105 protein-coding genes and 1 tRNA gene (2 of these 106 cut by a window edge) are annotated in these 114,775 nt (G+C 62.5%); 47 read left to right on the forward strand and 59 right to left on the reverse strand.

The genetic code is table 11. The features are described from left to right. On the reverse strand, positions 1-1,885 hold the 5' portion of the coding sequence (locus K3175_RS06370; RefSeq protein ID WP_221542553.1) for a M13 family metallopeptidase. It extends 260 nt beyond the left edge of the window; only the first 1,885 of its 2,145 coding nucleotides appear in the window; its start codon is at positions 1,883-1,885; its stop codon lies beyond the left edge, outside the window. Between the two features lie 127 nt (positions 1,886-2,012). Beyond that, entirely contained in the window at positions 2,013-3,740 is a 1,728-nt protein-coding gene (locus K3175_RS06375) for an ABC transporter transmembrane domain-containing protein (RefSeq protein ID WP_425594833.1), read from the reverse strand. 259 nt (positions 3,741-3,999) lie between these two features. On the opposite strand from K3175_RS06375, the gene K3175_RS06380 reads away from it, so the two are divergent. Continuing rightward, positions 4,000-5,235, forward strand: coding sequence for a polyhydroxyalkanoate depolymerase (locus K3175_RS06380; protein ID WP_221542554.1), 1,236 nt, complete (start codon positions 4,000-4,002; stop codon positions 5,233-5,235). Positions 5,236-5,281: 46 nt separating this feature from the next. Then, complete coding sequence (locus K3175_RS06385; protein ID WP_221542555.1) at positions 5,282-5,596, forward strand: hypothetical protein; 315 nt, start codon at positions 5,282-5,284, stop codon at positions 5,594-5,596. Positions 5,597-5,924: 328 nt separating this feature from the next. On the opposite strand, the gene fghA is transcribed toward K3175_RS06385, so the two are convergent. From fghA to K3175_RS06410, 5 genes are read right to left on the reverse strand one after another with little or no spacing between them, the layout of a single operon-like run. Next, positions 5,925-6,764 carry an S-formylglutathione hydrolase gene (gene fghA, locus K3175_RS06390; protein WP_221542556.1) on the reverse strand — a complete coding sequence of 280 codons (840 nt, stop codon included), beginning with the start codon at positions 6,762-6,764 and terminating at the stop codon, positions 5,925-5,927. Beyond that, positions 6,761-7,264, reverse strand: a complete 504-nt coding sequence (locus tag K3175_RS06395) for a prolyl-tRNA synthetase associated domain-containing protein (RefSeq protein WP_221543142.1) — start codon at positions 7,262-7,264, stop codon at positions 6,761-6,763. Before K3175_RS06395 ends, fghA begins: the two co-directional genes overlap by 4 nt. 2 nt (positions 7,265-7,266) lie before the next feature. After that, positions 7,267-7,659: a VOC family protein gene (locus K3175_RS06400; RefSeq protein WP_221542557.1), complete on the reverse strand. Its 393-nt coding sequence runs from the start codon at positions 7,657-7,659 to the stop codon at positions 7,267-7,269. Between the two features lie 22 nt (positions 7,660-7,681). Beyond that, complete coding sequence (locus K3175_RS06405; protein WP_221542558.1) at positions 7,682-8,035, reverse strand: cupin domain-containing protein; 354 nt, start codon at positions 8,033-8,035, stop codon at positions 7,682-7,684. Beyond that, positions 8,035-9,144, reverse strand: coding sequence for an S-(hydroxymethyl)glutathione dehydrogenase/class III alcohol dehydrogenase (locus tag K3175_RS06410; RefSeq protein ID WP_221542559.1), 1,110 nt, complete (start codon positions 9,142-9,144; stop codon positions 8,035-8,037). The genes K3175_RS06405 and K3175_RS06410 overlap by 1 nt, the downstream gene beginning before the upstream one ends. Positions 9,145-9,244: 100 nt before the next feature. Here K3175_RS06410 and K3175_RS06415 point away from each other — a divergent pair, with 100 nt between their 5' ends. The 3 genes from K3175_RS06415 to K3175_RS06425 all read left to right on the forward strand — a co-directional run bounded on the left by K3175_RS06415 (position 9,245) and on the right by K3175_RS06425 (position 10,893). Continuing rightward, a complete protein-coding gene (locus K3175_RS06415; protein ID WP_247710760.1) occupies positions 9,245-9,610 on the forward strand; it encodes a hypothetical protein in 366 nt (121 codons plus the stop codon). A 67-nt stretch (positions 9,611-9,677) separates the two neighbouring features. Continuing rightward, positions 9,678-10,145 (forward strand): hypothetical protein, encoded by a 468-nt coding sequence (locus K3175_RS06420; RefSeq protein WP_221542560.1) that lies wholly within the window; start codon positions 9,678-9,680, stop codon positions 10,143-10,145. Positions 10,146-10,221: 76 nt separating this feature from the next. Next, positions 10,222-10,893, forward strand: a complete 672-nt coding sequence (locus K3175_RS06425) for a glutathione S-transferase family protein (protein ID WP_221542561.1) — start codon at positions 10,222-10,224, stop codon at positions 10,891-10,893. A gap of 45 nt (positions 10,894-10,938) precedes the next feature. On the opposite strand, the gene K3175_RS06430 is transcribed toward K3175_RS06425, so the two are convergent. Continuing rightward, complete coding sequence (locus K3175_RS06430) at positions 10,939-11,271, reverse strand: hypothetical protein (protein WP_221542562.1); 333 nt, start codon at positions 11,269-11,271, stop codon at positions 10,939-10,941. A gap of 46 nt (positions 11,272-11,317) precedes the next feature. Then, the gene (gene mutM, locus K3175_RS06435; protein ID WP_221542563.1) at positions 11,318-12,133 is read right to left on the reverse strand and encodes a bifunctional DNA-formamidopyrimidine glycosylase/DNA-(apurinic or apyrimidinic site) lyase; all 816 of its coding nucleotides are present in this window, start codon (positions 12,131-12,133) and stop codon (positions 11,318-11,320) included. 56 nt (positions 12,134-12,189) lie between these two features. Here mutM and K3175_RS06440 point away from each other — a divergent pair, with 56 nt between their 5' ends. Continuing rightward, complete coding sequence (locus K3175_RS06440; protein WP_221542564.1) at positions 12,190-12,921, forward strand: class I SAM-dependent methyltransferase; 732 nt, start codon at positions 12,190-12,192, stop codon at positions 12,919-12,921. A 1-nt stretch (position 12,922) separates the two neighbouring features. Beyond that, positions 12,923-14,485, forward strand: a complete 1,563-nt coding sequence (ubiB, locus tag K3175_RS06445; RefSeq protein ID WP_221542565.1) for a 2-polyprenylphenol 6-hydroxylase — start codon at positions 12,923-12,925, stop codon at positions 14,483-14,485. On the opposite strand, the gene K3175_RS06450 is transcribed toward ubiB, so the two are convergent. Further along, positions 14,463-14,864, reverse strand: coding sequence for a hypothetical protein (locus K3175_RS06450; protein WP_221542566.1), 402 nt, complete (start codon positions 14,862-14,864; stop codon positions 14,463-14,465). The genes ubiB and K3175_RS06450 overlap by 23 nt on opposite strands. A gap of 186 nt (positions 14,865-15,050) precedes the next feature. Here K3175_RS06450 and K3175_RS06455 point away from each other — a divergent pair, with 186 nt between their 5' ends. Continuing rightward, positions 15,051-16,742: a bifunctional phosphopantothenoylcysteine decarboxylase/phosphopantothenate synthase gene (locus K3175_RS06455; protein ID WP_221542567.1), complete on the forward strand. Its 1,692-nt coding sequence runs from the start codon at positions 15,051-15,053 to the stop codon at positions 16,740-16,742. A 120-nt stretch (positions 16,743-16,862) separates the two neighbouring features. Here K3175_RS06455 and K3175_RS06460 read toward each other — a convergent pair whose 3' ends face one another. Together K3175_RS06460 and K3175_RS06465 are read right to left on the reverse strand one after the other, a co-directional pair. After that, positions 16,863-18,374: an MFS transporter gene (locus K3175_RS06460; RefSeq protein WP_221542568.1), complete on the reverse strand. Its 1,512-nt coding sequence runs from the start codon at positions 18,372-18,374 to the stop codon at positions 16,863-16,865. 108 nt (positions 18,375-18,482) lie between these two features. Beyond that, complete coding sequence (locus K3175_RS06465; RefSeq protein WP_221542569.1) at positions 18,483-19,526, reverse strand: LacI family DNA-binding transcriptional regulator; 1,044 nt, start codon at positions 19,524-19,526, stop codon at positions 18,483-18,485. 284 nt (positions 19,527-19,810) lie between these two features. On the opposite strand from K3175_RS06465, the gene K3175_RS06470 reads away from it, so the two are divergent. From K3175_RS06470 to dut, 6 genes are all read left to right on the forward strand, one after another. After that, positions 19,811-22,600: a TonB-dependent receptor gene (locus K3175_RS06470; protein WP_221542570.1), complete on the forward strand. Its 2,790-nt coding sequence runs from the start codon at positions 19,811-19,813 to the stop codon at positions 22,598-22,600. 121 nt (positions 22,601-22,721) lie between these two features. Further along, a complete protein-coding gene (locus K3175_RS06475) occupies positions 22,722-24,299 on the forward strand; it encodes a tryptophan halogenase family protein (protein WP_221542571.1) in 1,578 nt (525 codons plus the stop codon). Further along, positions 24,296-26,146, forward strand: coding sequence for an alpha-amylase family glycosyl hydrolase (locus K3175_RS06480; protein WP_247710761.1), 1,851 nt, complete (start codon positions 24,296-24,298; stop codon positions 26,144-26,146). Before K3175_RS06475 ends, K3175_RS06480 begins: the two co-directional genes overlap by 4 nt. Then, entirely contained in the window at positions 26,146-27,783 is a 1,638-nt protein-coding gene (locus K3175_RS06485; protein WP_247710762.1) for an alpha-amylase family glycosyl hydrolase, read from the forward strand. The genes K3175_RS06480 and K3175_RS06485 overlap by 1 nt, the downstream gene beginning before the upstream one ends. Continuing rightward, positions 27,783-29,843: a glycoside hydrolase family 97 protein gene (locus K3175_RS06490; RefSeq protein WP_425594834.1), complete on the forward strand. Its 2,061-nt coding sequence runs from the start codon at positions 27,783-27,785 to the stop codon at positions 29,841-29,843. Before K3175_RS06485 ends, K3175_RS06490 begins: the two co-directional genes overlap by 1 nt. 124 nt (positions 29,844-29,967) lie before the next feature. After that, entirely contained in the window at positions 29,968-30,432 is a 465-nt protein-coding gene (dut, locus tag K3175_RS06495) for a dUTP diphosphatase (RefSeq protein WP_221542572.1), read from the forward strand. A 24-nt stretch (positions 30,433-30,456) separates the two neighbouring features. Here the strand turns inward: dut and K3175_RS06500 are convergent, their stop codons facing one another. Beyond that, positions 30,457-31,005: a hypothetical protein gene (locus K3175_RS06500; RefSeq protein ID WP_221542573.1), complete on the reverse strand. Its 549-nt coding sequence runs from the start codon at positions 31,003-31,005 to the stop codon at positions 30,457-30,459. Positions 31,006-31,135: 130 nt separating this feature from the next. Between K3175_RS06500 and K3175_RS06505 the strand changes: the two genes are divergently transcribed. Continuing rightward, positions 31,136-32,209 (forward strand): winged helix-turn-helix domain-containing protein, encoded by a 1,074-nt coding sequence (locus tag K3175_RS06505; RefSeq protein WP_221542574.1) that lies wholly within the window; start codon positions 31,136-31,138, stop codon positions 32,207-32,209. Here K3175_RS06505 and K3175_RS06510 read toward each other — a convergent pair. The 8 genes from K3175_RS06510 to K3175_RS06545 form a co-directional block, all read right to left on the reverse strand. Then, positions 32,206-32,514, reverse strand: a complete 309-nt coding sequence (locus K3175_RS06510) for a hypothetical protein (protein ID WP_221542575.1) — start codon at positions 32,512-32,514, stop codon at positions 32,206-32,208. The genes K3175_RS06505 and K3175_RS06510 overlap by 4 nt on opposite strands. After that, positions 32,504-34,582 (reverse strand): hypothetical protein, encoded by a 2,079-nt coding sequence (locus K3175_RS06515; RefSeq protein WP_221542576.1) that lies wholly within the window; start codon positions 34,580-34,582, stop codon positions 32,504-32,506. Before K3175_RS06515 ends, K3175_RS06510 begins: the two co-directional genes overlap by 11 nt. Positions 34,583-34,620: 38 nt before the next feature. Further along, positions 34,621-35,226 carry a PadR family transcriptional regulator gene (locus K3175_RS06520; RefSeq protein ID WP_221542577.1) on the reverse strand — a complete coding sequence of 202 codons (606 nt, stop codon included), beginning with the start codon at positions 35,224-35,226 and terminating at the stop codon, positions 34,621-34,623. Positions 35,227-35,231: 5 nt separating this feature from the next. Beyond that, positions 35,232-35,780 carry a hypothetical protein gene (locus K3175_RS06525; protein ID WP_221542578.1) on the reverse strand — a complete coding sequence of 183 codons (549 nt, stop codon included), beginning with the start codon at positions 35,778-35,780 and terminating at the stop codon, positions 35,232-35,234. A gap of 18 nt (positions 35,781-35,798) precedes the next feature. Continuing rightward, on the reverse strand, positions 35,799-38,582 hold the full coding sequence (locus K3175_RS06530) for a UPF0182 family protein (protein ID WP_221542579.1): 2,784 nt from the start codon (positions 38,580-38,582) through the stop codon (positions 35,799-35,801). Beyond that, positions 38,579-39,922, reverse strand: coding sequence for a DUF2254 domain-containing protein (locus K3175_RS06535; RefSeq protein ID WP_221542580.1), 1,344 nt, complete (start codon positions 39,920-39,922; stop codon positions 38,579-38,581). The genes K3175_RS06530 and K3175_RS06535 overlap by 4 nt, the downstream gene beginning before the upstream one ends. Then, a complete protein-coding gene (locus K3175_RS06540) occupies positions 39,919-41,103 on the reverse strand; it encodes a potassium channel family protein (protein ID WP_221542581.1) in 1,185 nt (394 codons plus the stop codon). Before K3175_RS06540 ends, K3175_RS06535 begins: the two co-directional genes overlap by 4 nt. A 486-nt stretch (positions 41,104-41,589) precedes the next feature. Then, a complete protein-coding gene (locus tag K3175_RS06545; protein ID WP_224812473.1) occupies positions 41,590-42,330 on the reverse strand; it encodes a DUF4136 domain-containing protein in 741 nt (246 codons plus the stop codon). A gap of 259 nt (positions 42,331-42,589) precedes the next feature. Between K3175_RS06545 and K3175_RS06550 the strand changes: the two genes are divergently transcribed. From K3175_RS06550 to K3175_RS06570, 5 genes are all read left to right on the forward strand, one after another. Continuing rightward, positions 42,590-43,336, forward strand: a complete 747-nt coding sequence (locus K3175_RS06550) for a YebC/PmpR family DNA-binding transcriptional regulator (RefSeq protein ID WP_221542582.1) — start codon at positions 42,590-42,592, stop codon at positions 43,334-43,336. 137 nt (positions 43,337-43,473) lie between these two features. Beyond that, the gene (ruvC, locus tag K3175_RS06555; RefSeq protein WP_221542583.1) at positions 43,474-43,956 is read left to right on the forward strand and encodes a crossover junction endodeoxyribonuclease RuvC; all 483 of its coding nucleotides are present in this window, start codon (positions 43,474-43,476) and stop codon (positions 43,954-43,956) included. 117 nt (positions 43,957-44,073) lie between these two features. Then, complete coding sequence (locus tag K3175_RS06560; RefSeq protein WP_221542584.1) at positions 44,074-44,421, forward strand: ArsC family reductase; 348 nt, start codon at positions 44,074-44,076, stop codon at positions 44,419-44,421. A gap of 55 nt (positions 44,422-44,476) precedes the next feature. Then, positions 44,477-45,532 carry a glycerophosphodiester phosphodiesterase family protein gene (locus K3175_RS06565; protein WP_247710763.1) on the forward strand — a complete coding sequence of 352 codons (1,056 nt, stop codon included), beginning with the start codon at positions 44,477-44,479 and terminating at the stop codon, positions 45,530-45,532. A gap of 37 nt (positions 45,533-45,569) precedes the next feature. Next, positions 45,570-46,064, forward strand: coding sequence for a nucleoside deaminase (locus K3175_RS06570; RefSeq protein WP_221542585.1), 495 nt, complete (start codon positions 45,570-45,572; stop codon positions 46,062-46,064). Positions 46,065-46,092: 28 nt separating this feature from the next. On the opposite strand, the gene ubiG is transcribed toward K3175_RS06570, so the two are convergent. After that, entirely contained in the window at positions 46,093-46,854 is a 762-nt protein-coding gene (ubiG, locus tag K3175_RS06575; RefSeq protein WP_221542586.1) for a bifunctional 2-polyprenyl-6-hydroxyphenol methylase/3-demethylubiquinol 3-O-methyltransferase UbiG, read from the reverse strand. Between the two features lie 53 nt (positions 46,855-46,907). Between ubiG and K3175_RS06580 the strand changes: the two genes are divergently transcribed. Beyond that, the gene (locus K3175_RS06580) at positions 46,908-48,188 is read left to right on the forward strand and encodes an aspartate kinase (protein WP_224812467.1); all 1,281 of its coding nucleotides are present in this window, start codon (positions 46,908-46,910) and stop codon (positions 48,186-48,188) included. 6 nt (positions 48,189-48,194) lie between these two features. Here the strand turns inward: K3175_RS06580 and K3175_RS06585 are convergent, their stop codons facing one another. Then, positions 48,195-49,169: a sensor domain-containing diguanylate cyclase gene (locus tag K3175_RS06585; protein ID WP_221542587.1), complete on the reverse strand. Its 975-nt coding sequence runs from the start codon at positions 49,167-49,169 to the stop codon at positions 48,195-48,197. 129 nt (positions 49,170-49,298) lie between these two features. On the opposite strand from K3175_RS06585, the gene purT reads away from it, so the two are divergent. Beyond that, on the forward strand, positions 49,299-50,471 hold the full coding sequence (gene purT / locus K3175_RS06590) for a formate-dependent phosphoribosylglycinamide formyltransferase (protein WP_221542588.1): 1,173 nt from the start codon (positions 49,299-49,301) through the stop codon (positions 50,469-50,471). Here the strand turns inward: purT and K3175_RS06595 are convergent. Continuing rightward, entirely contained in the window at positions 50,459-52,273 is a 1,815-nt protein-coding gene (locus K3175_RS06595) for an SLC13 family permease (protein WP_221542589.1), read from the reverse strand. The two genes, purT and K3175_RS06595, sit on opposite strands and share 13 nt — an antisense overlap. A 104-nt stretch (positions 52,274-52,377) precedes the next feature. Here K3175_RS06595 and K3175_RS06600 point away from each other — a divergent pair, with 104 nt between their 5' ends. From K3175_RS06600 to K3175_RS06620, 5 genes are all read left to right on the forward strand, one after another. Further along, positions 52,378-53,394, forward strand: a complete 1,017-nt coding sequence (locus K3175_RS06600) for an NAD(P)H-dependent flavin oxidoreductase (protein ID WP_221542590.1) — start codon at positions 52,378-52,380, stop codon at positions 53,392-53,394. 1 nt (position 53,395) lies between these two features. Then, the gene (locus tag K3175_RS06605; protein WP_221542591.1) at positions 53,396-53,722 is read left to right on the forward strand and encodes a hypothetical protein; all 327 of its coding nucleotides are present in this window, start codon (positions 53,396-53,398) and stop codon (positions 53,720-53,722) included. A 71-nt stretch (positions 53,723-53,793) separates the two neighbouring features. Continuing rightward, the gene (gene purU, locus K3175_RS06610; protein WP_221542592.1) at positions 53,794-54,648 is read left to right on the forward strand and encodes a formyltetrahydrofolate deformylase; all 855 of its coding nucleotides are present in this window, start codon (positions 53,794-53,796) and stop codon (positions 54,646-54,648) included. 66 nt (positions 54,649-54,714) lie between these two features. After that, the gene (locus K3175_RS06615) at positions 54,715-55,578 is read left to right on the forward strand and encodes a dienelactone hydrolase family protein (protein ID WP_221542593.1); all 864 of its coding nucleotides are present in this window, start codon (positions 54,715-54,717) and stop codon (positions 55,576-55,578) included. Next, positions 55,578-56,837 carry a serine hydrolase domain-containing protein gene (locus tag K3175_RS06620; RefSeq protein ID WP_247710764.1) on the forward strand — a complete coding sequence of 420 codons (1,260 nt, stop codon included), beginning with the start codon at positions 55,578-55,580 and terminating at the stop codon, positions 56,835-56,837. The genes K3175_RS06615 and K3175_RS06620 overlap by 1 nt, the downstream gene beginning before the upstream one ends. Positions 56,838-56,865: 28 nt before the next feature. Here K3175_RS06620 and K3175_RS06625 read toward each other — a convergent pair whose 3' ends face one another. The 12 genes from K3175_RS06625 to K3175_RS06680 all read right to left on the reverse strand — a co-directional run bounded on the left by K3175_RS06625 (position 56,866) and on the right by K3175_RS06680 (position 68,050). Next, entirely contained in the window at positions 56,866-57,816 is a 951-nt protein-coding gene (locus K3175_RS06625) for a complex I NDUFA9 subunit family protein (RefSeq protein WP_221542594.1), read from the reverse strand. Between the two features lie 79 nt (positions 57,817-57,895). Beyond that, complete coding sequence (locus K3175_RS06630) at positions 57,896-59,209, reverse strand: radical SAM protein (RefSeq protein ID WP_221543151.1); 1,314 nt, start codon at positions 59,207-59,209, stop codon at positions 57,896-57,898. 32 nt (positions 59,210-59,241) lie between these two features. Continuing rightward, complete coding sequence (locus K3175_RS06635; RefSeq protein ID WP_221542595.1) at positions 59,242-59,457, reverse strand: hypothetical protein; 216 nt, start codon at positions 59,455-59,457, stop codon at positions 59,242-59,244. Continuing rightward, a complete protein-coding gene (gene ccoS, locus K3175_RS06640) occupies positions 59,454-59,606 on the reverse strand; it encodes a cbb3-type cytochrome oxidase assembly protein CcoS (RefSeq protein ID WP_221542596.1) in 153 nt (50 codons plus the stop codon). Before ccoS ends, K3175_RS06635 begins: the two co-directional genes overlap by 4 nt. Further along, entirely contained in the window at positions 59,603-61,726 is a 2,124-nt protein-coding gene (locus tag K3175_RS06645) for a heavy metal translocating P-type ATPase (protein WP_345719331.1), read from the reverse strand. Before K3175_RS06645 ends, ccoS begins: the two co-directional genes overlap by 4 nt. Then, positions 61,723-62,172, reverse strand: a complete 450-nt coding sequence (locus tag K3175_RS06650; protein WP_221542597.1) for a FixH family protein — start codon at positions 62,170-62,172, stop codon at positions 61,723-61,725. Before K3175_RS06650 ends, K3175_RS06645 begins: the two co-directional genes overlap by 4 nt. After that, the gene (ccoG, locus tag K3175_RS06655; protein WP_221542598.1) at positions 62,169-63,749 is read right to left on the reverse strand and encodes a cytochrome c oxidase accessory protein CcoG; all 1,581 of its coding nucleotides are present in this window, start codon (positions 63,747-63,749) and stop codon (positions 62,169-62,171) included. Before ccoG ends, K3175_RS06650 begins: the two co-directional genes overlap by 4 nt. Further along, the gene (ccoP, locus tag K3175_RS06660) at positions 63,736-64,647 is read right to left on the reverse strand and encodes a cytochrome-c oxidase, cbb3-type subunit III (RefSeq protein ID WP_221542599.1); all 912 of its coding nucleotides are present in this window, start codon (positions 64,645-64,647) and stop codon (positions 63,736-63,738) included. The genes ccoG and ccoP overlap by 14 nt, the downstream gene beginning before the upstream one ends. Next, complete coding sequence (locus tag K3175_RS06665) at positions 64,637-64,801, reverse strand: cbb3-type cytochrome c oxidase subunit 3 (protein WP_221542600.1); 165 nt, start codon at positions 64,799-64,801, stop codon at positions 64,637-64,639. The genes ccoP and K3175_RS06665 overlap by 11 nt, the downstream gene beginning before the upstream one ends. Continuing rightward, on the reverse strand, positions 64,798-65,562 hold the full coding sequence (gene ccoO / locus K3175_RS06670; RefSeq protein WP_221542601.1) for a cytochrome-c oxidase, cbb3-type subunit II: 765 nt from the start codon (positions 65,560-65,562) through the stop codon (positions 64,798-64,800). Before ccoO ends, K3175_RS06665 begins: the two co-directional genes overlap by 4 nt. Positions 65,563-65,574: 12 nt before the next feature. Then, positions 65,575-67,248, reverse strand: coding sequence for a cytochrome-c oxidase, cbb3-type subunit I (gene ccoN / locus K3175_RS06675; protein WP_221542602.1), 1,674 nt, complete (start codon positions 67,246-67,248; stop codon positions 65,575-65,577). 79 nt (positions 67,249-67,327) lie between these two features. Then, a complete protein-coding gene (locus K3175_RS06680) occupies positions 67,328-68,050 on the reverse strand; it encodes a Crp/Fnr family transcriptional regulator (protein ID WP_221542603.1) in 723 nt (240 codons plus the stop codon). Positions 68,051-68,173: 123 nt separating this feature from the next. Here K3175_RS06680 and K3175_RS06685 point away from each other — a divergent pair, with 123 nt between their 5' ends. After that, positions 68,174-68,842 carry an OmpW/AlkL family protein gene (locus K3175_RS06685; protein WP_221542604.1) on the forward strand — a complete coding sequence of 223 codons (669 nt, stop codon included), beginning with the start codon at positions 68,174-68,176 and terminating at the stop codon, positions 68,840-68,842. Between the two features lie 212 nt (positions 68,843-69,054). Then, positions 69,055-70,239, forward strand: a complete 1,185-nt coding sequence (locus K3175_RS06690; RefSeq protein ID WP_221542605.1) for a molybdopterin molybdotransferase MoeA — start codon at positions 69,055-69,057, stop codon at positions 70,237-70,239. A gap of 25 nt (positions 70,240-70,264) precedes the next feature. Here the strand turns inward: K3175_RS06690 and fdhD are convergent, their stop codons facing one another. Beyond that, complete coding sequence (gene fdhD / locus K3175_RS14165) at positions 70,265-71,647, reverse strand: formate dehydrogenase accessory sulfurtransferase FdhD (protein WP_247710765.1); 1,383 nt, start codon at positions 71,645-71,647, stop codon at positions 70,265-70,267. Positions 71,648-71,836: 189 nt separating this feature from the next. Between fdhD and K3175_RS06705 the strand changes: the two genes are divergently transcribed. Next, positions 71,837-74,140, forward strand: coding sequence for an FdhF/YdeP family oxidoreductase (locus tag K3175_RS06705; RefSeq protein ID WP_221542606.1), 2,304 nt, complete (start codon positions 71,837-71,839; stop codon positions 74,138-74,140). Positions 74,141-74,166: 26 nt separating this feature from the next. Then, positions 74,167-74,829 carry a DUF4396 domain-containing protein gene (locus tag K3175_RS06710; RefSeq protein WP_221542607.1) on the forward strand — a complete coding sequence of 221 codons (663 nt, stop codon included), beginning with the start codon at positions 74,167-74,169 and terminating at the stop codon, positions 74,827-74,829. On the opposite strand, the gene K3175_RS06715 is transcribed toward K3175_RS06710, so the two are convergent. The 12 genes from K3175_RS06715 to K3175_RS06770 form a co-directional block, all read right to left on the reverse strand. Beyond that, a complete protein-coding gene (locus tag K3175_RS06715; RefSeq protein WP_221542608.1) occupies positions 74,813-75,184 on the reverse strand; it encodes a cytochrome o ubiquinol oxidase subunit IV in 372 nt (123 codons plus the stop codon). The two genes, K3175_RS06710 and K3175_RS06715, sit on opposite strands and share 17 nt — an antisense overlap. Further along, positions 75,181-75,807, reverse strand: coding sequence for a cytochrome c oxidase subunit 3 (locus K3175_RS06720; RefSeq protein ID WP_221542609.1), 627 nt, complete (start codon positions 75,805-75,807; stop codon positions 75,181-75,183). The genes K3175_RS06715 and K3175_RS06720 overlap by 4 nt, the downstream gene beginning before the upstream one ends. After that, entirely contained in the window at positions 75,804-77,909 is a 2,106-nt protein-coding gene (locus tag K3175_RS06725; RefSeq protein ID WP_221542610.1) for a cbb3-type cytochrome c oxidase subunit I, read from the reverse strand. The genes K3175_RS06720 and K3175_RS06725 overlap by 4 nt, the downstream gene beginning before the upstream one ends. Next, positions 77,906-78,952, reverse strand: coding sequence for a cytochrome c oxidase subunit II (locus K3175_RS06730; protein WP_221542611.1), 1,047 nt, complete (start codon positions 78,950-78,952; stop codon positions 77,906-77,908). The genes K3175_RS06725 and K3175_RS06730 overlap by 4 nt, the downstream gene beginning before the upstream one ends. Beyond that, positions 78,949-80,574, reverse strand: a complete 1,626-nt coding sequence (locus K3175_RS06735) for an FMN-binding glutamate synthase family protein (protein WP_221542612.1) — start codon at positions 80,572-80,574, stop codon at positions 78,949-78,951. Before K3175_RS06735 ends, K3175_RS06730 begins: the two co-directional genes overlap by 4 nt. 83 nt (positions 80,575-80,657) lie before the next feature. Next, positions 80,658-82,625: a TonB-dependent receptor gene (locus K3175_RS06740; protein ID WP_345719332.1), complete on the reverse strand. Its 1,968-nt coding sequence runs from the start codon at positions 82,623-82,625 to the stop codon at positions 80,658-80,660. Between the two features lie 169 nt (positions 82,626-82,794). Beyond that, positions 82,795-84,222, reverse strand: a complete 1,428-nt coding sequence (locus tag K3175_RS06745) for a glycosyltransferase family 2 protein (RefSeq protein WP_221542614.1) — start codon at positions 84,220-84,222, stop codon at positions 82,795-82,797. After that, entirely contained in the window at positions 84,219-85,193 is a 975-nt protein-coding gene (locus K3175_RS06750) for a HEAT repeat domain-containing protein (protein ID WP_221542615.1), read from the reverse strand. Before K3175_RS06750 ends, K3175_RS06745 begins: the two co-directional genes overlap by 4 nt. Then, positions 85,190-86,329 carry a tetratricopeptide repeat protein gene (locus tag K3175_RS06755; RefSeq protein WP_247710808.1) on the reverse strand — a complete coding sequence of 380 codons (1,140 nt, stop codon included), beginning with the start codon at positions 86,327-86,329 and terminating at the stop codon, positions 85,190-85,192. The genes K3175_RS06750 and K3175_RS06755 overlap by 4 nt, the downstream gene beginning before the upstream one ends. Before the next feature lie 2 nt (positions 86,330-86,331). Beyond that, positions 86,332-86,700 (reverse strand): response regulator transcription factor, encoded by a 369-nt coding sequence (locus K3175_RS06760; RefSeq protein WP_221542617.1) that lies wholly within the window; start codon positions 86,698-86,700, stop codon positions 86,332-86,334. 101 nt (positions 86,701-86,801) lie between these two features. Next, positions 86,802-90,242 (reverse strand): CHASE domain-containing protein, encoded by a 3,441-nt coding sequence (locus tag K3175_RS06765; RefSeq protein WP_221542618.1) that lies wholly within the window; start codon positions 90,240-90,242, stop codon positions 86,802-86,804. A gap of 266 nt (positions 90,243-90,508) precedes the next feature. Continuing rightward, positions 90,509-90,600 (reverse strand) — tRNA-Ser (locus tag K3175_RS06770). A 227-nt stretch (positions 90,601-90,827) separates the two neighbouring features. On the opposite strand from K3175_RS06770, the gene K3175_RS06775 reads away from it, so the two are divergent. From K3175_RS06775 to K3175_RS06800, 6 genes are all read left to right on the forward strand, one after another. Next, the gene (locus K3175_RS06775; RefSeq protein ID WP_224813112.1) at positions 90,828-91,628 is read left to right on the forward strand and encodes a DUF1134 domain-containing protein; all 801 of its coding nucleotides are present in this window, start codon (positions 90,828-90,830) and stop codon (positions 91,626-91,628) included. A gap of 87 nt (positions 91,629-91,715) precedes the next feature. Next, on the forward strand, positions 91,716-92,897 hold the full coding sequence (locus K3175_RS06780; RefSeq protein ID WP_221542620.1) for an amino acid aminotransferase: 1,182 nt from the start codon (positions 91,716-91,718) through the stop codon (positions 92,895-92,897). Between the two features lie 6 nt (positions 92,898-92,903). Further along, on the forward strand, positions 92,904-93,449 hold the full coding sequence (locus K3175_RS06785) for a GNAT family N-acetyltransferase (protein WP_221542621.1): 546 nt from the start codon (positions 92,904-92,906) through the stop codon (positions 93,447-93,449). A 35-nt stretch (positions 93,450-93,484) separates the two neighbouring features. Next, a complete protein-coding gene (locus K3175_RS06790; protein ID WP_345719333.1) occupies positions 93,485-93,682 on the forward strand; it encodes a hypothetical protein in 198 nt (65 codons plus the stop codon). Positions 93,683-93,863: 181 nt separating this feature from the next. Next, positions 93,864-94,985, forward strand: a complete 1,122-nt coding sequence (locus K3175_RS06795; protein ID WP_221542622.1) for a serine hydrolase domain-containing protein — start codon at positions 93,864-93,866, stop codon at positions 94,983-94,985. Between the two features lie 91 nt (positions 94,986-95,076). Then, positions 95,077-96,276: an FAD-dependent oxidoreductase gene (locus K3175_RS06800; RefSeq protein ID WP_221542623.1), complete on the forward strand. Its 1,200-nt coding sequence runs from the start codon at positions 95,077-95,079 to the stop codon at positions 96,274-96,276. 159 nt (positions 96,277-96,435) lie between these two features. Here the strand turns inward: K3175_RS06800 and K3175_RS06805 are convergent, their stop codons facing one another. The 7 genes from K3175_RS06805 to K3175_RS06830 all read right to left on the reverse strand — a co-directional run bounded on the left by K3175_RS06805 (position 96,436) and on the right by K3175_RS06830 (position 100,977). Continuing rightward, positions 96,436-96,927, reverse strand: coding sequence for a hypothetical protein (locus K3175_RS06805; protein ID WP_221542624.1), 492 nt, complete (start codon positions 96,925-96,927; stop codon positions 96,436-96,438). Between the two features lie 157 nt (positions 96,928-97,084). Continuing rightward, the gene (locus K3175_RS06810) at positions 97,085-97,702 is read right to left on the reverse strand and encodes a riboflavin synthase (protein WP_221542625.1); all 618 of its coding nucleotides are present in this window, start codon (positions 97,700-97,702) and stop codon (positions 97,085-97,087) included. Between the two features lies 1 nt (position 97,703). Next, positions 97,704-98,693, reverse strand: coding sequence for a bifunctional diaminohydroxyphosphoribosylaminopyrimidine deaminase/5-amino-6-(5-phosphoribosylamino)uracil reductase RibD (gene ribD / locus K3175_RS06815; RefSeq protein ID WP_247710766.1), 990 nt, complete (start codon positions 98,691-98,693; stop codon positions 97,704-97,706). Then, entirely contained in the window at positions 98,674-99,174 is a 501-nt protein-coding gene (locus K3175_RS14170; protein WP_247710767.1) for a hypothetical protein, read from the reverse strand. The genes ribD and K3175_RS14170 overlap by 20 nt, the downstream gene beginning before the upstream one ends. 32 nt (positions 99,175-99,206) lie before the next feature. Beyond that, the gene (locus K3175_RS06820) at positions 99,207-99,929 is read right to left on the reverse strand and encodes a M48 family metallopeptidase (RefSeq protein WP_221542627.1); all 723 of its coding nucleotides are present in this window, start codon (positions 99,927-99,929) and stop codon (positions 99,207-99,209) included. Then, positions 99,926-100,396 carry a YcgN family cysteine cluster protein gene (locus K3175_RS06825; protein ID WP_221542628.1) on the reverse strand — a complete coding sequence of 157 codons (471 nt, stop codon included), beginning with the start codon at positions 100,394-100,396 and terminating at the stop codon, positions 99,926-99,928. Before K3175_RS06825 ends, K3175_RS06820 begins: the two co-directional genes overlap by 4 nt. Then, positions 100,384-100,977, reverse strand: a complete 594-nt coding sequence (locus K3175_RS06830) for an SCO family protein (RefSeq protein ID WP_247710768.1) — start codon at positions 100,975-100,977, stop codon at positions 100,384-100,386. Before K3175_RS06830 ends, K3175_RS06825 begins: the two co-directional genes overlap by 13 nt. 86 nt (positions 100,978-101,063) lie before the next feature. On the opposite strand from K3175_RS06830, the gene K3175_RS06835 reads away from it, so the two are divergent. The 9 genes from K3175_RS06835 to K3175_RS06875 all read left to right on the forward strand — a co-directional run bounded on the left by K3175_RS06835 (position 101,064) and on the right by K3175_RS06875 (position 110,344). Then, on the forward strand, positions 101,064-101,675 hold the full coding sequence (locus K3175_RS06835) for an ankyrin repeat domain-containing protein (RefSeq protein ID WP_345719334.1): 612 nt from the start codon (positions 101,064-101,066) through the stop codon (positions 101,673-101,675). Continuing rightward, positions 101,662-102,348, forward strand: a complete 687-nt coding sequence (locus K3175_RS06840; RefSeq protein ID WP_221542630.1) for a COQ9 family protein — start codon at positions 101,662-101,664, stop codon at positions 102,346-102,348. Before K3175_RS06835 ends, K3175_RS06840 begins: the two co-directional genes overlap by 14 nt. A 57-nt stretch (positions 102,349-102,405) precedes the next feature. Beyond that, entirely contained in the window at positions 102,406-102,645 is a 240-nt protein-coding gene (locus K3175_RS06845) for a FeoA domain-containing protein (RefSeq protein ID WP_221542631.1), read from the forward strand. Next, complete coding sequence (feoB, locus tag K3175_RS06850; protein ID WP_221542632.1) at positions 102,642-104,489, forward strand: ferrous iron transporter B; 1,848 nt, start codon at positions 102,642-102,644, stop codon at positions 104,487-104,489. Before K3175_RS06845 ends, feoB begins: the two co-directional genes overlap by 4 nt. Before the next feature lie 94 nt (positions 104,490-104,583). Continuing rightward, on the forward strand, positions 104,584-105,126 hold the full coding sequence (gene ssb / locus K3175_RS06855; RefSeq protein ID WP_221542633.1) for a single-stranded DNA-binding protein: 543 nt from the start codon (positions 104,584-104,586) through the stop codon (positions 105,124-105,126). A 432-nt stretch (positions 105,127-105,558) separates the two neighbouring features. Then, positions 105,559-106,104: a Csu type fimbrial protein gene (locus K3175_RS06860; protein ID WP_221542634.1), complete on the forward strand. Its 546-nt coding sequence runs from the start codon at positions 105,559-105,561 to the stop codon at positions 106,102-106,104. A gap of 111 nt (positions 106,105-106,215) precedes the next feature. Further along, positions 106,216-106,959, forward strand: a complete 744-nt coding sequence (locus tag K3175_RS06865) for a fimbria/pilus periplasmic chaperone (RefSeq protein ID WP_221542635.1) — start codon at positions 106,216-106,218, stop codon at positions 106,957-106,959. 25 nt (positions 106,960-106,984) lie between these two features. After that, positions 106,985-109,456 (forward strand): fimbria/pilus outer membrane usher protein, encoded by a 2,472-nt coding sequence (locus tag K3175_RS06870; protein WP_221542636.1) that lies wholly within the window; start codon positions 106,985-106,987, stop codon positions 109,454-109,456. A gap of 9 nt (positions 109,457-109,465) precedes the next feature. Then, positions 109,466-110,344, forward strand: coding sequence for a hypothetical protein (locus tag K3175_RS06875; RefSeq protein WP_221542637.1), 879 nt, complete (start codon positions 109,466-109,468; stop codon positions 110,342-110,344). On the opposite strand, the gene K3175_RS06880 is transcribed toward K3175_RS06875, so the two are convergent. The 3 genes from K3175_RS06880 to K3175_RS06890 all read right to left on the reverse strand — a co-directional run bounded on the left by K3175_RS06880 (position 110,345) and on the right by K3175_RS06890 (position 113,491). Next, positions 110,345-110,749 (reverse strand): hypothetical protein, encoded by a 405-nt coding sequence (locus tag K3175_RS06880; RefSeq protein WP_221542638.1) that lies wholly within the window; start codon positions 110,747-110,749, stop codon positions 110,345-110,347. Between the two features lie 292 nt (positions 110,750-111,041). Continuing rightward, positions 111,042-112,169 (reverse strand): sensor histidine kinase, encoded by a 1,128-nt coding sequence (locus tag K3175_RS06885; RefSeq protein ID WP_221543156.1) that lies wholly within the window; start codon positions 112,167-112,169, stop codon positions 111,042-111,044. Next, on the reverse strand, positions 112,169-113,491 hold the full coding sequence (locus K3175_RS06890) for a sigma-54-dependent transcriptional regulator (RefSeq protein ID WP_221542639.1): 1,323 nt from the start codon (positions 113,489-113,491) through the stop codon (positions 112,169-112,171). The genes K3175_RS06885 and K3175_RS06890 overlap by 1 nt, the downstream gene beginning before the upstream one ends. A gap of 42 nt (positions 113,492-113,533) precedes the next feature. Here K3175_RS06890 and K3175_RS06895 point away from each other — a divergent pair, with 42 nt between their 5' ends. Further along, positions 113,534-114,775 carry the 5' portion of an efflux RND transporter periplasmic adaptor subunit gene (locus tag K3175_RS06895; RefSeq protein WP_247710769.1) on the forward strand. It continues 54 nt past the right edge of the window, so the window shows 1,242 of its 1,296 coding nt (coding positions 1-1,242); its start codon is at positions 113,534-113,536; its stop codon lies off the right edge, out of view.

Genomic DNA, 114,775 nt, shown 5'->3' on the forward strand with positions numbered 1-114,775 from the left:
GCTTGTAGGCACGGTAGGCCAGGCTCAGCCCGCCGAGATCGCCGATATTCTCACCGAGCGTCAGGCGGCCATTCACACAGGTTTCGCCATCGTCCAGCGGGCAGTAGGAATTATACTGTTCCACCAGCGCATCGCCCAGCTTGTCGAAGGCTTGGCGATCGGCATCGGTCCACCAGTTGCGCAGCATGCCGGTGCCGTCCGACTTGGAGCCCTGATCGTCGAAGCCGTGGCCCATTTCATGGCCGATCACACCGCCGATGCCGCCATAGTTCACCGCCGGATCCGCACTGATGCCGAAGAACGGCTGCTGCAGGATGGCGGCGGGGAAGACGATCTCGTTCTTGGTCGGATTGTAATAGGCATTCACCGTCTGCGGCAGCATATACCACTCGGTCCGGTCGATCGGGCCGCCAAGCTTGCTCAGCATGTCGTTCCAGGCCCATTTCGAAGCCTCGATACGGTTGGCAATCGGCGAGGCTGGCTGGATCGTCAGGCCTTCGTAGGTTTCGAGATTGTCCCGGTAACCGATCTTGGGATCGAAAGCGTCCAGCTTGGCGATCGCCTGCTTTTTGGTATCGCGGCCCATCCAGTCGAGTTCCTCGATAGAGTTCGCCATCGCCCGGCGCAGATTGGCGACGAGTTCGTCCATCGCCGCCTTGTTTTCCGGCGGGAAATAGTCGGCGACATAGGATTTGCCGAGCAGTTCGCCCATCAGGCTTTCGGTTTCACCGATGGCGCGCTTCCAGCGGGGGCGCTGTTCGGGAGTGCCGTTGAGCAGCGTGCCGTAGAAGGCGAAATTCGCATCGTCGAACCGCTTGGGCAGTACTTCGGCGTTGCTGGAAAGGAAGCCCTTGGCGGTCCACGCCTGCAGCACATCCATCGGCGTTTCGAGGATAAGCTGCATCGCGGCGGGCATGCCGCCGCCGATCTTGGCGAGGGTTTCCGCATCGAGGCCGAGCTCTTCGGCGCGTTCCTGGCTCGGCGGGAGGTCGGTCACGATGAAACGATCGACATCTTCGAAACCGCTGGCAGTCAGCATTGCCGCGAGCGGGAAGCCGCCAGCCTTGGCGTTGAGCTCTTCCGGCGTCAGCGCATTGTAGGTCAGGTCGTCATTGCGGCGCGTCGCGCGGTCCCAAGCAACCTTGCGGGCCAGCGAATCTTCGAAGTCATAGACCTTCTGCGCCATGCCGGCGGCATCCGAATAGCCAGCTTCGCCGAGCAGGAAGGCGAGGTATTCGCGATATTTCGCCTGGATGTTCGCGCCCTTCTCGCTCTCGTCGAGATAATAGTCGCGGTCGGGCAGGCCGAGGCCGCCGGATCCGGCATGGACCGAATAACGCGTCGGCTCTTTCGCATCAACTTCGACATAGGCGAAGAGCGGCGAGGAATAGCCCGGGCTACCCCAGAGCTCTGCCAGGCTGGCGAGCGTTTCGGCGCCCTTGATTTCTTCCAGATAGGGCTGCGCCGGAGCGAGGCCGGCTGCTTCGATGGCGGCCGTATCCAGATAACCCTCGTAAGCATCGACAATGCGCTTTTCATTGGCGGTCAGCGTGGCAGGGTCTTTCGCAGTCAACCTGTCGACCAGCGTCTTCACGTCCGAAGTCGACTTTTCGCGCAGCAGGTTGAAAGCGCCGAAGCGGCTGAATTCTGCCGGCAGCGGATTGGCATCGAGCCATTTCTGGTTGGCATAGGCGAAAAAGTCGTCGCCCGGATCGATATCCTGCGAGATGGAGGCCGGATCGAAGCCCCAGTCGCCGAATTCCATCGTGGGCAGCGGGGTTTGCTCTGCTGCCGGTGCCGTCTCGGCGGCATCTTCCGCCATGGCAGGTGCGCAGATGGCGAGGGCCAGTGCCGATGCGCCAAGCGTCAAAATTCTCGATTTCATGAGTGCAGTCTCCTTCAGGCAGCCGACCGCGCTCGCAGGAGAGCAGGCGACCTCGTGCAGTTTGGATAGCATATTGAGGCGACGGGAGTCGCCGTTCGTCGGATGGACGGCGAATTTGGTCGAACGGTCAGGCCGCTTCATCGCCGAACTGAAGCTTCGACAAGCGCGCATACAGCCCGCCATTTACCGCTAGCTGATCATGCGTTCCCTGCTCGACCATTCTACCCTGATCCATGACCACGATGCGGTCCGCCGCCCTCACCGTGGCGAGCCGGTGAGCGATCACCAGCGTGGTGCGGTTTTCCATCAGGCGGTCGAGCGCATCCTGCACCAGCCGTTCGCTTTCCGCATCGAGCGCGCTGGTTGCTTCGTCCAGCAGCAGGATCGGGGCATCGCGAAGGAGCGCACGCGCAATGGCGAGGCGCTGGCGCTGGCCGCCCGAAAGCTGAGTCCCGTCCTCGCCCAGATGGGTATCGAGCCCTCGCGGCAGATTTTCGAGAAAGTCCGCGGCGTTTGCGACCTTGGCAGCCTGCCAGATTTCTTCCTCGGTGGCGTCCCATTGGCCATACCGCAGATTGTCCCGCGCACTGGCGGAGAACAACACGCCTTCCTGCGGAACGAGGGCAATACGGCGGCGGATTTCCGCCGGATCCGCCTTTGCGAGCGGAATTCCATCGAGCCTGACAGTGCCCGCCTGCGGGTCGTAAAAGCGTTCGGCCAGCTGGAACAGCGTGGACTTGCCCGCGCCCGATGGGCCCACAATGGCCACAGTCTCGCCGGGTTCGACCTCCAGCGTGAAATCTTCCAGCGCGGCAGTTTCGGGCCGCGTCGGATAGCGGAAGGTCACATTGCGGAACGACAGGCCGCCGCGTGCCGGCTTTGGCAGCGGCATGGGGCTTTCCGGTGCGGAAATCTCCGGCTCGGCATTAAGCAGCTCGGCAAGCCGGCTGGCCGCGCCCGCTGCGCGCAGCAGGTCGCCCAGAACTTCGGTCAGCGCGCCGAAGCTGCCCGCAGCGATGACGCCTGCGAAGACGAAAGCCGCGATGGTACCGCCCGTGATCACGCCTTCTTCCACCAGCAGGGCGCCGCGCCACAGCAGAACGGTAATCGATCCGAAGACCAGTGTGATGAGGATCGCCGTCATCACCGCCCGGATCAGGATGCGCTGCCGCGCAATATCGAACGTGCGTTCTACGGCGTCGCCGAACCGCTCGCCTTCGCGCGCCTGCTGGCCGAAGGCCTGTACGATCTTGGTCGCCGACAGGACTTCCGTCACCATCGAGCCGACGTCGGCAACGCGGTCCTGGCTGGTGCGGCTGACCTTGCGGAGCCGGGATCCGAAGATGGCGATGGGGATGATCACCACGGGAATGCCGATGACGAGATAGAGCGCCAGCTGCGGCGCGAGCCAGAAGAGATAGCCGACGCTGAGGACGGCCATGATGAGGTTGCGCAGGGCGACCGAGAGCGTGGTGCCCACCGTCTGCTCGATGATCGCGGTATCAGCGGTCATCCGGCTCGAGATTTCCTTGGGGCTGTTGGTCTCGAAGAAGGAAGGAGAAAGGCGCAGCAGGTTTGTGTGCACGGCCTTGCGCACATCCGCGACAACGCGTTCGCCCAGCCAGCTGACGAAATAGAAACGCAGGGCGGTAAAGATGCCCAAGGCGCCCACCAGGATCAGGAGATAACGGAACCAGCGCCCGATATCCGCCCCGCCTTCGGCCGCAAAACCGCGGTCGATGATAAGCTTCAGCGCGCTCGGCAGCGCCAGCGAGCTGATGATTGCGGTGATCAGCAGGGCCGCGGCGGCCAGGACCAGCTGTAATGGATAGGCCTTGGCAGCATCGTACACCATGCGCAGCGGTTTCAGGCTGCGGTTTTCGCCGTCGCGTCGCCGCCCGAATATCCGGCGGCGAGCTTTCTCAGGTGTACCCGTCTCGTCCATGTGCGCCCAGTTAGGCGCGGGGAGCGCTAAAATCCACACCGCTGCGCCGCAAACGGCACTTTTACACTGTTTGTGCATTGCACAATCGCGAACCAATCGTCACATTGTGGCAAATCGGACGTGCCGCGGAAAAAGCCATAACAGTGCGGCCAGCAGGGAACGCCAGCATATGCTCTACCACCTTCACGAACTCCAGAGGAGCTGGCTTTCCAGCGCCAGCACCTTTGCGTCGATCGGCTCGGAAATGCTTTCGAATCCGGCGCTGTCTATGGGTTACATGGGGATGGGCCAGATGGCCGCCAGCGCGCTGGAAGTCTTCGCCCACGCAACGGCGACTTATGGCAAACCGGCCTGGGGGATCGAACACGTGACCGTGGATCGTGACCAGTTTCCAGTGGTGGAATCCACCGTGCTCAACAAGCCCTTCGGTGATCTCAAGCGATTCCACCGCGAAGGTCTTCCGGAAGATGCGCCGCGCCTGCTGGTGGTCGCGCCGATGAGCGGGCATCACGCCACGCTTCTGCGCGGTACGGTCGAACGCATGCTGCAGAACTACGTGGTTTTCGTCACCGACTGGGCCGATGCGCGCGATGTCCCGCTGCACGAAGGCGAGTTCGATCTCGATGATTACATGGAATATGTGATCGAGTTTCTGGAGCATATCGGCCCGGGCAAAAACGGCGGCGGCGCGAATGTGATGGCGGTGTGCCAGCCCTCGGTGCCGGTTTTCGCTGCCACTGCGATCATGAACCGCGACGGCAATGAATGCGCTCCGAAAACGTTGACCATGATGGGCGGGCCGATCGATACGCGGTGTTCACCCACCAGCGTCAACGATCTGGCGATGGAGCGGCCGATAGAGTGGTTCCGCCATAATGTGATCGCCACTGTGCCGGTGCAGTATCGGGGATCGGGGCGTAAGGTCTATCCGGGCTTCATGCAGCTGGCCGGCTTCATGACCATGAACCTCGGGAATCACATGATGAGCCATTACGAGATGTTCAAACACCTCAACAAGGGCGACGATGCGAGCGCGCAGGCGACGAAGGATTTCTACGACGAATATCGCAGCGTCTGCGACATGACGGCGGAATTTTATCTGCAGACTGTGGTGGAGGTATTCCAGAAACACTCCATCCCCAACGGCACCTTCATGCACCGCGGCAAGCGCGTGGATCTGGGAGACATCACGGAAACCGCGCTGCTCGCCATCGAAGGCGAACGGGACGATATTTCTGGCCTGGGTCAGACCCGTGCCGCACTAGAGCTGACGCCCAATCTCGATGTCTCGAAAAAGCGCTACTACATGGCGGAAGGTGCCGGGCATTATGGCATCTTCAACGGCAGCAAATGGCGCGACCGGATCGCGCCGGTGGTGGAGGAATTCATCGCCGCGCATGGGTGAGGGGTGTTTTTCCCTGAGAGGATGAATCGAAGAGGCGACCTCGGGCATGTATGAAGAAGAGGATAATGCGGTTCACATCTCCTTCCAGTGGGTAGTCGGTGATACACGGGCGCTCGAACAAAATGTGCGTGAAATGATCGGCTTTGATCACTCGTATGGGATTGCGGTTTTGTCTCGACTGGTCGCGTTTTTGCTGACCTATTTCGTGGCGAAGGCCTTACTACCGAATACTGACTTTTTCGTGCTCATTTGGATTGTGCTCGCTGCCAGTCTCTCAATTTGGGTCTCGCTGGGAGTTGAGATTTCTCTCATGAGGATGCTTGAACGATTGCAAGCAGACGACCCCAAACGAGTTGGCTGAAATTCAGTTTGGCTGGACACATCGGGGGTCTCTTGGAGCACTGAAACCAGCGAGGATTATACAAGCTGGCTAGGTGTTATCGATGTAGTCGAACGAGAAGGTTCGCTCTTCATTAAGACCGGACCAGCTCATGGCTATTACATTCCACCTAGGATCTTCGCATCCTCAGACGAACTTGCGAAATGCAAGAAGCTAATCGAGAGGTTGAGAAAAGATCCAGTCCCTTCCAAGCATCTCGTCGAATCTGGCGAAGGCATGGTCAAACATTAAGAGGCGCCATCGGCGCGCGCGATTGAGCGCTCTGGCTCGGAAAATTGCTTAATCGGGATCATTTCAACTTCTCCGCATGCCAGGCTACATGCTCGGCCATGAAGGTCGAGATGAAGTAATAGGAGTGGTCGTAGCCCTCCTGCATGCGGATGTCCGCGGGAATGCCGGCCTTGGCGCAGGCCATCGACAGAAGGCCGGTCTTGAGCTGGTCCTCGAGGAAATTGTCCGCCGTACCTTGGTCGACCAGCAGATGATCGACCCGCGCGCCGTTCTCGATCAGCGCGACTGCGTCATATTCTGCCCATGCCGCGCGGTCCTCGCCCAGATAGCGGGCTAATGCCTTTTCGCCCCATGGCACCTTGCTGGGCGCGACGATCGGCGCGAAGGCGCTGATGGAGCGGAAGCGGTCCGGATTGCGCAGTCCGATGGTCAACGCACCGTGGCCGCCCATCGAGTGGCCGGTGATCCCCTGCCGCGCCGGGTCGACCGGGAAATTCGCCTCGACCAGGCCGGGCAATTCGTCCTCGATATAGCTTCGCATCCGGTAATGCTGCGCCCAAGGGGCCTGTGTCGCATCGACATAAAAGCCTGCGCCCTTGCCGAAATCATACTCGTCTTCCGCATCGGGCACATCCTGCCCGCGCGGGCTGGTATCGGGGGCGATGAAGATCACGCCGTGCTCCGCGCAAGCTGCGCGGTATTCGCCCTTTTCGGTGACGTTGGCATGCGTGCAGGTCAGGCCCGACAGATACCACAGCACCGGCAGTTTCGCGCCATCGGCATGCGGCGGCACATAGACTGAGAAGGTCATCTCCGTGCCGGTGCTTTCGGAGTGATGCGAGAGAACGAACTGTTCGCCGCCAAAGGCCTTGTTCTGCGAAAGGTATTCGAGTGTCATCGGGTTTCCTGTGCGGGTATGTCTGCGACCAGCGGCGCATGCCCCCAATGTTCGAGCAGTCGCAAGCAGTCCGCGCCGGACAGGCCGATGGTCGCGGTATTGCGAAGGGGGTGGACATTGATCCGGTCTGCCTCTGCCAGGGTCCGGTCGAGGACCACGGTGATGCTTCCCGGCGCGGCGTTGATCGCGCCCAGCGGCGTGACCGAGCCCGGCGTCAGGCCCAGCAGCCGGTCCATGTCCTCGGGCTTGCCGAAGCTCACCCGCCTGCAGCCAATCGCCTGCGGCAGAGCCTTCAGGTCCACGCGCATTTCGGCGGGCACGGTCACCAGCCAGAACGCGCCGCCTGCATCTTTTAGGAACAGGTTCTTGGTGTGCTCGCCGGGAATGGCGTCTTTCACACCGCGGCTTTCCGCCACGGTGAAGACCGCTTCATGGTCGTGATGTTCGAAGGGGATCGCGAGCGCGTCCAAATCGGCCCGCAATCCCGCTTCGCCGCGCATGCTCACTTGGGGCGATAGATGCCGCAAATCTTGTGGCCGTCGAGATCGCGGAAATAGGACAGATGCACATCGCCCATGCTGGTCTGACGAAGGCCGGGGGCATCCTCGCATGTCGTCCCGCCCGCGGCGATGGCGACATCGTGGAGTTCCTTCACCTGTTCCGGCGAAGAACATTTGAAACCCAGCGTGAAGCCATTGGCGCAGGTCGCCGCCTCGTCATTGATCGGCTGCGACAGCGCCAGCACGTTGCCGTCATGCATGAAGAACACTCGCTTGTGGCCGCTGTCGGACGTATTGTCCATCGAACCGGCCGCCCCCAGCACGCTGAGGACCTTCTCGTAGAAAGCCTTCGATTTCTCGATATCGTTGGTGCCGATCATGACATGATTGAACATGGGTACTCTCCTCGCTTTGGTTTCAGGCGTCGACCGCAATCGTAGCGGTTTCGGGATCGCCGGTGTTGGGGGAATCTGCCGGGTCCAACAGCAGGACCTGAACCTCTCCCTTGCGTGCGTTGGGCCTGTGTTCCTCCCCCGCCTCGATCAGGAGCAGGTCGCCCGGATGCAGAGTTTCGGTACGACCGCGAAACTCGATGTCGAGCTCGCCGTCGAGGCACAGGAACAGCTCGTCATGAGTGTGCCTGTGCCATTCGAACTCCCCCTCGAGCCTCGCGATACGCACCTCGTGACCCTCGTATCGCGCGACAATGCGCGGCGCCCATCGTTCGGTGAACGTGCCGAACTTTTCGGCGAGGGTCACTTTGCTGGCCATCAGTCGTAAACCACCACGCTGCGGATGCTTTCGCCCGAATGCATCAGGTCGAACGCCTTGTTGATTTCTTCCAGCTTCAGAACATGCGTGATCATCGGGTCGATCTGGATCTTGCCGTCCATGTACCAGTCGACGATCTTTGGTACGTCGGTCCGGCCCTTGGCGCCGCCGAAGGCCGTGCCGCGCCAGTTGCGGCCCGTGACCAGCTGGAACGGGCGCGTCTCGATGGTCTTGCCGGCTTCGGCAACACCGATGATGATGCTGGTGCCCCAGCCTTTGTGGCAGCATTCGAGCGCCTGCCGCATCACCTCGGTATTGCCGGTGCAGTCGAAGCTGTAATCCGCGCCGCCGTCGAGCATTTCGACCAGCGTCGCCACCACATCGTCGACATCCTTGGGATTGACGAAATCGGTCATGCCGAAATGTTCGGCATAAGGCTTCTTGTCGGGGTTGATGTCGACGCCCACGATCCGGTCCGCGCCCGCCATCTTCGCGCCCTGGATCACGTTGAGGCCGATCCCGCCAAGGCCGAAGACCACCACATTGTCGCCCGGGCGCACATCGGCGGTATTGACCACCGCGCCGACGCCGGTCGTCACGCCGCAGCCGATGTAACAGCTGGTCTGGAAGGGCGCGTCCTCGCGGATTTTCGCCACTGCGATCTCGGGCAGGACCGTGAAGTTCGAGAAGGTCGAACACCCCATGTAATGGTAAATCGGCTTGCCGTTATAGCTGAAGCGCGTGGTGCCATCGGGCATCAGGCCCTTGCCCTGCGTTTCGCGAATGGCGCTGCAAAGGTTGGTCTTGCCCGACAGGCACATTTTACACTGGCGGCATTCGGGCGTGTAGAGCGGGATGACGTGGTCGCCCGGCTTGACAGAGGTCACGCCCTTGCCGACTTCGCGTACGATGCCCGCACCTTCATGGCCGAGCACGCTGGGGAACAGGCCCTCACTGTCGAGTCCGTCCAGCGTATAGGCATCGGTATGGCAGATGCCGGTCGCCTTGATCTCGACCAGCACTTCGCCTTCTTTCGGGCCTTCCAGATCGAGTTCGACGATTTCCAGCGGCTTCTTCGCTTCGAATGCTACGGCTGCTCTGGTTTTCATGGCGCGTATATCTCCTTTGGCGATCGGGCCTAGGGAAGGGCGCTGGCGCTCGCAAGACGTGTTGCTTGCCGTTCAGCGTGCAGGATATAGAAGTGGCCGCATGAAACTGCTTATGGCCCCGCTCGCTGTCCTCATGCTCTCTCCCGCCGCACAGGCGCAGGAGACTGCGGCAACGCCGCAGCTCACCGCCCAGCAATCCGCCACGCTGCGCTGCTCGGCCGCCTTCGCCATCGTGGCGCAGGGGCAGAGTGAAGGCGTCGAGGCTGCTCTGGCCTATCCTCCGATGAACAAGCGGGGGCGCGAGTTTTTCGTGCGCAGTACTGCGCGATTGATGGATGAGCTGAGCCTTGACCGCACCGCGTTGCAGGAACTCGCGGCGAAGGAAGCGCGTGACTTGCAAAATGAAGGTGCGGTGGACGAGGTGATGCCCGCCTGCCTCATGATGCTGGACGCTTCGGGGCTTTAAGCGGTGTTCAGGCCCCTGTCAGCGGCAGCGGCCTATCGATCCCGTGAACTGCCGAATGGGGATAGCAATGCGTAAACTTATCTTGGCGACTATGGCGACTGCGGCTCTTGCCGCACCGATGTCGCTGTCGGCTCAGGAAGTCGTGGAGATTGGCGAGCCGATTCACAACCAGGACGCCTCGCAAGATCTTTCCGGCTTTGCCGAGCGCATGCAGGATCCGGATACGCAGCGCGAGCTGGCGCTGATGGTTCGCACCATGGGCGAAGTCCTGCTCGACCTGCCGATCGCCCCGCTAGTTGCTGCCGCGGGGGAGATGAGCGAAGACCTGACCGGCAAGGATCTGCCCCCAGTCGATCCGGATGCGACGCTGCGCAAGATTGCGCCGCTCAGCAGCCGCGCCCCGGAAGAGATCGAACGCAACCTTCCACGCGCCCTCAATGCGATGGGATCGATGGCGAAGGCGCTCGAAACCATGGCGCCCACTCTCAGGGACATGGCCGCCCGGATGAAGACCATCACCCCGCAAGCCAATTGAAAAACGTCGCAAAACTTTGACCGCGCAGTGACTGCCAGTGGACGCGGGCGCGCCGCTGATGCATGAGCGCTCCAGCATGTGGCAGCTGCACCAATTCCCTTTGTGTCCCTTCAGCCGGAAGCTGCGTCTCCTCATGGGGGAGAAAGCGGTCGCCTATGAGCTTGTCCGGGAAAATCCCTGGGAAGCGCGCGATGCGTTCTGGCAGCTCAATCCGGCGGGGCGGACCCCGGTGCTTCACGATCCCGCGCGCCGCGTAATCCTGTGCGATAGCCAGGCGATCTGCGAATTCTTCGAAGAAACGGTCGAGCGCGTGCCGATGATCTCGGGCAATGCGATGCAGCGCGCCGAAATCCGCCGCCTGACGGCCTTGTTCGATGAGAATTTCTATAACGATGTGACAGAGCCCGCACTGCACGAGAAGATGAAAAAGCGGCTGGTCCTGCGCCAGCCGCCCGATGGGCAGGTGCTGCGCCAGATGGGCCGGTTACTGCATGGCCACCTCGATTATATCGACTGGCTGGTCGATACGCGGCAATGGCTTGCGGGCCCGCAGCTGAGCCTCGCCGACCTGACCTGCGCGGCGCATCTCTCTGTGGTGGATTACCTCGGCGCGGTCGACTGGCGCGGGCACGAGCAGGCGCAGGGCTGGTACATGGTCATGAAAAGCCGCCCCAGCTTCCGCCCGCTGCTGAGCGAGAAGATGGACGGCCTGCCCCCGCCACGGGAATATGCCTCGCTGGATTTATGAGTTCAGTCGCTTTTCGGGATCGGTCCGCGTTCCCTTTCGCGGCAATCAATTTGTCTTTTGCGCCGTGAGAAGCAGATCAGCCGCTGGGCGGAAGTCGACATGCCCCATTGTTTGTCGGCTTAAGCATTGAAGCGCCGAAGTCTCTGCATCAGTCCGCTCCTCAGGATCTTTCAAGACTTTGATTTTCATTACCTGCGGTGACTCGACCACGACCTCGATCAGGTTCTCTGCCTTGCATTTCTCAATGAGGCGGTCGGCATGAGCCTGCAAAGTTTCCGTGGTGGGAGGAACCCATGTTGCCGTGAGAGAAATCAGCAATCCAATAGCAGCAAACCCTCTGCCGCATGCCTTGAGACGAGTGATTGCGCTCGATTTCACTCTGCGATTGTAATCGAAAAGAGCAGAGATTGCATCTCTTTCGACTTCACCTCTGACAAACCGGACAAAACCACGTGCTTCTCCCGCCCTGCACGATGCGGCGGATCGTGCCGCTGTCCTCGTGGTGGCAGGGCTCGCCCTCGCGTCCGTAGACGTGGAAGCGGGTGGCGAAATAGCCGAGATTTCCGTCGGGCTGGGCGAAATCGCGCAAGGTGCTGCCGCCGTCGCGGATGGAGCGCTCCAGCACGTCCTTGATCGCGGGGACGAGGCGGCGGAGCTGCGGCATGGTCACCTTGCCGCCGGCCTTTCGCGGATGGATGCCAGCATGCCATAGCGCCTCGCAGACATAGATATTGCCGAGACCCGCCACGATGCTCTGGTCGAGCAGCAGCAGCTTGATCGCTTGTTTGCGTCCCTTGGTAGCCTCGCGCAAATGTTCGGGGGTGAGGTCGTCGCCTAGCGGCTCCGGCCCCAGCGCGGCGAAGGGTTTCCACGTCACCAGCTCTTGCGCCGTCATCAGATCGACCGAGCCGAAGCGACGCGGATCGTTGAGTGCGAAGCGGTGGCCTGCGGTCTCGATCACCAGATGGTCGTGCTTTTCGTCCTCTGCCGGGTCGATTCGCCAGCGTCCGCTCATGCCGAGGTGGAACACCATCGCGTGGTCGCGGCTGGTGTGGATGAGGCCGTATTTCGCCCGGCGCGAGAGGTGCGTGACGCTCGCCCCGGTCAGTGCCTGCACCAGATCGGGCGGGAAGGGGCGGCGCATGTCGGGGCGGTTGACCGTCACCCGCGTGATGGTCTCGCCCTGCAGGAACCGCGCAAGGCCGCGCACCGTTGTTTCGACTTCGGGAAGCTCTGGCATGAAAACCCCTCTAACACCCTTTGCGCCCCGCTCAATTCCCCCTAAGGCTCCCTCCCATGAGTGACACTGTTTCCTTCGGCTACGAAGACATCGATGCAAGCGAGAAGACCGGCCGCGTGGGCGAGGTGTTTTCGAATGTCGCCGCCAAATACGACGTGATGAACGATGCGATGTCCATGGGCATGCACCGCCTGTGGAAGGATCGCTTCGTGGCTCGCGTGAAACCGCAGCCGGGCGAACAGATCCTCGACATGGCGGGCGGCACGGGCGACATCGCTTTCCGCCTGGCGGACAAGGGCGCAAGCGTCACCGTGTCGGACATCAATCAGGACATGCTCGACGTCGGTATCGAGCGCGCAATGGACCGCGGCATCGACGGGCTGGTGTGGAGCCGCCAGAACGCCGAAGAACTGGCCTTTTCTAGCCGGACGTTTGACGCCTACACCATCGCTTTCGGCATTCGCAACGTCACGCACACGCTCAAGGCGCTGAAGGAAGCGCACCGGGTGCTGAAATTCGGCGGGCGGTTTTACTGCCTCGAATTCTCGACCGTCGAATGGCCGGGCTTCAAGGAAGCCTACGACCTCTATTCGCACAAGCTGGTGCCGCAGATCGGCAAGGCGGTTGCGGGGGACGAGGACAGCTATCGCTATCTCATCGAATCGATCCGCCGTTTCCCCGACATGGCCGCCTTCGAGGCGATGATCCGCGAGGCGGGCTTCTCGAACACCCGGGTCGAGCCGATCATGGGCGGGCTCGTGGCGATCCATTCGGGCTGGAAAGTCTAGGGTGGCCAAACCCGCAACGCACATCTGGCGGCTGCTGAAATGGGGCCGTACGCTCGCGCGCCACGGGGCGTTGCGCGGGATCGAGAACGATCCCAACACGCCCGCGCCGGTCAAGCGTCTCGCGCGGATCGCCCGGTTCGGCACGGTCCAGCCGAAGGAGCCCGATTACGCCGGCGCATTCCGCGAAATCGGGCCCGCCGCGATCAAGCTCGGCCAGACGCTGGCGACGCGGCCCGATCTCGTGGGCGAGGATGCGGCGAAGAACCTGCTCAGCCTGCAGGACAATCTGCCGCCCGTGCCGTTCGAGCAGATTCGCCAGAGCATCGAGGGAAGTTTCGAGCAGCCGCTGGAGAATCTCTGGGCGGAATTCGATCCCGAACCGGTGGGCGCAGCCTCCATCGCGCAGGTTCACCGCGCGGTGACGACCGATGGCCGGCAGGTCGCCGTCAAGGTGCTGCGCCCCGGCGTGCGCGAACGGTTCGCCAAGGACATCTCCACTTACGAATGGGCCGCCGCGCATCTGGAAAGCTTCGGCGGCGAAGCGGCGCGGCTGCGGCCCCGGCTGACCATCGCCAATTTCAAGCGCTGGACCTTGCGCGAACTGGACCTGCGCCGCGAAGCCGCCAGCGCGTCCGAGCTGGCCGAGCATATGGTCGGCACCGAGAAATACGAGATCCCCGGGATCGACTGGGACCGGACCAATGGCCGGGTGATGACGGTCGATTGGGTCGACGGGATCAAGATCAGCAATACCGAGGCGCTGATTGCCGCAGGCCACGACATGGACGAACTGGCCAGCCGCCTCGTCCTCGCCTTCCTCAAGCAGGCGATTTCGGCCGGGTTCTTCCACGCCGACATGCATCAGGGCAATCTGTTCGTGAAACCCGACGGCACGATTGCGGCGATCGATTTCGGCATCATGGGCCGGATCGACCGGCAGGCGCGCATGTGGCTGGCGGAAATCCTCTATGGCCTGACCACGGGCAATTACCGCCGCGTCGCCGAAATCCATTTCGAGGCGCAATATGTGCCGAGCTATCACAATGTCGACGAGTTCGCGACCGCGCTACGCGCCGTGGGCGAACCGATGCGCGGCAAGCCGGTGAGCGAGCTTTCGGTGGGCCAGATGCTCGACGGGCTGTTCGCGATCACCCGCGATTTCGACATGCAGACGCAGCCGCATCTGCTGCTGCTGCAGAAAACCATGGTGATGGTCGAAGGCATCGCCACCCAGCTCAATCCAAAGATCAACATGTGGGACGTTTCCGCGCCCTTCGTGCGCAGCTGGATTCGCGACGAACTGGGCCCCGAGGCCGCGATTGCCGACCGCATTCGCGAAGATACCGAAACGCTTCTGCGGATCCCTGCGCTCGTGCGCCGGATCGAGGACCGCTTCCCGCCCAAGGGGGGCGCGCCTGAAGCGCCGCCGCTGCCTGAGGTGGAGCTCATTTGGGAACGCCGCGAACGCATGCAGAAGGGCCGCGGCTGGTTCGGCTATCTCGTGGCCGCCGGCGCCGGCGGGATCGGCGTCTGGGCCGCGCTTACGCAGGGCCTGCTGGGCTGACCCGGCCATAGGGCAGCAGCCTGATGGCCAGCACCATCACGACGACATGCAGCGCCTCCACCGCCATCGGCTGCCACCAGCCGTCATAGGTGCCGACCGCGATAAGATTGACCAGCCTGCCGGTGAAGGCGATGGTGAACAGGGCCAGCGCAGGCCACAGCATGTCCGCGCGCCGTTTCCACGCGGTCCAGCCCATGCATAACGCGGCCAGCCAGAAAAAGGCGGTAAAGTCCCCGCGCATCGCCGAAAGCCCTTCCGGCGTGGCGGATTGCAGTCCGAAATCCGCGCCTGCCGTGGCCGGGTCGAGAAAGAAGCTGATCCCCAGCATCAGGTCGAGCAGGGCGCCCAGAGCCAGCAGGATGACGAGAATGAATTGCATGGAAGGTCCTCAGCATTACCGTTTTCTAAACCATACGCTGGCAAGGGTGCGCAGGAATGTCACGCTTTTGCGTGCTGGCAATGACGGACGGGGGGCGCTAGCAAGCGCATCAATGACGCAATGGGATTACACCAGCCGGTTCGCGCCGCTGACGCTGCGCGCCACGAAAACCGCGGATTTGGGCGCATGAGCGGCCCAAAAATTCTGCTCGTGATCGGTGGCGGCATCGCCGCCTACAAGAGCTGCGAACTCGTGCGACTCATCCGCAAGGCGGGCGGCGATGTCACCTGCGTGCTGACCGAAGGCGGGCAGCAGTTCGTCACGCCCATGGCGCTGGCGGCCCTGTCCGAAAACAAGGTCTATACCTCGCTCTTCGATTTGAAGGACGAAGTGGAGATGGGCCACATCCAGCTTTCGCGTCAGGCGGATCTGGTTGTCGTTTGCCCGGCAACTGCCGACCTGCTGGCCAAGATGACCGCCGGCATCGCCGATGATCTTGCCACCACGCTGATTCTCGCGACCGACAAGCCGGTGATCGCCGTGCCCGCGATGAACGTGCGCATGTGGGAACATTCGGCCACCCAGCGCAACGCCAGCTGGCTTCGCCAGGCGGGCGTCACGGTGATGAACCCCGATGAAGGGGCGATGGCCTGCGGCGAATTCGGCCCCGGCCGCTTGCCCGAACCACCGGCCATCCTCAAGGCCATCGCCGACGCGCTCGATCTCGACATCGACCTGCCCGAACTCAACGGGCCCGCCCCGCAGCTCGCGCCGCCTTCGCCGGCCGCCTTTGCCGATGAAGGCGAGGACGAATATGACGAGGAAGAAAGCTCCAGCAGCGGTTCGGGCCTCGGCAGCCTGCTGAACGCGATTATTCCGCGCAGCACCGAAACCCGCGACGCCGAGGATGAAGAGCAGGATTTCGACGACGGCGACTTCGACGAACCCGATTTCGACGAGGCGGAGTTTCAGGAAACCGAATTCAAGCCCGACTTCAGCGGTCCGCTGCTGGCCAAGAAGGGCGGCGCCGCTGCCGCTCCGCCGACCGACCGCGAAGCGATCAACCACACCGTGGCCCGGCAGGACGAACGCGCCATGCCGCAGCCCATGCCCGAAGACATCGCCTATGCCGATCACGGTGCGGCGCTGGCGGCCGATCCGCTTTACGGTCAGGCGATCTTCGATGAAAATCCGGAGCATCGCCCGCTCTATGGCAAGCATGTTCTGGTAACCGCCGGACCAACTCGTGAACCGATCGATCCGGTGCGCTACATCGCAAACCGTTCGAGCGGGAAGCAGGGCTTCGCGATTGCGGCCATGGCCGCTGCTGCCGGGGCCAGGGTCACCTTGATCGCTGGTCCCGTGCATTTGCCGACGCCGGTCGGGGTCGACCGGATCGACGTGGAAACCGCGGAAGATATGGCGGAAGAAGTGCGCAATGCGCTGCCCGCCGATGCGGCCTTCATGGTCGCGGCAGTGGCCGACTGGAAGAGCCGCCATGTCGCGTCCGAAAAGATGAAGAAGCGCGGCAGCGCGCCGCCCGCGCTCATCCTTGCCGAAAACCCCGACATCCTCGCCGCCGTGGCGGCCGGGCGCAAACGTCCGCAGCTGCTGATCGGCTTTGCCGCCGAAACCGAAAACGTGGTCGAAAACGCCAAGTCCAAGCGCAAGCGCAAGGGGGCCGACTGGATCATCGCGAACAATGTTTCGGCGGCGGAAGGCGAAAGCGTGATGGGCGGCGATCTCAACCAGGTGCATATCGTCACCCCCGGCGGGGTCGAGAGCCTGGCGGAAATGCCCAAGGAAGAAGTGGCCCGCGAACTCGTTCGCCGCGCTGCCGAAGCGCTTGTGGGCACGGGTGACGCGGCTGCCGGTTAAGGCGGCCGCTTCAGCTCCTATCAGTTCGTCAACGGGGCCCGGGCGCAATAGCCCGGAGCCTGAATGCTACCGCGTCCGAATGGATGAGCCGGTCCCCTGCCGATGCCAGGGGGCTGGATATCACCCCGCATCACGTACCCGCAGCATGGCGAAGGCGGCGATGGTCCAAACCGCGGCTCCGAACAGCATCGTCCAGATGGGGTCGCCGGGAAACAGCGCATTCATGATCGACCCCATGACCGTGGCCACCAGCAACTGTGGCAGCACCACGAAGATGTTGAACAGGCCCATGTAGATGCCGAGCTTGGCCTGCGGGAGGCTGCTGGCAAGGATCGCGTAGGGCATGGCGAGGATCGACGCCCAGGCCACGCCGCGCAGGATTTCGCACAGGATCAGCAGGTTCGGATCGCGCAGGAAGAAATACCCCAAGAACCCGAGCGCGCCCGCCAGCAGGCAGAGCATATGCGTCCGCGCCTTGCCGAGCCGCTTGCTCAGCTTGGGCAGCAGCAACAGGGCGGCCACGGCGGCGACCCCGTTCTGCACGGTATAGATCAGGTTCCACCAGTTCGCGCCCTCGTTATAGGCGGCAGTGGTGGGATCGGCGCTGCTGTAGAAATATTGCGATACGATCGGGCCGGAATAAATCCACATCACGAACAGTGCGGACCAGCTGAAGAACTGCACCAGCGCCAGCCGCTTCATGGTGGCGGGCATGCCGGCGAAATCACCCACGATGGTGGACAGCATGTTGGCGGAGCGGCCCCGTTTCGCGAGCGATATCGCGATTGCCGAAAGCACGCCGTAAGTCGCCAGCAGGGCGCCGAGCAGGTAGATTTCCTTTTCCAGGCCGAGCGGGGCGACGATCAGCGCGATGCCCGCGCCCAGCGCCAGCCAGACCAGCGCCGAACCATAGTTTTTCTCCGCCAGTGCGGAAACGGGCTGGGCTACGGCGGTTGCGCGTTCCGCTTCGAAAGCCGCCATTTCCTCGGGCGAATATTCGCGCGTGGTCAATACGGTCCAGCCGATCGCCGCGAACAGGGCGATGCCGCCGGCCCAGAAGCTCCACCGGACCGTATCGGGGATCTCGCCCGCCGGGGCCACATTGCTCACGCCGAGATGGCCGAGCAACCATGGGAATATCGCGGCGAAGACTGCACCGGCGCCGATAAAGGCGGTCTGCACGGCATAGCCGGTGGCGTGCTGCGAGCGGTCGAGCATGTCGCCCACGAATGCGCGGAAAGGCTCCATCGCGATATTGAGGCTGGCGTCGAGCAGCCACAGCAATCCGGCGGCAAAGACCAGCGGCGCGGCGAAAGCGGGCGCGAAGGGCATGAGGAACAGCGCCAGCGCGGCCAGCAGCGCGCCGGTCATGAAATAGGGACGGCGGCGGCCGAACCGGTTCCAGGTCTTGTCCGACAGATGGCCCACGATCGGCTGCACGATCAGCCCCGTCAGCGGCGCGGCGACCCAGAGCGCGGGCAGGTCGTCGAGCGAGGCGCCCACGGTCTGGAAGATGCGGCTCATGTTCGAATTCTGCAGCACGAAGCCGATCTGGATACCGAAGAAGCCGAAGCTCATGTTCCACAGCCCGCGTAAGCTCTGGCGCGGTTTTTCGGTCAGCGCATGTGTCATGAAATATGTCCTCGTCCGCATCCGGCCCAAGTCTTTACGCCCGCTCGGATGAATTGGGCTCGGCTCGCATGAAGCGGCAGGTGCGGCAAGGCCGCATACGAATGTGGTCTATTCTTCGGCAGGCCCGCTGGAGGCCCGCACCACCAGTTTTCCGGGCAGCTTGCGCGGTGCGGTCTCGCGCCCTTCGATCTGCGCGATCAGCGTTTCCACCAGCGCCGCGCCCGCGCCGGTGATGTCCTGCATCACCGTGGTCAGCGGCGGGGTGGTCAGGCTGGCGGCGGGAATATCGTCGAAGCCGACCACGGCGATGTCGCCGGGCACGCTACGGCCCGCTTCGGCGAGTGCGCGCATCGCCCCGATCGCGATCAGGTCGCTGCCCGCGAAGATCGCGTCGAAGTCGCGCCCGCTATCCATCAGGGCGATGGCGGCGTCATGGCCTGCCTCTTCGGTGGTGATGGCATCGAACTGGAGGCCCGCGTCCTGGGGCAGGCCCGCATCCTCCAGGGCCGCGGAAAGGCCGAGGTAACGGCCATGGAATTCGGGATAATGTTCGTCCGCATGGCCGAGGAAGGCGATCCGGCGGCGCCCGTTTGCGATCAGGTGCTTGCCCGCAAGGCGCCCGGCCGCGTGATTGTCCGTGCCTACCGTCACCCCGCTCGCATCGTTCGAGACCGAGCCCCAGCGCGCGAAGCATGTGCCTTGCCGCACCAGCTGTTCGAGCCGCTTGCGGTAGAGCGTGTAATCGCCATAGCCGAGCAGGATCAGCCCGTCGGCGCGGTGGCTGTCCTGATAACGGACGTGCCAGTCGTCTTCCATTTTCTGGAACGATATCAAAAGGTCCAGCCCGCGATCGGCGCAGGCGCGGGTGATCGATCCCAGCATGGCGAGGAAGAAGGGATTGATCATGCTGCGGTCGGGCGTCGGGTCCTCGAAGAACAGCAGCGCGATCGTGTTGGACCGCTGGGACCGCAGCGAGCTGGCGTTCTTGTCGACCGTATAGTTCAGCTCCGCCGCAATCGCCTCGATCTTGGCGCGGGTCTCGGCGCTGACGGACTTTTCGCCTCGCAGCGCCCGGCTCACGGTGGGCTGCGATACCCCCGCGCGGTAGGCGATGTCGAAGCTGGTCGGCCGTCCGGTCGGTGCGCGTCCCAAAACCAATCCTCCTGGCCATTTGCAGGCCCTTGTGCGCCCCGTGCGAGGCCGTCTCGCGCTAGGCCGTCGGCGCGCTCTTGGCAATGCGTCCGGCCTCGTCCACGCGGACGTTTCGCCCTCGGTGAGCGGTGCCCGTGCATAGCATAACATACGTATGCTCTCTTCCGAAGTGGCGGAGTTCCGGCCTATCCGGGCGCCGATGGAAGCGGGCCGCCATGCCGGATGTCCCTTCCAAGAACACGTATGGCCGACCCCTTCGGATCGGCAGTGGAGAGGGTATACCGATGGCATTTCGCGACACGCTTCGCAGCGGAAGCAGCATTTCCGCATTCACCGTAACCCTGGCTCTGGCGGGCGGGATGATCCCGGCCCACGCCCTGGCGCAGGGGACCCAGCCCGAAACGCCCGAGCAGGTCGATGCCGGCCAGCCGGTCAGCGATCCCGATGCGGCCGACGATGTCATCGTCGTCACCGGTTTCCGCGCCAGCCTCGAAAGCGCGGTCGCGGAAAAGAAGCTGTCCGAACAGATCGTCGAGTCGATCACGGCCGAAGACATCGGCAAGCTGCCCGACGCATCGATCGGCGAATCGATCGCCCGTCTCCCCGGCCTCACCGCGCAGCGCCTCAACGGCCGCGCCAATGTGGTCGCCATCCGCGGCTTCGGCCCGGACTTCTCGCAAACCCTTCTCAACGGCCGCGAGCAGACGACCACGAGCGACAACCGCTCGGTCGAGCTTGATCAGTATCCGTCCGAGATCGTCAACCAGGTCGTGGTCTACAAATCTCCCACCGCCTCCCTTGTGGGCCAGGGCCTGGTTGGCACCATCGATATCCGCACCATTCGCCCGCTCGAAACCGGTGAGCGTATCCTCGCCGTCGGTGCGCGCGGGTCGTGGGCGGATATCGGTGCCCTCAACGCCGGTTCGAACGAGTTCGGCTACCGTGTGAACGGCACCTATGTCGACCAGTTCGCCGACGATACGCTGGGCATCTCGCTCGCCGCATCCTATGTCGACGAGCCGTATCAGCTGCAGGAATTCAACGCCTGGGGCTATGACACGGCAAATGTCGGCGGGCAGGACGCCGCGCTGATCGGTGGATCGAAGTCCTACGTCACCTCCACTCAGCTCAAGCGCCTCGGCCTCAACGGCACGATCCAGTACCAGCCGATGCCGCAGCTGACCTTGACGGTCGACGGCTTCTATTCGAACTTCGACGACGACCAGACCAAGCGCGGCCTCGAGCTGCCGCTGGCCTATGGCGGCGATCTGAACTCCGACTTCGATCCCGCAAGCGCCACGGTCGAGGACGGCCTTGTCACCGCGGGCCGGTTCGACAATGTCCGCGGCGTCATCCGCAACGACATCTTCCAGCGCAAGGCCGATCTCTATTCGGGCGGCTTTAACGCCAACTGGGAAGGCGATGACGGCTGGAGCGCGTTCTTCGACTTCGGCTATTCGCGCACCGACCGCAACGAGCTGAGCCTCGAAAGCTATTCGGGCACCGGCTTCAACGGCCCGGTGACCGGTGACGGCGCAGCAGCTACCATCGACTTCACCTCGGGCGACAAGGGCACGGTCTTCGATTCCTCGCTCGATTACAGCGATCCCTCGCAGATCTTCCTGACCGATCCGCTCGGCTGGGGCGGCGGTACGGTGCCGCAGGCCGGTTATTCGAACAACCGCATCGTCGAAGACGAGCTGTTCCAGTACCGCGTCGAAGTGGAGAAGGAACTCCAGAGCGACAGCTTCCTGCGCAGCGTGCAGTTCGGCATGAACTACACCACCCGCGAGAAGAGCCTGACGCCTGATGAAGCCTTCGTCCGCCTGCCGGGCGGTGCAACCGAAGTGGCGATCCCCTCGCAGTATCTGCAGCGTTCGACCGATCTCACCTATCTGGGCCTTGGCCCGATCGTCAGCTACGATGCGCGTGATCTCATCGCCGACGGCATCCTCGTCCTCGAACCGCGCGTTGCGACCGGCCCCGATGCGGCCAACGATGTGCTGAGCAAGAGCTACACCGTCGCCGAAGACCTGATGACCATGTATCTCCAGACCAATCTGGAGCAGGAAGTGGGCGCGGGCGTGATCACCGGGAATGTCGGCGTCCAGGCGATCAACACGGTCCAGAAATCGACCGGTTTCATCTTCCCGGAAACCGGCCCTGAGCGCCGCACACTGGGCGATGATTACTGGGACGTGCTGCCCAGCGCCAACCTTTCGCTGCGCCTTGACAGCGACTGGGTCTTCCGTGTCGCCGCAGCGCGTGAAATCATGCGCGCCCGGCTCGACGATACGCGCCTGTCGATCGATTACGGTATCGACGCCACCGTGCCCGGCGGCCTCATCCGTGGCAGCGGCGGCAATCCGGCGCTGCGGCCCTACCGGGCCAATGCCGTCGACTTCAACATCGAGAAGTACTTCGGCACCGGCGGCGTCGTGGCGCTCCAGTTGTTCTACAAGGACATCAAGAGCTACGTCTTCAACGGCCGCTTCGCCTTCGATTATTCGGCTTTCCCAACGCCCACCGGCGCGGAAGCCTATCCCAATCTGCCGGTCATCGGCACGCTGGAAGCACCGACCAACACCGGCGGCGGCGATCTCTATGGCGCGGAACTGGCAGTCACGCTGCCGTTCTCCACCTTCACCCCGGCGCTGGACGGCTTCGGCATCACCGGCGGCGCCAGCTATACCAAGACCAAGATCGAAGATCCGGACGGCAATGAAACCGAAATTCCCGGCTATTCGAAATGGGTGGTCAACGGCACGGCCTATTTTGAAAAGGCCGGTTTCAACAGCCGCGTCAGCGCGCGCTACCGTTCCAGCTTCCTTGGTGATTTCACCGGCTTCGGCGGCTCGCCCACGCGGCGTACTGCGCTGGCGGAAACGATCATCGATGCGCAGATCGGCTATGATTTCCAGTCGGGCAGCGCGCTCGAAGGTCTCTCGCTCTATATCCAGGGCCAGAACCTGACCGACCAGCCCTTCGTCTCAACCGGCGAAAACCGCAATCAGGTGATCGATTACCAGAGCTACGGGCGCCGCTTCCTCGCAGGCTTCACCTACAAGTTCTGATGCATGGGGCGGGGATGGCGGATCATTCACCAGCAACCGCCGTCCCCGCCGCCTGGCTTTCCGATACCGTTGCCCTTGCTGACGCTTGCGCCGGACAAGGGCGCGGTGACCGGATAAGATCATGGCCGTGACGCACACCTCTTCTCCCACCTCAGGCGGCAGGCGCGCGCCGCTGCGCGTCGCCATTGCCGGGGGCGGGACCGCCGGATGGATGGCGGCTGCCGCGCTGGCTCGGCTGACCGGCTGCGAAGTGGCGCTGGTCGAATCCGATGCCATCGGCACGGTCGGCGTGGGCGAAGCCACCATCCCGCAAATCCGGCTGTTCAACCGCGGGTTGGGGATCGACGAGGCGGAATTCCTGCGCGAGACCAAGGGCACCTTCAAACTCGGCATTGAATTCGACGGCTGGCGCAAGGCTGGCACCGGCTACATGCACGCCTTCGGCTCTGTCGGGCGCGGGGCGGGGCTGCTGCCCTTCCACCAGCTGTGGCTGCGCGGGCGCGAACTGGGCATGGCGAAAGATCTGGGCGCCTATTCGCTCAACGAACAGGCCGCGCGTGCCGGCAGAATGCAGATCTGGCCTGCCGGGCAGGGGGCACAGCCCGACATGCCTTGGGCCTATCATTTCGATGCCGCGCTCTACGCCGCCTATTTGCGCCGCTTCGCCGAAGCGCGCGGCGTGGCCCGGATCGAAGGGCGGATCGAGACTGCCGAGAAAGACGGCGAAAGCGGCGACATCGCTGCGCTCGTCCTCGATGGCGGCCGCCGGATCGAAGCGGAATTCTTCATCGACTGCACCGGCTTTCGCGCGCGGCTGGCGGGCGACATGCCGGGCCAGAGCTTCGCAGACTGGAGCCACTGGCTGCCGTGCGACCGCGCCGTGGCCGTGCCGTGCGAAACCGGAGGCGGTTTCACGCCGTACACGCGCGCGGCGGCCCATGCGGCGGGCTGGCAATGGCGCATCCCGCTGCAACACCGGATCGGCAACGGGCTGGTCTATTGCAGCGAATTCCTGTCCGATGACGAGGCCGAGGCCCAGCTGCTGGCCAATCTCGACGGCGCGCCGCTTGGAATACCCAATCGCCTGCGCTTCACCACCGGCATGCGGGCCGCCCCGTGGCGCGGCAATTGCCTTGCGCTGGGGCTGGCCGCCGGCTTCCTCGAACCACTGGAATCGACCAGCATCCACCTGATCCAGTCGGGCATTGCGCGGTTTCTTTCCATGCTGCCGCGCCCCGGCAGCCCTGCTGGCGAGACGGCGGCCACGGCGGGTGAATTCAACCGCCAGTCCGCCTTCGAATGGTCGGCCATCCGCGATTTTCTCATCCTGCACTATGCCGCCAACGATCGGCGCGGCGAACCCTTCTGGGACCGCGCGCGGGCGATGGAGCTGCCGGCAGGATTGGCCGACCGGATCGAACTGTTCCGCAGCACCGGCTATCTCAGCCGCGAGCATGACGAGCTGTTTACCGAGGCCGGTTGGACGCAGGTGTTGCTGGGGCAGGGCGTCATGCCGCGCGCCGCCCATCCCAATGCCGATGCGCTCGATCCCGCGGCCCTCCAGCGGCTGCTGGCGGGGATCGAAAGCGACATCGCCGCTACTGTCGGCCCCATGCCCGGCCACGCCGAATTCCTGCGCGCCTTCTGCATGCCGCAGTCCGACACCCGACCCGCCGCCACCAAGGAGACGGCCCGATGAAATATTGCACCCTATCCCTTGCCGCCCTGCTGCTCGCCAGCATGCCGGGCCTCGCCCGAGAGGCGCAGGCGCAGGCAGATACGGCGGCGGCACCGCAGCAGGCCGGAGACTTCCGCCAGCGCGGCGTGGAAGACGAGGTGATCTATTTCGTCCTGCCCGACCGCTTCGCCAATGGCGACACCAGCAACGATCTGGGCGGCTATGCGGACGATCGGCTGGTCAGCGGCTTCGATCCTGCGCACAAGGGCTTCTATCACGGCGGCGATCTCAAGGGGCTGACCGAAAAGCTCGATTACATCCAGGGGATGGGTGTCACCGCGATCTGGTTCGCGCCGATCTTCAAGAACAAGCCGGTGCAGGGCGATCCGGGCAATCCGGGCAGCTTCAGTTCGGGCTATCACGGCTATTGGGTGACCGATTTCACGCAGGTCGATCCGCATTTCGGCACCAATGAAGAATTCGCCGCCTTCGTGGCCGCCGCCCATGCGCGCGGGATGAAGGTTTATATGGACATCATCGCCAATCACACTGCCGATGTGATCCGCTTCGCCGAAGACAGCTATGACTATCGCAGCAAGGGCGAATATCCCTATTCCACCGGAGGCGGCGTGGATGGGGAACGCATCAACAAGGGCTTCGACCCTTCCGATCCCAGCCCCGAAAACTGGGCCCGGCTGACCGATCCGGCCTATGCCTATACCCCCGTGGTGCCCGAGGCGGAGCGCGATGTGAAAGTGCCCGCCTGGCTCAACGATCCGATCTATTACCACAATCGCGGCGATACCTTCTGGATCGGCGAAAGCAGCGTCGATGGGGATTTCGTCGGGCTGGACGATCTGTTTACCGAGCACCCGCGCGTGGTGTCTGGCATGATCGACATCTTCGGCAACTGGATCGACCAGTACGGGATCGACGGTTTCCGCATCGATACCGCCAAGCATGTGAACCCGGAATTCTGGCAGGCCTTCGTGCCCGCCATGCTCGAACGCGCCGAAGCGCGCGGCATTCCGAATTTCCACATCTTCGGCGAAATCGCTTACGATACGCCCGATGCGATAACCGCCGCGCGGGTAATGACCGAGGCGGAGCTTCCCTATGCGCTCGACATGGGGTTTGCGAAAGCGGCCCAGCTCGTCGCCAGCGGCAAGGAAAGCCCCGCCGTGATGGCCGAATTCCTCAGCCAGGATGTGATCTATCCGGGCGGCGCGAAAACCGCGACCGGCCTGCCGACCTTCCTCGGCAATCACGATTTCGGGCGCTTCTCGATGTTCCTGCGCGACTATGCAGAGACGGACGATACCGACGAACTGCTGGCGCGCACCAAGCTCGGCCATGCGATGATGTTCGCACTGCGCGGGGTGCCGACGGTCTATTACGGTGACGAACAGGGCTTCATCTCCGACGGCAACGACCAGCTGGCGCGCGAGGATATGTTCGAAAGCCGGGTGGCGGAATATAACGACAATGTCCTGCTCGGCAGCGATGCCACCACGGCCGGCGACAATTTCGACACCGCCCATCCGCTCTATCGCCTGATCGGCGAACTGGCTGCGATGCGCACGGCCTCGCCGGCGCTGCGGCGGGGGCTGACCACGATCCGCGCCTTCGATCACGAAGGGCCGGGCGTGCTGGCGGTGGAGCGTTTCGACGATGCAAGCGGTCAGCGTATTCTGGCCGTATTCAACACCTCGAACACCCCGATCAAGAGGGTGATCGGGACCGAATCCGGAACAAAAAGCGTCGTTTCGCTGGCCGGGAATTGTCCCGCAAAGCCCGCCGCGCCGGGCAGCGTCAGGATTTCCCTGCCGCCGCTCGGCTGGGCGATCTGCGAGCTGGTGAACGACTGATGACGGCGCTTGAAATGCTTTCCGAGAACGCAGGAAAAATGCAGGAAAACAAAGTTTTGTGGTGGCGCGGTGCGGCGATCTACCAGATCTATCCGCGCAGCTTCATGGACGCCAATGGCGATGGCATCGGCGATCTGCCGGGCATCACCAGCCGCCTCGATCACGTCGCCTCGCTCGGCGTCGATGCCATCTGGATTTCCCCTTTCTTCACCAGCCCGATGAAGGATTTCGGCTACGATGTTGCCGATTATCGCGACGTCGATCCGATCTTCGGGACCCTTGCAGATTTCGATGCGCTGATCGTCCGCGCTCATGAGCTCGGCCTCAAGGTGTTGATAGATCAGGTTTATTCGCACACCTCCGACGAGCATGAGTGGTTCGTGGAAAGCCGCGCCAGCCGCGACAATCCCAAAAGCGACTGGTATGTCTGGGCCGACGCCAAACCCGACGGCACGCCGCCTTCGAACTGGCAATCGGTCTTCGGCGGCCCCGCCTGGACCTGGGATGCGCGCCGCGGGCAATATTACCTGCACAATTTCCTGAACTGCCAACCGCAGCTGAACGGCCACAATCCCGATGTGCAGGACGCGTTGCTCGATGTCGCGCGCTTCTGGCTCGATCGCGGCGTCGACGGTTTCCGCATCGACGCGCTGAATTTCGCGATGCACGACCCGCAGTTGCGCGACAATCCGCCGGCCCCGGCGACCGATCGCCAGCGCACCCGCCCGTTCGATTTCCAGCGCAAGATCCATAATATGTCGCACCCGGACATTCCTGGATTTATCGAACGAATCCGATCAGTTACCGATGAATATGGCGCGATCTTCACGGTCGCGGAGGTCGGCGGTGACGATGCCGAAATGGAGATGAAAGCGTTCACCCAGGGCGATACGCGGCTCAATTCCGCCTATGGGTTCAACTTCCTCTACGCCGACCGCCTGACGCCCGGCCTCGTCTGCGCGGCACTGGCAGAATGGCCGGATGAGGAGGGGCTGGGCTGGCCGAGCTGGGCCTTTGAAAACCACGATGCGCCGCGCGCCGTCTCGCGCTGGTGTGCGCCCGAAGACCGCGATCTCTTCGCGAGAATGAAGATGCTGCTGCTCGCGAGTCTGCGCGGCAACATCATCCTCTATCAGGGCGAAGAGCTGGGACTGACGCAGGTCGATATCCCGTTCGACCAACTGCAGGATCCCGAAGCCATCGCCAACTGGCCGCTCACCCTGTCACGCGATGGCGCGCGCACGCCGATGCCGTGGGAAAATTCCCCGCAAGGCGGTTTCGGTTCGGATGCGCCATGGCTTCCGCTGGGCGAGGAAAACCTTAGGCGTTCGGTGGCCGATCAGCACGCCGATCCGGCTTCGCTGCTTGCCCTGACCCGCACTGTCATCGCGCTCCGCAAGGCCTCTCCCGCCCTTCGCTGCGGCAGCGTGTCGGCCTGTGTTGCGGATGGGCCGCTGCTGCGCGTGGAACGCGCCTACGAAGGCGGCGGCGCCAGCGAAACCGTCGTCTGCCTGTTCAATCTTTCGCCCGAACCCATCGACGACGTCGAAATTCCTCAAGGAGAAACCCTATGCACCGTCAATTCGGTCCTGTCCGCCGGTCTCGGACCCTATGCAGCGCTGGTGGTGCGGGTATGATGCGCCGCGCCTTCGGCTGCTCGCTCGCAGCGCTTCTCGGCACTACCGCCCTCCCGGCCTTGGCCGCTGATGTCGCCTCGCCCGATGGCCGCACCGTCGTGACTCTCGACGTCGATGGAGACGGTGTGCCGTTCTACCGCGTGACGCGCGATGGCGAGGCCCTGATCGCGGAAAGCGACCTGGGTTTCATCTTCACCGACGCAGAACCCATGCGCCGCAATTTTCAGGTCGAAACGGAAACCCGCGCCAGCCATGACGATACGTGGGAGCAGCCCTGGGGCGAACGCCGTTTTGTGCGCGATCACCATAACGAGCTTGCGATCACCTTCCGCGAAGCCCGCGAGACGAGCAAGCGCGCGCTGACTGTCCGCATGCGCGTGTTCGACGACGGGATCGGCTTCCGTTACGAATTCCCTGAAAGCACCGAAATGCCGGTCGCCAGGATTGCCGAAGAGCTGACCGAATTCGCCATCGCTCCCGAAGCTGCGGAAGGCGGCAAGGCCTGGTGGATCCCGGGCGGGGACTTCAACCGCTACGAATATCTCTATAACGAAACGCCCATCACCGGCGTTTCCACTGCGCATACGCCGATGACGGTGCGCCTTCAGGACGGCACCCATCTTGCGTTTCACGAGGCAGCGCTTGTCGATTACTCGGGCATGTGGCTGCGGCGCATGGAAGGCTCGCGCTTCAGGGCCTCGCTCGCCCCGTCGAGCCGCGGGGCCAAGGTCGTTCGCGAAGGTGCCTTCACCACCCCTTGGCGCACGATCCGCATCAGCGATGGACCGGCCGGCCTCGTCGAGAGTGATATCGATCTCAACCTCAACGAACCCAACAAGCTCGGTGATGTGAGCTGGGTGGAGCCGGGCAAATATATCGGCATCTGGTGGGGCATGATCTCCAACAAATGGACTTGGGCGTCGGGCGATCGCCATGGCGCAACAACCGAACGGGCCAAGCAGTATATCGACTTTGCTGCCGAGCACGGCTTTCGCGGCGTGCTGGTGGAAGGCTGGAATATCGGCTGGGACGGAAACTGGTTCGGCAACGGGCGCGATTACAGCTTCACGCAGGCCTATCCCGATTTCGACCTCAAGGAAGTCACCGATTACGCCCGCAAGAAGGGCGTCCGACTGATCGGGCATCATGAGACCGGCGGCAATATCAAGGTTTACGAGGAGCAACTCGCCGATGCCATGAAACTTTATGGCGAACTCGGGGTCGACTGGGTGAAGACCGGCTATGTGGCCGATGCGGGCGGGGTCATTTCCTGCAATGCAGATATCGCCGATCCCTGCGAAGACGATACGGAAATTTTCGAATGGCACGATGGCCAGCGACAGGTGCAGCATCACCTGCGCGTGGTCGAGGAAGCGGCGAAGAACCACGTCGCGGTCAATCCGCACGAGCCGGTGAAAGACACGGGTCTGCGCCGCACCTATCCCAACTGGGTTGCGCGCGAGGGTGCGCGGGGACAGGAATACAATGCCTGGGGCGCGTTTTCGAACGGTCCGGACCATGAACCGACTTTGGTGTACACCCGCCTCCTGTCGGGGCCGATGGATTACACGCCCGGCGTGCTCGGTCTGGTGGGTGACCAGAATTATCCGATCGCCAGCACTCTGGCCAAGCAGCTTGGTCTCTACCTGGCGATCTATTCGCCGATCCAGATGGCGGCCGATTTCGTGGAGAGCCTTGCTGCTCATCCCAAGGAGCTCGAATTCATCAAGGCAGTGCCCGCCGACTGGTCGGAAAGCCATCTGATCGACGGCGCGGTGGGTGATTATGCCATCTTTGCCCGCAAGGATCGCAACAGCCAGGACTGGTATGTCGGCGGCGTCAACGATGCGACCGAACGCACGCTGGAGCTGGATTTCGACTTCCTCGAAGAGGGTCAGGCTTACACTGCCAAGGTGTGGAAGGATGGCCCGGAGGCGACCTATCTGACTGAAAAGCGTCACGATATCGCTTACGATACCGTTACGGTGCGCAAGGGTGACAGCTACACCGTCAGGCTCGCACCGGGTGGCGGACTCGCGATCCAGCTTCAGCCCAACTGAACCTCAGGCCGCCCCTGCCTTCACCGGCGGGGGCGGCACTTGAGAGTGCATCTGCGCTTGCTCCCGACCGGCAGGATGGGGCACAGGGCTCCCCTCAAAATCAGGGGGCCAGCAGTCTTATCTTATGAAAAAACTAGAGCTGAAAATTCTCGACGAGCGGCTGCACGAATGGGGCCTCCCGCAGTATCAGACTGAAATGTCGGCAGGAATCGACATGTATGCGTGCATTCCCGAACCGCTCGAGATCCAGCCTCAGGCGCAGCCGATCCTGATACCCTCGGGCATCGCCATCCTCATGAACGACCCGCAAATGGTGGCTTTCCTGCTGGCGCGGTCCGGTCTGGGGCACAAGAAGGGGCTGGTGTTGGGGCAGTCAGTGGGGACGATCGATGCGGACTATGCCAATGAGATTTTTATCAGCGCCTGGCTGCGCAATCCGCCGGGGAGCGACAGCCTGGTCATCAACCCCGGGGACCGCATCGCGCAGCTGGTTTTCCTGCCGATCCTGAGACCGCAGCTGGAGGTCGTCGAGGAGTTTTCGGCGACGACGGAGCGCGGCATGGGCGGGTTCGGGTCGACCGGGGTTTGAGCCGTAAAGCGCTGATATGAAAAGCTATTTCCGCCCAGCGGACAGGTGGAAGAGCGCCGCCGGTGGCAGCCACAGACCGGCCGCGAAGAGGACCGGGAGCCAGTCCGCCTGGCCGGTGAACTGGGCCGCGAGGCCGGTGGCAAGTTCTGCCGCGATCACCCCGCAGCAGAGCCAGAACATGGCCCCGGGGCGGAAGCGGGCGAGCGCTGCGAGCACCAGAAATGTTCCGATTATTGCCCCGAACACCATGTTGATCGGGCCGTCACCGACGAAACCTACGGCTGCATTGGCCCAGAGCGTCACAAATGCGGCCAAAGCGGTCAGAACGAGGGCGAAAGTGTGCGCACCGTTCCGCCCGACCTTCACGGCAAGCTCGATTCCCGCCCCCAGCGCGCCGAGCAATATGGCGGCGAAGACGAAGTCGCTCGCCGTCCAGCCGACTTCGCCGGTCAGCTGCATGGCGATGGCTGGCAGAGCGAGCAGTGCGAGCAGCGTTCCCCATCCGGCCACGCGCCAGCCGTTGAGGCCGGGCTTCTTTTCATGGCCAGAGGGCGTTTCGTAAATGCGGGTCATGGGCGTGTCCTTCCTTGGAGTGCTGAACGATCCCGGACCTGCCCGACCGCGGGCGCCGCGCCATGAGCAATTCGTGAGCAATCGCTGAAACCCTTTCTCAGGCCGGGATCATCGCTTACGCCGGGGCGCAATGGATCAGGGGCCAGGCCTTCTTGCGTTCGGTGCGTTCACGCTCGACATCGCGAACCGCCAGCTGCGGCGCGGCGGCGAGGTGATCGAGCTGGGCAGCCGCTATTTCAACGCGCTGGTCCTGCTCGCCCGCCATCCGGGAGAGCTGGTTTCCAAGGACCGCTTCATGGAGGAGGTCTGGGCGGGTATCCCGGTCACCGACGAAGCGTTGACCCAGTGCATCCGCAGCCTGCGCCGCACGCTGGGCGATGCCGCGCAAAGTCCCCGTTTCATCGAAACGGTGCCCAAGCACGGCTATCGCTTCGTGGCGCAGGTCGAGGCGGTGGCGGCGCCATCCCGCGCCTATGCCACGAAGGCAGGACCGGCATCGCCCGCCGCGCGGATCGCGGGGGCGACGACACTGGGCGGGCTGGGCGCCGGGCTGCTCGGGGGCGTGTTCTACGGCATGGCGGCGACCGGCGGCGATGTGGCCGCCGTGCTGACCGTGATCCTGTTGACGACGGCGCTGGCTGTGCTGGGGGCCGCCGGGATCGGCACCGGCATGGCGCTGGCGAGCCTGTGGCGCGGGGAAGGGCACTGGTCGCTGATCTTCGGCGGCGCGGCGGGCGGGCTGGTGGTCGGGGCGCTGGGTTCGGCGCTGGCGAGCCATGGGCTGCATTCGCTGACCGGCGTCTTTCCCGGGCGGGTGATGGGGCTTTACGAAGGCATGGCACTGGGCGCGGCAACGGGGCTGGCTATCATGCTGGGCGTAAGGGCGGCGGGTAGACGGTTTTCCGCCGCCCTGCTCGCCATGGTTTCGGGCGGCGCTTTCGCCGCCGTCGCGGCGCTGGCGGGCGGGACCTTCTATGCCGCCACGCTGGCGCTGCTGGCGCGGCAGTTTCCCGCCTCCAGCCTGAACCTTTCCCCTCTGGCGCGCCTTTTTGGCGAGAGCGGGATGGGCCCGGCTGCCCTTCTCGGCACCGCTATCCTCGAAGGCGCGGTGTTCACAGCCTGCCTTGCCCTCGCCAATGAGCTGGCCAAGAGCCGGGCCGCAAGGAGAGGCAGAGGGCGGGCAGAAGCCCGGCGAAGCGTCTAGCCACCTCCGCCAGCCGCCTTCTTTCGCGCCCCCTTGGCGTAGGGCAGGTCGAGCACCGTCGTCGCATCCGATCCGCGATCCTCGATCGTGAGGCGCAATTGATCGGCCTGCGTCTCGAACCGGATCCGCGCGGTCCGCGTGATGACGAGCCCGCGATCGGCGGTCCCGGCATCCACGCAGAACGCGCCTGCGATTTCCGCGCAAGCAGGCGCAGCGGGGGAGGGGGCAACTGCGGCGGGTTCGGGGGCAGGCGGCGCCGCCCCGATCAGCAGCGCCGCGCCAGCGATGAGGAGCCTATTTCTCATCGCGCGTTTCCCCGCCGTTCTGCACGATCGAATAGCCGCCGCCGCCTTCGCTCGGCCCCGAATAGGAGATGCGGAAGGAGTTATTGTTGCCCTTCTGCTCCACGCTGATGTCATAGCCGCTGCCGGTCTGGGTGATGTCCATCACATTGCTGTCCCCGTCCTGCGCCAGCACGGCGCTGATCGCGCTGCCTTTCTGCTCCAGCGTCATTTCGTTCTCGTCACCGCCCTGCTGAAGCTCTGCCGAGACCGCGCCGCCGCTTTGCGCATTCTGGATCAGCCGCACGCTGTTGCGCTTGCCGCCGGTCTGGACGGTGGCGGTAATCTCGTTCCCCGGGCCCGACTGGTCGATCCGCCCTTCGTTCTCGCGCCCCGATTGGGACAGCGTGGCGCTGCGTACGGTGCCCGCCCCCGATTGCCGGATGATGGCGTTGTTCTGCACATCCGACCCCTGATCGATATCGGCCTCTACCGTGCCTTGCGACGGGGAAGGGTTGGTCTGTTCGATCGTCGCGCCATTGTTGGGCGAGGTTTGGTCGATCGAGGCGATCACCCCGCCGGTGTTCTGCTTGATCTCGGCGGCATTGTTGTCGGTCCCGCTGCCGGTCTTGATCGAGGCTTCGGCCGCGCCGCCCGATCCCCGCTGGCGGATGGTGCTTTCATTGGCATTGCCGTTCTGGCCGATCTGGCCCTTGAGCGACGGGCCATCCTGTTCGACCGTGGCCACGCCGCGCACGCCGGGCTGGGTGATGCTGACATTGCTGCCCGTCCCGCCATCGCTGCGGCGCTGGGTGGCCTTGGCGCGATTGGCGCTGCCGCCCTGATCGATATCGACCGTGTCGGTGCCCGATTGCGCATCGACGGTCTGTTCGATGGTTGCTTCGTTTTCATCGGTGCCGTCGGTCGACTGGTCGATGCCGGCAACACTGCCGCCGCCGCTGCCGCTCTGGCGGATGACCGCGCTATGGGTCTTGCCGGTCTGGTCGATATCGGCTTCGTTCTGCCCGCCCGAACCGGTCTGCCGGATGGAGCCTTCGAGACTGCGGGAGCCTGCGCCTTCCTGGTCGATCTGCGCCTTGTTGGCTGGCGATTGCTGCTGCAGAATCGTGGCCGATCCTTCGGTGCCGTTCTGATTGACCGAAGACACATTCCCGGATGCCCCGTCCTGGACGACTTGCACCTTGGACTGTTCGCCTGTCTGCGAAACGGATCCTTCCTGCCTGCCATTGTCCGAGCGCTGGGTGATCTGGGTTTCGTTGCCGGCCCCGTCGATGTCGATATCGGCGGTGTTGCCGCGGCCATTGCCGCCTTGCACGACCTTGCCCTGACTGCCCGATCCGTTCTTGATCGCGATCGAGGCTTTCGATCCGGCCTGCGACTGCTGCACCAGCCCGGTGCTGTTGTTGCCCTGCGACAGCGTCACGTCGGCCGTGGCGGCTTCGGCGGCCTGGATGATCTCGCTGCGGTGTTCGTTGCCCGCCAGCGTATGGGTCTGCTCCGCGCCCGTGCCGCTGCCGTCCAGATTGGCATTCTGGCGCCCGAAGGCGACATTGGAATCGCCCTGCAGATTGATGCTGACGACCCCCTTGTCGCCGCGCTGGTCGATATAGGCGGTGCTGTTGTTGGCCAGCTTGCTGTCATTGCCGAGCGAGATGGTGGCCGACGATCCGTCCGCCCCGTCGCCCACATCGTCGGTCTGGCGGATGGCGGCGGCATTGCCGGTGCCCGACGACACGATCCGCGCGGTGGAGCCGCGGCCCTTCTGGTAGATGCCTTTGGCAGGATCGGGCTGAATCGTGCCGCCGGTGAACAGTTCCACGTTGCCCACCTCCTGCAGCGCCCCGGTATCCGAGGATTCGCGGACGATTTCGGCCGTGCTCGTCTCGCGCGTCACTTCGCTGTCCTGCCGGATCAGCGGGTCATCCTGCGCGGTGCTGGTGCCGGGTCCCTGGCTGCTGCCTTGGCTGCCGCCGGACGATTGTTCGGCCGAGCTGGGCTGCCCGCAGGCTGCCAGGCTGAGCGCAAGGGCGAAGCTGAGGGAATGAATGGTCTGTTTCTGCGGACGGTTCATGGCTTTCTCCTTTTTCGATCGAAAAGCTTTTCGGTGTGTCAGTCCTCGGTCTTGTCTTCCTTCTTCTCGTCTTCTTCGGTGTCTTCGTTCGTCTCTTCGCCGGATTGCGATTTGCGTTCGTTCTCGCCGCCATCGTCGACGAAGAGCTGGGCGTTGATGGGCTGGCGGATCTGGGTCTCCCAGAAGTCGAGGCAGAATTCCTCGAACCGGCGGCCAAGGGCGAGATGGTCGCGTTCCTTGTCCCAGCCCTGCTTGCGGCCGAACAGGTCCTCGACCCGGTCGAATTTCTCCAGCCTTTCGCGGCATTTGGCGGCCTGTTCGCGGGCCAGCGCCACGACATCGGCAGGGCCGACGATGCCGGCGAAATAGAGGCGCAGCAGGCCGGGATCGTTCGCCGGTTCGCGCAGCCAGGTGCGCAGCGCGGCCTCGCCTGCCGGGGTGACGATGAAGGAATGGCGCGGCCGCCCGACGGTGCGTTCCTCCTCTTCGTACAGCAGGCCGGCAGCCGCCAGGCGCGCCATCTCGCTGTAGAAGGGATCGCGGTCGCGGTCGGCATAGGCGCGCTTGTCGTGCCGCCGGACGGTGACCACCAGATAGGCCAGCAGCACGAAGATGCAGGCGATGATCAGGATGATGATGAGCATGGCGATCAGTCCTCCTTCTTGTCGGCTTGGGCTTTTTCGGCCTGTGCTTTTCCGGCTGCGGCCTCGGCCGAGTGTTCGGCGGCGACATCGTCCCAGAACTGGAGGCAGGCACGTTCGAAGCGGATGCCCAGCCGGCTGGCGGCGAGCGCGTATCGCCACTCGGGCCGGTTCACGAGCAATTGCTCCAGCCGTTCGTATTCGGCCTTGCGGGCGCGGTGGATCGGCTGCCTGTTCTGGGCGACCTTGCACGGTTCGTGCTGCTCCACGATCCCGGCGTAATTGAGCATCAGGAAGCCGGGATCGTTGCCCGGTTCACGCAGCCACGCGCGCAGGCCCGCCTCGCCCGCCGGAGTGACGGTGTAGGTGTGCTGTTCCTTGGTCTCGTAATCCTTCTGGGAATACAGCAGCCCGCCTTCGACCAGCCGGTCGGGTTCGGCGTAGAAGGGCTGGCGATCCTGGTCGAAATAATTGTTGCTGTCGTGCCGGCGCAGCGCCGCCACCACGAGGCTGGCGAGGATGACCACGATGGCCAGAATGAGGACGACGGTTAGCATGATGGGGCACCTTTCCGACTAGCTTTCGCTGGTCTGTTCCTGTTCGGCGGCTTCGGTCGGCCCGGGGACGGATGGTTCCTCTTCCGCGAAGAGGGCGGCCACCGCCTGTTTCAGCGTCGGGCGCATGAGCACGCGGTCGCCGAAGACGATCACGACCTGTTTGAGTTCGGGGATGCTGGCGAGCTGGGCGCCGAGCAGTTCGGACACGCTCGACTTGTCGGCCTGCACGAACAGCGGCTGGACATAGATCACCGCATTATCCAGCGGCACCGCCAGCAGGCGGCCGCGCGACACGCGCGAACCCGATTGCATGCGCAGCGTCATCCAGGCCGAAATCCGCTCGTCCTGGTCGATCCGCGCCTGCGCCTGCGAGGGGCCGATCACGGTATCGTCGGGCGGGAAGCTGTAGGATGTGAGCTTGCCCAGCCGGTCCTGGTCGCTGCCGCCGACGAGATAGCCCGACAGGACGTTGCGGTTTTCCGGGCTGAAGGGCTGGACGATGGCGAATTCGGGTTCGCCATGGCCGGGAAAGCGGGTGCGCAGCCAGTAGGGTTTCAGATCGACATTGCGCTCTTCATGTTCGGGCCGCGCCCGTTCGCGCCGCAGCGAGATGAAGTCCGCATCGTGCGGGATGCGCCATGCGCCCTCGCGGGTGTAATAGGCGTCGCTGGCGCGCATGTGGTAATCGGCCCAGATCACCGACTGGATCTGGAACAGGTCCTGCGGATAGCGGAAATGCGCCCGGACCTGCGCGCTGGCTTCCTCCACCGGGCGGAACAGCTCGGGAAAGGCGTTGCGCCAGGCCTGCAGCACGCGGTCGCTCTCGTCGGTGATGTAGAAGGTGATCCGGCCGTCATAGGCATCGACCACCGCCTTGACGCTGCCGCGCACGTAATTGGCGCGGTTGCTGCGGCGTTCGAGCAGGCGGATGAATTCTTCCGGGATGATCCCCGTCTCTTCCTGCTTGCCCTGGAAGATCTGCGAGAAATCGCCCAGATTGATGCGCTTGGAATAGGGCATCATGTCGCTGGCGGTGTAACAGTCGATCACCCATTTGATGCGCCCGTCGGCGGCGATGGGATAGGGATCGGCATCGACCTCGAGGAAGGGCGCCACGCGCTGCACCCGCTCGCGCACATTGCGGTGGTAGAGCACCCGGCTGTCGTCCGACAGCAGCGTGGTCAGCGCCAGGCGCAGGTCCCAGAACCGGATCGCGAACAGCAGGCGCGAGAACAGCCCGTCGATCGCCACCCCGGTGCCGCCGGCGAAATCGTGCTTGGCGAAGCTGCGCCCTTCGCGCGGGCGGTCGAGCTCCACCGTCTCGCTGTTCACGATCGAGAATTCGGGCGAGCTTTCGCCGAAATAGATGCGCGGATTGCGCACCGAGGTCGGTCCGCTGCCCGTGGTCGGGATGTCCGAGGTAAGGAAGACCGGCAGCCCCGCCTCGCTCGCATCGGCCACGGCGGCCGAAACGAGGCCGTAACCATGCGTGTAGATCAGCCGTTCCGACTGCCACCGGCGCGAGCGTTCGGGCAGCTGCTCGGTATCCACTTCGCGCGCGGCGATCATCACCGGCTGCAGCTCGCCGTCGATCATGTAGCGGTCGACGTCGATATCGACGAAGTCGTAATAGGCGCGGAAGGCCTGCAATTCGCGGAAATTGATCAGCAGCGTGGCCGGGTCCCACAGGCGCAGCGTTTCGAGCAGCGGCCGGTCGGCGCGGATGGCCTCGATGTCGCCGGTCTGGGTGACGCCCGCCGTGCGCCGCTCGACATGGTCGAGCCCGAAGCCGTAGCGGGTGAACTGGAGATGGTCCTCGATATAGGGCCGCTCGCGCTCCAGCTCCTGCGGTTCGACGATGATGAGCTGGAAGAGGTTGGGGTAGAACCGCACGATCGAGAGGCCGATCAGGATCAGCCAGACCATCACGATGGTCGGGATGATCCACCCGGGGCGCCGGATGTTTACCTGGAACATCACGAAACCCGCCACCACCGCCGCGGCGACGAATTTATAGGCCAGCAGGCTGGCGTTGGAATCGGTGAAGCCCAGTCCCGTCACCACCCCGCGTTCGGAATAGCTGAGCAGATGCAGTTCCAGCAGCATGCCCCACCCGATCAGCGCCATCAGCGCGAAAACCAGCGCGGAAATGTGCAGATTGACCTGGAACGGCAGCATGGAATGCGGTGCCTGCGGACGGATGCCGCCGAAGATGTAGCTGGTGACCAGCGTCAGGATCAGCGTCACCAGCACGCAGACGAACAGCCAGTGATTGATGAGCACATGCAGCGAAAGCTCGAACATGAAATAGCTCAGATCGCGGCCGAACTGCGGATCGTTGCGGCCCCAGTCCACGCGGTTCGTCCACAGCATGTAGGTCTGCCAGCGGGGATAGGTCTGCAGGCCGACCAAAAGGCCGCAGATCAGCGAGACGGTCATCACGATGGGGCGGAAATAGGGTTCGAAGGACCGCCGCCAGGCATCCACCCGCCGCTCGTCCGCGGAAATGACGCGGTCGGCCCGCGCCAGCTTGTAGGCCAGCGACATGTTCAGCGCCACGAAGCCGGACATGGCGAGGAAGGGCACCAGACCCATCCAGATCTTGGTCTTCACCACGGTCAGATAGACGTCGAGATAGCCGATCTCGTCGAACCACAGCACGTCGGTATAGAACTGCGCCGAGAAGATGACGGCGAGAAGGAAGGTGCACATTCCCAGCACCCAGTAGAACAGCGTGCTGGTCACTCCGCCGATCAGGAAGAAGGTCGCCGCGCGGACCATGGTTGCGGGGCGCCAGCTCATGACAGCCTCGGCGGTTTGCCGGACAGGGCAATTTCCACCGCGCGGGCCGCCCGCTGGATCTTGCCAAGGTCTTCTTCCTCGCGCACGGCCCGGTCGACCGCCCGTTGCACCAGTTCCATATGGTGCGCGACGGCATCACCTTCCTGGTCGCTCTCCACCGCCGCGCGGCCGACATCGGCCAGCATTTCGGACAGGCGCAGCATGACCGCCATGTCGCTGGGGCATGTCCGGCGCAGCGGAGTGACGACCATGTCGAGATAGGCTTCGAACGACCGGCGCGGCACGGCGACGCGGACATTCCCGTCATCGTCTTCCAGCAGAAGATTGCCGAGCCGGTGCTGGCAAAGTTGCACCAGGACGATTTCGGCCGATCGGATCGATGCGCAGGCAGTCGTCGGATCGTTGATCGCGGTGGACACGGCGCGCAGAGCAATATCGACCAGCTGGGTCAGCCCGAAGGCGACATCGGCCTGCACGCTGCGTTCGCGGCCGATCTGCATCGACTTGGCGATTTTCGCCCGCAAATCGTCTTCGTCTTCGGGCAGTTGCCCATCGGGATCCGCCGCCCACACCCAGGCCAGCGCGGTGTCCTTCACGGCCTGATCGCCCAGCATGTAGACATAGTGGATGACGAGGTCGTTCTCCGCCGCATAATCCAGCAGCAGATCGGCGTTGATGCGCTGGATGATGCCTGAGGACGTGGCCCTCACCGGAACCGCCCGATCGGGAATTTCGGGCAGGTCGGGCTTGGGATCGCCTTCTTCGCGGCGTTCGTAATTGGCAGTCAGCGCCCAGACCGTGCGTTTTTCGACATGGCGCAGGATTTCTTCGATCCGGATCGCGTGCACGATATGGTGGATGAAATAGACGAAGGCCGCCACGCTGATCAGGGCGAAGATGAAGGCCAGCGTCACTGCCAGCTGCGGGACGACCACCGTGTCTTCACGGATCGATCGCAGCACCGCCAGGCAATAGACGAAGGTGAAGATGAACACCGCCAGCGTCAGCTGGGTCGCTCGGTCGCGAATGAACTGGCGCGGCACGCGCGGCGAATACTGTGCGGCCGCGACCTGCAGCGCCACGATGGTGACCGAAAAGGCGATCGTGACGACGGTCAGCGAGGTCGACGCCACGGTTTCCACCAGATTGCGCGCGCCTACCGGCCCCCCGGTGGTCAGCAATCCGCCGAGGCTGGCCGAAGTCGTGACGTCGAGCCGGGTGACGAAGGTCGCCGTCAGGATCCCGGCGAAGATCGCGATCATCGGGAAAATCCAGAATGCCTGATGGATCAGCATTCTCAACTTCCCCAGCAGGGCCGAAGTGTTGACCAGCATCTTCATGCGTTCGACCGCTTGAAGAGCAGGCGCTGCGGCCCCTGCTTCGGCCCCCGGCTGAGCGCGCCGAGGAGATAGGAGGAACGGCGCGGACGCAGGTCTTCCACATAGCCCAGGTCATGCGCGATCGTGGCGACGAAGGCCTGTGTCTTGCGGTCCGCCGGAAGCCATTCGAGATAGTTGCGATAGGCGTCGGACGTGTCGAAGGACTGGTCGACGATCGTTTCGAGGCAGCGACAGTTGGAAAGGAACCGCTGGACCGACCGGCTGGCTGCCCAGTCTTGGCCGGAAAACGCTTCCTGAAATTCCGTGTAGGAAACCGGCGGGCTGTGATCCGCTTCCCCCACCGGTACATAGGCTTCGCCGAGGTCTCTCACGAGGTCTTGCATGCCCGCCTTGAGCGCCTGCAGATCGGGCAAATGCTGCGCGAGGCCGGGGTGGCAGTGGGTCAGCGTATCGGCCAGCGTACCGAGGACGTGGATAGTGCGCGGAAGACTGCGCTCTTCGGCGCGAGGCCGGTAGAAATAGACGATGGGATAGCGGCTGAGCCCCTGGTGGAGACCAATGACCCCGTCATGCAGGCGGCTGAGCAGGCTCTTGAGTTCCGACAGATCGCTACGGCTGAGATGCTTCGAAACGCTTTCCATTGGGTCGCCGCTGCGGCCGAGGCGGTGGTGCAAATCGGCCACGAGCCGGTCGTATTTCAGGATGCTGCGGTGGACGCTGAGGAAGTAGGTGATGGAGAAGGTGAGGATCACCGTGCCCAGCAGCGCTTCCAGTGCCACCGCGATGGAATACATCATGTTCGACGGGCTGATTTCCACGAAGCCGATGGTGGAAAGCGTGACCCAGCTCAGGCGGAAAGCGGCCGGGAGGCTGGGCTGCGATCCGCCGCCGGTGATGAAATCGCCGAACGACATGCCGCCGTAGAAGATGAGCGCAAAGCCGGTGACGATGCCGCCGATCCACAGGGAGATCATGAGGCCGATCATCAGCGGGGCGGCGAGACTGAGCGCGCCCTGCGCCACGGGATAGGGAAGCAGCTTTGCCAGGTGGCGCCAGATCCACCAGAACAGGCGATAGGCTTTTGTAGAAAAAAGACTGCGCCCGCTCGCGTCAAGGATGGTCAGCAACGCATCAAGGATGGTGAGCGCAAGCAGCAATATGCCAATAGCAGTAAGTAGCATTAATGCTCATCCCAGATATCTTATTTCATAACTTACTTCGGTTATGTTCTTGATTTGAAAAAGATATCAGAATGGGTCCTAGGCAAATAGTGAACCCTTAAGTAACTACCCGTAGGTCACATTAAGTATTTACATCGGCCAAAACTCGGCGAAACAATGCTATAGGCACCTGTTTTTGTAAGTTGCCTTTTTGTTACTTTCTTGTCGGGACGATATATTTATAAGATGAAATGTATCTAAAATTCAGCAATCCACCATTTGCCCTCCGGCTTGTACCCAAACGACAATTTGGGAAATGCCTTGCAGGTCGTTTGCAGTAACCGGTGTTAACCGCCTGTCCGCGAATTGGGTAAGCCCCGCGATACGTCGTTGCCGCTGCGAAAACTCGGTCTCTCGCAAGGGCCGGACGCGAAACATGTGCGGGCACGAAAAAGGGCGGCCCGATCAAGGCCGCCCTTCGTAATTTCCCGTCCTTGGGAGGAGTTATCAGTCGAGCCGGCGGATCGAATTCTCGTCTTCCGGCTTGACCGTGATGCGGACCGTTTCGCCCGAACGCCCGGGGAAGTCGGTGAACATCGCTTCGACCAGATTGGGTACCAGGTAGCCGAGCCGGTCGGAGCGCGAGAGTGCCTGGGCCTTGCCCTCGAACAGCCGTTCGCCGGTAGCCTGACGGTCGATCTTCATGTCGATGCCGCTGGTATAGACCGTGTAGCTCGTCACTTCCGGCCCGCCGAACCACGGATCGTAAAAGCCGTAGCCCCAGCGGCCGCCGGCATAACCCGAGCGGATCAGGCGCCCGTCACGGGTGCGGTAGTAGCGGGGACGATAGAACGGCGAGCGGTAACCGAAGCTGGAGCGATAGCCGTACCACGGAGAGTAGAACGGATCGCTGAAGCCGGTCGAGCGGATCCGCTCGCGGCCGTTGTCGACGCCGTAATCGAAGCGAACGAGCAAGGTGGCGTCTTCGGGCGAAGCAGCCTGGGCATAGCCGAGGCGCGCCATTTGGGCTTCGACCAGATCGGCATATTGCGCGAATTCGAGACCGCCGGCCAGCGCCGGGTCGTCGGCCACCACGGCAAAGCTTTCGCCCTGCGGGGCGGGCAACTGGGTCTGGAAGCGCGAGACATCGGCGTTGAAACCGGTCGCGCAGGCAGACAGGCCTGCGAGGATCATGGGAATGGAGGCCAGCTTCAAGGTGCGCCCCCAACCCTTGTTACGGGTAGTCATAGCTTGGGTCCTTTCAGATCGCGCATGTCCGGATTGCTGCACGCATCCCCTCGATACACGAATAGTTTTCATGTGTCGCTGCGTGCCATTTCCCCAAGGCATTCTGCCAGCGAATGATCACGCTTCTAGAGGGCGCGCCATTAACGCCCTTTGAATATGCCGATTCACAAATGATGTACATCGCGCGAGACTTGTCGGCAGGGGCGCGAAGGGGCTAAGGGTCGCCGCGATTCCAAACAACCAGCGGCAAGCGAGACTCATGGCAGGCCATTCCAAGTTCAAGAACATTATGCACCGCAAGGGTGCGCAGGACAAAAAGCGATCCAATCTCTTTTCCAAGCTGAGCCGCGAAATCACCGTGGCCGCGAAGATGGGCATGCCCGATCCGGACATGAACCCGCGCCTGCGCCTGGCGGTCAATGCCGCCAAGAGCCAGTCGATGCCCAAGGACAATATCCAGCGCGCGATCGACAAGGCTTCGGCAGCCGATGGCGAGAATTACGAAGAAGTGCGCTATGAAGGCTATGGCCCGGGCGGCAGCGCGATCATCGTCGAAGCGCTGACCGACAACCGCAACCGCACCGCCACCGCCGTGCGCACCGCCTTTTCGAAGAACGGCGGCAATCTCGGCACCGAAGGCAGCGTGCAGCACGGCTTCGAACGGCTCGGCCTGATCGAATATCCGGCCAGCGCGGGTGACGAGGAAAAGGTCCTCGAAGCCGCGATGGAAGCGGGTGCGGAAGACATCGAAAGCAGCGAGGATGGCCACACCATCTGGACCGCCGCCGACGATCTTCACGGCGTTGCGACCGAGCTGGAAAAATCGCTGGGCGAGGCAGAAACGGTCAAGCTGGCGTGGAAGCCCAATCTCACCGTCGACATGGACGAAAAGACCGCCGGCACGCTGATCAAGCTGATCGACGCGCTGGAAGACGATGACGATGTCCAGACCGTGTGGGGCAATTACGAGATCTCCGACGAGGTGATGGACAAGGTTTCGGCCTGAGGTCCGCGGGCCGGTGAAATGGCGCGAGGCGGCGATCCTGATCCTTCTGGGCGGCGCCTTGCTGCTCGCGATGCTGTGGCGCTTCGGCTTCCGGATCGGGTTGTGACCGCCGCCGACCTGCCAGGCGCCACCGGCCGGTGATCATCCTCGGTCTCGACCCCTCGCTCAGCTGCACCGGCTGGGGCGTCATCCGGGCCGAAGGCTCGCGCCTCGCGCATATCGCTAACGGGCAGGTGCCGACCCCGGCCAAAGCGCCCATGGCAGAGCGGCTGGCGATGCTGCAGGCGGCGCTGGCCGAAGTCATCGCGGCGCACCGGCCTTTGCGTGCGGCGGCAGAGGAAGTCTTCGTCAACAAGAACCCGCAGTCGACGCTCAAGCTCGCCCAGGCCCGCGGCGCCGTGCTGGCGGCCTGCGGCGCGGCCGGACTGCCGGTCAACGAACATGCGGCGCGGCTGGTGAAGAAAGCCGTGGTCGGCACCGGCGCGGCGGACAAGGCGCAGGTCCAGGCCATGCTGAAAGTGTTGCTGCCCGGCGCGGTAATCGCGGGTGCCGACGCCGCCGATGCGCTGGCCGTGGCGATTGCCGATGCGCATCTTTCCTACACGCCGCTGCCGCGCTAACCCTTGCGCATCGGACCTCTTTCACCTTCACAAACCGGCGAAAAAGGTCCGTTTCATCCCCCGGCGTTTGTTGCGTCTGGACCGTGCTCCATCTGCTCCATCCTGTAGGATTGCATCATGACCATCCAGCTTTACGGCATCCCCAATTGCGACACCGTCAAGAAGGCGCGGCGCTGGCTGGATGCGCAGGGCGCCGACTACGCCTTTCACGATTACAAGAAGGAAGGCGCGGATGCGGGCCGGCTTGCCTCGTGGAGCGATGCGGTGGGCGTCGAAGCCCTGCTGAACAAGCGCGGCACGACGTTCCGCAAACTGCCCAATGCGGACAAGGAAGATATCGACCGCGCGAAGGCGATAGACTTGATGGTGCAACATCCAAGCCTGATCAAACGCCCCGTCGTCGAATATGACGGCGGCATCATGGTCGGTTTTACGGAGGATGAGTGGGCGCAGGCGCTGGCCTAGGCCCCCTGCGTCGCCCACTGAACAGATGCCGTCCCAAGGAAGAAGGCTTGTGAATATGGTCCCGCAATTAGCCCGTATGCTCCCCTCATTGCTGCTACCCCTGCTGGCGCTGGCGGCAGCGCCCACGGTGCAGGCCGAAGACATGCTGGTGATCGCTCACCGCGGTGCGAGCGGGGAGCGGCCCGAACACACGCTGGCGGCTTACGAGCGCGCGATCGACCAGGGGGCGGATTACATCGAGCCCGATCTGGTGGTGACCAAGGATCTCGTCCTCGTCTCGCGCCATGAGAACGAGCTGTCCGACACGACAGACGTCGCCGCGCGAGAGGAATTCGCCGATCGCAAGCGCACCAAGACGATCGACGGCCGCCAGATTTCGGGCTGGTTCGCGGAAGATTTCACGCTGGCCGAACTGCGCAGCCTGCGCGCCACGGAACGCCTGCCCGGCCTGCGCCCGGCCAATGCGAGCTTCGACGGGCTCTATCCGGTGCCGACCTTTGCCGAGATCGTGCAGCTGGTCCGCGCCAAGGAGGCCGAGACGGGGCGTACCATCGGCCTTTATCCCGAATTGAAGCACCCGACTTTCCTGTTGCAGGAATCGGGCATCGACAGCGTCGACCTGCTGGTGACTGCGCTGCGCGAGGCCGATCTCGACGATGCCGACGACGCGATCTTCGTGCAGAGCTTTGAAGTCGGCCCGCTCCGGCGGCTGGACCAGCTCATCGATGTGAAGCTGGTGCAATTGGCCGTCACCGGCGCGGGCCCTGCCGACGAACCCGCCTTTAGCTATGAAGACATGATGGCCCCGGCCGGTCTCGCCGAAATCGCGACCTATGCCGATGCCATCGGAGTGGACATGCGCCTTCTTGCCGGACCCGACGGTTCGCCGACTACGCTGGTCGCAGACGCCAAGGCTGCCGGTTTGCAGGTCCACGTCTGGACGCTGCGCAAGGAAAACGCGTTCCTTCCGTCAAGCCTGCGCCGTAGCGGCGGCGATGGCGCGCGCGGCGATGTGGCGGGGCTGGTCGCCCTGCTCTCCGCACAGGGGGTCGACGGGGTGTTCACCGATGATCCAGGGCCGGTCAACGCAGCGCTTTCCGGCGCGAACTGAGGCGGGAAAGGAAGCTGCCCGCCTTCGTTGTTGGGGCATGCGACACGAAGACGAACACTGGATGCGCCAGGCGCATGATCATGCGGTGGCCGAAAAGGGCAGCGATCCCGCCAATACGCCGATCGCCGCGCTTCTGGTGCTCGATGGCAAGGAAGTGGCACGCGGCGTCAACCGCACCGAAGAATGCTGCGATGCGACCGCCCATGCCGAAATCGTGACTTTGCGAAGCGGCGGGCAGGCGCATGGGGACATGCGCATCGAGGGCGCCACGCTTTATTCCACGCTCCAGCCCTGCGGCATGTGTACCTTTGCCAGCATCTGGGCCGGCGTCAGCCGCATCGTTTATGCCGCGGGGCGCGACGATGTGCATGAAATGTATTTCGAGGACCGCCATCTCTCCACGCTCGATTACGTGGCCGATGCCTACAAGGACGATCTGGAACTGGTCGGCGGCGTGCTGGCACAGGAGTGCGCGCAGCTCTATTTCCGCCCCGGTGACGAGGTTCCCGAAGAGGATCAGGCTAATGAATAGGCAGGCCTGCGATCAGGCAGGCTAGCGATCAAGCTGGGCGGCGCGCGGTGACGATGTAGTTGAGTGACAGGTCGTCCGAGAGGTGAAGGCCCTTCATCGGCGAAAAGGCGATGCCCTTGGGATCGCCCGTGGAGAGACCGGCCTCTGCCAGAATGTCAGCCAGTTCTTCCGGCGTAATGAAATCGTCCCAGTGATGCGTGCCACGCGGGATCAGGCCGAAGCCTTCCGCTGCGCCGATCATCAGCGTGCGCGAGCGCAGGGTCCGGTTGGGCGTGGACAGCACCATCAGCCCCCCGGGCGCCAGACGCGCGGCGATTTCGCGGGCAAAGGACTGCTTGTCGGCCACATGCTCGATCACCTCCATCGCGGTGACCAGATCGAAAGTGCCGATGTCCTGCGCCGCCAGTTCGCCCGCCATATAGCGGATGTCGAGGCCCGAGCGATCGGCATGAACCGCAGCGGCAGCCGTGTTTTCAGGCGCTGCATCGACGCCGGTCACATCCGCACCGAGCCGCGCCAGCGGTTCGCACAGCAACCCTGCGCCGCAGCCGACGTCGAGCGCGCTCTTGCCTGCCAGCGGCTTCGGATCGCGAATGTCGCCCGCCCAGTGCAGATCGATGGCTTCGCGAATGAACGCCAGGCGCACGGGGTTGAGCTTGTGGAGCATGGCGGACGATCCCTTGGGATCCCACCAATCCTTGGCCAGCTTGCCGAAATGGGCGGCCTCATCCGGGCGGATCGTTTGACCCGCTGAAGTATTGCTTGGACGGCTCGTGGTTGCATCGCTCATGTCGCATGGCTAGCAGCCTCGTTCGAACCATTCCAGCACGGAGAATTCCTCGCTTGGCCCGTATCGTGATGAAATTCGGCGGCACCTCCATGGCGGGGACGGAACGCATCAGGCGTGTGGCGAATATCGTGCGCAAGCAGCAGGCGGGCGGTAACGAGGTTGCCGTCGTGGTCAGCGCCATGGCGGGCGAGACCGATCGCCTGGTCAATTTCTGCCGCGAGGCGAACGCGCTTTACGATCCTGCCGAATACGATGTTGTGGTGGCAAGCGGCGAACAGGTCACGTCAGGCCTGCTCGCGCTCACGCTGCAGTCGGTCGGCTGCAAGGCGCGCAGCTGGCTCGGCTGGCAGCTGCCGGTGCGCACGATCGAAGCCCATGCCAAGGCGCGCATTTCGGATATCGATGCCGATGCGCTGACCGCCTCCATGGCGGCGGGCGAGATTGCTGTGATTCCGGGGTTCCAAGGATTGTCGGACGATGGCCGCATCACCACGCTGGGGCGCGGCGGTTCGGATACGTCGGCAGTGGCCGTGGCGGCCGCGGTCAAGGCCGACCGCTGCGACATCTATACCGATGTGGACGGGGTCTACACGACCGACCCGCGCATCGTCGCCAAGGCGCGCAAGCTGAAGGCGGTGACTTACGAGGAAATGCTCGAACTGGCGAGCGTCGGGGCCAAGGTTCTGCAGACCCGCAGCGTCGGCCTCGCCATGAAAGAGGGCGTGCGCGTGCAGGTCCTTTCCAGCTTCGTGGGCGACGATGCCGTCCCCGCAGACGAACTTCCGGGGACGATGATCGTCTCGGAAGAAGAAATGCTCGAATTGGTGGAGAAGGGCGAAGTGGAACGCCAGCACGTAACCGGCATTGCGCACGACAAGAACGAAGCCAAGGTCATCCTCACCCGCGTGCCCGACAAGCCGGGCGCGGTGGCCCACATCTTCGAACCGCTGGCCCAGGCCAGCATCAATGTCGACATGATCATCCAGAACGTCGGCCGCGACAAGGGCGAGACCGACGTGACCTTCACAGTGCCCCAGACCGACCTTGCGCGGGCGCAGGCCCTGCTCGAGGACAAGCGCGACGACATCGGTTACAACCGGCTGATCACCGACAGCAAGATCGCCAAGATTTCCGTCGTCGGTGTCGGCATGAAGAGCCACGCCGGTGTCGCGGCGACAATGTTCAAATCGCTCGCCGATCGCGGGATCAACATCCAGGCGATCACAACGTCTGAAATTAAGGTCAGCGTGATGATCGACGAGGACGAAACCGAACTGGCGGTGCGCGTCCTGCACACGGCCTATGGGCTCGATGCGGTAGACGAGGCTGCCTGAGGCTTTTCAGAGCCGGGCTATGTGGCAGCGGTTGCGACCGTCCTTCTTGGCCCGGTAAAGCGCACCATCGGCCCTTGCGGTCCACTCGTCGGGACTGGTGATCCCCGTCTCGTAAGCCGAAATGCCGAAGCTGGCCGTCACATTGAGGCCGGTGTCGCCAATCGTGGTCTGCTCGATTGTCCGGCAGAGCTTCTCGACCAGCTGCATGCCTGACGCGCCGTCCGTATCGGGCAGGAGGATGGCGAATTCTTCGCCTCCGATTCTGGCCAGCACGTCCCAGTCCCGCAGCTCATCCTGACATATGCGGACGAGGCCCTTGAGGACCCTGTCGCCGACGGGATGACCATGAGTGTCGTTGATCGCCTTGAAATGGTCGATATCGAAGATCGCGAGGACGGCCGGGCTACCGCTGCTGCGGCAACGCGCGATTTCCCGCTCGATCTGGTCGAGGAATGTCCGTCTTGCCATGGCGCCTGTGAGGAAGTCGGTCTGCGCCATCCGCCGCATCTCGAGCCAGTCCACGACAAGGAGAGCGAACTCGCTGAGAATTTCGATCTGTTCACCGGTAAATTCGCGCGGCGTCCGGTCCATCGCGCACAGAGCGCCGAGAGCGTGGCGATCGGAGCTGACGAGGGGAATGCCGAGATAGGCTTGGATGGGTTCCGGCCCATTCACACAGGGAAGATCGGCGAAGCGGGGATCTTCAGCGAGGTCGGGGATGACCAGCGGGCTGAGGTTGGAGATGGTGTGCGTGCATATCGAATCGTCACGCGGCGTTTCGGTGTAGGAGAGACCGAGGCGCGCCTTGAACCACTGGCGATCCCTGTCGACAAGGGTCACGGTGGCCATCGGCACGCCGATCATTTTTCGCACGAGCTGCACGATCCGCTCGAAGGGCTTCTCAGGGGCCGTGTCGAGTACATCGAGTCGATGGAGTGCGGCGAGGCGGGCTTCCTCGTCGCGGATAAGGTCTTGCCACATTTCAGCGTTTCCAAAGGCTGGTTTGGCGCGCCGTAACAGATTACCTTTTGCCCGCTAGGGTGAAACGGCTTGGCATGAGCGCCTGCGTCTGCAATCGCTGCCGTTCTGGGAGGACGAGGAAGACAGTCGATGAGCTATACCGCACGTATTCTTTTGTTGGGATCAGGCGAGCTCGGGCGCGAATTCGTTATATCCGCCAAGCGCTTGGGTGCGTGGGTGGTGGCCTGCGATGCGTATGAGAACGCCCCGGCCATGCAGCTGGCCGACGAGCGGGAAGTGTTTTCCATGCTCGATGGCGAAAAGCTTCGCGCCGCGGTCGAGAAGCATCGGCCCGACTATATCGTCCCGGAAATCGAGGCGATTCGCACATCGGTCCTGATGGAGCTGGAGGACGAGGGCTTTACCGTAGTGCCGTCGGCGCGCGCGGCCCAGCTCACCATGAACCGCGATGCCATTCGCGATCTGGCCGCCCAGGATCTGGGGCTGGTCACGTCCAAATATCGCTATGCCAAGAACCTGGAAGAAGTGCAGGCGGCCGCAGCCCACACCGGGTTTCCCTGCGTTATCAAGCCGGTCATGTCTTCGTCCGGCAAGGGGCAGAGCATGGTTCGCGATGAGACCCGGCTGGAGGAAGCGTGGGATTACGCCTGCGCCAATATGCGCGGGGATCGCCAGCGGGTTATCGTCGAGCAATTCGTCGATTTCGATTACGAGATCACCTTGCTGACGGTGCGCCATGCGGGCGGGATCACCTTCTGTCCGCCGATCGGCCACCGGCAGGAACGGGGCGATTATCAGGAGAGCTGGCAGCCGACCCCGATGTCCGACGCAGCTATCCTGAAAGCGCAGGAGATGGCGAAGAAGGTCGTCGACGATCTGGGCGGCTTCGGGCTGTTCGGCGTGGAGTTTTTCGTGAAGGGCGACGAGGTCATCTTCTCCGAGCTGTCACCCCGGCCGCATGATACCGGAATGGTGACGCTGATCAGCCAGAACCTGACCGAATTCGACCTGCACGCCCGCGCGATCATGGGCCTGCCGATTCCTGCCGATTTGCGGGCGCGGCCTTCCGCCAGCGCTGTGATCCTCGCCGAACGCGACAGCGATCGCCTGGCCTATTCGGGGCTTGCCGAAGCGCTTGGAGAGCCGGGCACCGACCTCAGGATCTTCGCCAAGCCGGACAGCCGCCCCTATCGCCGGATGGGCGTGGCGCTGGCCGCCGCCGGGACGGTCGAGGAGGCGAGGCGCAAGGCGCATGACGCTGCGCACAAGGTGATGATCTCCTACGACCCTCAGCCGAAATAGGTGTCGATCGCGATGCAGGTGGCGATGCCTACGACGATGTTCATGGGCACGCCGATCTTGAGGAAATCCGCAAACCGGTAATTGGCTGCTCCGTAAACGAGTGTGTTGGTCTGGTAGCCGATCGGCGTGGCGAAGCTGGCGCTGGCGCCGAACATCACGGCAACCACCATTTCGCGCGGATCGGCCCCGGTGACTTGTGCCAGCCCGATGGCTATCGGCGTCAGGATCACGGCGACGGCATTGTTGGTCACGCTTTCGGTAAGCACGCTGGCCAGAGCATAGACCGCAAGGAGCATCATCAGCGGTGTCGCGGAAGCGAAGAAGGGGCGGGCCCAGCTCACGATAAGTTCGACCGTACCGGCGTTTTCGAGGCCGACTCCAAAGGCCAGCATGCCGAAGATGAGAACCAGCGTATTGCCGTCGATAGCGCTCCAGGCTTCCTCGGGTTCGAGGCAGCGGGTCAGCAGGACGACGCCTGCCCCCAGAAGCGCCAGCGCCTGAATGGGTAGATCGAAGACGGCGGCAAGCACGACCACGCCGATCAGGGTGGCGATCGCGATCGGGGCGCGCTTGCGGCGAAAGGCGCGGGTCGGAGCCTCGCTCACCGTGCCGAGACCGACATTGCCGCTCAGCGCCTGTGCCGCGTCAGCGCCCCCGGCGATAAGAAGGCGGTCGCCCGCGCGCACGCGGACTTCCGCGAGTTCAGGCCCGGCGATATGGCGTGGGCGCGACAGTCCGAGCACGCGAACCTTCAGCTTGGACAGCATGGGAATGTCGGCGAGACGGCGACCGATGATCGGATGCGAGGACGAGACGACCGCTTCCACCAGGGCGAGATCGCGTGGACGGTCAGGCCCGGCAGTGGACACGCCGCCGCCCACACCCGTGAGGCCGGTGCGAAAATCGAAAGCTTCGGCCAGCGAGGCGAGTTCTGCCGGACTGGCGGTAACCACCAACTGATCGCCCGCGGACAATTCGTGTTTGAAGATATCGTTTCTGGCGATGGTCCCGCCGCGTTTGACGCCGAGAATTTTCACCCCGGGCCGCCGGGCGAGCGGAATACGGCCGACCTTCTGCCCGATAAGGGCGCTGCCCTGCATGACCACGAGATGGGAAAGATAGGCATCGCTTTCGGTCTCGTCTTCATCCAGCGCGCGGGCCGGGCGGTCGGGGAGCAGCCTGGAGCCGAAGAGCGCCAGGAAAAGCGCCCCGGTCCCGGCTGCGGCGAAACCGACCGTGGTGATTTCGAACATGCCGAAAGGCGCCAGCCCCTGTTCCTGCGCCACGCCGTCGACGAGCAGGTTTGTCGACGTCCCGATCAGGGTCAGAGTACCGCCGAGGATGGTCAAATAGGACAGCGGGATCAGCAGCCGCGTGGCAGCTACGCCGAGCGCTTTCGACAATCGTTTGACGATTGGGATCATCACCAGCACGACGGGCGTGTTGTTCATGAACGCAGAAGCCGCCAGCGTTCCGAAGCCGATCTCGGCCACGGCGCGGCGCGGTTTGCGGCGGGTGCGGCGAATAATCCATCCCGATACCTCTTCGAGCGTGCCGGTTCTCAGCAGCGCGCCCGACAGGACGAACATGGCGGCAATGGTGATCGGCGCCGAATTGGAAAAGACGCCGAGCAATTCCTCGGTCGTGAGGAAGCCCAGTACGAACATCGTCAACCCGCCTGCCGCCGCCAGAACCACAGGTGGCAGACGTTCCAGCACGAAGCCTATGAACAGAATTATGAGAAGCGCCAACCCGATATGCGGGTGAAAAGCGGCGAGCGAATCGGGCAGCAGGGCTGGCATGTGACGCGACAGCTATCTGAAAAAAGTTGCGTGCATAGACAAATTCGATTTCAGATCTGATCGCGGCGCTTGCGGCGCGGCTAACTGCGAGATACCCGCTCGTGATGAACGATTTTTCCAAGACCGACCGCCTCATGGAACGCGGCTCCGCCTTTCTCGGCTCGCGCTACGCAATTTTGTGCGGGGCTATGAGCTGGGTGTCCGAACGCCATCTGGTTTCCGCGATCTCCAACGCTGGTGGTTTCGGCGTGATTGCATGCGGCGCGATGACTCCCGAACAGCTCGAAACCGAAATTGCCGCGACGCAGGAGCTGACCGACAAGCCCTTCGGCGTGAACCTCATCACCATGCACCCCCAGCTCTTTGATCTCATCGAGGTCTGCGACAAGGCTGGCGTGAGCCATGTCGTGCTGGCTGGTGGCATTCCGCCCAAGGGTAGCGTCGAAGCGATCAAGGGTGGGCAGAATCCGGCCAAGGTCATCTGCTTCGCGCCGACACTTGCGCTCGCCAAGAAGCTGCTGCGTTCGGGCGCCGATGCGCTGGTGATCGAAGGCATGGAAGCAGGTGGCCATATCGGGCCCGTATCCACCAGCGTGCTGGCGCAGGAGATGCTGCCTGAACTGAGCCAAGACCACATCATCTTCGTCGCCGGCGGAATTGGCCGGGGCAATGCGATGGCAGGTTATCTCGAGATGGGTGCTGCCGGCGTGCAGCTGGGCACGCGTTTCGCCTGCGCAAAGGAAAGCATTGCGCATGAAAACTTCAAGAAGGCCTTTTTCCGGGCCAATGCCCGCGATGCGGTCGCCAGCGTGCAGGTAGACGCCCGCCTTCCGGTCATCCCGGTGCGTGCCTTAAAGAATAAGGGCACCGAAGAATTCACCCAAAAGCAGAGGGAAGTTGCCGGAGTACTCGATCGCAACGAAATCGCGATGGAAGAGGCGCAGCTTCAGATCGAACATTACTGGGCAGGCGCCCTGCGCCGTGCGGTCATCGACGGCGACGTTGAAAACGGCAGCCTGATGGCCGGTCAGTCGGTTGGCATGGTGAAGGAAGAAGAGCCCGCTGCGGACATCATCGCCAAGCTCATGACCCAGAGCGAGGACGCCCTTACGCGGCGCTGACATGCTCATCCACCGCCTCGATCTCGATGTCGCGATCTACCGCAACCGGGTGCAGCTGACGCATCTGCCGACCGACACATTCGTAGACCAGCGGGCGGAGTATGCTTTTTCGACCGACGATTCGCTCGTCGCCCACGGCCGTTTCCTGGAGGATACGATGGTTCGCGCCATCCGCCAGATCGTGGCGACGGGCGGCTTCTCGTTGCGCGATCCCATCGCCCATGTGGTTCGGTGCGATGGGGAACTTACCGACGAGGAACGCGCGGTGATAGAAAGCGCGCTGCGTGAAACCGGCATGAAGAATGTGGTTTTCGAGCTGGGCGACTGACAATCCCAAATTGGCGCCGCCCAAGGCCTTCGCGCTTGCCAGGGCGTGGATCGCCTAAGCATTAGTCAGGCATGCATGAACCCCTCGTCCTCAGTCTGTCCTGCGCGGACCGGCCCGGAATAACCGCTCGCGTCACCTCATTCCTCTTCGACCGGGGCGGCAACATACTCGAAGCGCAACAATTCAACGATCGCGCGTCTGGCTCCTTCTTCATGCGGGTCGAATTCGATCCGGGCGGGGCGGGGCGCGAACAGCTGAGGGAAGATTTTTGCGCTCTCGCCGCAGAGCTGCGGATGGAATGGAAGCTTAGTCTGCGCGATCGGCCCCGGCGCGTGCTGATCATGGTCAGCAAGTTCGATCATTGTCTGGCGGACCTCCTCTACCGCTGGCGGATCGGGGATTTGCCGATGGTGCCAGTTGCGATCGTGTCGAATCATCCGCATGAAGCGATCGAGCATACCCATCTGGGCGATATTCCCTTCCATCACCTGCCGGTGACGGCCGCGACCAAGTCGGCTCAGGAGAAAGAGGTCCGTGAGCTTGCCGAAAATTGCGGGGCAGAACTCGTCATTCTTGCCCGATACATGCAGATTCTATCCGACGAGCAGGCCGCCCATTTCGCCGGTCGCTGCATCAACATCCATCATTCCTTCCTGCCCGGCTTCAAGGGGGCCAAACCCTACCATCAGGCTTACGAGCGCGGGGTGAAGATGATCGGGGCAAGCGCCCATTACGTGACCGCCGATCTCGACGAGGGGCCGATCATTCATCAGGCCGCCGAACCAATCACCCACGCAGACAGCCCCGAAGAGCTGGTGCGCAAGGGGCGTGACATCGAAAGCAGAGTTCTGGCCGAAGCCGTGCGCATGCATCTTGAGGAACGCGTTTTGTTGAACGGTCAGCGAACCGTGGTGTTTCGTAATTGACGCCGTCTTGCACTGCGCCTGCGCACTGCTAGGTTCGGCAGCGGACGGAGGAGTGGAGAGACCTTTATGTGCGATCAGGAACAGCTTGCCCGCTGGGCGAAAAAATCGCTCAATCGCCGGACCTTTGGAGCAGGCGCGATAGCCGGTGCAGCGGCAGCCTGCGCTCCGATGGGAATGGAGAGCGGGGCTGCCGGGTCATCAGTTGTCGGCCGCAAGGTAAGCTTTCGCACAGCTGCCGGAACAATGGACGCAGAATTCTTTCACCCCGAAACGGGTACGCACCCGGGAGTGATCTTCTGGCCCGACATCGCGGGCATTCGCGAAGCGAAGCGGCAGATGGCGCGCCGACTTGCGGCGAGTGGCTATGCGGTGCTGCTGGTCAATCCCTATTATCGCGACGTGAGCGGTGAACAGTTCGTCGATTTTGCCACCTTCGCTGCGAACAAGGGCTTCGAAACCGTGAAACCCTGGCGCGGCAAGCTGGATGCGGAAGCGATCCAGATGGACGGGCGCGCCGCAGCAGGATGGCTGCGGTCCCAGAATGCCGTAGACAAGGCGGCGCGGATCGGCACGCAGGGCTATTGCATGGGCGGCCCCTTCACCATCTGGACGGCGGCCGCCGCGCCCGATGTCGGCGCAGCCTGCAGCTTCCATGGGGGCGGGCTAGTGCGTGAGGGTGAAAACAGTCCGCACCGCATGCTGGATGCGGACGATCATTACCTTATCGCCATCGCCCGGAACGACGATGCCGAACAGCCGCAAGCGAAGACCGCATTGCGCAATGCGGCCAGCGCTGTTGGTGCCGCAGCCGAGATCGAAGTCTATCCTGCCGACCACGGCTGGTGCGTGCCCGACAGTCCCGCCTATGACCGGGAAGCGGCAGAACGCGCATGGTCTCGGCTCCTGGCTACTTACGCGGAGGCCCTTTGATGAACCGTTTCTGGCTGGTGATGGCGGCGGTTGCCCCGCTGTTCTTGCCCACTCAATCCTGGGCGCAGGAGTTCGAGCCTGACTGCGAGCGGATCGCATCCTTCCTCGAAGCCGCAACCGAAGAGGCGCGTGTCGCCGGTGCATCCGCACTGGTGTGGAAGGATGGTTCGGAGCGGTGCTTTACCGCCGCTGGCGAGGCGGATCGCGAGGCGTCCCGCCCCTTCGCCCGCGACACGTTGGTCCAGTTCTTTTCCATGACCAAGCCTGTCACCGGGGTCGCGCTGATGACGCTGTGGGAAGATGGCAAATTCGGGCTGGACGATCCGCTCTACTGGCATTTGCCCGAATACGAGGGGATCGAAGTGCTGACCGGCGAGACCGCCGGCGGCAAGCCCATGACCCGCAAGCCCACCAGGCCCATCACGATCCGGGATGTCCTGCGTCACACCGCAGGATTTACCTATGGCGCGAATGGCGACCCGCAGAACGCTGCGGACCGGGTGTGGGAAGATCTCCAGCCTCTGGATCCCGCCAACACGCTGGCCGAATTTTCACAGAAGATGGCGCAGGTCCCGCTGCTTTTCGATCCCGGAACCCATTGGCATTACAGCGCCGGTGTCGATGTGCAGGCGCGGCTGGTAGAAGTACTTTCGGGAAAGCCGCATGCCGAATATGTGCGCGAGACCATTTTCGAGCCGCTGGGAATGAACGACACCCGCTGGGCACGGTCGGATGAGGATCTGGCGCGGCTTGCCCGGATTTATACCGTGGAGGACGGCAGTTTCGAACCGCTGGCCGAGGACATCTGGCTACAGAACAATTTCAAGGGCAATCCGCTGACCATGGGCGGATCGGGCCTCGTCGGAACGGTGGACGATTACCTGCGCTTTGCGCGTATGCTGCTGAACGAGGGCACGCTTGGCGATGCGCGGATCCTTGACCCTGCGACCATCCGCCTGATGGCCACCGATCATCTCGATCCCCGCATAAGTGATGAAGACCGGTCATGGCTGGTCGGCAAGGGAAGCGGCGGCTTCGGGTTCGATTTTTTCGTGCGAACCGCTTCGCCCGCGACACCCGAGGAGAACCGCGGCACTGTTGGCGAATTCTACTGGGACGGCTGGCCGTCGATGCTGTTCTGGGTCGATCCGCGGCAGGATATGGTCGTGATCTTCGCGACGCAGAAACTGCCGTTCGACAATCAGCTACACCACGATTTTCGCGATGCAGTCTATGGTGACACCTATTCCGGAGAATAGGCGTTCCAGAATTGCCTGTGGCGCGGCTTCAGGCGCTCAGGCGTTCGGCAAAGCGGCCATGCTTGCGAAAGCGTGTCATCCACTTGTCCAGAAATAGCCCGAGCGGCTTGGGTTCGATTCCGAATTTCTCGAAACCGGGCGCCTTGCTTCCGGCGACATTCCCTTCCTTGAGAAGATTCCACTGGTCGCTGCCCATGGGCGTACCCGGAAGCGCCGCGAAGGCGGCAGAAACGCCATCGGGCAGCGGCAGGAAGGTGCGCTTGCGGCGCTGGGCGTCGGCAATGCGCTGATTGATCTCCATCATGGTGAGCTTTTCGGGACCGCCGAGTTCATAGACCATGCCGCCATGCTTGCCCGGTTGTTCGAGGCTCTGTGCGATCGCTTCGGCCACGTCGTCAACATAGACGATCTGCAGCTGGGAATCGGGTCCGAAGACCGGCAGGATCGGCAGCTTCGAAATAAGCTCTCCGAACATGTTGAGAAAATTGTCGTCCTTGCCGAAGATGATCGAAGGCCGGATGATCGTCGCGTTCGGATAAGCCTCTTTTACCAGTTGCTCGCCAAGATGCTTGGCGCTCGCATATTCGTTTTCGGTGTCTTCATCGGGCATCTGCGCGATGGCGCTGACGTGGACGAATGCCTCCGCACCAGCCTTTTGCGCCGCTTCGGCCATCCATCCGGGCGCCACGCCCATCAGTTTTTTCAGATTCCCTTCGAAGCTGCCCACAAGATTGACGACGGCGTCCGCACCCTCGATGCACCGTTCCACGCTCTGCCTGTCGGTCGCGTCCATGCGGACGAACTGCATCTGGCCCAGATTGGCTAGCGGCTTCAGCTTGAACGCCGCTTCGGGATGGCGGCTGCAAATCCGCAGCCGTGCCCCGCGCGAAAGCAGCGCTTGGGCCACGTAATTGCCCAGAAAGCCGGTGCCGCCCATCAGCACCACCATCTTGCCATTCAATGCACCGCTCTTGGCCATGTTCACTTCTCTAACAGATTGTTTAAATTGCCTGCTGCCGCCCTAGCCACAACCGGTGAACACCTGCAAGCGTTCCGCGCTACACGGCGGAACTGAAGCGCCGCTTGTCGGGAGTACGATGCACATCGAAGATCGCAGCGATGCTGCGCGCATAGGGTAGGCCATCGGGCAGTATTGTCAGCCATTGACGGTCGATGGCTGCAAGTCCGCGGTCGATAAATGGATATAGCGATGCGCGGGCTTCCCGCATCAGGCATGCCCCTAGCTGCGCGCGGCCATGGCAGAGCAATTGTTCGATGACAGCTCCCCGATACCGCGCGTCGGCGGACCGCAAGATGCCGCGGTTGGCAGTAAGCGCGTTCTGCGAAGTCAGCATGCGATAGCGGCCGCTATTCTTTTCGTTCTGGGCGAGGAGGTGCGGAAAGCTGCTGACCGACGACGCGCCGAGCCCGACAAGAACCTCGCTCTGATCGTCGGTGAAGCCCTGGAAATTCCGGCGAAGCGTTCCCGCCATCGCCGCTTGGGCAAGCGGATCACCGCCGGGCTTGGCAAAATGGTCGAAGCCGATCGGGGCGAAGCCGTGGGTCACGAAATAGGCGTATCCCATCGCTGCCATCGCAAAACGCTGTTCCTGACCAGGCAGCGCTCTGGCATCGATGGCTCTTTGCCTCGCAATGATCTGCGGGACATGGGCGTAGCCGAACAGAGCCACCCGGTCGGCACCCAGCACACGGGTGCGCTGTAAGCTGTCTTCCAGATCCCCAAGCGACTGGCCAGGCAAGCCATACATCAGATCGAAATTGAGCGATGATACGCCCGCTTCGCGTAGCCAGTCCACGGATTGCACGATGCAATCTTCCGTTTGCACACGGCCGATCGCTTCCTGACAATGCGCCGAGAATGTCTGCACTCCCAGGCTGGCGCGTTCTATTCCGATCCGGCCTATCATCTCGGCCCATTCTTGCGTCATTGTGCGCGGATCGAGCTCGATCGAGATGGTGGGATCGGGGCAGGCGAAGTTGAAGAAGATACTGTCTACCAGCCCGTGGAATTGGTCGGGCTGGAGCGCGTTCGGGCTGCCGCCGCCAAAAGCGATCCGGCGAACACGCACCGTCTGCGAAAGTTGAGAGGCGACCAATCCGATTTCGGTGTGCAGGGCTCGGAGATAGGATTCCAGCCGCTGCTTGCGGCCTGCCGCTGCGGTGTTGCAGCCGCAGTAGAAACAGATTTTCTCGCAGAACGGGATATGGATATAGAGAGAGATGTCACCATCAGTCTGGCCCAGCGCCTGCCGGTGGAGGCCGGGGTCGATACCGTCGAATTCGGCAGCGGTCGGATAGCTCGTGTAGCGGGGCACGGGCTTGGCGAGAAGGTCGGGGTAATAGGTCCACATGCCATCTTCGATGGACCGGTGAGACTCCTGCGTCATTGAGCCAGATCAAATTTCCTGCGGCAGCTGCCGGCGTGACAAGCCTTGCCGGGGCATAAGGGTGCGGGTGTTTTCTTGCGTTTGATGGGTATTTCGATCGCGGCGCCACTGCACAGTTTCGCCGTGATGCTGTCGCCGGAAGATGAGGGAGCGGCCGGGCTCAATGCAAGCGGCACGAGCGGCAGCAGCGCGGCATAGAGGGGGCCGCTCATTTATCGTCTTCCTCGTCGTTGATGAAAATTCGCTGGGCAGCGCCGTCCAGATCTTCGAATTGGCCTTTCCGCATCGCCCAGAAGAAAGCGGCGAGGCCGAGCAGGCCGAGGCCCAGCGCTACCGGGATGAGCAGGGCAAGACCGGTCATCGTGCAATTCTCGCTAGACGCAGCGAATTGCCGACGACAACTAACGAGCTCAGCGACATGGCCACCGCCGCTATCAGCGGAGTTACCAGTCCGGCCAGCGCGAGAGGGATGGCCAAAATATTATAGACGACGGCGAAACCGAAATTCTGCCTTATGACCCGCATGGTTCTCCGGGCCATGGTCACTGCCAGAGCAACCGGCATCAGCTCGTTGCTGAGAAAGACCGCATCAGCCGCCTGCTGGCTGATGTCGCTTGCGCTTGCCGGGGCGATAGAGGCGTGGGCGGCCGCAAGCGCGGGACTGTCGTTTATGCCATCCCCGATCATTAGCGGGCGCCTGCCGCTTGCCTTCCACCGGTTGAGCAGGGACAATTTTTCTTCCGGCAGCAATGCGGCTTCGAAATCGGTGCCAAGGATGCGCGCCACGGGGGCGACCGACGCCGCTCGATCGCCGGACACGATACGACTATCCAGCCCTTCGGCTTTAAGGCGCGCGATGACCTCGGCGCAGTCGGAGCGCAGGGGATCGGCGAAGGTGATGACGGTGGTTTTTTCGCCGACACGCAGGCTGGTCGCCAGCGCTCCGTATTCGCCAGATGGCCGTTCAAGCGCAACCGGCACAGGGCCCAGCCGCCCAGACAGCCCTATTCCTCCGCGTTCGCTGATGTCGGCGACCGGTGCGGGGGCGATCCCTTTCGCTGCCAAAAAGCGCGCGAGCCCCTTGCTCAAGGGATGGCGGCTGGTCTGTGCGAGCGCCAGTGCGATGGCTGCTTCTTCAGGTGAAAGCTCGCCGATCCGGGGCACTGGTTCGCCCAAGGTCAAGGTGCCGGTCTTGTCGAACAAGGCCATATCGACTTCCGCCAGCCGTTCGAGTGCACTGCCGTCCTTCACCAGCAGCCCGCTTTTGGCGAGCGCACCGGAGGCGACGACTTGTGCAGCCGGAACTGCAAGCCCCATGGCGCAGGGGCAGGTGATGATGAGTACGGCGATCGCGATCACAAGCGATTGATACCACCCGGCGCCCGCTACCATCCATCCCGCGAAGGCGAGCAGGGCAAGCGAATGCACGGCAGGCGCATAAATCCGCGCTGCGCGGTCGGCTATGCGAACGTAGCTGCTGCGTGATTGGCCTGCTTCATCCATGAGCCGGGCGATTTCGGCGAGCACGGTCTGGGAGGCGGCCGCGGTGATGCGAATGCGAACCGCACCGCCCAGATTGATGGCGCCGGCATGGGCGAGGTCACCAACCCCCGCAGGTACGGGCTGGCTTTCTCCGGTCAGCATCGAATTGTCGAAACTTGTGAGGCCTTTCTCCACCACGCCGTCCGCGGCGAGCGCCTCGCCCGGAGCGACCAGCATCAGCATGCCCGGTTCGAGATTTTCCGCCGCGATTGACGTGGAGCTTCCGTTTTCTTGCAGGACGGTCGCGCTGCGACCCATTTTCGACAGCAGGGCCCCTATCCCAGCGCGGGCTTTGTTTCGCATCGCGGAATCCAGGGCCCTGCCTGCGAGGAGGAAGAAGAGCAGCATGACTGCCCCGTCGAAATAGGCATGCGCGCCGCCGGTCAGCGTTTCATAGAGGCTCAGGCCCGTGGCCAAGAGAACGCCGATACTGATCGGCACGTCCATATTGGTCCGCGCATTTTTCAGAGCCATGGCAGCGCTCGAGAAAAAGGGACGTCCGGAATAGGCAATCACGGGGAGGGCTATCAGCGCCGAGAGCCAGTGGAACAGTTCGCGCGTGACACTGCCAGCGCCCGACCAGATGCTGACGGAAAGAAGCATGACGTTCATCATGCCGAAGCCGGCGACCGCTAGGGCGCGGAAAAGGGATTTGGCTTCGAGATCGTCCTGCGCCAGCGGATTATCCGAGGCAAGCTGTGCCTCGAACCCGATGCGGGCGATGGCTTCGACCAGATCCGCTTCGCTGAGATTGTGCTGGTGGCGGATGGTGACTTTCTTGGCGGAGAGGTTGACCCGCGCGGTTTCGACCCCCTCCAGCTCGCCCAGTCCGCGCTCGATCTTCGCAATGCACCCGGCACAGCGCATTCCCGGCACGGTGAAACGACTGTCGGCGAGCTGCTGGACAAGGAGGTCTTCGTGGCGGGGAGGAGCGTTCACTGTACTTCCAGCTCATCGATCCAGTGGTCCACGCCGTTGTCGATCACTATGCGGGCGATCCAGCGACCTGCAGGCAGCGGTCTGTCGGTGACATAGCGCCCATCGCCCTCCGGTTTCAGCTCCAGTGTCAGGGTCTCCGGCTTGCCAAGGGGCCGCCTCAATTGCGCGGAAACCTGCGCGTGATCGGGTGCATGGGCGACGTCGGCAAGCAGGTGATCGCCGGGGCCCCGCTCCAGCGCAACCGAATAGCCAAGCCGCTTCGTTTCACGTGCGCGTTCGAGCCAGCCATTGTATTTCTGGCTGGCGACATAGGAGTTTTCGACCACCACGCCGCCAAAGCCGCCGATGGCCACCGATGCCATGTAGAAATTGACGGCGACCACTACGGCAAACCCGCAGACCAGTATGATTGCCATGTCCTTGCCGGTGAATATGCGTTTCATCATTCTGTCTCCGGTGCATCGAAGCGGGTTTCCACCGCATCGGTCTCGCGCTGCTGGTCGAGGGAGGTGACGCGGAATGTCAGGGTTTGCGGGACCGTTCCGGCTGGCGCGGCCACATAGGCGCGCACTTGGCGTACGAGATCTGCGGGCACGGTCACCGTCTGCACCGCTGCTGCGTCCCGATAGGCGATGGTGTCCGTCCACATCGCGGCATCCGGCACGCCCTCGATGGCGATTTCCATGTCCCGCGGCCTGCTTTCCATATTGCGCAGCTTGAGCGTGTAGGAATTGCGGATGGACCCATCCGACAAGAGCATGAAGGGCGGATTGCGATCAGGCGCCACGGTGAGCTGGGTATGGCTGCGCACGCCGAGGGCGAACAGCAATGCCCCGCCAATGCCGCCCCAGATCATGAAATAGGCGATCGTGCGGGGGCGGAATAAAGTGCGCCAAGGGGACTTGGGTTCGCCGCCCGCTGCCTCGCGCTCGCAATCCTCGAGCGTGGCATAATCGATCAATCCGCGCGGCCGTCCGATGTCTTTCATCACGCGATCGCAGGCATCGATACACAGCGCGCAGGTGATGCAGCCGACCTGCGGTCCCTCGCGAATATCTATTCCGGTGGGGCAGACCTGCACGCATTGCTGGCAGTCGATGCAATCTCCGAACTGGCCGGGATTTTTCTGCGCTTTCTTCACGCTTCCGCGTGGCTCGCCGCGCCAGTCCTTGTAAGTGACCAAAAGCGATTTTTCGTCCAGCATCGCAGTCTGGATGCGCGGCCATGGGCACATGTAAATGCACACCTGCTCGCGCATGAAGCCGCCGAGAACCACCGTCGTCATCGTCAGCACGGCTACGGTAATGTAGGCGACCGGCGCGGCCTCACCGCGCCAGAAATCATGCACCAGCGTGGGCGCATCGGCGAAATACATGATCCACGCGCCGCCCGTCCAGAAGCCGATGATAAGGTAGATAGTCCACTTGATGCCCCGCCGGGCGACCTTGCCCCAGGTCCACGGCGCCGCATCGAGCCGCATGCGCGCATTCCGATCGCCGTCGATGAAACGATCGACATGCTGGAAAAGGTCGGTCCACACGGTTTGCGGACAGGCATAACCGCACCAGGCCCTGCCGACCGCGCTGGTGATCAGGAACAGGCCGATGCCGGCCATGATCAGCAGGCCGGCGACGAAATAGAATTCATGCGGCCAGATTTCCATGCCGAACATGTAGAAACGGCGATTGGCCAGATCGACGAGGACTGCCTGATCTGGCGCATAGGGCCCGCGGTCCCACCGCAGCCACGGCGTGACGTAATAGATGCTTAGCGTCACCAGCATCATGAGCCATTTGAAGCGCCGAAAGGGCCCGTCCACGCGCTTGTTATGCACTTGCCTGCGCGGCTCATAGAGCTTTTGTGGGAGGTTCTCCCGCGCAGGTTCATGTGGCTCGTGGCGGCGGGTGGCCGCTTCCCGCCCGGCCACCGCGCTGGAGACCGGGCGGTTGGTCTTGGCGACGCCGCTTTCGACGATTACCGACCAGTCGCGCCGGTCTCCGGATGGATCGTCAGGGCTGGTCATCGACTTTCACCTCGGGATCCGCGGCGACCTCCAAGAAGTCTTCGCCTCCCCCGAGCGAATGGACATAGGCCGCCAGCATCTTGATGGTCACCGGATTTAGCCTTCCCTCCCATTTGGGCATCATGCCCATGCGCGGTTCGAGAATCTGGTGCTTGATCGCATCGCGGCTATTGCCTCGCAGCCAGATCGCATCGCTGAGATCGGGCGCGCCTATTTCGCGGTTGCCAGTGCCCTTGCTGCCGTGACAGGCGGCGCAATTGTCGGCGAAGAGCTGGGCGCCCGCGTTGCTGGCATCGGCTTTGCCGCTCAATGAAAGGACGTGGTCCACCAGATCATCGAGCTGGCTGCTGTCGAACGCACCAGCGAACGATGGCATCTGGCTGGTTCGGGTCTCGTCATCGCCCGGCTGCCGGATACCATGTGTCAGCGTATAATGGATCGCCTTGAGATCGCCGCCCCACAGCCAGTCGTCGTCATTCAGGTTGGGATAGCCCAGTTCCTGATTGCCGCCCGCTCCCGATCCGTGACACTGTACGCAATTGACGCGGAAGGCTGCGGCACCGCCGGCCACCGCCTGTTGCATCAGTTCGCTGTCTTCCTCCAGCCGTTCGATCGGCACGCGTGCCAGACGTTCGCGCATGGTGGCGCGGGCCTGTTCGGCAGCGCTCATTTCCTCGGCAAGCTGGCCGCGGCTCGACCAGCCGAGGACGCCTTCGGTCGCCTTGTCGATCATGGGCCACGCCGGGTAAGCGATCACGTAACCGATCGCGAAAACGATCGTCAGATAGAAAGTCCAGAGCCACCAGCGGGGAAGCGGGGTATCGAGTTCTTCGATTCCGTCCCATTCATGGCCGACAGTCGGAACGCCGGTCGGTTCGTCGATCCGCTTATTCGCCATCGTCTTGCCCCTCGAATATCAGCGTTGCGGCGGCCTGGTTGCGTTTGCTTGCGCCGGGCCTGAAGGGCCAGGCACACAAACCCACGAACAGGGCGAGCATGAGGACGAGCGCATAGCTGTCGGCGAAATGACGCAGGGTTTCGTAAAAGCTCATCGCCCTTTCTCCTCGGCCAGTTCTTCAAGGGGCGCGGCGCTGTCGAAATCGACCAGTGTGCCGAGCATTTGTAGATAGGCGATCAGCGCATCCATCTCGGTCAGCTTGTCGGGATTGCCGTCGAAGTCGCGGATCTGCGCCTTGGGATAACGTGCGGCCAGATCGCCGGGATCGGCATCGGGGTCGGCCTGGGCCAGCATGTCTGCCTCGGCGTTCTCGAGATCGTCCTTGGAATAGGGGACACCAACCCGCATCAGTGCGGTCATGGTGGCCTTGGGATCGCCGATGGCGAGCGGAGTTTCCTTTAGAAAGCCATATTGCGGCATGACGCTTTCCGGCACCACGCTTTGCGGATCGGTCAGATGCTGGACATGCCATTCGTCGGAATAGCGCCCACCGACGCGCGCCAGGTCCGGCCCGGTGCGCTTGGACCCCCATTGGAAGGGGTGGTCGTACATGCTTTCCGCAGCGAGGCTGTAATGGCCATAGCGTTCCACTTCGTCGCGGAACGGGCGGATCATCTGGCTGTGACAAACATAGCAGCCTTCGCGGATGTATATGTCGCGCCCGGCCTGCTCCAGGGGCGTGTAGGGCCGTACTCCCTCCACTTCCTCGATCGTATTCTCGAGATAGAACAGCGGAGTGATCTGGACGAGGCCGCCGATTACCACGGTCACGAAAGTGCCGATGGCAAGCAGCGTGATGTTGCGTTCGAGCCGTTTATGGCCCTTGACGGTTTCGTCGACGACGGGATCGGTCATGATCTGGTGATCCTATTCGGCCGGAACGGCGCTGGGCTGATTGACGATGGGGCGATCTGCTTGCGGATCGTAAGCCGCGTCGCGCAGGGGCTTTTCCTCGCGCAGCTTTCCGGCAAGCGTCATCCATATGTTGTAGGTCATGATGATGGCCCCGCCGAGGTACATCAGCCCACCGACCGTGCGCATGACATACATGGGGAACATGGCGGCGACGCTGTCCGCGAAGGACCAGACGAGATAGCCGTCGGGTCCGTATTCGCGCCACATCAACCCTTGCTGGATCCCCGCGACCCACATGCTGGCCGCGTAGAAGACGATGCCGAGGGCAGCGAGCCAGAAGTGCCAATTGATCATGCGCAGCGAATACATCCGCTGACGCTTCCACAGGCGCGGCACGAGGAAATACATGCAGGCGAAGGTGATCATGCCGTTCCATCCCAGCGCGCCCGAATGCACGTGGCCGATGGTCCAGTCGGTGTAATGGCTGAGGCTGTTGACGCTCTTGATCGACAGCATCGGGCCTTCGAACGTGCTCATGCCGTAAAAGGCCAGCGCCATAACCATCATGCGGATGATCGGGTCTGTGCGGACCTTGTCCCATGCGCCGTTGAGCGTCATCAGGCCGTTGATCATACCGCCCCAGCTGGGCATCCACAGCATGATCGAGAACACCATGCCCAGGGTCTGCGCCCAGTCTGGCAGGGCCGTGTAATGAAGATGGTGCGGTCCGGCCCAGATGTAGAGGAAGATCAGCGACCAGAAGTGGATGATCGACAGGCGGTAGCTGTAGACCGGGCGCTCCGCCTGCTTGGGGACGAAGTAATACATCATCGCCAGAAAGCCTGCGGTGAGGAAGAAGCCGACAGCGTTGTGGCCGTACCACCACTGCGTCAGCGCATCCTGCACCCCGGCAAAGGCGTTATAGCTTTTCGCGCCCAGAAAGCTGACCGGCACGGCCAGATTGTTGACGATGTGGAGCATCGCGATGGTGATGATGAAGGCGAGATAGAACCAGTTCGCCACATATATGTGCGGTTCTTTCCGCTTGGCGAGCGTGCCGACGAAGACCACGAAATAGGCCACCCAAACGATCGTCAGCCACAGGTCGACATACCATTCGGGCTCGGCATATTCCTTCGATTGCGTGACGCCGAGAAGGTAACCGGTCGCCGCCAAGACGATGAAGAGCTGATAACCCCAGAAGACGAAGCGCGCGAGGCCGGGGAAAGCCAGCTGCGTGCGGCAGGTGCGTTGCACCACGTAGAAGCTGGTCGCCAGCAGGGCGTTGCCGCCGAACGCGAAGATGACCGCGCTCGTATGCAGCGGACGCAGCCGTCCGAAATTGAGATAGGGTTCGATATTGAGCCAGGGAAACGCCAGCTGCGAAGCGATGAAGACACCGGCAAGCAGGCCTGCGAGGCCCCAGAACATGGTCGCGATCACGCCCCAGCGGATCGGGTCGTCATCATAGCGGGACGGTCCTTCGGGCATCTGGAAAAAGCCCTGGGCCTTGCCCACCGGATCGAAGCGGGATGCGCTCATCCAGATCATGACGAAAGCGACGAGGGCGATGATGGTAGCGTGCGCCGCAAACCCGCTGTCGGCGGCTCCGACGGCGGCAGCCAGCGCCGCGAGCATGATCAGGAACCACAGGCCCACTCGGCCAAGTGCCGTTTCCGCTTGCATAGAATACTCCCTATTTGCGGCGCGGGTTAAGCGCGGGGGCCGCGGGTCGCATTGACCCAGATCAAATTCGCAAAAGAAATCATGCCGCCTCACACAGGAAACCGGCACGGCCATGCAGGGCCGCCAGATCGTTCAGGATGATGCCCGATCGTCCCACGGTTTCGATCGCGCCGTCGGCCCGCAGCGCGCTGAGGCGGCGGCTGACCGTCTCGATCGTCAGGCCCAGGCTTTCGGCAATGTCGCGCCGGGACATCGGCAGGTCGAGCAGGATGCGGCCTTCCTGCACATTGCCGATGCGGTCGGCCATGCCGATCAGGAAGATGGCGATGCGTTCGGAGGCCGTCTTGCGCCCCAGCGCGATGGCTTTTTCGCGGCATCGTTGCAGCGACATGGTCGCTCTATCGAGCAGGCAGCCCATCACTATCGCGTCGTCCGCCGCAAGCTCCAGAAAATCCGCAGTGGGAAAGCTCACGATCCGGCATTGGCGCAGCGCGCAGACGGAATAGGAATAATGGTCGCGCCGCGGCACGCTCAGCATCTCGCCGCCGAAGTGGAACGCGACGATCTGGTCGCGCGATCGGGAGGCATGCGCGACCAGCTTGATCGACCCTCTCGCGAGGAACAGGATATGCGGCCCGGCATCGCTGAAGTCGAGCGACTGATCGCACTCCAGCTTCTCGTATCGGGCGAGCGACTGGAAGCGGAGGTGCGCCGCATCGGACAAGCCGGCGGGCAATATGCGCATGGCGAAATGATCGAAGGCATCGGGCAGCGAGTTCATGGCGCTTCGTGTCGCCGTCAATGCGTTCCGCTTCCTTGATCTGGATCAAGGAAGGCCGGAAAATCCCTCCCTATTGCGCCCTCAGCCGCTGCAACCACCCTGAGCCGCGCGGTGCGGCTACTGCGGCGCTAGAGGTGAATTCAGATGAAAAGGTATCTCGCACTTGCCCTCGCCGGAGCAGCCATCGCCGCCGCCCCGGCTCACGCGCAGGACAGCGATGGCAAGGTGCAGGTCAAACTGCTCGGCAGCTATGTCATTCCCGACGGCAAGATCACCGCGGTGAACGAGGACATCTTGGGGCTACCCGACACGCTGCAGACCGAGGCGAATGAAAATTTCGTCCCCACGCTGGCAGTCGAATATTTCGTCAGCCCGAATTTCTCGGTCGAGACGATCTGCTGCATGACCCAGCATGATGTCGATGCCGTATCGGGCCTCCCGAATGCCGAACTCGTGTCTGATGCCAAGCTCATTCCCGCCACGCTGACGGCCAAATACCATCTCGATGCCGGCGCTGTGAAGCCATATGTCGGCGCAGGCGCGACCTATTTCTGGTGGGTCGATGTGGAGCCGGGTGCCGATACCATCCCGCTCGGCGTCACGCGGACGACGCTGTCGGACGAGCTGGGGCTGGTCCTTCAGGCCGGCACCGACATTGCGATCGGCGATCAGGGCCTCGGCCTGACGATCGACGCCAAACGCTATTTCGTCGACACCACGGCGCGCTGGTATGCGGGCGACACGCTGGCCATCGAAACCGAGCACAAGCTCGATCCCTGGGTCCTGAGCGCAGGTGTGAGCTATCGCTTCTGACCGAAGAGGCCGTCGACCCGTCATTACAGGGCAGGCATCTTGCAAGGCCCCCGGGATGCCACGTCCCGGGGGTTTTTGTATGCGCCTGCCGGATTCGAAGTTGCGCTGGCGAAGTTTATGCCGGATCGCTGCCGTGCAACCCGCCTGCGATACCGTCTTCCATCGAGAGGCAGTATGGACGCAAGGCTCGAACGAAAAGGTCTGGCGCAGCAGTGATCAGCTACGAAGAAGCCCTCTCACGCATACTTTCCGCAGTGCATCGCTTGCCGAGCGAGACGATACCGATCGCGCAGGCTGCAGGCCGTTTCCTCGCTCAGGACGTGCGCGCCGCCATCGATGCGCCCCGCGCGGATGTCTCGGCGATGGACGGCTATGCTGTCAGGATCGCCGATGCTGCGGGAGGGGGAACCCTGACGATGATCGGGGAAGCGGCAGCGGGCGCACCGTTTGCTGGGCATCTGAACGCGGGCGAAGCCGTGCGCATCTTCACCGGCGCGCACTTGCCAATGGGCGCCGATTGCGTCGTGATGCAGGAATATGCCGAGCGCGACGGTGACACGGTTCGCTTTCGGGAAGGCTTCGGGCCGGCACGCCACATCCGCACGAAAGCCAGCGATTTCTCTGCCGGGGACGTCTTGCTCGAAAAGGGGCAGCGCCTCGATCCCAGGGCCATGGTCTCGCTTGCCGGGGCCGACATGGCCACGGTCGAAATTGCCCGCCGTCCGCGCATCGCGCTTATCGCCACGGGCGATGAACTGGCCGATCCGGGCCATGCCGCGCAATCGGCGCATGCCATTCCGGAATCGGGAAGCTTCGGTGTCGCCGCACTTGCCGAAAGCTGGGGCGCGGTAATCTCGGCACGGATGACCGGGCGCGACGAGTTGGAAAGCCTGGCGCGTTTCGCGCGGGACGCCCTGGAAAGCGCCGACTGCGTCGTGGTAATCGGCGGCGCTTCGGTCGGCGATCACGATCTCGCCCGCCCGATGTTCGCCGGGACCGGGCTGGAAGAGCACTTCGCGAAAGTGGCGATAAAGCCGGGCAAACCCGTTTGGTTCGGCCTGTCCGGCGAAAAGCCCGTCCTCGGCCTGCCGGGCAATCCCTCCTCCGCCATGGTGACGGCCCGCCTGTTCCTTGCGCCACTGATCGCGGCGCTGCAGGGCGGACGGGCGGATGCCGAAACGCAGTTCATGCCGCATATTCTGGCCGCCGATCTGCCGGCCAACGGATCGCGGGAAACTTTCGTGAGGGCGCGTGCAACCGAAGAGGGGCTGCTGCCGGCCAGTAATCAGGAAAGCGGAGCGCAGGCTCCGCTCGCCGCGAGCAACTGGCTGATCCGCCGCGCCGTGGACGCAGATGCTGCGCGCGCCGGCAGCGTGGTTCGGGCGCTCGCCTTCTAATCCTTTCGCGGCGAAACCCGGCCGCCTAACCTTTCGCAGATCGGCGGCTGGGCGGGAAAAGCCCGTGCGGATCATTCATGACCAGCGCAGTGTCGCTGCGCGCAAGGGTGATCAGCGTGAGCCTGCCCTCGCGCGCGCGCTGGATGGCGAGGGTGGAAGGCGCGCTGATCGTGACCAGCATCGGTATGCCGCAGCGCACCGTCTTTTCCACCAGCTCCTGGCTGCAACGCGCCGAAAGCAGCACGAAGCCCTGTTCATGGTCGATACCTTGCCGGTCCAGCGCACCGATCAGTTTGTCGAGTGCGTTGTGCCGCCCGACGTCTTCGCGCAGCAGCATGATCTCGCCGTCGAAAGAACAGAACGCAGCGGCATGGGCCGCCCCGGTGGCGCGGCCGAGTTCCTGATGGGACCGCATCGCCGACAGGGCGCGGTGCACGGCTGCATGATCGGCCCGCGGCTGGGCGGCAACCGGCTGCAGCGGGGAAAGCGCGGCGGCGATGGAATCGATGCCGCAAATGCCGCAGCCGCTTTCCGAGACCCGGCTGCGGGCGCGTTCTGCGACGCGCGGAACACTCGACGCAGGAAGGTTTGCGCGGGCGATCCAGCCTCCGCCGGTCTCGAATAGCGAAACTTCCCCGATCTGGTTTCTACTGGCCAGCCCCTCGCTGAGCGAGAAGCCGGTCACGAAATCTTCCAGATCGGTCGGCGTGGCCATCATCACGGCATAGCCGATGCCGTTATATTCGATCGCTACAGGCACTTCCACGGGAACGATGCGGGCGGCTTCGCCCACTCGCCCGTCCTCGAAACAAAGCTCGTAAGCGCCATACACATCGGCTGCCGCCCCCAGCGCGCTCATCCTCTCAAGCGCCTCAAGCGCAGAAGGGGTGTTCACATTCACGATTTCGCGGCCAGTGTATTCCACCATGCGGGCACCGCAGGCTTCTATCCATGATAGGACCGACCGGCTGCCGGCTTTCAGATGCTCCTCCAGCGCCCCGGCCAGATCGCTTGGCCAGAACCCAAACAGCCAGTGCCGGTGGAGGGCGGCCGGACCTGAGCCCGCAAGACGCTCCAGCAAGCCATCCGGGACAGGATGCGCATCGACCGGCACGCTCAGCACCGCATCGAAACCACGATCGCGCGCATGGGCAAGGGCAGCGCATAGCCCGCCGAGTGGTCCGAGGCCGCGTTCCGGTATGTCCTGCAAGCGGACTGCGGATTGCGGAATGTCTTCATGGGAGCCGCCGCAGACCACCACTTCATCGCATTCATCGAATAGCGCCCGAACCGAATGGCTCAACAGGGACGCGCCCTGCCATTCGGCAGCGCTTTTGTCGGAGCCGAAGCGGCTGCTCTGGCCGCCTGCAAGGATAGCTCCGAGTGCGCGGGAAGGCTGTTCCGTCAATGCGATGCTCCCATACTGAATGCCATCGCAACGCGATTACACCGTCAGGGCAATATGCCAACCGTGGAGAAGGGCCATCGGGGCGCCCGAGAACCGTTCTCGATCCCTTGCGTTTATCGACCGGCGACAGTCTTGCTACGCCCGCTTTCAGGGTTCAGGATGCGCCGGGAAAACGAGCAGGAGAGATGTATGGCCGACGATAGCGCACATAAGCCCAAGGATCTCCCGCATTCGCCCGGCCCCGCCGGTGGCTGGGGCTCGATGAAGGGCATTGCCAGCATCTACGGCGAAACCTGGGCATCGCCCGGTGCGCTCGACAGCCTGCGCCGTCTGAACAAGCCCAAGGGCGTGATGTGCATGTCCTGTGCCTGGCCGAAGCCGGCCAATTATTCCGCTTTCGAATTCTGTGAAAACGGCGCCAAGGCGACCCTGTGGGAATTGACGAAAGACCGCTGTACGCCCGAATTTTTCGCGGCTGACGGCCATACGCTGGCCGAACTGCGTGAATGGTCGGATCATGAGCTGGAGAAATCCGGCCGCCTGACGCATCCGATGAAATACGACGCTGCATCGGACCGCTATGTCCCGGTCGACTGGGACACGGCCTTCGCCGAAATCGGTAGCACGCTGCGCGACCTGCCGCGCGAGGACGTGGTTTTCTACGCTTCGGGTCACGCCGGTCTCGAAGCGTCCTATCTTTATGCGCTGCTGGCACGCGCTTATGGCAACAACAACCTGCCGCAAAGCTCCAACATGTGCCACGAAACGACATCGGTCGGCCTGACCAAGGTGATCGGATCACCCGTGGGCACGGTGACGTTCGAAGATCTCGCCGAGACGGAATGTTATTTCTATTTCGGCCAGAATCCCGGCACCAACAGCCCGCGTTTCCTGCACAATCTGAAAGACCTGAAGGACCGCGGCGGCAAGATCGTCACCTTCAATCCGGTGATCGAGCAGGGGCTGGTCTCCTTCGTCGATCCGCAGAACCCATTGGAGATGATGACCGGCAAGGAAACGATCATTTCCGATCAGTACCACCAGCTCAAGGCAGGGGGCGATGTCGCCGCCATTCTGGGACTATGCAAGGTGGTGGTCGAAGCGGACGACGCCGCGCAAGCGGAAGACAGGCGTGCGGTGATCGACCATGAATTCATCCAGCAGCATACGACCGGTTTCGAAGAATTCATCGCCTACTGCCGCGATGCGCAGTGGAGCGAGATCGAGAATGCCTCCGGCCTGACGGAAAGCTCGCTGCGCGAGGCGGCGCAGGTCTACATCGAATCCGAAAAGACGATCGGCGTGTACGGGATGGGTTTCACCCAGCATGAGCACGGTGCGCTCAACATCGCGATGATGGTCAATCTGCTGTTGCTCAAGGGCAATATCGGCCGGCCGGGCACCGGCTGTTGTCCGGTGCGCGGACATTCCAACGTGCAGGGCCAGCGCACGGTGGGTATCGCCGAGAAAGCCCATCTGGTGCCGATGGACAAGCTGAAGCAATTGTTCGATTTCGACCCGCCGACCAAGGACGGCATGCATATCGTCGATGCGGTGCAGGGGCTGATCGAAGGCAAGGTGCGCGGGTTCATCTCGCTGGGCGGAAATCTCGTTCGCGCCGTCCCCGATCAGAAGCGGATGGAAGAAGGCTGGGCCAATCAGGACCTCGTCGTAATGGTCTCGACCAAGCTCAATCGCAGCCACCTCTATCCCGGCAAAACGGCCTATATCCTGCCGTGCCTCGGCCGCTCGGAAGTGGACGAACAGGCCACCGGCAATCAGGCAGTCACCAGCGAAGACAGCTTCTCGATGATCAATGGATCGGTGGGCCATCGGCCGCCCGCCTCCGAGCATCTCAAGAGCGAGCTGGCCATCGTGACGGGCATCGCCAAGGCCGCGCTCGACCCCAGTCCCAAGCTGAAATGGGACGAATGGACCGCCGATTATTCGCTGGTGCGCGACCTGATCGAATATACCTATCCCGACGATTTCCACGATTTCAACCAGCGCATGTTCCAGGCCGGCGGTTTCTGGCGCGGTAATCCGGCACGCGAACGGGTGTGGAAGACCGATAGCGGCAAGGCCGTCATCACTACGCCGCCGCAGCTCACTTCCCTGGGTTTCGAGGACAAGCCGGGCCGCTATCGCCTCATGACCCTGCGCTCGAACGATCAGTTCAACACCACCGTCTATGGCTATTCCGATCGCTTCCGCGGGATCGAGGGCACACGCGACGTGGTGCTGATGAACCCGGACGATATCGCCGAGGCTGGCCTGTCGGACGGCGATATGGTCACGCTGGTGACCGATTATGACCGCGACGACGTGGAACGGCAGCTGAGCGGGCTCAAGCTGGTTGCCTACAAGCTGCCGCGCGGGACGATCGCCGGGTACTATCCAGAATGCAATGTGCTGGTGCCGATCAGCCACCATGACGAGATATCGAAGACTCCCGCATCGAAATCGATCCCGGTGAAGGTGGTCGCCGGCTGACCGGAGTGATCCCCGGCTGGGTCAGTATGGCCAGCATCGCGCTGCTGGTACTTGGCGTTGGCTGCGCGCTGTACATGGCGTGGGTGACGGTACGTCATCCGCCAAAGATGGCGGTAATGCGGTTCGTGTGGCCGCTCTGCGCGCTGTTCGCGGGACCGCTCCTGATGTGGTTCTACCATCGCTACGCCGCACCCGAGGCCGGCGATACGCCCTTCGCCGCAAAGGTCGCCAAGGGTACCCTCCACTGCGGCGCAGGCTGCTCCCTCGCCGATCTCTTATGCGAGAACTTGGCGCACTTCGCACCCGGCGTTCTAACCCTGTTCGGCATGGGCACCATCTTCTCGACGGAGATCTTCGCGCAGTGGACGATGGATTATGTCTTCGCTCTCGCGACGGGGATCGTCTTTCAATATTTTGCCATCGCACCAATGCGCGACCTGTCGGTCGGTGAAGGGATCAAGGCTGCGGTAAAGGCCGATGTCCTGTCGCTCACCAGTTGGCAGGTGGGGATGTACGGCTTCATGGGCCTTGCCCATTTCGTCCTCTTTCCGGTTCTTTTCGGGGCGAAGGTGGACGCGGGCAGCCCGGTCTTCTGGGTCGCCATGCAGATCGCCATGCTGGCCGGCTTCGCGAATGCCTATTTGCCCAATTGGGGGCTGATCCGCTCGGGCCTCAAGGAAGAGATGTAGAGCGATCTTCGTGCGAGTTGCCGTGCATCCGGCCCCCGAGGTCGGACATGATGTACCACGTTCCACCAGCCATGATCGCCAGCAGCATGGCCGAAAACAGGACGAGCAGCAGATCCTCGCGCGATTGCTCGACCGAGAAACTCAGATGGAGGAAGTTGCGCATATGCGTGACGATCTGAAGCAGAGCCGCAGCGCAGATGGCGATGATCTTCCACACGGTCGGCAGGTCCGACAGCGCGGCGGCAAACGCGCCGACGGTAAGCAGCAGGCTGGCGACGAAGCCAATGCCGTAGGACCTCAGTTCTTGCCTGGCGCTTTCCTGCGGGTCGATCTCTCCGGTGTTGGGTTTGGTCATGACAGCGGCACCAGGAACACGAAGGAAAAGATGGCAATCCAGACCAGGTCGAGGAAGTGCCAGAACACGCCGAGCATCGAGAGGCGAACTTTCACCACGTCGTCCACGCCGCGCCAGATCACCTGTGCAATCATGGCGAGGATCCAGAGGATGCCGGAAAAGACGTGCACACCGTGCAGGCCGACGAGCGTCCAGTAGGAACTCAGCCAGCCACTCGCCTGCGGCACGCCGCCTTTACCGGCCTGCGTAATGAAATCCTTTATCTCGAAGAACAGAAAACCTGCGCCCAATGCCGCGCAGACGAGCAGCCAGACGATGATCTTGCCGCGCGGATGATCGTATTTCACCGCCAGCGACACGCCGCCATAGGCCACTCCGCCCAGCAGGAGGAAAGCCGTCTGGATGGCGACGCTCCTGATGTCGAACAGGTCGGATGGGCCGGGACCACCAGCCAGCCCGATCGGGTCGAGATAGGAAGCGTAGGAGGCGAACAGGATGCCGAAGATGATGAGATCGCTCATCACGAACACCCAGAAACCGAACACCGTGGTTTCCGCCTGTTCGTGCGCTTCGCCGTGGCCACTGCCGAGGTTCAGGCCGGGGTAGAGATTGCGCTCGCTCATCCAGCGAACTCCGACAGATCCGGGCGGCCGCGATTGCGCTCGGTCTCCTCGTCCGCGCGGGTGGCTGGGGCGAGGTCTGCCATCATCGTGCGGAAGCGCCGGTCGGCCTCCTCCACTTCGCCCGCAGGCACGATCCGCGGCTCGATGACCTGCATCCCGCGCCACGCCAGCAGAGCAGGGATGGCGAGGAAGGAAAGAGCGGCAAGCCACCAGATATGCCAGACCATCGCGAAGCCCAGGGCTGATGCAGTGGCTGCGATCAGCAGGCCATGCGCTGTATTGGCCGGCATCTCGATATCGACATAGTCCTGCGGGGCTTTCCACGGATCGCCCGAACGCTTGCATTCGCCCCAATCGTCCCGCGCGGCGACATGAGGGATGTGGGGGAAGGTCCATTCGGGCACCGGTGCCGGGGTGGACCATTCGAGGCTGGACCCGTTCCACGGATCGCCGCCCGGAACGGCCAGCGCCAGGCGGTTGCGATAGCTTGTCCAGAAGGTCCAGGCGAGGCTAGCCAGCGCACACAGCATCAGCACTGCGCCAAAGGATGCGATATACATCCATGGCATGAAGTCGGGGTTCTGGAAGGTGGGCGAACGCCGCGGCAATCCCATCAGCCCAAGCACGTAGAGCGGCAGGAATGTGAACACGAACCCGCCCACGAACAGCAAAGCCGTGCGCCGCCCCCAATCCTCGTCCAGCCGGAAGCCAAAGGCCTTGGGGAACCAGTAGTGGATGCCCGCGAGCATGCCATAGAGTACGCCCGGAATGATCACGTTGTGAAAATGCGCGACCAAGAAGGTGGAATTGTGCACCTGATAATCGATGGACGGGTTGGCGAGGATGATGCCAGACAGGCCGCCGATGACGAACAGCAGGAAGAAGCCCGTCAGATAGACGATCGGCGCCGTAACGCGGATGCGCCCGCGCCACATGGTCGCCATCCAGTCGTAGATTTTCACGCCGGTCGGAATGCCGATCACCATCGTTGCGATACCGAAGGCTATGTTGACGCCCGCGCTCTGGCCCATGGTGAAGAAATGGTGCAACCAGACGGTGAAGCTGATCACCGCGATGCTCATGCTGGCGATCACCAGCGAGGTGTAGCCGTAGAGGCGTTTGCCAGAAAAGGTAGAGCTGATTTCGGAGAACACGCCGAAGGCGGGCAGGATAAGGATGTAGACTTCGGGATGGCCGAACATCCAGAAGATGTTGGCATAGTTCATCATGTTGCCGCCCGCTTCGTTGGTGAAGAAGTGGGAGCCGGCATAGCGGTCAAGCGCCAGCATCCCGCTCGACACCGTCAACGCGGGCATGGCGTAGATCAGCATGATCGCGACGCACAGGCTGGTCCAGCAGAACAGCGGCATGCGCATGAAATGCATGCCGGGCGCGCGTTCCTTGAAGATGGTGACGGCGAAGTTCATTCCCGTCAGCGTCGATCCGACGCCAGATATGAGGATCGCCCATAGCCAGTAATCCACACCTTCCCCGGGGCTGTAATCGATGCCGGTGTAAGGCGGATACATCGTCCAGCCGCCGGTGCCGAACTTGCCGACCAGCAGCGAGATCATCACCAGCCCCGCACCAGCCGCGGTCAGGCCCAGGCTGACCTGATTGAGCACGGGGAAGGCCATGTCGCGCGCACCCAATTGCTGAGGCAGGACGAAATTGATCAGGCCGATGAGCAGCGGCATGGCGACGAAAAAGATCATGATCGTGCCATGTGTGCTGAAGAGCTGGGCGAAATGGTCCGGAGAAACCAGCCCGCTTTCTGGCTGCGTTAGCGTGCCGAGCGCGGTCGACTGGTGTGTGCGGATCACGAAGCCTTCGATGATGCCGCGCGCCATCATGACCAGCGCCAGCGCGATATACATGATGCCGATCTTCTTGGCATCCGCAGAGGTCAGCCAGTTACGATAGAGCGGCCCCCACCAGCGCATCCAGGTCAGCAACGCAACAGCCGCGATGGCGCCCAGCACCAGCACACTGGCCGCGCCGGCGCCCACGATGGTGCTGCTGTTCACCTCGCGCAGCAGATCGGTATAGGGCGTGACCGACCAGTCGAGCTTGCCGAAGATGGGGCTGATATCCGCACTCATTTGCCTGCCTTCGTAGCGTCGGCGACAGGCTGGCCTATGCCGCCCCAGTGCTGCTCGCGTGCCGGATCGCCCGCGTCGTCGTGGTACTTCGCAACGATTGTCTCGAACACATCCGGCCGGCCGAGCGACAGCGTGATGCGGCCGGAACTTCCGCGCAGTCCCAGGTCGCCGCGCGCTTCCGCCAGAACCGATTGGCGGCGCAGGATCGCATAGCTTGCTTCGTCCAGCACGGGAGCGCCGGCTGCTGCGGCCTGCCAGCGATTGAAATCGGCGGCATCGAGTGCGCGAACGGTGAATTTCTGTCGCCCGAAACCTCTTCCGTTGAACTGCGTGTTCTCTCCCTCGGCTGTACCCGGGCGGCTCGCGGCGAAGTTCAGCTTCGTCGTCATGCCGGGCATGGCGTAGATCTGGCCGGTGAGCGGGGCGATGAGCAGGCTCTGCATCACGGTGTCGGTGGTCAGCGTCAGCTCGACCGGGCGACCGACCGGGATCGCAAGCTCGTCGACAGTGGCGATGCCTTGCTCAGGATAAATGAACAGCCATTTCCAATCGAGCCCGATGGCCTGCACCTGGAGCAGTTCCGGGCCCAGCGGGTCATAGGGATCGAGCTTTTCGGTAGAGTACCAGAGCCATCCGGCCAGTATGACGACCACCAGCACCGGCACGCCCCATAATGCCCATTCAAGCTTCTTCGAAAACTCCCACTCGGGCGCATACTCTCCGCGTGGGGCTGAATAGCGATAACGCCACAGGATCAGCGGAACGCCGATCAGCACCGGAAGAATGACCACCATGGTGATGGCGACTACGCGCAAGAGATGATTCGATTGCTCTTCCGACACCGGCCCCATGGGCTGTAAAAAGCTTTGCTGGAGAGTGGCGGATGCACTTGCAGGTTCGGCGAAGAGCGCCAGAAGCACCCAAGCCGATGCAAGCCAGCCCACTACCCTGACTGCCGGATTGAGTTTGAGAGCTTGCGGTGCGGCCAAACCTTTCCACCCTGCTGCCAAGCCTGAAAAATCCGACATCGCGTTCGCGATCATACGATCGGTTTGAAACTATCGGGATTCGCCATGTGCCAATATTCGGCAAAAGGGGTGTCGTCCGGCTCATACAGCAATTTGCCGGGCTGCACTTCGTTTACGACTTTTGACCACGGAACCATTTCGGCGTTGTTCTTCCATTGGCGCAGATGACGCGGTGTGAATTCGTCCGGGCTTTCCAGACCGCAAGCGACGACGATGTCGTGCAGGCTGTCGAGAGTCTTCGACTGGAAATTGGCGACACGCTGGGCCTTTTCGGGGATCACCAGCCCGCGTTGGCGAGCGGGCGAGCTGGTCGCTACCCCTGTCGGGCAAGTGCCCGTGTGGCAGCGCAGCGACTGGACGCAGCCGAGCGAGAACATGAAGGCGCGCGCCGCATTGCACCAATTGGCGCCCAGTGCGGCATTCATGGCTATGGCTGATCCGGAGAAGACTTTCTCCGATGCGGCCAGCTTGATCTTGTCTTTCAGGCCGGTGCCGACCAGCGCATTGTTGACGTAATAGAGGCCGATACGCAGCGGCAACCCCACATGATCGGAGAGTTCCAGCGGAGCCGCGCCTGTACCGCCGCCGCCGCCATCCACGACGATGAAATCGAGCGTTATGCCGCTGTCGATCATGGCCTTGCAGATCGCGAAGACTTCGTGCGGCATGCCGACACACAGCTTGATCCCCACAGGCTTTCCGCCGGACATCTCGCGCATCCGGGCTGCAAATTCCAGCATCTCGCGCGGCGTGGAAAAGGCCGAATGCCCTGGAGGCGAGAGGCAGTCCTCATGCGCGGGGACCTGGCGTGTGTCGGCAATTTCCTGCGTCACCTTGGCAGCGGGGAGCAGGCCGCCATGGCCCGGTTTTGCGCCTTGGCTCAGCTTGATTTCGGTCATTTTAACCTGATCGTGCTGGGCCTTGTCGCGAAAGCTTTCGGGATCGAAATTGCCGTCCTTGTCACGTGCTCCGAAATAGCCCGATCCCAATTCCCAGACGACGTCGCCGCCATGTTTCAGGTGGTAGGGCGACAGTCCGCCTTCGCCGGTATCGTGATAGAAATCGCCGATCTTCGCACCGAGATTCAGAGCCTCGATTGCATGGTTTCCCAGCGCGCCGAAGCTCATCGCGCTGATGTTCAGGCGGGCCGCATCATAGGGCTTGCTGCATTGATCCGTCCCGACCTTCACGCGGGTGCGTTTGGGGGCTTTCGCATTGGGATTAATCGAATGGCAGAGCGCCTCATATTCTTCCGAATAGACGTCCAGTTCGGTGCCGAACGGATGGGCATCTTCCTGCTTCTTCGCGCGGGCATATACCAGCGAACGCGAAACCCGGTCGAACGGGCGCCCTTCCAGCGGGCCCTCCACGATGTAGCTGCGCAAGAACGGCCGAAGGTCTTCGAACAGCCAGCGAAATCGTGCAATGAGGGGGTAGTTGCGCCGCAGCGAATGCTTGGTCTGAACAAGATCCCACAGGGCAATCGCCAGCAGCGGCGCGAACAGCACCAAGGCCCAGTAAAACCCGCTGGCTACCAAGGCACCCAAAACGCAGGTCAGGATGGTCAGGAGCAAGGACGCCCACAGGCCGAGGTTTCTCTCTAGGCTCTCGGCCCCAAACAGACTGCGAATTGCCATCCAGAATATCCTTCTCTCTCCGGCTGCAAGGTTAGTAGGCATGGTTGGCTGCAAGTAAAGCAACTTGCACCGCGGCCGGCTGCTTACTTTCTCAGCTTCAAACCTAGCCAGAAGGTACGCGGGGCACCGAGATCGATCGATCCGCCCTGGTTACGGGTGACCACTTCCTCGTCGGTCAGGTTCTCTCCGCGCACGACCAGCGCGAGGTTGCGGTGCAGGGCGAGTTCACCGTAGGCATCAAGCGTTGTCGCTGCGGGGAGAATATCGGTTTCGAGATCGTCCTCGAATTGGCGGCCGACATGTCGAAGTGTAAGCGCGAGGAGGGAATCCGGCTGGATCGTGTAGCGCAGGCTAGCGCTGCCAGCCCAGGCTGGAACCTGCGCGGGCCGCTTCCCATCAAACGCCGCCCCGCCTTGCCTCGCGGCCGCATCGGTATAGGCTAGGGAGCCATTGAAACCAATCGCACCGAATGTGAGATCGGTGCTCACCTCGATACCGCGGGACGTTATCTCGTCGATATTCTGTCTCTGCCGTGTGACAGGGCCAAGCGTGACATTTGCGATGGCATCCTTGACGCGGTTGTCGAATGCCGTCGCGGAGACGCGGATATCGTCGCTCGGGACCAGATCGAAGCCCGCTTCGAACCCGACAAGCCGTTCACTGCCCAGATTTGCATTGGCCTGAGTCGTCACCGGAAACACGGTGAAGGGGCGGTACAGCTCGTTCAACGTTGGCAGGCGAAGGCCCGAATAGGCAGCCGCCCTCAGCCTCATGTCGCCGCCAAGGGCGTAGATAAGTCCGCCCCGAAACGAGTGCTCCCAATCACTGCGGTCGGGGTAGACTTCCTCTCGCAATACCCTGCCTGCTGGGTCACGAACCAGATAAAAACCATCGCGAATGCTGGTGCGATCCAGTCGCGCCCCGGCGGTGAGAGTGGCCTTGCCGATCGACAGATCGCTTTCCGCGAACACGCCGAGATCGCTCGTCCGGCCTCCGGCTGCGCGGCGCTCGTTTACGGATCCACTGAAAGCGCTCAGCGACACCTCTGCCAATTGACCGTCGCTGAGCCGGTAATCCGTTCCCACGCGAAGCTTCACCTGCTCCCCCACCAGCGGACGGATTTCAAATTTCCCGCCGAGCCCAGTTGAAGGGGTGTTGCATTGATCGAGGACCGGGACGAAGCGGGTCGAACTGACGACGATGTTGCTGAAGTTTCGCGATTGAACATAGGCCAGGGCATCGAATGGCAGAGCGCCGCGGCCGACCACGCGCAGGCTTGCATCCTGACCGGTGCTGGAACTGTCGGCGCCGTCGAAACGCAAAGTGCGATGGTCTTCATAAATCAGCGCGCGCGCCTGTAATTCGACGTTTGCCGTCAATGGTGCAGTGGCGCGTGTCTGGACGGAGAAACTGTCGAATGCCGCTCTCGCGGACGCGTCAACGCGATCCTCTGCGGGCGTAGTATAGAAGCCCCGCCCGCGATCCCATCTCCCCGATACCACAGCGAACCCGCTGCCAAGCCTTCCTGTCAGATGTGCCGCACTTTCCGTCTCGCCGCGATCATTGAGATAGATGTGGCCGCCGAAAGGAGAAAGCTGATCCGGTCCAGCGCTGTTCAGTTCAATCGTGCCAGCAAGGGCACCGGCACCGAATGGCCCCGATCCGCCCCCGCGTGTGACACGCACGCCGCCCAAACGCTCTGGTGCTATCGCGCTGAGCGGAATGAAGCCGAAGAACGGGTCCGCCATCGGCACCCCGTCCAGCAGGACGAGTGCCCGGCTCGTGGCATTTCCTCCAAGGGCGCGCAGGGTGACACCCTGCGCGCTGGGATTGGAAGAGCGACTGTCGGAGCGGCGGAATTGCTGGAAGCCCGCGACAGAAGCGAGCGCGTCCTCCAGGCGGCCGGACGCAGTCGTCGTCAACTGCTCGCGATCGATCGTCTCAACGGCGTAAGCGTCGCTCGATTGCGGGGGTGGGAGGCCTTCACCCGTAACGACGATTATCGAAGAGCGCTGCTGGTCTTCGATTTCTTCTGCATCCTGAGCTGCCACCGGCAGCGCAGGCAAGCAGAGCAGGCAGGTTCCCGCCAAAATACGGTTTCGTATGGAATTGAATATCGCCAAGATCATGCTCCGTCAGAAGACGCGCCTATCCGATCCCGCCGATTAGGCAAAGGCATGGTTCAGGGGCTGGGGTAGTCGAGCAATGTTGGTGCGCGGCTCAGCCTTCGGTGAAACCGACCCGTGGAACCGCGGCCCAAGTGCTGTCTTTCCGGAAAAAGCGCACGATACCGTAAAGACGGTACCAGAGGTTGATCTGCCGATAGCCGAAATTCTCGACGATGGCGGCCACGCCGATGCGCAACAGGTCCCTGGCGCTTGGCGTCCGGCGCAATTGCTGTTCTTCGAGCGCGAGCGTGCCGACACTTAAGGCACAGCCGAAGACGATCGAGACGAAGAAAAACGCCAGAGCCATCATGGGGTCGAGCAGCCCGAGCAAGGCGGCCGCCGGCAGGACCAGATAGCCGAGCAATTCGGCTGGAGGACCAAGAATGTCTTCCAGCACGATCTGCGGCATCGCGATCATTCCGATCCGGCCATATCGGGGATTGAAGATCATGCCGCGATGGCGCTGCAGCGTCTCCATCGCACCCTGCTGCCACCGGGCCCGCTGGTTATCCAGGCCTTTCAACGCCGCGGGCGCCTCCGTCCAGCAGACGATATCGGGTACGAATGCAATGCGATAATCCCGCCGCTTATTGCGCAGGAAGCGGTGCATTCGCACGACGAGTTCAAGATCTTCCCCGACCGTGTCATGCCGGTATCCGCCCATTTCAACGATAGTGGAGCGGCGAAACAGCCCGAATGCGCCGGAAATCAGCATGAGCGTATTCAGATGCGCGTTCGCCACACGGTTCATCAGGAAGGCACGCAGATATTCGACGATCTGGATGCGGGGGATCATCTCCTTTGCAATCCCCATCCGGTGCAAAGAACCGCCTTTGACGATACAGCCGTTGACGATTCTTATCGCTCCGCCAACCGCGACCAAGCGGTCGTCATCGTACATGAATGGCTCGGCGGCCCGCAACAGTCCGTCGGGCTCGATGATGGAGTCGGCATCGATCACGCAGACCAGCGGCGTTCGGGCAAATCCGATGCCGGCGTTGGCGGCGTCCGCCTTGCGGCCGTTTTCCTTGTCGACCACCAAAAGGTTCGGATACCGCTTGGACCGATAGACACCTAGAATGCGGGTGTGCTGGAGGTGAGCTATCTGCGTGCGCTCCGTTTTTTTCATGCCGAAGGCTTCGATCAGCGTGTCGAGCGTACGATCTTTCGAACCATCGTTGACGACGATGACTTCGTGTTCGGGATATTCCAGGGCCAGCAGAGCCCGGACGCTCTGCACGATTGAGAGCTCTTCATTGTAGGCTGGTGCGATGACTGAGATCGGCAAGGCAAGGTCGGCATAGCGGTGCCACAGGTCCCGGGCACCCTTGCCAGGCCTTACCCGCGTCGCAAAAACCCACCCAGCAAGCAATAGCTGCAGAAGGGCGATGATATTGCGGAGCGCCACTACGATGAAGCAGAAATAGGCGATCCAAATTACCACATTTGCGACAATGTGAATGAATTCGTCCCAGCTCATGACTTCGCGTCTCCCGGCGGCGAAAGCAAGCTTGGATCGAAATGCTCGATGGCTTCTTCCGCCCTCAGACGAACCCAGAGTTCGTCATCGTTGCGTAGCTGCAGGATTACCGGAAGTGCTTGCTTCAGATTCAGTTGAACTGCGGCCCTGATCGCCTGAAGCCTGACGGAATGCACGGGGTCTTCCAAGGCAGGTAAAATCCAATCCGCGGCGGCCGGATGGCCCAGCTTCGCGGACGCGCGTAGGGCTGCGTTGCGGACTTCTGGGTTCGGATCGATAGCCGCATTTTTGACTGCGTCGATCACGGCCAGACTTTCCGACCACCCCAGCGCATCGATGATCCTGGCTCTCCAGGCGCTATCCAAATCGTCATCCAGCAGCAGAAGCATCTGATCCGGGTAAAGGGGGGCGGTCGAACGCAGCAACGCGACATCTATGCGTGTCGGGGGCCGATCCATCGCGCCCAGGATGCGAAGCGTTTCGCGCGGCGGCGGGAGCGCCGCGTTCGCGGCCAGCCCGAAGGCCGCCTCCAGCCTCACCCGGTCATTGCGATCGCGCGCCATCAGTTCGCGCAGCCGCCCGATGCAGGCTTCGCTGCCGACGCGCTGTAAAAGATGGACAGCATTTACCCGGTCTTTTTTGTAAATGCCGTGCGATCGGTACAGCGTATCCCAAAGGACGCCGTCCAACTCTGCGATTTGCAGCAGGCGTGTCTTCTCGCCACCCCGCAAGAGCGGCAGAATTCGCGTCACCGCAGCCAATTGCGCCTTGGCGTTCCATTTTTTGGGGTCATCGACCTTATGGCCAGCCACCCGGTGAAGATAACTGCGGGTGATCGCTGTATCGCGTGCATCCAGCAGGGCAGCTCTCTTCTCGCCGATATATCTCCTGAAGACGAGAAGGAGAAAAAACAGAAATACGGCCGTCGCGCCGATCGTAATGCCCAAGACGACCTGCTGATAGGCATTCATCGCCGGTCGAACCTGTAAGTCAGCGCCAGATTGCCGGCCCATCTGCGGTAGCTATCCTTGCGATCTTCGTGGCTGCCAGTCGCCGAGAGAGACAGCCGTTCCGACACCGGCACGTTCATCCCCGCTGCCACGCTGCGCAATTGCCGGACATCGCCAGCTTCGGCATCGGGATAGCTCGCTGCCAAGGCAAAAAAGGACGGATGGCTATCGCGCTGGAAATCCAGCCTTATCGATCCGCCCAAGCGATAGCTTTCTCCGCCACCGAAGATGTTGATAGCTCTACCTGTGAGGGAGAAATCGCTACCCAGTGGGACACGCAGCCCAGGTTGGACAGAAACGATCTCACCGGTATCGTAATCCGCCAAGCGGACATCCATGAGTGCAGCCGTGCGGCCTGAAATCAGCAATTCGCCGCCGGCGCCCAAGCTCCAGTTCTCTTGGAAGTCAGCATTTGGCACCGCTGTGGCCGTGATATAAACCGAACCATCGGCAATCCGGTGGTCGAGACGTACTCCCCCTCTCATATCGATCGCCGAACGTTCCTCACGCGACAGGCTGACAGCAAGCGTATCTTCGGCTGAAAGGTCGAATGCTGCGACGATATTCTGCGTATTCCACGTCCGGCTTGCGCCGCTCTGAAGTGTGATGTCGGAAACGCCGCCCCCAACTGAAAGCGCCCGCAACCGAATTCCCGAATCCTCTCGAGCGCGCCGTAAACTCGCCTGGAGCGCCGCCAAGTCGGGATAGTCGGGTTCACGCGCCGCAATGGACTCGGTGACATCCTTGGCCGCTTTCAGGTCTCCTCTCCAATAAAGGATGTACGCGCGGGCAAGGGCAATATCGAGATCGTGCGGAGCGATCGTCGCAGCGCGGTCTATCAGATTGAGAGCCACGTCGAGCCGGCCCGCCGCAGCTTCGACCCGTGCAAGGCGCCTCAACAGATCTGGATCATCGGGATTTTCTGCAAGGAGATCCAAAAGGAGCCTGCGCGCAGCACTGTAATTTCCTTCAGCCTGCGCTGCTTCCGCCGATTGGATGGCACCTGCCCGGTTTTCCCCGCGAGCCTGCGCAAATGAAGGCGCAGAGTGGAGCGAGGCCCCGAAAGCCAATGCAACAATACAGAAGCTTGCGCGCATGCTCACACGGTTTCGATGAGGCCCGAAATCCTCACCAGCAATTCCTGCGGAATAAAAGGTTTCGTGAGATAATCTGCCGCTCCGCCTTCCAGGCCCGCAATGATGTCGGCCTCGCCATCACGCGCGGTCAGCATAACTACCGGGATGGTCGAAAGGTCAGGATCCGCTTTGAGTTCGGTCAGAACTTCGGGGCCGGAAAGAACGGGCATCATCGAATCAAGCACGATCAGATGCGGGCGATTTTCGCGTGCGGCAGCCAACGCTTCTTCACCGTTGGTCGCTATCGAGACGGAATGGCCAGCGCCTTCGAGCCGGAATTTCAGGATCTCGACGAGAATGGGATCGTCATCGGCAACAAGGATATCAGCCATTTCACTCCACCTGCGGCGCCAGAACTTTCAGTTTCAGGCCGAGAGGAAATCACCCTCCCAAATTGGGACACCTGAAAATTAAGACTTGCATTAGCGTAATATCAACCAAACGAAATTGCTAATTGTTCCTGCACCTGGCGTAAAATGCCAAGCGTTTCGTCGGTCGTGGAGCTATCGCGGAGCTGGTGGGATTTGGTTCGACAAATCGCGCCGAAGGCGTCCTGGCCGAAATAAGCGGAGACGCCCGCTAGCTGATGCAGGGTATTGGCTATTTCTGTCCGTTCGCCATCGGTAGGCTGTCCGCGTTGCAAGATGCCGTCGATGGCATCGCGCGTATGCGCCACTCGCTCCTGGAACATCGCCTGCAGGCGCGGGTCGGTTTCCTGTTCGATTCCTTCGTTGATGGGCTTTGCTTCAGGTTCCGGCTGCGCGTCTGCCTGTGACCTGGGGGACCACTCGGCGATGGCCGCACGCAGGTTTTTCAATCTCAGCGGCTTGGCCAGGTGGGCCTGCATCCCGGCTTCTTCACAGCGTTCGATATCGTCGGCATAGGCATTCGCCGTAATGGCCAGAATAGGCAGCTTTTCGGCACTGATCCCAGCGGCTCTGATTGAGCGGGTTGCTTCCAGACCGTCCATTCGGGGCATCTGCATGTCCATCAGGACCATATCGTAGGACCGATGTTCCTTTTCCGCCCGGATGACCATGTCGACGGCTTCCTGCCCGTCGCGCGCCAGCACGCCTTCATGTCCCGCTCTCTCTACCATCGCCAGGGTAAGCTCCTGGTTCACTGGATTGTCTTCCGCGACGAGGACAGTTAGCCGCCGTTCGCGCCCGGTTTCGCCCTCGTCCTCCGGATCTGCCGGGGACGGCATTTCCGTTAGTGCCTCGCCTTCCTCCAGCGGCAGGGACAAGGTAAAGGTCGAGCCTTCGCCGGGCTTGCTCCGCGCGGTGAGTTTGCCGCCCATGAGTTCGGCAAGCTCGGCGCTGATAGGCAGCCCAAGCCCGGTGCCCCCATATTTACGCGCGGTTGTATCATCAGCCTGGGTGAACTTGCCGAAAATGCTGTCCAGCCGGTCTTCGGGAATGCCGATACCGGTATCCTGGACCGCGATCAGGAGAGTTCCCGGATCCTGGCTGTCGGCCGCAGCGGAAAGCGTCACCTCGCCATCAGCCGTGAATTTGAGCGCATTGCCGACCAGATTGAGCACAATCTGGCGCAGCCGCATCTTGTCGATCATGAGGCGTTCGGGCAGGGCTGGATCGATCTCGAGGCGGAGGTCGAGTCCCTGGCTCAGGGCGACTGGCTCCATCAGGCGCTGGCAACTGCGCAGCGCATGGGCAAGATCGGTGCTCTCCTTGACGATAGCCATCTGCTTGGCTTCGATCTTCGCGAAATCGAGCAAATCGTTCAGCAGGCGAAGCATCGCATTGCCGGAATCCGCGATCATCTGGAGGCGGCGTTTCTGATCCGGGTTCTTTTCGGCGGACAGGGCAAGTTCGGTAAATCCGATGACCCCGTTCATCGGCGTGCGGATTTCGTGACTCATATTGGCCAGGAAACTGGTTTTCGCCTTGTCCGCCGCCCTCGCTTCCTCGATCGAATGCGTGAGCTTCTCGCGCATGTTCGTTTCCTCGGTCCGGTCGATGATGACCCCGAAGACTGCGATTACCTCGTCGTCCTCGTTGCTCTGGACCTGGCCCCGCACCTCGACATGCCGCATTTCACCCGCAGCTGGGCAAAGACGTGCATGAAAATCGTACGGTTCATGTGTTTCCATTGCAGTCGCCAGCGCCTGTCCTACCAGCGCGCGATCGTCGGGATGGTAGAATTCAATCGCCCGCTCCAGTTCCGGCGTGTCGCCAATTTCAAGCCCGTGCAGCCGATAGACTTCATCGGACCAGCGGATCTGATTGTTGAGTGTATCGAGATGCCAGTGGCCAATATGCGCGGTCGCCTCGGCAAGTTCGAGCATGTGGTTCTGTTCTGCGAGTTCGGTGGTCGCCCGTTCGACTTCGTTGAAGACATGGTTTTCACGGCGCAGGAATGTGACCAGCAGCAGGCCAAGCAGCAGGGTAATGGCAAATCCGCTTCCCACAGCGATGGCCGGGGCGCTCGACGAGTTGCGCGCGACGAACGGCTGGAGGCTGGTCCAGCGAAGAATCATAGGCTGACCTGCCAAAGTCACCGACCGCTCTATCTCGAACCGGGGGTCCGCAGTCGTCGTCGCTGAGGAGAAAATCGGAGTGCCGGTCGGGCCAGCTCCGTTATTGCGCACTTCAAGCGCAAAATCCTCACCTTGGGCGGGTGTTAGCCCAGCAAAGAGTTCTTCCGCCACCAGGGGGGCATAAATCCACTGGCCGGTGGGCCTGCCGCGATCGTCGCGAACGGGAAGCACGAGAAGAAAGCCTGCCCCTTGCTTGGCATCCTGAACGAGGACGACGGGTCGGGTGAGAACCGGATCATCGCGGTTGAGCGAGAGAAGGATGGCTTCCCTGCGACCTTCCTCGAAAGCAAGATCCAGCCCCAGCGCAGCATAGTTCGCGGAAAGCGGTTCGACCTTGGTAATGACGTAATGTATATCGCGCGGGATCCCAGGGTGAATATCGAATTCATTGCCATATTCGCTTTGGATTTGATCCCTCAGCGCCGGAAGCTCTGCGCTTTCGGCTTGCTGGAATATGCCGATGCCGCGCAATCCTGGATAGGCATCCGAAAGATCGAGCCGGCTCGCGTAATCACGCCACTCGGAAGCCGTGATATTTTCGCTGGTCGCGACGAAGGCCGCGGCGCCCTGCATGCCTCTTTGATAGATCTGCAGGCGATGCCGCAAAGCGTCTTCGGTTTCGGCTGCCATGGCGGAGAAATATCCGTCCGCGCGACTGTATTCCTGTTCTGAAATGAACTTCCACGCATAAAGCGTGAGAAGCAGAGTGGCCACGAGACTGATCGCAACCAGCGAATGAATGCCCTGCAGGATCCGCCCGTGCCATCGTACCGCAACCGGCGAACGGCGCGAGAACAGGAGGATGGGTAGCGTAAGCAGAACGCCGAACAGGTCACCGAAGTACCAGGTGAACCAGTTTCCGGAAGCGAGATCCAAGTCGATCTTGCCGAACAGCAGGAGCATGATCACCCCGGCCGTTGGCGCTATGAGGCAGGGGGAAAAGATGACGACAACGATCGCGCGGCCAAGGCGGGGCAGGTTTGACAGGTCGAGACCGTCTTCAAATTCGCGTGCCATGCGAAAGCCGACCAAAGCCTGAAGCGCGGCGCCCGAGGCAACAGCCGCCGCAATGGCGAAGGCCTGCCAATTGCCTGAGCTTTCCAGGCCGACCATGACGTTGAAGGCAAACGATCCCAGCCAGATGCCGGGCCACCGCGCCGGGCCGCGAGCGAGCAGGGCGCACAAGGCCACCCCCGATGCGGGCCAGACGATCGTGGCATAACCCGGCGGAACGGCAAGCGAGATGCCAACGCAGCCGGCAAGATAATAGCAGATCGCAAGGATTGCGATGTCGCGCCACAGGGTCGGCCTCAACAGGTTTGTGCCCGTGCTCCGGGCCCGACTTGGCTCAATGTTATCCATGGCTTGAGCCTGTTGGTATTATGTTTTCCAAGCTTGCGCCAGATGGTTAAGATTTTGCGCGGGAGATCGGGCTGGCATGCCGTTGAGCCGGTGCATTAGTCGTCAGGAAAGCGGGCATATATGAGCCAAGTGCTGAGCATCGCAGGCAATGAAACTTCCGCGACGCTGGCAGGGATCGCCTCTTGTGCCGGGGGCCCTCAGCTAGTGCGTCGGATAAATGGCGGAGACGGAGGGATTCGAACCCTCGATACCCGTTACCAGGTATGGCTCCTTAGCAGGGAGCTGGTTTCAGCCACTCACCCACGTCTCCGCATGACGCATATCGGCTGCGAGGGGCGCGCTATAGCCAGCACCTTCCAACCCTTCAAGGAAGAAATCGGGCCTGCTGCAAATCGCTCGAAATAACGCGCACAGGACTCGATTCGGCGCAATCGGGATTCGGTTCATCGCCGTTTCATTGCGCGGCTGCTCAAACAAGATTCTGTTTGCGGGGCAGCGCCATGCTTTGTGCCCGCGATGCCGGACGAGGGAACCAGAATGAACATCGCCACCAAATTCACCGCGAGCCTGTTGGCCGCCTTCACGCTGGCCGCAAGCCCGCTCGCCGCGCAGGTCCAGAGCGTGGATCCCGATGCCGCCTGGGATGCGCCGATCGACGGGGATCTCGACGCCCCGCAGAACGAATTGCCGCCCGTCGGCGAGACCGCCCCTGCGCAGACCCAGCCGCCCGTCTGGACGGAACCGGCTGCCGAAGCGCAGGCGCCGGTCGGCACGGAGCAGCCGCAATGGTCCGAAAGCGAAGCCGAAATGGCCGCCAATGCCGCGGTCGACCAGACGGCGGTCGATGACCCCGCTACCACATATCGCGAAGACGATCTGATCGGCGCGGCCGAAGGCGTCTTCGGCAAGGGCGCCAAGGGCGTTGCCGACATGATCCGCAAGCTGCTCGCCGACCAAGGCGAACCCAATGGCTATATCGTCGGCCGCGAGGCGGGCGGCGCGTTCATCGTCGGTGCGCGCTATGGCTCGGGCACGCTGTTCCACAAGATCGAGGGCGAAATGCCGGTTTACTGGACCGGCCCTTCGATCGGTTTCGATGCCGGGGCCAACGCCGGCAGCACCTTCGTACTGGTCTACAATCTTTACGACACTGAAGAACTCTATGAACGCTTCCCCGCTGCGGAGGGCACCGCCTATGCCGTCGGCGGCCTCAATGCGAGCTATGTGCGCAAGGGCGATGTCGTCCTCATCCCGATCCGCGTGGGCGCCGGGCTGCGGCTGGGCGTGAATGCGGGTTACATGAAGTTCTCGAAGAAGCAGAAGTGGCTGCCGTTCTAAGCCGGAATACGAAAACAAGCGCCATTTGAGGGGCCGCAATCTCGATTGAGGTTGCGGCCCTTCGCGCGATTGCGCAAAGAGCGCGGCATGCTCGACAAACTTGCCCCTCAGGCGCCCGACGCCCTTCTCGCCCTTATCAAGATGCACGCCGCCGATCCGCGCGAAGACAAGATCGACCTCGGCGTGGGCGTCTATCGCACGAACGAAGGCGCGACGCCGGTCTTCCGCGGGATCAAGCAGGCGGAAAAGCGCCTGCTGGAAGTGCAGGATTCCAAGAGCTATCTCGGCCCCGAAGGCGATGGCGGCTTCGTGAAGGCGCTGATGCCGTATATTTTCGGCGACGACAGCCCGCTGGCCGGACGCATCGAAGGCATGCAGACGCCGGGCGGCACCGGTGCGGTGCGGCTGGCGGTCTCGCTGGCGGCCAAGGCCGGGGTCACCCGCATCCATCTGGGCATGCCGAGCTGGCCCAACCATGCACAGATCCTGCAGGACGTAGGCGTCGAAGTCGTGCCGTTCGATCACGCCAACGAAGACGGCACTGCCAATCTCGACGCCGTGCTCGGTGCGATCAAGGGAGCCGGGCCCAACGACGCCGTGCTGCTCCACGGCTGCTGCCATAACCCGACCGGCATCGATTACACGCCCGATCAGTGGACCGCGATTGCCGACGCCTTTGCGGATACCGGCGTGCTGCCGATTCTCGATATCGCCTACCAGGGCCTGGGGCAGGGCATGGAGGAAGACGTCGCCGGTGTCCGCGCGGTCCTCGCCAAGGTTCCCGAAGCGCTGGTGGCCTATAGCTGCGACAAGAACTTCGGCCTCTATCGTGACCGGGTCGGGGCGTTCTACATGATCGCGCGCGAGGGCGGCGACATGGACGCCATCTCCTCCAACGCCAATGCGCTGGCCCGCGCCAACTGGTCCATGCCGCCCGATCACGGCGGCGCGGCGGTTCGCCTGCTGCTGGAAGATGACGGCATGACGGCGGTCTGGCAGGAAGAACTCGACGAGATGCGCGCCCGCATGCGCCGCGTACGCGACCGGCTGGCAGCGGCGGATAACGAGGTGCCGGGCCTCAACCTCGCCGCGCTGGGCGAGCAGAACGGCCTCTTCGCCATGTTGCCGCTGAGCAAGGACCAGATCGCGACCCTGCGCGAAGATCACGGGATCTACATGGCCGGATCGGGCCGCATCAATGTGGCGGGTTTGCACCAGGGCAATATCGAGAAGTTCATCGCCGCGCTGGGCGAGGTGACGAAGGGCTGACAGGGCATGGCGCTCGACCGGCAACCCCTGCTGGAGACCGAGCGCCTGTCCCTGCGCCCGCTGGCCGAGGACGACCGCGAGGCCCTCTACGCCGTCGCATCCGATCCGGCGGTGTGGGAACAGCACCCGATCCACGACCGCTGGCGGCGCGAGGTTTTCGACGCCTTTTTCGACGAAGGGCTAGCAAGCGGCGGCTCGCTCGCCGTGCTGCGCAAGAGCGATGGCGCTGTCATCGGCCACACGCGCTACGACAAATTCGACGCCGATGACGGCGGCGTGGTGGAGATCGGCTGGACCTTTCTCGCGCCGTCATGCTGGGGCAGGAGACTCAACCCGGAAATGAAGCGCGCCATGCTCGCCCATGCCTTCAGCCAGGTCGCCGCGGTCGAATTCCGCGTCGGCGATACCAATTACCGCTCGCGCAATGCACTGGAGGCCATCGGCGCCGAGCGGACCGAGCGGTATGAACTGAGCCGCTATCAGGGGCGGCGCGTGGTGCATCTGGTGTATCGGATCACTCGCGAGGGATTCGAAGACGGCCCGCTGGCCTGACCGATCTTTCCCGCTTGCGGAACCAGCCGCCACGCATGTCGTTCTGGTTCAACGGACTGGCAAATCAATTGCTTGGATCCGCCAAGGGGAGATTGATGATGAAGAAGTTCCTGACCATGCTGCTGTTCGGTGGCACCGCGCTGACGCTTTCGGCCTGCAACACTGTCGACGGTCTCGGCGAAGACGTCGAATCGGTTGGCGACTGCGTCGACGGCGTAGAAGGCAACTGCTGAGCCAGCCCTTCGCGCGACATGCGCACAAGACAAGCAATGAAAGGCGTCGCCCCGCAGGGCGGCGCCTTCTTTTATGAATAACGCTCGCCTCCGAACCGAACACTGCGATCACTTTTAGGCGCCTGACTTGATCGCACACTGAACTGCTGTATTATAGCGCTAAATCACTTAGGAGATTAGCGTGAAACTTCTGGTCCAGGCTGCGGCAGTTCTTGCCCTTTGCGGTTGCACTACAATTCCTGCAAGCGTTTCGCCTTCCTCGGCCCAGCCGGACGCGCTCGATGCCGCAGCGCCCGGTTTGATCGAGGCGAACAACGTGCCCAGCCTCGCGGTCGGCTGGATCGAGGATGGAGAAGTTGCCTGGATCGCCGTCTACGGCGAACGCGCCCCCGGCGAACCGGCGGATGACGATACGCTCTACAATGTCGCCTCGCTGACCAAGCCCGTCACGGCCGAAACCCTCCTGCGCTTGGCGGCTTCTGACACGCTCGACCTCGATGCGCCGATGGCCGCCCATTTCGTCGATCCGGATCTTGCCCGCGATCCACGCGCAAAGACGATAACCCTGCGCCACGCGCTATCGCATCGCACCGGTGTCCCCGAAAACTGGCGCGACCGGATGGAGGGCGGCAAGCTGCGCCTCGATTGGGAGCCGGGAACCCGCGCTTATTATTCGGGCGAAAATCCGGTCATGGCCGCCCGCTACGCAGAGGCAGTCACCGAGACCCGGCTGGCCGATCTCGCCCGGCGGCACCTGTTCGGCCCCGCCGGGATGACCGACACCTTCTTCACCCCGCACTCCTCATGGCAGGGTCGCGTCGCCATGGTCCGGGGAGCGGATGGTTCGCTGCGCCTGCCCGACAATACGCCCGGAGGCAGCGCCGCCGACGATCTGCATACGACCATCGGCGATTACACCCGCTTCGTGGCGGCGGCGATGCGCGGCGACGGCCTCACGCCTGCCCTGATCGAACAGCGCGCCACCATTTATGACGACCAGACCGCGCAGGCCTGCCCCGAAGGGATAATCCCGGCGGACAAATGCCCCCGGGCGACCGGCTATGGTCTTGGCTGGATGATCTACGACAGCGGCGAAAACCGCTTCCTGCTCCATAACGGCAAGGATTGGGGCGAGCGTACCATGGCGCTGTTCGAACCCGAAAAAGGCTTCGGCATCGTCATCTTCACCAGCGGTGCCAACGGCCGCCAGGTCATCGCCGACGTGCTGCGCCTGCTGGTGGACGACGCCCCGCTCCAGACCCTCGTGCAGGCCGAAGCCGATTTCGAAAAGGCAAGGAGGTGAGCGGGGTATTCGGATAGAGCCACCGTCTCTCCCAATCACAACTACCCTTCCTCACTTGCCTGCCACGCCCGCGATACTATGAGATTGCCGCATGACGGGGCGTTCGATTGCGATTGCTGGATGCGGTCCTTGCGGACTGGCCTCTGCGCTGCTGCTCGCGCGGGCAGGCAATCGCGTTGTGGTTTTCGAGCGTTTTACCCAGCCTCAGCCGATCGGCTCGGGCCTCATGATCCAGCCTACCGGGCTCGCCGTGCTGCATCAGCTTGGCCTTGCCGGTCGGATCATGGAGGAGGGGGCGCGGATAAACCGGCTCCATGGCATGGCCGCAAAGCGTGTCGTGCTCTCGGTCGGCTATGATGCATTGAAGGCCAGGCCCGCCATGTTCGGCATCGGCATCCACCGTGCCAGCCTGTTTGCCGCGCTCTACGATGCGTTGCAGGCCGAAGGCATCGCACTGCGCACCGGTCACACGATCACCGGATCGGTCATGCACGGATCGCAGCGGTGCCTGCGTTTCGAAGACGGTCAGACCAGCGAGCCGTTCGACCTGATCGTCGATGCGCTGGGCACGCGTTCGGCGCTTGTCTCGGGTCCGTCGGGTCAACTGCCCTATGGTGCGCTATGGGCCTCGCTCGATTGGCCCGAAGGCTTCGACCTGCCGCGCGACACGCTTTCACAGCGCTATCACCTGTCCAGCACGATGGCGGGCGTTCTGCCGCTGGGTAAAGGGAGCGGGCCGGAGGAACGGCTGGCGTTCTTCTGGTCGCTGAAGGGCAGCGATCATGCCCGGTGGCAGGATGCGGGTCTGGATCGCTGGAAGGCGCAGGTCCGCAATCTCTGGCCGATATGCGAACCGCTGCTGGATCAGATCGCCCGGCCGGACCAGCTCACTTTCGCGCGCTATGCCCATCGCACGCTGGCGCATCCGGCCGAAGAGGCGTTGATCCATATTGGCGATGCCTGGCATTCGGCGAGCCCGCAGCTGGGCCAGGGTGCAAACATGGCGCTGCTGGACGCATGGGCGCTTTCGCTTGCCCTTGCGCGCAATGCGGATGTGGCGCCGGCCTTGAAGGATGCCGTGTCGCTGCGGCGCGCCCATGTGGGAATTTATCAGTGGCTGACCTGGCTCTTCACCCCGGTCTATCAGTCCGACAGCCGGGTGCTGCCCTTCATTCGGGATCGGCTGGTCGGCCCCCTGTCCCGTCTGTGGCCAGCCAACAAGATCCAGGCGGCGATGGTCGCCGGGCTGGTAGCCAATCCGCTGCCGGAGCTTGAATTAGACTGTCGATAAGGGAGGCGATGGCAAGGTCGGCCATCCGGTGATCAGCCTTCGACTGACGCCTTGATTGCGTCCTATCTCGGTCGAACAAAGCTGTTCAGATCGATTTTTCCCTCCCGTGCTCCCTGGGATAGCGTAAAGGTCGGGAATTAAGACTCCAAACTGACGGTTTTAGACGCTCTCAGCAATTGAGCCAGACTTCCAAAGTGCGCGGTCAAGTTGTCGCAATTCGACGCCAATCTCTTTCGCAGTTGATCGGCAGAATGTTAGATATCTAATATACAGGTCGCGGGTGATGGTACGCTGTTTTGCGTGCAGTGCGTCGAGAACTTTTACGTCAATCACTGTATAAGAGGCTGGGTTGATACAGGTCAGAATGGCGGAAGCCATTGGGATTCGTACTCCGACCAATTTAACAAGCTCGTCCACCTTTTTTCCCGTCAGCCCGCACTCAGCAGTGGCTACATCAAGCACTTCCGATAGGAGCTCGCTGCTCTTGTTTGACTTAAGGTGATGCGCAGATCTCGGTGCTTTCCATTCAGCAATCATAAGGAGATCATCTATCTCCCGCGATCCGCTGCGGATCCGCTTGCCGGCCTCCATCGCTGCAATCTCGCGCTCGTAAATCTTGGATCGTGTCACTGCGCGATCGAGCACACCCACACATTTCGCGCACAACTCAAATGTGAATTCAGAAATAGCCGCTTCCCTCAGTGACGAATGCACATTGCACTAACGTACGTCCCTTTTTTGCATTCGGGCCTAATAGCCGCCTAGGGTTCACAAACGGAAACTGCTCCTCCCGCCTCAATCCCAAGACTTACCCCGCCAGCCCCTGCATCCGTTTGAGATAGCGCGCCAGCACGTCGATCTCGAGATTGACCGTGTCGCCTTCCTCCAGCGTGCCCAGCGTCGTCACTTCGGCGGTGTGGGGGATGATGTTGAGCGCAAAATCGCAGGTGCCATCTTCGCGGTCGCGCACCTCGTTGACGGTCAGCGAGACGCCGTCGACGGTGATCGATCCCTTTTCCGCCACGAACGGGGAGAACTCGCGGCCGATGCGGATGGCGTAGTGCCAGCTGCCGCCCTTTTCCTGTTTCGTTACCACGTCGCCTACCGTGTCGACATGGCCGGTGACGAGATGGCCGCCCAGTTCGTCGCCCAGCCGCAGCGCGGGTTCGAGGTTCAGCCTGCGGCCTTCTTCCCACATGCCGGGCACGGTGCGCGCCACGGTTTCGCCCGAAACGTCGAAGCCGATGCGGGCATGGCCTTTCTCGCCCGCCAGCGTCACCACGGTCAGGCACACGCCCGAACAGGCGATGGAGGCGCCGATGTCGATGGCTTCCGGGTCGAAAGGGCAGGAAACGGTGACATGCGCATCGCCGCGCTGTTCCACGCTGTCGATGGTGCCGATGGCGGTGACGATACCGGTGAACATGTTAGGCCTGATCCTCTTCGATGGTGCGGCGATAGGCGGTGAAAGTGTCGCTGCCAAGCTGGCGGGTTTCGGCCAGCTGCCAGCGGCCATGCGCATGGGCCAGCGTGCCGAGGCCGATATCGCCCAGGGCGGGCATGCCGCCGCCGATGATGATGGGCGCGCGGTAGATTTCCAGCCGGTCTACCAGATCGGCTTTCAGAAAGCTGGCCGCCGCGCCTGCGCCGCCTTCGACATAGAGATGGCTCACGCCGTCCAGCCCGGCGATCTGTTCGGGTGCGTTGATGACCTTCACCCCGTCGGGCGGGACGCCGCGGGTCAGCAGCACGCGCTGCGGACTGCGGTTTTCCAGCCCCGCCAGCCGCACGTCGAGCCGGGGGCGATCCTGCCGCCAGGTGCCGCCGCCCACGAGGATGGCATCGCTCAGCGCACGGCGCGAGTGGACATGGGCGCGGGCCTGCTCGCCGGTGATCCATTGGCTCGACCCGTCGGCGAGCGCGATGCACCCGTCGAGCGAGAGCGCCAGTTTCAGCGTGACATGCGGGCGGCCATGGCGGGCGCGGGTGAGATAGCCTTCCAGGCTGTGCTGCACGGCGGGAAGGGGGAGCAGGGAGGTTTCGATCCCCGCCTGTTCCAGCCGCGCGATCCCGGCGCCCGCGGTGCGCGGATCGGGATCCTGCGCGCCGATCACCACGCGGGCGAGGTTAGCTTCGGCCAGAAGCGTGGAGCATGCCGGACCGCGGGGCGATTGGTGGGCGCAGGGTTCCAGCGTGACATAGGCGGAGGCGCCGGCTGCGTCCTCGCCCGCCTGCGCCAGTGCCATGGCTTCGGCATGGGGGCGGCCGCCTTCCTGCGTCCAGCCGCGCGCGATGACGCGGCCATGCTTGACGATCAGGCAGCCGACGGAGGGGTTGGGGCGCGACAGCGGGCGGCCGCGCGCGGCCAGCCGGGCCGCCGCCGCCAGCCAGCGCGCATCACTCGCGGCCGGTGTCAATCGCGGTGTCCGCCTGATCCTGGCGCGCAGCGCCCTCGCGTGTACCGTCCTCACGCGCGCCGAAGAGCCGGTCGAGCCGTTCCTGTTCGGCGCGTTCCTCGGCCAGCCGTTCGGCTTCGGCCTCGGCTTCCATCGTTTCCACATCGAGACCGGTGGCCGCGCCCAGCGTCCGGTAGATATCGCGCTTGCGCTCCTCGATCCGGGCGCGTTCGGCGGCGCGTTCTTCCTTCAGCTTCTGGTTCTCGATGTTGGAAAGGCGGATTTCCTCGTCGGTCCGGCCATCGGCGAAGGTGGTGATATAGGTCACCTTGGGCTGTTCGGGCGGGTAGAAGTAATTTTCCTGCGTGATCCAGAACAGCAGGGTCCCCGACATGGCGAAAGACGCGGCCAGGATCGGCCAGCGATAGGGGGTGGGCCGTTTCCATTCGGTCCAGAAATCGGCAAATCCGCCGACCGGGTTGATCCTGTTTCTCAAGCGCATGATGACACGATAATAGCAGATGCACCTTAGCGCTAGCTGAAGCTGGCGTAGAGCGTGCGGCCATGCTCCTTCAGCCAGCGATTGGCTTGCTCGATATCGCCCTCGTAGATCCGGCCCAGCAGCGCGTGGAAAGCGGGCGAATGGTCGAAATGGACGAGATGGGCGACTTCATGCGCCACCACCGAGCGGCGGACGAAATCGGGCGCCTGGACCAGCCGCCAGTTGAGACGCAGCACGCCCTTGCTCGAACAGCTGCCCCAGCGGCGTTTGGCGCGGCTCAGCCGGACTTCCGCCGGGGGCAGGCCTGCACGCTCGCAATATTGGCGGACATCCTCGGTCATTACGGCGATTGCCGCCCGATCAAGCCAGTGTTCGAGGCGTTTTCCGGAACACTCGCGCGGGCCGCCGAGCTGCAGGCGGCCCTCTTTGAAGAGAGGTTTGCGGGGGGCATCCTCGCGCCAGTCCACGGGTATTTCACTGCCGCGGTAGAGGACCTTGCCGGCGGTGACAGGGTCCTGTTTTTCAGGGATTTTTTCGAGCTGGCGGGCCAGCCATTCGCGCCGATCCTCGGCAAAGGCGACCGCTTCTGTGGAAGCGCACCAGCGCGGCAGGGTGATCCGCACCGCGCTGCCATCGGGCGCCAGCCGCATGGTCAGCCTTTTCGCCGTCTTATGCCGCCGGATTTCGATCGGAAGGACCCGCGAACCCACGGAAATCTGCGGGTCGGCGCTTGCCTGCCGCAGCCATTCGATCATGCCGCCCGGCCCTCGTCCTGGTCCTCGCCATCGCCCCATTCGACGATATGATGCTCCAGCGGCCCCGCCTCATCCTCCGAGATAACCCGCCCCGCCACCGACACTCCCGCCGCGATCACCGCCTCGCGGTCGCCTGAAATCAGGTAATGCCAGCGGGGCAGCGCGCGCCCTTCGGCCCGGCGGCGATAGGCGCAGCTTTCCGGCAGCCAGGGCACGCGGTCGACCAGTTTGAGCGTGAGGCGCAGGCAATCGGGCACGAAGGCCTTGCGATGCTTGTAGTCACGGCATTGCGCCGTCTGGCAATCGAGCAGGGTGCAGGCGACATTCGTCTCCTCGATCTCCCCCGTATCCTCATATTCGACCTTGTGCAGGCAGCAACGCCCGCAGCCGTCGCACAGCGCTTCCCATTCCTCGCGATTGAGATCGGCGAGGGGGCGTTCCCAGAACTTGTCCCTCAGCGAACCCATTTCGCCAGTTCCGCTGCCACCGCCTCGGGTCCGTCTGCCGTCGGCAGCAGGGCGAGCGGCTCTCCGTCCGGCCCGAACAGATAGGTCTGGTTGGAATGGTCCATCAGATAGCCGCCATTCTCGGTTTCCTCGCCCTTGCTGTAGAAAACGGCAAATTCCGAAGTGACCTTGTCGAGCTGTTCCTTGCTGCCCGTCATTCCGATCAGACGCGGGTGGAACGCGTCGGTGAATTCGGTGAGGACGGCGGGCGTATCCCGCTCGGGATCGACGCTGACGAACAGCGGCTGCACCTTCGCGCCCAATGCGGGATTGTTTTTCTCGAAACGCTTGAGTCCTGCCATCGCGCGTTGGTTGTCGGTCGGGCAGACATCGGGACAGAAGGTATAGCCGAAGTAGATGGTGCGGTATTTCCCATCGAAATCGGAGAAACTGACCGGCTTCCCGGTTTCGCCGACCAGCGTGAAATCGCCTCCGATCGATGCGCCTGCGAGCGGCGGTTCGCCGCGCTCGGGCGCTGGATCGGCTTGCGAACAGGCAGCCAGAAGAAGGGTGGCGAAGAGCAGGTTGGTAAAGCGGGACATGACAGCAGGGTTCATGGTCTGCTAACGGCCGGGGTTCAAGGGTTTGCCGCGATGATATTCGCGATTTCGATACGGAGAATGCCACAGTGCGCAGGGTTGGACTGATACGGATACTGGCAATTGCAGGAACGGCGCTTGTTCTTTCGGCAAGCCCAGCGGCGGCGCAGCGGCAATCCGATGGTTACACTTTCATCAAGGCCGTGCGCGATCGTGAAGGCGATGTCGCGACCAGGCTGCTCGATGAGCCGGGCAATACCATCATCAATGCCCGCGATATCGGCACTGGCGAAACTGCCCTGCATGCGGTGGTCCAGCGGCGCGACATCACCTGGGTGAAATTCCTGCTTCAGCGCGGCGCCAATCCGAACATTGCCGACAAGAACGGCGTTTATCCGATTCAGATCGCCGCGCAGCTCGGCTTTGTCGAAGGGGTGGAGCGGCTGATTGCCGGCGGCGCGCAGATCGACGTCTCGGACAGCACGGGCGAAACGCCGCTGATCAGTGCGGTCCATCGCCGCGATCTGGGATTAATCGAACTGCTTGTCTCCGAGGGCGGCAATCCGGACCGGACGGACAATTCGGGCCGCAGCGCGCGTGATTACGCAACACTGCTGGGTGCACGTTCGGGCGCGCTGCAGGCTATCGAGAAAGCAGAAAAATCGGATGAGGACGAGGCCGAGACCTATGGACCAAGCTGAGATAAATCCCGCCGATCTGACGCTGGACGAGCTTCGTCTGGCGCTTGCCCCGGCGATCGCCGATGCCGCCGTTTTCGACGGCTGGACCGAAGAGGCGCTGGTGATGGCGGCCGACCAGATGGGCGCGGACATCGATGTCGCCCGGCTCGCCTTCAAGGGCAAGGGCGGCGGCGTTTCGGCGATGGATATGGTCAGCGCCTGGATCGAAACCGTTGACATGGCCATGGCCGCAGCTCTTCCGCCTGAAAAGCTGGCCCAGATGAAGATTCGCGAGCGGATCCGCAGCCTTGTGCAATTCAGGCTCGACGCGGTGGCGGGGCAGGAAGAGGCGCTGCGCCGGGGCCTTGCCATCATGGCCATGCCGCAAAATGCGCCGCGTGCGCTCAAACAGGGCTGGAACAGCGCCGACATCATGTGGCGCCTGGCCGGCGATACCGCGACCGATTACAACCACTACACCAAACGTGCGATACTCGCCTCGATATATGGCGCCACGCTCGCCGTCTTCGTCGACGATCAGAGCGAGGGCAAGGAAGAAACCCGTGCCTTCCTCGACCGGCGGATCGAGGGCGTGATGACCTTCGAAAAGGTCAAGGCGAAGTGGCTGGGATCGGACCGCGAAAGCTTCAGTGTCACGCGTTTCCTGGGCCGCCTGCGTTATCCTGCGCGCTAATTGGCGCGCTATTGATAACCAGTTGCAACAAGCCTTCCGATATGAGAGGGGGCGCGCATGACATTGGACGGTTTCGACAGTGAGAGAAGCGCTCGCATCACCAGCGTCGACTGGGCCGCGCTTGCCGAGGACGAGAGCAAGCGCCTCCAGGCCCTTGGTGTGGACGAAGGGGCCGAGGTTGCGATCATGCACCGCGGAATCTTCGGCACCCGCGATCCCATAGCATTGCGTCTCGGCAACATGACCATTGCAATCCGCCGCGCCCATGCAGCCGCCATCACGGTGGAAGCGGTATGAGCCGCAAATATACGGCCGCACTTGTTGGCAACCCCAATTCGGGCAAATCGGCCCTGTTCAACGCGCTGACCGGTGCCCGGCAGAAGATCGCCAACTACGCCGGCGTCACCGTGGAGCGAAAGGCTGGCCGCCTGATCCTGCCGAGCGGGGAGCCCGTCGAACTGCTCGATCTGCCAGGCTCTTACAGTTTCGATGCCGCCAGCCCCGATGAAGCGGTGACACGCGATGTCGTGAAGGGCACTTTCGACGGCGAGGCTGTGCCCGATGTGCTGGTCATCGTGATCGATGCGGCGAATCTCGAACAGCATCTCGTCTTCGCTCAGGAAGTGCTCGAACTGGGGCGCCCCACTGTGGTCGCGCTCAATATGGTCGACCTGGCGGAACGTGACGGCCTGACACTGGACCCGGCGGCCCTGTCCGAAGCCCTTGGCGTGCCCGTCGTGCCGACCGTTGCCGTTCGTCGTCGCGGGATCAGTGAATTGCTGGCGGCCATTGCAGAAGCCGAAACTCATGCCGACGAGGAAGCGCACAAGCGCTGGCATCTGACGCTGCCTGAACGGCGGCTTTCGGCCAAGCACATCGCGCGCGGCACAATCTTGTCCAAGTCAACGCGGCACAGCATCGAAAACGGCGTCGACAAGGTCCTCCTCAATCCGTGGATCGGCCCGGTAATCCTGTTCGGGCTGCTCTTCATAATCTTCCAGGCCGTGTTTGCCTGGGCCACACCCTTCGCCGACGCGCTGGAAGGCGGTGTAGGTATCTTGTCCGAAGCGACCACTGACTTGGTTCCCGCCGGCATCGTACGGGATTTTCTTACCGAAGGCGTGTTGGAAGGCGTCGGCTCGGTGGTGGTTTTCCTTCCGCAGATCGTGATCCTCTTCGCTTTCATCCTTATCATGGAAGCAAGCGGTTATATGGCCCGCGCAGCATTCCTGATGGACCGGCTCATGGCGGGTGTCGGCCTGTCGGGCAAAAGCTTCATTCCGCTCCTTTCCAGCTTCGCCTGCGCCATTCCCGGTATCATGGCGACGCGCAGTATTTCCGATCCCAAGGACCGGCTGACAACAATCCTCATAGCCCCGCTCATGACCTGTTCTGCGCGCCTGCCGGTATATGCCGTGATCATCGCTGCCGTCATCCCGAGGACGACGATCGGCCCCGGCATCGGCCTGCAAGGGCTCGTTTTGTTTGCGCTTTATGTGGCGGGTATCGTCGGCGCCATGGTGGTCGCTCTGGTCCTGCGCAGCACGGTGACGAAAGGCGCGGCGAGCGGCTTCATCATGGAATTGCCACGTTACCAGCTGCCCCGCTTGAAGGATCTTGCGATCGGTCTGTGGCAGCGTGCCTGGGTCTTCCTGCGGCGCGCCGGTACGATCATTTTCGTGGCCACGATCGCGCTGTGGGTGCTGCTCAGCTTCCCCAAGGCCGATCCAGGTGAAAGCCAGCTCGATGCCAGCTTCGCCGGCGCGGTGGCCGATGCGCTGCACCCCGTGCTCGAACCGGTCGGTTTCAACCGCGAGATGAGTTTGGCGCTTGTCCCGGCGATTGCAGCGCGCGAAGTGGCGGTCTCGGCGCTCGCCACGACCTATGCCGTCGATGCGGAAGACGAGGATGTCGCAGCCGAAGGCGTGACCGAGAAGATCGCAGCCCTGTGGAGCCTGCCGACCGCGCTGGCATTCCTGGCCTGGTTCGTCTTCGCGCCGCAGTGCCTCTCCACGATCGCAGTCGCCCGGCGCGAGACCAATGGCTGGAAGTGGCCGACCGTCATGGTCGTCTATCTCTTCGCATTGGCATGGCTTGCGGCAGGCGCGACCCACTGGATCGCGGTGAGCCTGGGGCTTTAGGTCCAGTGCGGGGGAAATGCCCTGGCATTCCCCTAGAACTGTTTGGCCAGGGTCGTTAGGCCATGCGGCAAGATATTCACGAAGGAACGAATCGATGGCCGGAAGCCTCAACAAAGTCATGCTCATCGGAAATCTGGGCGCAGATCCAGAGATCCGCAGCTTCCCGAACGGCGGCAAGGTCGCCAATCTGCGCATCGCCACCAGCGAACAGTGGAAGGATCGCAACACCGGCGAGCGGCAGGAGCGGACCGAATGGCACACTGTCTCGATCTTCTCCGAAGGCCTTATCAACGTGGTCGAGCGCTTCCTGCGCAAAGGCTCGAAAGTGTTCGTCGAAGGCCAGCTGCAGACCCGCAAGTGGCAGGATCAGCAGGGCAATGACCGTTATTCGACGGAAGTCGTGCTCCGCGGCTTCAACGGGACGCTGACCATGCTCGATGGTCCCGGCGGCGGTCAGGGTGGCGGCCAGTCCGGTGGCGGCTATAGCGGCGGAAGCAGCAGCGGCGGCGGCTCGCGCGGCGGAGACTATGGCGGCGGTCAGTCCGGCGGCGGCTGGAACCAAGGTGGCGGCTCCTCCGGCGGAAGCCAGGGCGGCAGCTCGAACTACGACGATCTGGACGACGATATTCCGTTCTAAGGCTCTCTGGCTCAGAGTATCCTCGACCGTTTGCTGACCAGTCTGTAGGCTGGTTCAACTAGTGGTGAGTCCATTCTCGCCGATAAGGTCTGAAGCCAGCGCTATCGATGCGCTTAATTCCAATTGCGATCCAGGCCCGATTTTATCGGTGGCTGGCTCGCGAGCCGGAAGCCTGTTTCTGCATCTTCAGTAAAGCCACAATCAGCAGCAGTGACAAGCATATCGAAGCCAAGGCGATCTGCGGATCGGGGCATCTTGGCACTGCATCAAACTGGGACAAAGGCGGATCTCTCGGACCGGACTAAGTAATTCTTCGTAGGTCGATGTCGTCGCTGTTCGAGGCTGATTCGAAGCTATTTGGCTTTGGGGTCAAACTCGAAATTGCGCATCGAAGTCTATTTTCGATCATTCAGTCTACGAGAGGGTACCCCAATGAAAAAGCTTATTTTCGCGACCGCGTCGGCCGCTCTGTTCAGCACCGCTGCTTATGCCGGCGATACCGATAGCCAGAGCTTTACCATCAGCGCGAACATCCTGCCAGAGTGCAGTGTCGAGGCTCCCGAAGACGTGAATTTCGGCAATCTGGCAATCAATGAAGATCCCGGCGAAAGCGCGCTTGAGGGCACTTTCGGTCGCCGCACTCAGACCCAGAACATTTGGGTCAGCTGCAACTATGGCGCCGACATGTCGATCGCTGCAGATTCGATGACCACCGACGAAGCGAACGACGGCCCTGATGCTAGCGATTTCACCAATGTCATTCCGGTTCGCATGGGTCTCGAAGCATCCGACGGCACGGCGTTCCGTAAGATGTTCTTCGACTCGCTGACCAAGGACGGTGATTCCAAGTCGAACACCGATGCCTTCCATGACCGCGCGAAGCTTTCGGTCGTCGTCAATCAGGAAGACCTCAAGGGCAAGCGCCCTCTCGCCGGCGCATACTCGTCCACTGCGACCGTCAATCTCGGCGCTATCTGATCGCGCTGATGTGATTGATCGGGAGGGGGCTGAAGGTCCCCTCCCTACCTTCCCTGCTACGCGGGCGAGTGGCCCGTAGGGGCAATAAATATTTGGAGGTGGGCCGCAATCATGGGAACTCTGATACGCCAAGGATTGAAGATCCTGGCTGGCTTCGGGCTGATGTTCTATCCTGTAACCGGCCAGGCAGCCAAGATTTCTCCGATGATCGTCGAGTTGAAGCCGGCAGGCCAGAACTCGATCGCCCGGGTCGAGCTGACGAATGACAGCTTGCGCGATATTCCCTTCGAAGCGGTGATGATGCGCGGTGTCATCACGGAAGATGGCGAGTTGGAGATGTCTCCTGCGGAGGAGCAATTCCTGGTATTCCCCGCGCAAGCAATCGTCGAAGGCAATTCTCAACAAGTTTTCCGCGTCCAGTACGTGGGCGAGCCCGAGCTCTCTCAATCGGAAATCTATTATCTCGCGCTCAGGCAGGTGCCGGTCGAGTTCGAGGGTGAAACCTCGCAGGTGCAGATCGTGGTCAATTACAACGTCCTTGTGAACGTTGTCCCCGATGGCACCGCCCCGGTTGCTGCGGTGGCGGAAGTTAATCCGTCAACACAGGACGAGAAGGATGGCCTCAGCCTGCTGGTGCGTAACGATGGCAACCGGTATTTCATGGCCGGGCTTTCGGATTGGATCGTCACCGGCACGACGTCGGACGGGAATCGTTATGAAGGCAAGTTCAAGGGGGGTGAACTGACACGCCACATTGGCGTTGGTGTGGTCGGCCCGGGACGTACACGCCGCTTCTTCCTACCCACCGATGTCAAGCTGAGCCCTGGCAGCGTCCAAGTCGAAATCAATCCCTGAGATCATGCAGGGTGGGGGCCAAGGCATGAGCGGGCTGGCGAGCAGGATTGCGATTTCTGCCGCATTGGCAGCAGTGGTGCCCGCACCCGCGTGGGCGCAGAAAATCGCTTGGCAAACCGCGCCATCGCAAATCCCCGCCGGCCAGAGGAAAATCACGTTCGCAGTACCGCTTGTTTACGGGGAACGCGTTCTTGGCGACGTTGTGGTCGAAACATCTCCCTATGGCGGAGAGACCCGGATCGAACGAGAAAGCCTGCGCCTGCAACTGGCGCAACTTTTGAACGAAGATGGACTCCGTGCGCTGGACGATGTCCTGGGAAGCGCTCCATTCGTGACTCCGGCTCGTCTAGCGGCCGCCGGTTTTCCAGTGCGTTTCGACGACGGTCGCCTGGAATTGGTCGTGGAGACGCTAGCGGGTGAATACCGGCCAGTAAGCTCTCTGGGCGGCGAGCGGTATTCACCGATCCCATCCGAGCTACCGACAATTGAGCCGGCTGAGTTCAGCGCTTACATGAACATTAACGCGAACCTGGATTATTCCGACAGCGATGGGGCCGACGAGCCGAGCTTTTTCGCGTTCGGCGCGGCGCGATACCGCGACGTCGTTCTCGAGTTCGACGGCGCTTTGACCGGCCAGTTCGGCGAAGACTACCGGTTCTACCGGCGCAGCGTACGCGCGATCTACGACGATCCCGAAAGCTATCACCGCTATCAGGCGGGCGATCTTCGGCTGAATACAATACCAGTTTTGAGAACGCCGTTCATCGGCGGGGTGGCCGTCGAGAAGCGGCGGAGGATATTCGATCCGTTCATTGCGGTCCCGCTTTTGAGTGGGCGCGAAATCTTTCTCGACAGCCGGTCGGATGTGGAAGTCATTGTGAACGACGATGTCGTCCGATCGCTACAGCTTGAACCCGGTCGTTACGATTTCAGCAATCTCCCGCTGGAAACCGGCTCGAATGATGTGCGTGTCGTAATCACCGATTCAGCAGGCCGGCGACAGGCTATCGACCTCGACTATTTTTTCGAACCGCTCGACCTGGCAGTGGGCGAAGACGAATATGTTCTGGGCGCCGGCTTCATTGCGAGGGATATAGAGTTCGAGCCCGACTATACCGGCGATCCGGTCGCCACGGGCTATTATCGGCGCGCTTTGAACGAACAACTCATTCTGGGCGGCGCGCTGGAGATCTCGGAAGACGTGCAGGTCATCGCCGCGGAAACAACGTTCGTGCCGCAGGTGATACCCGGCGTCATCGATGCGCAGATCGCGACGAGTTTCGCTGACGGAACGGGACTATCGGTACGCGCAGGGTACCGAGTACAAGGCGGAAACAGCTTGGCGAACCGTCGGCAACTGAGCGTCACCGTCGATTACGAAAGCGCGAACTACACCACGATTGGCGACATATTCCCCAGCGACTTTGATCTGCTGACTGTCTCGGGAAGCTACACCCAATCCCTCACCGAGAGAACCTACGCTAGCGCCGGGGTGCTCTACTCGAAACGCGGAGGCAACCGGGAGGATCGCAAGCTTGCCTTCGTCGACGTCTTCCACCGTCTGACAGACCGGATGAGGCTGACCGGCGGGCTGGTCTTTGGCGAAGACGAGTTTACCAGCAAGAATTTCGGCGTTCACCTTGGTCTCGCCTGGCAATTCGGCGACCGCAGCCGCCTGAATGCGGACTACCGCAGCCGCAGGGAAACCACCCGGGTTACTGCATCGCGCGGATCAGACAACTCCGTCGGTTCCTTCGGATATGATGTTGGCTTCTCCGATACGCGGGGATCGACAAGCGTCGACGGCAGCGTCAATTATGTCGGCAACCGGTTTGATGCGCGCGCGACCGTCATCTCCAGCGGGACCGGGTTCGGAGATCTCACATCCGACCAGCGCGCCCGCCTTCAGATCGGTACATCACTTGCCTATGCCGACGGTTCGTTCGGCATCGGTCGTCCCATCTTCGACTCCTTCGCGGTGCTGAAGCCGAACAATGTTCTCCGCGACCAGGAAGTGATCTCCGGCCGGTCGCTCAGCAATAACGAATATACCGCCCGCAGCGGCCCCTTGGGGGCGGCCGTTCAGTCGGATCTTTCATCCTATAATGTGCAATCGATACAGTTCGACCTGCAAGGTGCGGATCAGGTGGTTGCCGTCGGCGACGGTACGGCGCGCGTCGAGCCCCGGTTCCGTTCCGGATACAAGATCGTGGTGGGCGATTCCCGCTTTGTCAGCGCCGTGGGCACGTTGAGCGTAGGCGGCAGCCCGGCCGAACTCTGGTCGGGGACCATCACCTCGGTCGATGACGAAGGGTTCAAGCCAATGCCCTTCTTTACCAATTCAAGAGGCCGCTTTGGTATCATCGGTCTTTCACCTGGAAAGACGTACAGCGTCACGATTTCGCGCGAGGGTCGGGAATTCGAGATAACCGTCCCTGAGGACAACACCGGTCTGCTTCGTCTCGACGAGGTCAACCTGCCAGCCAGCGAGGATTAGGAGAAACGCATGCATAATTTCGTCAAGGTGCTCGCCTTTGCCGCGCTCTTCTCCACGCCAGCCATGGCCAAGGATTGCGAACCCCAATTTGCCGAACCAAGCACCACGGTAACGGTTTCGGGCGTCACGATCGGCGCCAACGAGGTTTCTCGCGAGAACTTCAACATTCGCGTCCGCAATGACGGAAACGGGCGCTGCACAGCCAATATTCGCGTCGCCCGGCTCGATGGCGCCACTGTGGGGGCACCGCTTGCCTACAATCTGCGTTCGGGTTCGAACACGATCGATATCCTGCCCACCGAAGGCTCTGCTGCCACTGCAGAAAGCGATTTTCTGGTCAATGGTATTCCCGGCGGGTCAAACGGCCGCGCCGTTCCGTTCATTGTGACGGTTCCCACCCGGTGGGGCCTCGAAGCGGGATTCCGGAGCGAACAGTTCCTGCTTTCGTTGCTCGACTCTGCGGGGGAGGTCGTTGACCGACACATCCTGACGATCAACATGACTATTCCGTCGTCGGTGAGCATGCGGCTCGTCGGGGCGACAGGCACTGATTCCATTCGGTCGGTCCAGCTTGGCACCATCGGAAAGGACAAGCCGAACCAGTCGGATCCTTTCGGCGTCCGGGTGTGGAGCACCTCACCTTACAGCGTGAGTTTCAGTTCCGAAAATGCCGGCGTGCTGGAACATGAGGCCGGGCTGGACCGCATTCCCTACGACTTGCGAATGGACGACATGCTGGTGAACCTCGCAGCGGGAAGCGAGTTCACGATACCGAGCGTTGCGCCGCCGCTGGGGATCATCCACCGGTTAAGCATCAAGGCAGGACCTGCCGCGGCGAGGGCCGGAAGCTATTCTGATCGGGTGACGGTTACGGTTTCGGCGCTGTGATCAGAATTGCGCCAAAGACAGGCTGATCGCCATACCGCTGCCGAGATTTTCCGAGCGAACTGCGATCGGTTTCCTGCTCATGCGTGGACCGGAACGGAACGCAATGGGGGAGTGGCCGGAAGCGTCGAGCACAACCGATTCTCCGTCGAACTCGATCTCGACTTTTTCATCGGCTGCAAGCGAACGATGATTTGCGAGGATATGGTATCCGCGAGACGAGTTACAGAACTCGGTCAAGGTTCCGCGAACTTCGCCTGAACCGGTGTCAATGGAAAGCGCATCGGATGCGATGTCACAGCGTTCAGGAACAATGGCAGAAACAGAAAATCCCTCAACATCACGCTGCTGCGCATGAGCCGAAGTACCGCATATCGCCAAAGCCAGAATAAGAGATGTTTTCCGCATCGCCAGTCTCCAAGATGGTTACTGACTACCCCGAAATAGTTAATTTTACCACAATACGTCCCGAACGGGTTAGAAGAGCAATCTTCAGCCTTTCGATTTCGTTTTGCTTTCAGTTGATTAAACAAAGTCCGCTGCGGCATCGCATGCAACGCCAGCCATCTCGCCTCAGACCGGGCTTATTCGAATCGGTGCCGCGCGTTGTCTTTCGATCGCTGCGACTCATCGATCAGCAAGAACGCCGAGGCTGACGGTGCTCAGGCTACCTTCCGGGAAAGCGTTTCTGGAGCCGTCGTCATCGGATCTCAATCCGGAAGGTGGTGGGGGCGGAGCCCACGAGTTCGAGAGAGCCGCCATGAGCCCGCGCGATCTGGCGTGCGAGGGAAAGGCCGATACCTGAGCCATCCGGCTTGGTCGTGTGGAAGGGCCGGAAAATCAACGCCGCACTTTCGGGTCTGACCCCAGGGCCGCTGTCGGTAACTGTGATCGTCAGGCGGCCTTGCCTGATCCACGCGGTGAGCCCGACCTGCGTGCCGCCCTGCGCATCGGCAGCTTCGGCGGCGTTATTCAGCAGCGCCCAAACTGCCTGGTGCATCTGATCGCGATCCATGATCCAACGGTCACTGGCGTCATATTCGATCGCGAGTGTGGCAGACCATCGCTCTGCGAAAAGCCGCGCAATGTCCTCTACGAACTCGGCGAGCGGGACCTCGGCGAGGCGAGGTTCGGGCAGGCGGGCCAAGGCACGATAATTGGTTGCGAAGCGCTCGAGGCCCTCGGCGCGGCGCGCAAGCGGCCCCAGAATTTCCTTCAGCAGTTCTGCATCCAGCGGTTTTCGCGCGGCAGCCATCTGCGCACTTTCTGCAAGTGAGACAATCGGTGACAGACCGTTTAGCAATTCGTGGCCTAGAATCTCGATCAGGTCGGCGCTGGCTCGCGCTTCAGCGGCAAGTTCTTCGTGCTCGACATCGATGAGAGCCGCGACAGTCAAGTGTGCGGAAGTTTCGACGCGATCGATCCGCCACAAGCGACCTTCGTGGCGCAAGGTTTTTGCGGAAGGATCAAGGAGGGCAGCAGGGGCGGGCACGATCCGGTGATCCGAGCCGAAAATAGTGCGCGCCTTTCGGTTGAGAACCCGAACCGCGTCTGGCTCGATGGCAAGCAGGGGGGTAGGGGCAGCGTCGAGGAGCAAGCGATGCACGGTCGTCTCCTCGTCGATACCGCCGCCTTGACCCTCCGCCGGACGCAATGGAAGTTGCGCAGCATTCCACCACGCCAGCGCCAGCATCCAGAGAGCCGACAGAAAAGCTCCGGCGAACAGTCCCCAGAGGCCATTGTTCCAGGCGTGAGTGCATATGAGGCCCGATGCGATCAGACCTCCCCCCAGCGCTGATGCCCGCCACCCTCGCCCGTGGTAGAGCATCACAGGCCGTGGCGCTCCATTCGCCGGTAAAGCGCCCCCCGACTCAATCCGAGCGCCTTGGCGGCGTGACTGACATTGTGATGATGTTCGGCCAGGGCTGCTGCGATCATCGCCTTCTCGGACCGATCAAGATCGAAATTGACGCTGCCGCTCGGCGCATGATCGTTTGTCCTTGCTGGTCCACCGAGCGCGAGGGCGGCCGTGTCGATCGTACCGTTTTCATCAGCTAGCAGCACTGCCCGTTCCATTGTTGCGGCAAGGCCACGCACCTGATCCGGCCAGTCTGCTTCGCGCAAGGCGATTTCAGCTGCTTCCGTCAGGCGGGGAACAGGGCGTCCGAACCGCTCCGCTGCGTCCAACAGGAAGTGCCGTGCCAAGAGAGCGATATCGTCGCGCCTCTGGCACAGCGCAGGAACTGCAAGCTCGATCGTGGCGATACGGCGCCGAAGGACTGGGGTGAGGTCCTCAATCCGATCGATTATCGCGATCGGACGTAGGTTGGCGGAAAGGTTTGCGGCAAGCCGATCCTGCTCGAGCTCGTTCAGCCGGTCGGGATAACGCAGGATCACCGTCCCGGAAGAATGCGCGTGGTTTTCAAGCGCATTCTCTTCCCGCAGGTCGAGGATGTTGGGCACCTGGCCGGCATCGGCCGAGGCCGCTTGAACAGTAAGTGCGGCAAGCATGCGGCCCGCACCTGACGGCCCTGTGATCGCCACCCCGGCTCGGGTCGGGGCAACTCTTCTAATTAGGTGGCGCAAATGCTCGACCGCTGCGCTTTCGCCGAGAATGCGCGGAGGCTGCGCACTGCGTTCGGAAGATGGTAAGCCTGCTGGTACGAGTGACGATTTACGCGCGGCCGCACCTTCGACTTTGGCGATGAGATCGGTGTTGCTCCACGGTTTGACGGCAAAATCTCTCGCGCCTGCCTGCATCGCGGCCACTGCCATTCGGATACCGCCATGTGCGGTAAGGACCACGACATTGGTGCCAGGATCGTCTGCCATCAGCCTTTCAAGACATGCGAGGCCTTCCTGGCCGTTGCTCACTCCCGGAGTGAAATTAAGATCCAGTATGACCGCGTCGAACAGCGTTCGGGCAAGCGTGGAATAGGCTTCTTGGGGCGAATGCGCGACAGTCAGCCTGTGCCCGGCCATGCGGAACGCGATTTCCATGGCACCAGCAACTTCGGGTCGGTCGTCGATGAGGAGAATCGTCAGACTGGATTTGACGCTTGACGCAGAGAATTGCTGTCCATTTCCGGACACTGTGTCCGCCGATGGACGGCTGGAGCCTGCTTCTTCGCCAGAATTTCTTTTAATCATATAGACTTAGGTCTTTCGGCCCTGTTCGGCGATACTCGGCTCATGATGACGCACAAAGCCGAACAGTCCAACCCTTTGTCACAGGGCGCGCCCGGCGCGGCGATGGACCGCAAGATCGAAAAAAGCAGTGGCCACTGGTGGCTCGACCGCAAGTTCCTTGGCGGGATCGGAGCCGTCGCACTCGTAGTCCTTGGCTGGAACGCCCTTCCTGCCAGCGGATCGACCGATGTTGCTGGCGATGATCTCCAGATCGGGGAAGTCACTCGCGCGCCCTTCGATGACTACCTGCCAGTCCGAGCCAGCGTTGTCCCTGCCACCAGCACACTGGTAGGAGTGATGAGCGGCGGCCAGCTCGAAGAACTGCTGGTTCAGGATGGCGCATTGGTGACCAAAGGACAGCCGCTCGCCCGGCTTGCCAACCCAGACCTCGAACTGACCGTGCTGAGCCAGGAAGCCCAGATCGCCAGCCAGTTGGGCGGGGTGGCGGGGGAAAACCTCGGCATCCAGCGTTCGCGGGTCGAACGTGCGGGGCTGGTGGCCGCGACCGAATACGATCTGATCCGGGCACGCCGCGATCTCGATATCCGTCGCCGGTTGCACCAGAAGGGCTTTGTCTCCGACGCAGGCGTGAAGAGCTATCAGGAAGAAGTCGATTACCAGACCCGGCGTCTATCGCAGCTTCGGCGGGGCAGTGCTGCCGAGGCCGGAATAACCGCGACCCAGGGGCGAATGCTCGATGCCACTCGCGCGCGCTTGCAAAGCAACCTCGCCGCCGTTCGCGGCAGTCTCGATGCGCTGGTGATACGCGCGCCGATGGCGGGCCGGCTCACCAATTTCTCGCTCCAGCCAGGGCAGACGCTGGCTGCAGGCGATCCTGCTGGGCAGGTCGATAGCGAGGGCGCTTGGAAGCTGGAGGCGGAAGTGGACGAATATTATCTCGGACGCGTAGAACTGGGCCAGAAAGCGCGCACCTCCGAAGGCGCCATGCTGACGGTATCCAAGGTCCTGCCGACTGTCACCGACGGGAGGTTCCAAGTGGAACTGACATTCGACCGCCGACCGCGGCAGGATCTCAATCGCGGACAGACACTTGACGTGCGGATCACCCTCGGCGCTTCAAAAGCGGCCGTGATTGCGCCGGTTGGCGGCTGGCTGAGCGATGGCGGTTCATCGGTGTTCCTCGTCACTGGAGACGGAGAACACGCGAGCCGGACCGGGGTGACCATCGGTCGCCGAAACCCGCGACAGGTCGAAATTCTGTCTGGCCTCGAACCGGGCCAACGC

Origin of the sequence: Qipengyuania aestuarii, assembly GCF_019711535.1 — a bacterium.
Lineage (GTDB): Bacteria > Pseudomonadota > Alphaproteobacteria > Sphingomonadales > Sphingomonadaceae > Qipengyuania > Qipengyuania aestuarii.

Excerpts from the sequence above, each read along its gene's own strand:
- K3175_RS06375 (WP_425594833.1), bottom strand. The coding sequence starts at position 3,740 with ATGGTGTACGATGCTGCCAAGGCCTATCCATTACAGCTGGTCCTGGCC.
- K3175_RS06380 (WP_221542554.1), top strand. The coding sequence starts at position 4,000 with ATGCTCTACCACCTTCACGAACTCCAGAGGAGCTGGCTTTCCAGCGCC.
- K3175_RS06385 (WP_221542555.1), top strand. The coding sequence starts at position 5,282 with ATGTATGAAGAAGAGGATAATGCGGTTCACATCTCCTTCCAGTGGGTA.
- fghA (WP_221542556.1), bottom strand. The coding sequence starts at position 6,764 with ATGACACTCGAATACCTTTCGCAGAACAAGGCCTTTGGCGGCGAACAG.
- K3175_RS06395 (WP_221543142.1), bottom strand. The coding sequence starts at position 7,264 with ATGCGCGGCGAAGCGGGATTGCGGGCCGATTTGGACGCGCTCGCGATC.
- K3175_RS06400 (WP_221542557.1), bottom strand. The coding sequence starts at position 7,659 with ATGTTCAATCATGTCATGATCGGCACCAACGATATCGAGAAATCGAAG.
- K3175_RS06405 (WP_221542558.1), bottom strand. The coding sequence starts at position 8,035 with ATGGCCAGCAAAGTGACCCTCGCCGAAAAGTTCGGCACGTTCACCGAA.
- K3175_RS06410 (WP_221542559.1), bottom strand. The coding sequence starts at position 9,144 with ATGAAAACCAGAGCAGCCGTAGCATTCGAAGCGAAGAAGCCGCTGGAA.
- K3175_RS06415 (WP_247710760.1), top strand. The coding sequence starts at position 9,245 with ATGAAACTGCTTATGGCCCCGCTCGCTGTCCTCATGCTCTCTCCCGCC.
- K3175_RS06420 (WP_221542560.1), top strand. The coding sequence starts at position 9,678 with ATGCGTAAACTTATCTTGGCGACTATGGCGACTGCGGCTCTTGCCGCA.
- K3175_RS06425 (WP_221542561.1), top strand. The coding sequence starts at position 10,222 with ATGTGGCAGCTGCACCAATTCCCTTTGTGTCCCTTCAGCCGGAAGCTG.
- mutM (WP_221542563.1), bottom strand. The coding sequence starts at position 12,133 with ATGCCAGAGCTTCCCGAAGTCGAAACAACGGTGCGCGGCCTTGCGCGG.
- K3175_RS06440 (WP_221542564.1), top strand. The coding sequence starts at position 12,190 with ATGAGTGACACTGTTTCCTTCGGCTACGAAGACATCGATGCAAGCGAG.
- K3175_RS06450 (WP_221542566.1), bottom strand. The coding sequence starts at position 14,864 with ATGCAATTCATTCTCGTCATCCTGCTGGCTCTGGGCGCCCTGCTCGAC.
- K3175_RS06455 (WP_221542567.1), top strand. The coding sequence starts at position 15,051 with ATGAGCGGCCCAAAAATTCTGCTCGTGATCGGTGGCGGCATCGCCGCC.
- K3175_RS06460 (WP_221542568.1), bottom strand. The coding sequence starts at position 18,374 with ATGACACATGCGCTGACCGAAAAACCGCGCCAGAGCTTACGCGGGCTG.
- K3175_RS06470 (WP_221542570.1), top strand. The coding sequence starts at position 19,811 with ATGGCATTTCGCGACACGCTTCGCAGCGGAAGCAGCATTTCCGCATTC.
- K3175_RS06475 (WP_221542571.1), top strand. The coding sequence starts at position 22,722 with ATGGCCGTGACGCACACCTCTTCTCCCACCTCAGGCGGCAGGCGCGCG.
- K3175_RS06480 (WP_247710761.1), top strand. The coding sequence starts at position 24,296 with ATGAAATATTGCACCCTATCCCTTGCCGCCCTGCTGCTCGCCAGCATG.
- K3175_RS06485 (WP_247710762.1), top strand. The coding sequence starts at position 26,146 with ATGACGGCGCTTGAAATGCTTTCCGAGAACGCAGGAAAAATGCAGGAA.
- K3175_RS06490 (WP_425594834.1), top strand. The coding sequence starts at position 27,783 with ATGCGCCGCGCCTTCGGCTGCTCGCTCGCAGCGCTTCTCGGCACTACC.
- dut (WP_221542572.1), top strand. The coding sequence starts at position 29,968 with ATGAAAAAACTAGAGCTGAAAATTCTCGACGAGCGGCTGCACGAATGG.
- K3175_RS06500 (WP_221542573.1), bottom strand. The coding sequence starts at position 31,005 with ATGACCCGCATTTACGAAACGCCCTCTGGCCATGAAAAGAAGCCCGGC.
- K3175_RS06505 (WP_221542574.1), top strand. The coding sequence starts at position 31,136 with ATGGATCAGGGGCCAGGCCTTCTTGCGTTCGGTGCGTTCACGCTCGAC.
- K3175_RS06510 (WP_221542575.1), bottom strand. The coding sequence starts at position 32,514 with ATGAGAAATAGGCTCCTCATCGCTGGCGCGGCGCTGCTGATCGGGGCG.
- K3175_RS06515 (WP_221542576.1), bottom strand. The coding sequence starts at position 34,582 with ATGAACCGTCCGCAGAAACAGACCATTCATTCCCTCAGCTTCGCCCTT.
- K3175_RS06520 (WP_221542577.1), bottom strand. The coding sequence starts at position 35,226 with ATGCTCATCATCATCCTGATCATCGCCTGCATCTTCGTGCTGCTGGCC.
- K3175_RS06525 (WP_221542578.1), bottom strand. The coding sequence starts at position 35,780 with ATGCTAACCGTCGTCCTCATTCTGGCCATCGTGGTCATCCTCGCCAGC.
- K3175_RS06530 (WP_221542579.1), bottom strand. The coding sequence starts at position 38,582 with ATGAGCTGGCGCCCCGCAACCATGGTCCGCGCGGCGACCTTCTTCCTG.
- K3175_RS06535 (WP_221542580.1), bottom strand. The coding sequence starts at position 39,922 with ATGAAGATGCTGGTCAACACTTCGGCCCTGCTGGGGAAGTTGAGAATG.
- K3175_RS06540 (WP_221542581.1), bottom strand. The coding sequence starts at position 41,103 with ATGCTACTTACTGCTATTGGCATATTGCTGCTTGCGCTCACCATCCTT.
- K3175_RS06545 (WP_224812473.1), bottom strand. The coding sequence starts at position 42,330 with ATGACTACCCGTAACAAGGGTTGGGGGCGCACCTTGAAGCTGGCCTCC.
- K3175_RS06550 (WP_221542582.1), top strand. The coding sequence starts at position 42,590 with ATGGCAGGCCATTCCAAGTTCAAGAACATTATGCACCGCAAGGGTGCG.
- K3175_RS06560 (WP_221542584.1), top strand. The coding sequence starts at position 44,074 with ATGACCATCCAGCTTTACGGCATCCCCAATTGCGACACCGTCAAGAAG.
- K3175_RS06565 (WP_247710763.1), top strand. The coding sequence starts at position 44,477 with ATGGTCCCGCAATTAGCCCGTATGCTCCCCTCATTGCTGCTACCCCTG.
- K3175_RS06570 (WP_221542585.1), top strand. The coding sequence starts at position 45,570 with ATGCGACACGAAGACGAACACTGGATGCGCCAGGCGCATGATCATGCG.
- ubiG (WP_221542586.1), bottom strand. The coding sequence starts at position 46,854 with ATGAGCGATGCAACCACGAGCCGTCCAAGCAATACTTCAGCGGGTCAA.
- K3175_RS06585 (WP_221542587.1), bottom strand. The coding sequence starts at position 49,169 with ATGTGGCAAGACCTTATCCGCGACGAGGAAGCCCGCCTCGCCGCACTC.
- purT (WP_221542588.1), top strand. The coding sequence starts at position 49,299 with ATGAGCTATACCGCACGTATTCTTTTGTTGGGATCAGGCGAGCTCGGG.
- K3175_RS06595 (WP_221542589.1), bottom strand. The coding sequence starts at position 52,273 with ATGCCAGCCCTGCTGCCCGATTCGCTCGCCGCTTTTCACCCGCATATC.
- K3175_RS06600 (WP_221542590.1), top strand. The coding sequence starts at position 52,378 with ATGAACGATTTTTCCAAGACCGACCGCCTCATGGAACGCGGCTCCGCC.
- K3175_RS06605 (WP_221542591.1), top strand. The coding sequence starts at position 53,396 with ATGCTCATCCACCGCCTCGATCTCGATGTCGCGATCTACCGCAACCGG.
- purU (WP_221542592.1), top strand. The coding sequence starts at position 53,794 with ATGCATGAACCCCTCGTCCTCAGTCTGTCCTGCGCGGACCGGCCCGGA.
- K3175_RS06615 (WP_221542593.1), top strand. The coding sequence starts at position 54,715 with ATGTGCGATCAGGAACAGCTTGCCCGCTGGGCGAAAAAATCGCTCAAT.
- K3175_RS06620 (WP_247710764.1), top strand. The coding sequence starts at position 55,578 with ATGAACCGTTTCTGGCTGGTGATGGCGGCGGTTGCCCCGCTGTTCTTG.
- K3175_RS06625 (WP_221542594.1), bottom strand. The coding sequence starts at position 57,816 with ATGGCCAAGAGCGGTGCATTGAATGGCAAGATGGTGGTGCTGATGGGC.
- K3175_RS06630 (WP_221543151.1), bottom strand. The coding sequence starts at position 59,209 with ATGTGGACCTATTACCCCGACCTTCTCGCCAAGCCCGTGCCCCGCTAC.
- K3175_RS06635 (WP_221542595.1), bottom strand. The coding sequence starts at position 59,457 with ATGAGCGGCCCCCTCTATGCCGCGCTGCTGCCGCTCGTGCCGCTTGCA.
- ccoS (WP_221542596.1), bottom strand. The coding sequence starts at position 59,606 with ATGACCGGTCTTGCCCTGCTCATCCCGGTAGCGCTGGGCCTCGGCCTG.
- K3175_RS06650 (WP_221542597.1), bottom strand. The coding sequence starts at position 62,172 with ATGATGAAACGCATATTCACCGGCAAGGACATGGCAATCATACTGGTC.
- ccoG (WP_221542598.1), bottom strand. The coding sequence starts at position 63,749 with ATGACCAGCCCTGACGATCCATCCGGAGACCGGCGCGACTGGTCGGTA.
- ccoP (WP_221542599.1), bottom strand. The coding sequence starts at position 64,647 with ATGGCGAATAAGCGGATCGACGAACCGACCGGCGTTCCGACTGTCGGC.
- K3175_RS06665 (WP_221542600.1), bottom strand. The coding sequence starts at position 64,801 with ATGAGCTTTTACGAAACCCTGCGTCATTTCGCCGACAGCTATGCGCTC.
- ccoO (WP_221542601.1), bottom strand. The coding sequence starts at position 65,562 with ATGACCGATCCCGTCGTCGACGAAACCGTCAAGGGCCATAAACGGCTC.
- ccoN (WP_221542602.1), bottom strand. The coding sequence starts at position 67,248 with ATGCAAGCGGAAACGGCACTTGGCCGAGTGGGCCTGTGGTTCCTGATC.
- K3175_RS06685 (WP_221542604.1), top strand. The coding sequence starts at position 68,174 with ATGAAAAGGTATCTCGCACTTGCCCTCGCCGGAGCAGCCATCGCCGCC.
- K3175_RS06705 (WP_221542606.1), top strand. The coding sequence starts at position 71,837 with ATGGCCGACGATAGCGCACATAAGCCCAAGGATCTCCCGCATTCGCCC.
- K3175_RS06710 (WP_221542607.1), top strand. The coding sequence starts at position 74,167 with ATGGCCAGCATCGCGCTGCTGGTACTTGGCGTTGGCTGCGCGCTGTAC.
- K3175_RS06715 (WP_221542608.1), bottom strand. The coding sequence starts at position 75,184 with ATGACCAAACCCAACACCGGAGAGATCGACCCGCAGGAAAGCGCCAGG.
- K3175_RS06720 (WP_221542609.1), bottom strand. The coding sequence starts at position 75,807 with ATGAGCGAGCGCAATCTCTACCCCGGCCTGAACCTCGGCAGTGGCCAC.
- K3175_RS06725 (WP_221542610.1), bottom strand. The coding sequence starts at position 77,909 with ATGAGTGCGGATATCAGCCCCATCTTCGGCAAGCTCGACTGGTCGGTC.
- K3175_RS06730 (WP_221542611.1), bottom strand. The coding sequence starts at position 78,952 with ATGATCGCGAACGCGATGTCGGATTTTTCAGGCTTGGCAGCAGGGTGG.
- K3175_RS06735 (WP_221542612.1), bottom strand. The coding sequence starts at position 80,574 with ATGGCAATTCGCAGTCTGTTTGGGGCCGAGAGCCTAGAGAGAAACCTC.
- K3175_RS06745 (WP_221542614.1), bottom strand. The coding sequence starts at position 84,222 with ATGAGCTGGGACGAATTCATTCACATTGTCGCAAATGTGGTAATTTGG.
- K3175_RS06750 (WP_221542615.1), bottom strand. The coding sequence starts at position 85,193 with ATGAATGCCTATCAGCAGGTCGTCTTGGGCATTACGATCGGCGCGACG.
- K3175_RS06755 (WP_247710808.1), bottom strand. The coding sequence starts at position 86,329 with ATGCGCGCAAGCTTCTGTATTGTTGCATTGGCTTTCGGGGCCTCGCTC.
- K3175_RS06760 (WP_221542617.1), bottom strand. The coding sequence starts at position 86,700 with ATGGCTGATATCCTTGTTGCCGATGACGATCCCATTCTCGTCGAGATC.
- K3175_RS06775 (WP_224813112.1), top strand. The coding sequence starts at position 90,828 with ATGAACATCGCCACCAAATTCACCGCGAGCCTGTTGGCCGCCTTCACG.
- K3175_RS06780 (WP_221542620.1), top strand. The coding sequence starts at position 91,716 with ATGCTCGACAAACTTGCCCCTCAGGCGCCCGACGCCCTTCTCGCCCTT.
- K3175_RS06785 (WP_221542621.1), top strand. The coding sequence starts at position 92,904 with ATGGCGCTCGACCGGCAACCCCTGCTGGAGACCGAGCGCCTGTCCCTG.
- K3175_RS06790 (WP_345719333.1), top strand. The coding sequence starts at position 93,485 with ATGTCGTTCTGGTTCAACGGACTGGCAAATCAATTGCTTGGATCCGCC.
- K3175_RS06800 (WP_221542623.1), top strand. The coding sequence starts at position 95,077 with ATGACGGGGCGTTCGATTGCGATTGCTGGATGCGGTCCTTGCGGACTG.
- K3175_RS06810 (WP_221542625.1), bottom strand. The coding sequence starts at position 97,702 with ATGTTCACCGGTATCGTCACCGCCATCGGCACCATCGACAGCGTGGAA.
- K3175_RS14170 (WP_247710767.1), bottom strand. The coding sequence starts at position 99,174 with ATGCGCTTGAGAAACAGGATCAACCCGGTCGGCGGATTTGCCGATTTC.
- K3175_RS06820 (WP_221542627.1), bottom strand. The coding sequence starts at position 99,929 with ATGATCGAATGGCTGCGGCAGGCAAGCGCCGACCCGCAGATTTCCGTG.
- K3175_RS06825 (WP_221542628.1), bottom strand. The coding sequence starts at position 100,396 with ATGGGTTCGCTGAGGGACAAGTTCTGGGAACGCCCCCTCGCCGATCTC.
- K3175_RS06830 (WP_247710768.1), bottom strand. The coding sequence starts at position 100,977 with ATGTCCCGCTTTACCAACCTGCTCTTCGCCACCCTTCTTCTGGCTGCC.
- K3175_RS06840 (WP_221542630.1), top strand. The coding sequence starts at position 101,662 with ATGGACCAAGCTGAGATAAATCCCGCCGATCTGACGCTGGACGAGCTT.
- K3175_RS06845 (WP_221542631.1), top strand. The coding sequence starts at position 102,406 with ATGACATTGGACGGTTTCGACAGTGAGAGAAGCGCTCGCATCACCAGC.
- feoB (WP_221542632.1), top strand. The coding sequence starts at position 102,642 with ATGAGCCGCAAATATACGGCCGCACTTGTTGGCAACCCCAATTCGGGC.
- ssb (WP_221542633.1), top strand. The coding sequence starts at position 104,584 with ATGGCCGGAAGCCTCAACAAAGTCATGCTCATCGGAAATCTGGGCGCA.
- K3175_RS06860 (WP_221542634.1), top strand. The coding sequence starts at position 105,559 with ATGAAAAAGCTTATTTTCGCGACCGCGTCGGCCGCTCTGTTCAGCACC.
- K3175_RS06865 (WP_221542635.1), top strand. The coding sequence starts at position 106,216 with ATGGGAACTCTGATACGCCAAGGATTGAAGATCCTGGCTGGCTTCGGG.
- K3175_RS06870 (WP_221542636.1), top strand. The coding sequence starts at position 106,985 with ATGAGCGGGCTGGCGAGCAGGATTGCGATTTCTGCCGCATTGGCAGCA.
- K3175_RS06875 (WP_221542637.1), top strand. The coding sequence starts at position 109,466 with ATGCATAATTTCGTCAAGGTGCTCGCCTTTGCCGCGCTCTTCTCCACG.
- K3175_RS06880 (WP_221542638.1), bottom strand. The coding sequence starts at position 110,749 with ATGCGGAAAACATCTCTTATTCTGGCTTTGGCGATATGCGGTACTTCG.
- K3175_RS06885 (WP_221543156.1), bottom strand. The coding sequence starts at position 112,169 with ATGCTCTACCACGGGCGAGGGTGGCGGGCATCAGCGCTGGGGGGAGGT.
- K3175_RS06890 (WP_221542639.1), bottom strand. The coding sequence starts at position 113,491 with ATGATTAAAAGAAATTCTGGCGAAGAAGCAGGCTCCAGCCGTCCATCG.